This is a genomic window from Streptomyces sp. NPDC051217, assembly GCF_044455465.1.
In the GTDB taxonomy this organism is placed as follows: domain Bacteria; phylum Actinomycetota; class Actinomycetes; order Streptomycetales; family Streptomycetaceae; genus Streptomyces.
In genome coordinates this window covers 828541-941115 of record NZ_JBITEV010000001.1, presented here as the reverse complement: position 1 = coordinate 941115, position 112575 = coordinate 828541, and the positions used below count along the sequence as shown (strand labels likewise).

The window sequence follows — 112575 nt, the reverse complement described above, 5'->3', positions numbered from 1 at the left end:
CTGTTCGTGGTCACATTTGCCGGGCCCCCCCCCCCCGGGGCCCGGCCCCCCGGGGGCCCCCCCCCCCGGGGCCCGCCCCCCCCCCCCCGCCGGGGGGGGGGGGGGGGCCCCCCCCCCCCCCCCCCGACTACGGTGGTGGGACGCACATCGTCAGCGGCGTCACGGAATTGTGTTCGCGGGTTGCGTGGTCGGCGGGCGGCGAGGTCAGAATTCGAGGACCAGCCGGCCCCGGAAGCCCCCGGCTTCGAGCAGTCGGTGGGCGTCCGCGGCCTGCTCCGGGGGAAACGTCCGGGCCACGCGTGTGGTGAGCGCTCCGCTCTCGACGGCGTGGCGCAGTGCGTCGAGTTTCCGGCGGTCGCCGAAATAGTCCGGCACGTAGACCATGTGGGAGCGAACGCCGCGTCGGCGCGTCTCCGTCTCGCCGGCGGGGTACGGGCTCTCGCCCCGTACGGCTGCCATGCCACCGCCGTCGCGGACGGCTTGGACCAGCCGGGAGACACCGATCGACGCGCCGTCAACCAGGCCGTCGGCCCCTCCCGGCACGGCGCTCAGGAAGCTGCGCGCGGCGTCGCCGCCCCGCGGCACGATCATGTCCGCCCCGAGACCGCGCACGAGTTCCTCGTCCGCGGGGGAGGAGTCCGCGACGACGCTGAGGCCGTCGGCCTTGGCCAGCTGGACGACATATCCGCCGAAGCCGCCCGCAGCACCGGTGACCGCCAAAGTCTGTCCGGGAGTAAGGGCGAGGAGGTCGAGGGCGAGACGGGCGGTGAGACCGTTCATGGGCACGGTCGCCGCCTCCACATGGGTCGTGTCGGCGGGTGCCCGTACGACCCACTCGGCCGCCAGGACGACGTACTCGGTGTAGGCGCCGCCCTGAGCGCGGTTCGGCATCACCATCGCCATGACGCGGTCGCCGATCCGCAGGTCGGTGACCGTGCCGTCGCCGATCTCGTCCAGGACGCCTGCGGCTTCCATGCCCGGGATGTACGGCGGGCCGAGAGCGGCCAGGGGCACCGCCCCTATTCTCATGTCCCTGTCGCCCGGATTGACAGTGGCGGCGTGGACGCGGATGCGGACCTCGCCGGGGCCGGCGTGCGGTTCCGGTACTTCGAAGACCTGGAGGACCTCAGGCCCTCCGAACCGGGACAGTCCTGCGGCTTTCATGGGGTCTCCCTTGATCGATGGACGCCGGTGCGTCGGGACCGGTCGGGTGAGGGACCCGGCCGGTCATGGGGTGAGTCAGGCATGTGAGGGTCAGGCGGCCGGGGGAAGGCCGCCATCGAGCAGGTCGATCCGCAGGCGGTCCAGTCTCAGGTAGTGGATCAGCCAACTGCCGTCGATCTTCCGGTACCGCTCGTGGTAGTGGCCGGATCCGCGCAGCCCCTGGCGCGCCCCGCCCGTCTCGGGGAAGACGATGTAGTCGGCCATTCCCCAGATTCCGGTGGCCGTGTCGGGGCTCTGGATGTCGATCTCCGGCATGTGGCCCACGTGCGTGGTGGTGGCGTTCGCGAGCCACTCCCGGGTGTCGCGGACCAGGGCGGTGGGGGTGCGGACGACCGAGTCGATCTCCACGTGGGCGTCCGGTGTGAAGACCTCGCGCCATCCCTGCCAGTCCTTGGTGTCGACCAGGCGGAAGTAACGCGCTTTTAGGCGCTTGATCTCTTCGATGTCGGTGAGACGCCGCAGCGCGTCGTACTCGTGCTCGGTGTGGTTCATGGCGGCACCCTTGCGTATCGTGTGGCAGAGCCTGAAGCCAGCAGTTATCTTGACTATTCATTACAGATTGGCGACGCGAAAACCAAAGCCCTCCAGCCGGACGGCCGCTCCGCTCGCTAGTCGAAGCAGGCTGTGGCGACCTCGACCGTGGTCATGAGGGACCGCCGGTCGGGGTTGATGGCGCCCATGACGCGTAGTCCCTGTGCGGTCATGACGAAGAAGCGGGCAAGGTCGCTCGCGGGGCGGTCGCTTGAGATCTCGCCGCTCGCCTGCGCGTGGCTGATCACCTCGGTGAGTGCGTCCTCGAGGGTGTCGACGGTGGAACGCAGGCGCTCCGCGATGACGCGATCGTGGGGAACGCGCTCGGTGGCCGCGCTCACGATGAGGCAGGCCAGCCGGTTGCCGTCGTTGACGATGTCGTCGACCAGGTCCACCAGGACCTCGCGGACCAGTTCGCGAACCGGGGCGCCGCTCTGGAAGATGTCGATCAGAGGCAGGGCGTACTTCTCCCGGTACCGATCGACGGCAGCCAGGTACAAGCCTTCCTTGCTGCCGAATGCCGCGTAGAGCGACCCTCGCCCCACCCCTGTGGCGTCGACGAGGTCCTGTATGGACGTCCCCTCGAAACCACGACCGCGAAACGCGGTCATGGCCGCCTCCACGGCGGCCTCCGTATCGAACTCTCTGACCCTGGCCATGCGAACACCGTACGCGATATGGAACGTATGGTCAAAGACCGAATACCATCCGACGTGGGCATTAAACTCAAATCTTGACCGATTGTTCAAGAATGGGTTATCTTCGCTGCCGGGGTCGGTGCAGTACTGACCGCCGCCCTCGCCCGATCGGGGGGTTTGGCGCCCGAGCGAGGGTGTTCCGCCCGGTGGCGCGGAGCGTTCACGGCAGATCTGTCGCCTGATTCTCAGCTGCCCGCCGCGCCCGTGCGGCCCGGCACGCCTTCGAACACCGCGCACAGAGAACAGGGAAGAGAGAGACACGATGAAGGCAGTAGTAGTGCAGGAATTCGGAGGGCCGGAGGTCCTGCGGGTGCGGGAGGTCCCTGAGCCGCACGCAGGCGTCGGCGAAGTGCGTATCCGCGTGCACAGTGCACCGGTCACCCCGGGGGACGCGCTGATGCGAAGCGGTGCGTACCCCTTCGCCGTGGCGAAAGCGCCGTACATCTTCGGCATGGACGTGGGCGGAGTGATCGACGAGATCGGCGAGGGCAGCGACACCGGCCTGCGTGTGGGCGATCGCGTCATCAGTCCCCTCAGGCCGGACAGTGAGTACGGCGGCGGCTACGCGGAGTATGTCGTCACACCGGCCAGCTGGCCGGTGCCGGTGCCCTCCAGTTGGTCCGACGTCGGTCTCACCGAGGCCTCGACGCTCTCCATGAACGGGCTGACCGCCCGGCACGCCCTCGACCTGCTGGCCCTCTCCCCGGGGGACACGGTCGCGATCACCGGGGCCGCCGGCGCTGTCGGCGGATTCGCCGTGCAGCTGGCGAAGGCCGATGGGCTCCACGTGGTCGCCGACGCCTCACCCACCGACGAGGCCCTGGTCACGTCGCTGGGCGCGGATATCGTGGTTCCCCGCGGGAGTGATGTCGCGCGTCAGGTGCTGCGCACCGTGCCGACGGGCGTCCGCGGCGCCGTCGACGCCGCCCTCATCGGCGCATCCCTCAGCGAGGCCATCCTCGACGGTGGACGGATCGCCGCCGTACGTCCGGACGCCACGGACCTCCCGCGCGGCATTACCCGCGAGAACGTCTTCGCCCCCGCCTATTACGGGACCCCGCACCTCCAGAAGCTGACCCGGCAGGTCGAGGACGGCAAGCTGACACTCCGCGTGGCCCAGACCTACGCCCCCGAGCATGCCTCCGAAGCGCACCACCGCATCGAATCCGGTGGGACCCGCGGACGACTGGTCATCGTGTTCGGACAGGCCGACTGACGGGGTCAGCGGAGGGCGAACGGGCCAGCCATCGGCTTAATTTTGACTGAACATTCCATATAGGCCTACCGCAGGCCAGCACCGCTGACCTGCGGCATTCATCAGAAGAATCAGCAAGGAGAAGGTGCGAAGATGCGAGTACAGCGTTTCAAGAAGCTTGCGGGACAGCGCTCGATGCGCGTGGGTGCGGCCGCCGCCGTGATCCTGGCCGGAGGAGGTACGGCGGTCGCCGTCGCCTCCCAGTCGGCGAACGCGAGCCCCGCACACGTTCGGAGTCACGAGAGCGCGTCCACCGCCGCGACCGTGCGCGAGCTTACCGACGTCCACGACATCGAGCAGCTCAAGGCCGGCTACTTCCGCGACATCGACACCAAGCAATGGGCGGAGCTGCAGGCGCGCTTCACCCCCGACGCGCACATCAACACCGGCCAGCAGTTCAACAGCCCGGCGGCCCTGGTGAAGGCATCCAAGGCTCTCATCGGTGACGCGCCCACCGCTCACCAGGGGTTCCTCCCTGAGATTACGGTCAACGGGGACGTAGCCACCGGTACTTGGGCCATGGAGGACTACGTGAACCTCAAGGCCGGCGGGGGCTTCCACGGCTACGGCGAGTACCACGACACCTACAAGCGCGTTCACGGCCACTGGTACATCAGCGGGTCGGACCTCACTCGCTTCCGACTGGACACACTGCCCGACCAGAGCGCTTCGCCGAAGGGCTGAAACACGGTCTGTCCGGGGCCGCGTGAGGTTCCCCGTCTGCCGGCAGGCCGCCGTCCCATGGGACGTGGGCTTCGCGACCAAGCCGCAGCTCGCCCTGCAGATGATCGAACGCGCCCTGGATGCCGGAGCCCCGGCCGGCTGGGCGGCCGGCGACAAGCCGAGACTGCGCGCTGCCCTGGAAGCACGCGGGCTCGGCTACGTGCTCGCGGTCTCCCGCACCCACCGCGTCCCCACACCAGCCGGTCCCCAGCGCGCCGACCTGCTGGCCAAACGCATCCCGCGCAGGGCCTGGCAGAAGCTGTCCGCCGGACGCGGCGCGAAGGGACACCGCTGGTACGACTGGGCGATGGTCGCCATCACGACAGGTGATCCGACGGGCCATCAGCACCTCATGATCCGCCGCAACCGCACCACCGGTGAACTGGCCTACTACCGCTGCTACTCGCCCCGAGCAGTGCCGCTGACCACACTGGTCAAGGTCGCGGGAAGCCGCTGGACGGTGGAGGAAACATTCCAGAGCTCGAAGGGTCTGGCTGGACTGGATGAGCACCAAGTACGCCGCTGGGACTCCTGGCACCGCTGGGTCACCCTGGCCCTGCTCGCCCATGCCTTCCTCGCCGTGACTGCCGCCCTCGAACGCCGCGACCAGATACCAGCCGACGACGGGACCAGCCCTGGCGGACTGGTCCCGCTCACCTGCAACGAGATCCAGCGCCTGTTCACCGCCGTGGTCGTCCGGCCTGTCCGGGACACCGCCCACCGACTGCACTGGTCCACCTGGCGCCGACGTCACCAAGCCCGCGCCCGCCACAGTCACTACCGCCGGCAAGCCGGCCTTCAACCATGAAGATCACGATCTACGGCTGGAGTACTAAGCTCCGCCCCCATGGAACACAACCAAGCCCTGCTGCGGGCGATCGGCATCCTCACCCAAGGGAAACGGTGGGCTGACGCTTCGCCAGAGGACATCGAAGCCGAGATCGCAGAGAGCAGCCCAATAGCGCAGCTCCTCTCCGACTTCCTGCCTCCGATACCCATTCCTCCGGATGCGGCACCGCATGAGGTGTTGCGCGCAGTCTCGGAAGCCCTGACGCCCGCAGTCGCGAACCTGACGGGCGCCTTCGCCTTCATCTACAGCGAACTGGCCCAGGTTCACGACGCAGGCCGGACCGACATCAAGTCCGCCGACCTCCTCCGCGATCTCGCACTCCGGTACGCGGCGAACGAGCCGAACGACGGCTGACCGGTCGAAACGGCGCCGCAAGCGGGACGGTGTACGCCTGGCCGGGCCCGATAACCGCGTGCCCGGCCAGGCGCGCGTCAGACGGCGATGAACAACTGCGGAAGCGAGTACAGGTCGACGACGGTGGCCCGATACTGCTCGGTCGGGATCATCGCGAGGAGCTTGTCTGTGATCCGCTCGACGGGTTCGGTGGGAAAGATCCCAAGCGTGGTCAGGGCCATTTCGAAGGCGCGCCGGTGTGGTCCCCGCGCAGGCGGGGGGAGCCGTCCACTTACCCAGGATGTCAGCCATCCGCGCCAGCGGAGAGCACCGCCCATTGCCGCAGAGGAACAAGGCCGACCTCCAGCGCAGAGCCCCGACCCCGCCGCGCTGCCCTACGAGTAGAACCGAAAGGGAGTCAGCCGTGGGAGCCCTCTGGGACTTTTCTGGGACTTCCGGCTTCATCAACCGCCACGAGCATGAAACAACTGAAAGACCATTCAAGCAGGTCAGCGGCCAAAGACCCCTCATCGTGGCAGGTCACCGCCCTGGCCGGTCTCTTCCGCGACATCTGACCAGCCGCGATCGGCAGCTCTGCGCTCCAGCGTCAACTGCCTTTGCCAACCTGTCGGCAATTGCCACCTCGACAAGACCCGACCTGCCCAACAGATCGACTGACACCCCATCAGAACGAGCGTCAAATGAGCGTCACGAGCGTCAAGATATCGCCCGTAACGCCCACACCGCACCTAATGCGCGCTCACAAGTCACCAGGTCAGGAGGACTTTGCGATGGTTCCAGGATCGCCACGCACTCCGCGTGGTGCGTCATCGAGAACAGGTCAAAGTTTCCGTTCGCTTGCTGCCGACCACCGCCGACTCGGCAGGAAATACCCGAAGCTATTCCCGCGTGATCGGCTTGGGCTCCACATCTTTCCCACCATCTGACTAACCTCGATCTTTCATAGGAGCCCGTCAGCTTGATGACGGGCTCTTCTTCGTTTGCTGTGGCGGGTGTTGGGGTGTGCAGGCAGGGCGGTGGCCCGGCTGTCGCGTCGGGTGGGCGCCGGGTTCCACGTCTCCGGTAGGTGTTTCAGGCTCGTCAGGACGGGTGGATCTGCTGGTCAGCCGGGGTTGGGGAGGGCGTCGAGTCGCTCGATTGCGGCCGTGATGATGTCGGTCCAATGTCGGTCCAGGACCAGTGGGCTGTGAATCTCAGGTGGTGCCGGCGGCGGGCGGTCGTGACGATCTGGGCGGCGGCGGAGAAGAGCCGGAGCCACAGACGGCGGGGCTCCCACCTGCGGGTTTCGCCGGTCAGAGCGAGCATGGGCATCCAGGCCAGCAGGTCGAGGGCGATCTGGACGATCTCCAGCCAGATCTGGTTCTGCGCGGTGTCGTGCAGGGGCAGGTTGCGCGGGCCGGTGGCGCGGGCGCCTCGGATGCGGTCCTCGGCTCGGGCACGTTGTCGGTGGCGAAGTTCGAGGGCGGCGATCGGGATGCTGGTGGTGTTGGTGGCGAATGCGGTGAGCCGCAGCCCGTCGGCGTCGGTGAGGCGCAACTGGGCCCCGGGATGGGGCCTTTCCTTGCGGACGATCAGCCGCATCCCCTTGGGCCAGGCGTCTCCGTCCAGTTCGGCGACCCAGGCGCCGTCGCGGATCTCGCCGTCGGGTTCGACGGCCGGTGTCCAGGCGGTGTCGGGAACCCGGAGCACGGCTTGGTGGATCTGCTCAGTGATGGTCATGCCGACCGAATAGGACAGCCACCGGCCGCGCTGGGCGAGCCAGGCGACGAAGGCGTGGGTGCCGCCTGCGGAGTCGGTACGAAATCAGCGTCCGGCGTCCGCGCCGGTACTTCTTCGGCATCTGAGCCAAGGCGAGTTGGGCCGTGGTGATGTGGTCGTCGGCGGTGTTGCTGCCCGCATTCCCGGGCCGCGGTATGGCGGCGACCGGCTCTCCGCTGCCGCCGCTTCCGTGGTCGACGAACCCCATCAGCGGGTGGTGGCCGAAGGTCTTCTTCCAGGTCGCGGCGGCATCCTGTTTCTCGGAGTGGGCCAGTACGAGCACCCCGTCCAGGTCTACGACCACAGAGCCGCCGGCATCCGGGGCCGCGTCCTTGGCCATACTCCAGACGTGCTCGCGCGCTTCGGCCCGCGCGATCCGTATCGCGTGAAGGGTTTTGGGCCCGGCCGCGGCGAGGGTGTCGATGAGGCGGGAAACCGTCGGGTCGGAGGCCACCGGCCCGAACACGGCCCGGCTCCGCCCGCAACATCCCAGTATCCGCGAGGCAGTCGCCGCCCAGCGCGACCGCGAGAGCCACATCCAGCAGAATCTTGCCCGGATCGTGCACCGCCCGCGACTTGCGCCAGGGCATCAGCGCCGCCGATACCGCCTGATCCAGCCCGGCCTTGCGGACCGTCTCGACCAGCAGCACAGCCCCAGCCTGGGACACCACCGCACGGCCGCCGCCCTCGATGCGGACGCGGGGATAGGACCCGATACTCTTCTTCACCTGGGAAGTGCGTCCGACGGTGGCAGGAACAAGGACCTCGACAATCCTCATTCTTGCTGGTCAGAGGCACTTTCCGGTTACGTGACCGCCCGTCGGACACTCCGCTTCACGAAAGCGCGAGGCTAGGAAGCGTCGGTCACCGGCGCCCGGTCCCCCCGTACGGAGCAGGTAGGCCAGGCCGATGGCAACGCGGTCAGAGCGGCGTCGATGGTGGTGCGGTGCGGACGGTACCGCCGTCTCCCGAGGGTTATGGCGCGAGCCGGAAGATTGGCCATCCGATCTCGGTGTGCCAGAAGTCGGGGTTGTTAGTGTCGCGTGGCCCGGCAAGGTAGGTCTCATGCACGGGGCCGGCGACTGCGAGGGTGTGGTTGACCACCCATTCGCCGAGACGGCCGTAGGTGATGCCGATGTCGTCATGGGGTCCGCGGTGAGTGGTCACGGCGAGCTCGACCGCAGCGAGATCGAGGACTTCAACGCCGCGGGATGGATGCAGGTGGTGAAAGGGTCGGAAGACTGTCACCGTGCCGCTGCCCTCGGTGAACAGCTCGTTGTCGTAGCGGCCACCGGGCGGGCCGGTGCGCTGCTCGGTGGGGACGGCCGCGTCAAGCTTGGCCATGGCGATGTCGTACCAGCCGGTGACGCTATCCAGATCGACCTCGCCGCTGATCGCGGCGACCTGGCGTGCCGGTAGAGAGCGGAGCTCGACCTGCAACTCCTCGACCTCTGGCCGAAGCAGTTGCCGCAACGAGATGACGGCCGCGCGGGTGCGGTCGAGAGTGACTTCGAGTCGTTCGAGGTGGCCGGCGATCAGCGCGGCCCGCTGCGTCGGGTCGTCGGTGGCGAGGACGGTCTTGACCTCGGCCAGGGGTACGTCGAGTTCGCGGAGCCGATGGATCACCTGGGCAGAGGGGATCTGGTCGGCTTCGTAATAGCGATAGCCGGTGAAGGGGTCGACACTGGCGGGGGCGAGCAGTCCGGCCTCGTGATAGCGGCGCAGAGTTCGCACGCTCAATTGCGTCAACGCCGCGAATTCCCCGATCGCCAGTCGTGCCCGCATACCGACAGTCTCCGCTCTCCCCCTGGGGGAGAGTCAACCACTTGACCCTCTCCCCGCGGGAGACCTCATGGTGGCACACATGATCAACCAGCCTCCTGCCACATCCATCGACACAGCCGACCTGCCGCAGGTGATCACGACCTTCCTCGACGCGCAGTTTGCCCATGATGCCGACGCCGCAGTTCCGCTGTGCCTGCCCGACGCCGTCGTCACTGATGAGGGCCGTACCTTCTGCGGCCACGACAAGATCCGCGACTGGGTCACGAACGCGGCGAGCGAATTCACCTACACGACCGAGCTCACTGGCGCGTCCCGCCTCGATGACACGCACTACGGCGCGATCCACCACCTCGAAGGCGACTTCCCGGGCGGCGTCGCTGATCTGCATTTCCGGTTCGCGCTGCGCGACGGCCTCATCGAGACCCTGACGATCGAGCCCTGAGCCGTGGCAGTCCAGCTCCCCGAGGCGATATCGGCGTTCCTCACCGCCGCTAATGCGGCAGACTCAGCAGCCCTCCTGGATTGTTTTGCCGAGGACGCAATGGTGATTGATGTGCGGCGCGAGTTCCTCGGCCGCGCCGAGATCAAGCGCTGGAGCGATAGCGAGATCTTCCCCGACAACGTTGTTCAAACGGTTGAGGGCGTTCGCGAACACTTCGGCGACTTCGTCATGCTCCTCAAAGTCGACGGCGACTTCGACAGGACCAATCTGTCCGACCCGCTGCTGCTCACCGGCTACTTCACGCTGCGAGGGGACAAGATTGTGCGGCTCATCATCATCGAGATGCTGCCATCACATATGTCGCTGGCAGAAGTCCTCGCGCTCTGAACCCTCCAAATCATTTCCCGTCCCAACTGCTAGGAGCAGATGATGACCGACCTCTCGGGCAAGGTTGCCCTCGTCACCGGAGCCTCGAAGGGTATTGGCGTCGCGATCGCCAAGCATCTCGCCGCGTGCGGCGCCGCCGTCGCCGTGAACTACGCGACCAGTCGCGAAGGTGCCGAACGCGTCGTCGAAGAGATCACTGGATCCGGCAGTCAGGCCGTCGCGGTGCAGGCCGACGTCAGCAAGGAAGCTGAGGTCGATCTCATGTTCAAGCAGGTCACCGCCAGCCTGGGTCGCGTGGACATTGTGATCAACAATGCAGGACGGTTCCTCATGGGGTCGCTGGACAGCATCAGCGAGGACGCGTATCGGCACAACTTCGACACCAATGTGCTTGGTCTGTTGCTGGTCGCGAAGGCTGGGGTCGAACAGTTCGGACCGGAGGGCGGTGTCATCGTCAACATCGCATCGGCGATCACCAGGGCCCCTAAGCCTTCCGGGCTTGGCTACGGCGCCTCCAAAGCAGCTGCGGATTACATCACCAAGGCATTGGCCATCGAGCTGGGGCCGCGGAAAATCCGGGTGAACTCGGTTGTACCGGGAATGGTTGACACGGAGGGCGCTCACGCGGTCGGGGCCTTCGCGCAGGAGGCCGTCGATGCCACGGTGGCGCGGACGCCACTCGGGCGCCCGGGCCAGCCCACCGACATCGCGCCGGTCGTCGCCTTCCTCTCCTCTGACGACGCGCAGTGGGTCACCGGAGAACTCGTCGGGGCGACAGGCGGGTTGTACTGACATCGGCCCGGTGGTCATGCCGATCATGGACGCCTTCGGCATGTACGGGCGGATGGGACGGTTCTACTACCTCGACCAACTCGCTCCGAGCTGCCTCCAGGCTCACGGGTTGCCCCTCCATCCCGACGCCGCGCTGACCGCCCTCGACATCGCCCCAGCCACCCCGCTCGCTGGCGCACCCACATTCGCTCCGCATCGGTACCGAAGAACGGGATGCTCACCTCGCAACGCCAGCCGGCGACAACCCGGTCTGGGATCCGTGCTGCCAGCGGCCCTCACCGTGAATTGCCTACCCCCTGGTCAGCGGGTGGCCGGGAGAGAGCGTGAGACGGGACGGACAGCAGGCGAGCACCCTGCTCATGTGTGAACCGCCTTGCCACTCCGGAGCGAAACGGTGTGGGTTCCCCCGCGGAAGGGCAGGGGGCGACACAGTTACAGGATCTGTTCGATCCACCAGAAGGCGAGGCCGGCTGTGCCGATGCCGTAGCAGGCGCCGCGCAGGGCGTACGCGGCCATGACCCGGCGGCGGCGCACGAGCCAGCGGCGAAAGCCGGGGCCCGACTCCTGCGTCGCCGGCGGGTGGTGGGGCTTAGAAGTCGTTTCATTTGGTGAGGCGGCGGTGGCAGATGAGTGTGGCTGCGATGGCGAGGAGGGCGAGGAAGTGTTCGGCTTTGCGTTCGTAGCGGCGGTGGAGGCGTCGGCAGCCGGCCGGCCACGAGACGGTCCGTTCGACGACCCATCGGTGGCGGCCGAGCCGCTGCGAACTCTCGACACCTTTGCGGGCGATGCGGTGGGTGATACCGCGACTGCGGAGCCATCGGCGCAGGTGGTTGTAGTCGTAGCCCTTGCCGGCACGCAGTCTGCCGGGCCGCCGACGGCGGGGGCCACGCCGGGAGCGGATGGGCGGAATACCGCGCACGAGCGGCTTAAGGCCCTGGCTGTCGTGCATGTTCGCGCCGGAAATCCCCAGCGACAGCGGAAGACCGTTCCGGCCGGTGATCAGGTGGATCTTCGATCCCGACTTGCCACGGCCGGTCGGATTCGGTCCCGTCAACGACCCCCTTTCGCCGCCCGGACACTGACGGAATCAATCGCGCACCGCGACCAGTCCAGCTCACCGCGGGCACCGAGCTCATCAAGGACAACACGGTGCACCCGCGCCCACACCCGCGCTTCCGACCACTGTGCGAACCGTCGGCAGACCGTGGGCCAGGCCGGCCCGAACACCGGCGGCAACTGCCGTCACGTGCAACCCGACGTGGCCACGAACAAGATCGCCGCCAGCACCTCACGATCACCCGCCCGAGCCCGGCCGCCACCCTGGGGACGTATCACCTCCGTCGGCGGCACCACCCGACGAAACAACACCCACAACTCATCCGGCACCAACCGCTCAACCAAGTCCGTCATGCACGGTTCAACGAACGACCAAGCCATAAGAAACGACGTCTTAACGTGTGCGACGTCGTGTCGCACCTTGAGACGGCTGATCCCACATTCGACAGCGTGCCGCGCCTTGTAGTCCTGACGGTCGAAAGCGGGTGGACGGCCACCGTTACGGCCCCGGCGCCTGCGATTGCGGACCTGATCGGCCCGCTCGGGAATCGTGCACCTGATGCCGCGTCTGCGCAGGTAAGCGCGATTCGCGCGCGAGGAGTACGCCCTGTCTCCGCGCACCCGCAGTGGTCGGCACCTTGGCCGGCCCACACCGTGCCGGGGCACCCCGATCGCGTCCAGGACCGGCGAGAACTGCGGGCTGTCACCGCGCTGCCCTGCGGTGATCAGCAACGACAACGGCTTCTGTCCTTGTTCACACGCCAGATGGACCTTCGTCGTGAACCCGCCTCGCGACCTGCCCAGCCCGTGGTCCTCGGGTTCTTCGCTCAGACCGCCCGGCGGTTCCTTCTGCACAGCACCGTACCGACGGGCACCAGCTGCGTGCCGATGCGCACGGCAGACCGTCGAGTCGACACTGACTTCCCAGAAGATCAATCCGGACGCATCCGCCCTCGCCTGCAACAAGGCCAGCAGCCGGGCCCACACGCCCCGACGCTGCCACCTCCGGAACAGTCCGTACACCGTCTGCCACGGCCCGTACTCAACCGGCAGATCCCGCCACGGAACACCGGTCCGAACGCGCCACCGGACACCGTCCACCAACCGCCGACAGCCCGGCCACTTGCGACTCACACCCACCGCAGGCAGCAACGACTCCAGCACCGACCAGGTCACACCGCGCGCAAAAGCCACGACCAGTTGTAGGTGCCCGGGCCAAATCGATAGCGCGGCAGGGTGTCCGGACCGCAGGAGGCCGTGCCGAGGCCGCGGTGCGCCGCGTCGATGTGGACCACGCAGCCCCGTCGTGGCACGAGTTCGTCGTGATGCGCCGCCGCGGCGAGATCGGCCGCCCGGTGGTGGGCGACCGACACCTGTCGGGGAGCGTCAAGCTGCACCGACAAACCCCTGCCGGTGCCGGACAGCAGTGAGAGTGCGCGTACCCCCGACCGTCCGCCGCTCTCCTGCGGTCGCAGGTAGGGGGTGAACAGCTCGGTGATCCGGGCGCGGTGATGCCCGACGGGGCCGCCGGCCCGCCGGTCCGGATAGGTCTCCCACGGCCCCTGACCGAACCACTCCACTCGCTCCAGGCCGCCCACCGTCTCGAAGACCGTGCCGACCCTCGCGACATCGGTCACCCCATCGGGCAGGACAGCTGTCTCCTCGATGAGAAGGCCGCCGTCGGGGAGCCGGCTGACGGCCTGCTGGTGCTCGACCACGCCGCCTGCTGTGCGGTACGCGCCGCGCACCGTGACCCGGTCCCCGCGACGGTCCGTCGAGACGTGTTCGCGTACGAGATCATCGAGTCCCAGTCGATGCCAGTGTTCGGCCACCCCGCCCAGCAGGTCGTTGTCGGTCGGCGCTCGCCACAGGCTCAGTACGGGCGGTGCCGTCAGCAGTGGGGACACAAGACGTCCCTCCACATCGAGCTCCACCCCGGCGCTCGTACCCGGACCAGAGCCCGTGGGAATTCGCCTCACGGGCGCGGTTCCCGTCCCGCGCGCCGGTTGTCCCTCGGCTACCAGGACCTGTGGGGTGCACACCTCGGTGCCGGCCTGGGCCCACGGCTCGTCAACGGCCGTCGTCAACCGCAGCGTCAGCCAGGCCGCACCGTGGTCCGGGGGCAGGTCGTCCAGCAGTTCCCGAGGGAACGGGATGCCCGCGTACCCGCCCGGCGGCACGTGCGGCAGTTCGGCCGGTGCGGTCCGAGTACCGGCCGCCTCCGCGCTGAGCGCCCACTCCCCCGCCAGCCACGACAGGTCGCGGAAGTGCTGCCGGTTGTGTACCCGCAGCAGCCCCGCGTCGTGTGTGAGGCGCAGGGGCGCGGCGATTTCGCGGTGCTCGTACATCGCCGGTTTCGGGGTGCGGTCGGGGAAGACCAGTCCGTCCGCGCAGTAGACGCCGTCGTTCGGGGTATCACCGAAGTCGCCCCCGTACGCCCAGCGGTAGCCCGGCGCCGCGACACCGGCAGTGAAGCCGTCCGTGGTACCGGGGCCGGCCGGGCGCCCGTCGGACAGCCTCTGCAGGATGCCGTGGTCCCAGAACTCCCACACGAAGCCGCCCTGCAGACCCGGTGTGGACTCGATCGCCTCCCAGTGGTCGGAGAGCGTGCCATTGCTGTTGCCCATGGCGTGCGAGTACTCGCACAGGATCAACGGCTTCGTCTGCTTTCCGGAAGTGGCGTGCGCGACGATCTCCTCCATGGAGGCGTACATCGGGCAGACGATGTCGCTGGCCACCGTGGTGGAGAACCAGTCGGTCTTGGCCGCACCCTCGTACTGGATTGGCCGGGTCGGATCGTGCCGGCGGACCCAGCCGTAGGCGGCGTCGTGGTTGGCACCGTAGTCGCTCTCGTTGCCCAGCGACCAGATGATGACGGACGGGTGGTTCTTGTCCCGCAGCACCATGCCGGAGACGCGGTCGAGGAAGGCCGGCAGATAGCGGGGATCGTCGGCGATCTCGTGGGCGTGGTCGTGACTTTCGATATTCGCCTCGTCCACCAGATACAGGCCGAGTTCGTCCGCGAGGTCGAGCAGCGCGGGATCGTTCGGGTAGTGCGCGGCGCGTACGGCGTTGAAACCGAACCGCTTCATCGTCTCCAGATCCGCCCGCATCTGGGCCTTGGTGACCGTCCGGCCGGTCAGCGGGTCGAAGTCGTGCCGGTTCACCCCACGGATGAAGACCCGCTCACCGTTGACCAGCAGATCCCGGCCGCGTATCCGCACCGTACGGAACCCGATCCGATGCCGGGAGGTGTCGGCGACACCGCCGTCGGCGCGGTGCAGCCGTACCGTCAGCCCGTACAGGAAAGGAGTCTCCGCGGACCAGGTGCGTACGCCCGGAACCCGCGCGGACAGCCTCGCCTCGCCCAGGAAGTCCGAGACCCGGTCGTCCTCGCGGTTGACGCGGTCGAACTCCGTGTCCTGGGCCAGCGCCGTTCCGTCCAGGTCGCCGGTGATGTACCAGCCCCGCGGCAGCGGCCCGCGCACCTGGCAGTCCACCCGCAGCGAGCCGGCATGGTCGGCGGTGATCTGGACGTCGGCGAGGTGGAGCGGGTCCGTCGCGTACAGGAGTACGGAGCGGGTGATCCCACCGTGCCACCACTGATCCTGGTCCTCGATGTGCGAGGCGTCCGACCACTTCACCACGGTCAGCCGCACAGTGTTCCGCCGCCCCACCCGGACCGTGTCGGTCACGTCGAACTCACTGGCCAGATGGGAGTCCTTGCCGATGCCGATCTGCCGGCCGTTGACTTCCGCGATCAACACGCTCTCCGCGGCGCCGACCTGCAGCACGATCCGGCGGCCCGCCCAGTCGGCCGGTACGTCGAAGTCCCGCTCGTGCACCCCGGTCGGATTCGCGTCGGGTGACAGCGGCGGAAACTCCGGCCATGGCATCCGCGCGTTGGTGTAGTGCGGCAGATCCGATGTGCCCTGCATGGTCCACGGGCCAGGCACCACCAGCGGCGACCACTCCTCGCCCAGCGGCGCGTCGGGCGCGGACAGGAGCTGGAATCGCCAGCTGCCGTCCAGCGAGACAGAGTCGGCTCTGCGGTCCACGGCATTCTGCCGGAGTCGCCGCCACCCGGTGATCTCGGGCGACTCCCACGGACGTACCCGGGTCAACGGATCGCTCCCCTGGCGAGGTCCGCGATCATCTGGCGGGCACCGATCGCGAAGACGATGAGCAGCGGGATCAGTGCGAGCAGCGCCCCCGTCATCACCATCCCGTAGTCGGTCGTGCCGTGTACACCGTTGAGCTGCGACAGCGCGACCTGGAGCGTGACGTGATCGGGGTTGGTCAGTGCGATCAGCGGCCACGCGTAGTCGTTCCACTGGGCCATGAAGGTGAAGATGCCGAGGAACGCCAGGCCCGGGCGGACAACCGGCAGCGCCACATGCCAGTACTGGCGCAGGAAGCCGCAGCCGTCGAGCTTGGAGGCGTCCAGCAGCTCGTCGTGGATCGCGCCCGACATGTACTGGCGCATCCAGAAGATGCCGAAGGCGTTCGCCGCGGCCGGCACGATGAGCGCGGTGAGCGAGCCGATCCAGCCGATCTTGGCCATGATCACGAACTGTGGGATCGCCTGGAGCTGGGCGGGCACCATGAAGATGCCCATCATCACCACGAAGAGCAGCTTGCGACCGGGGAACTTGAACTTCGCGAAGACGAAGGCCGCCAGCGAATCGAAGAACAACACCAGGAACGTCACCGAGCCGGCGACGATCGTGGAGTTGAGCATCGAGCCGAAGAAGTCGACGCTGTCGAAGAGCTTGCTGATGTTCTCGTCGAAGTGCGAGCCGGGCAGCAGTTTCGGCGGGAACTGGAAGATCTCCGTCGAGGTGTGCGTCGACATCACGACGGTCCAGTAGAACGGGAACAGCGAGAGCAGGACGCCGAACACCAGCCCCGCGTGGAGGCCTATGCCTCTGGAGCGGACACCCTTCATGGTCCTGGTTCTTTTCACGGTCATCAGCGGTCTCCCTACTTTCCCTTGCGCTGGACCAGGCGCCAGTTGATGATCGCGAAGACGGCGACGATCAGGAAGATGCCCCAGGAGATCGCGGCGCCGTAGCCGAAGTCGTTGTTGTCGAAGGTCTGCTGGAAGAAGTAGAGGACCATCGTCTGACCGGCGTTGTCCGGACCGCCGGCGAAGGTGGAGGTGTTGGACGCGGTCTGCAGCAACACCTGCGGTTCGGAGAAGGACTGCAGACCGGTGATGGTCGACACCACGAGCGTGAACAGGATGACCGGCCGCATCAGCGGGACCGTGATCCGGAAGAAGGTCTGCACCGGGCCCGCGCCGTCGACCCGGGCGGCCTCGTACAACTCGGTGGGGATGGTCTGCAGGCCGGCGAGGTAGATGATCGCGTTGTAGCCGGTCCACTGCCAGGTCATGAGTGAGGCGATGGCGACCTTGATGCCCCACGGGGTGTTCAGCCAGGCGATCTGATCCAGGCCCAGCCCCTGCAGTACGGCGTTGGCCAGGCCGAAGTTGGTACTGAAGACCGACCCGAAGATGATGGCGACGGCGACGACCGAGGTGACGTTCGGCAGGAAGTAGGCAAAGCGGTAGAAGTTCTTGAAGCGCACCGCGGAGTTCAGCATCACGGCACTGACCATGGCGATGAACAGCATCGGCAGCGTCGCCATCGCCCAGATGATCAGCGTGTTGCCGATCGCGTGCCAGAACTGGGAGTCCCCCAGCAAGTACCGGTACTGCGACAGGCCCGCCCACTCCATGTTCCCCAGGCCGTCCCAGCGGTGAAAGGACAGATAGAGCGAGAAGCCGACGGGGATCAGGCCGAAGCAGAGGAACAGCAGGTAGAAGGGGGATATCGCTAGGTAGAGCCGCCAATGGCGCCGCACGGGGCCGGACTTGGCGGACTTGGCATCGTGAGTCGGGACGGGCGCCGGCGGCGCTGTCGGGGATACCGTCGCCATCTCAGCTCACCCCCAGGTGGTCCGCGATGCGCCGGCACTTCTCCATGGCGTCCTTCCAGGCTTGGTCCGGGTTCTTGCCCAGGCTGTTCACCTTGGTCAGCTCGTCGATGATGGGCTGCTGCAGGGCTACGTCGTAGGGGCTGTTGTAGGCGATCGGGATCTTCTCGGAAGCGGGGCCGAAGACGTCGATGGTGATCTGTCCGCCGAAGAAGGGGTCCGGGTCGCGCATCTCCTTCTGCCGGAAGGAGGCCGGGGTGGAAGGGAAGAGGGAGGCGTCGACAAAGCCGCGGGTCTGGTTCTCCGGGTTCAGCAGCCAGGTGATGATCTCGAACGCCCGCTCGGGCTCCCGGCAGGCCTTGGTGATCGCCAGGAACGAGCCGCCGTTGTTGGCGCCGCCGCCCGGTACCAGCGCGACTCGCCATTTGCCCTTGTTCTTCGGCACGGCCAGCTTCAGGTCGCCGGCGGCCCACGAGGCGTTCAGCTGGCCCGGCACCTTGCCCGACTCGGTCGCCGCGTTGAAGTCCGGTGTGCCGCTGACGAGGTTGGAGACGATGCCGCGCCGACGCGCCTCGACCGCCAGGGCCCAGGCGTCGGTCACATGCTTCTGGTCGCCGATGAAGTTCCGGTCCTCGTCGACAAACCTCTTGGTGCTCTGGTTGACCACGGTCTGGAAGACCGAGAGCGGGTCGCTGAGCAGGTAGGTGCCCGGGATCCGCTTCTTCAACTGCTCACCGGCGTCGAAGAAGTGCTCCCAGGTGTTCAGCTGCCGTCCGACCTCGGCGGGGTCGGACGGCAGACCGGCCCGGTCGAAGACGTCGGCGCGGTAGTACTGGACGACCGGGCCGGTGTCGATCGGGAAGCCGATCATCCGCCCGTCGGGGGCTATGCCCTGGTCCCACTTCCACGGCAGGTACTGGTCCTTGAGCCGGTCCGCGCCGAGCGTACGCAGGTCGACGAACTGGTCGGCGTTGGGCATGTAGGACGCCATGTCCTCGCCCTTGAGGCCGGTGATGTCCGGCACATGGGCGCGACCCGCCATCGTTGTCAGGAGTTTGGAACGGAAGTAGCCACCGATCTGGACCGGCTTCAGATCCACGTCCGTGTAGCGCGATCGGGCCTGGGCCACGGTCTTGTCGCTGAGCCCGCCGGTCCAGTACCAGAGCGTCATCGTGCGGCCGGTGGAGCCGCTGGGTACCGAGCAGCTCGCCGTGGCGCCGCCCAGCGCGGCGGCGGCCGACGTGGCCAGCCCCGCTCGAAGCAGGCCTCTTCGCGAGAGATGCACTGCCTCCACCGCCTTTCGGGTGTTTTTTATGAGTTTCAATTACTTGACGAGGTTATGAGGGGTGACAGCCGCGTGACGCACAGGAGGACCGGGGTCGGCCGGGATCCGGTCGGCCAGGAACCCGTAGGTGCGGCGCAGTTCGGAATCCTTGACTCCGATCGTCCGCCACCACTGGTCGATGCCGTACCAACCGGGCGCGGCCGGCGCCCCGCCGTGCCGTCGCACGGACAGGCCCGCCGCGAGCGCGGCGAAGCGCAGCCTGTCGGTCAGTGGCCATCCCGCCAGGGTGGCTGTGACGAAGCTCGCACCGAAGACGTCACCGGCGCCGGTGGCGTCCAGCACCTCCACGTCCAGCGCGTCGACCTGGGCGTGCTCGCCGGTGGTCCCATCCACCGCGAGGGCGCCGTCCCGGCCACGGGTGATCACGGCGACCGGCACCAGAGCGGCCAGCCGGTCCAGCGCGGCGGTGGGAGTGCCTGTGCGGGTGTAGCTCATGGCCTCGCCCTCGTTGGGCATGAACGCGTGGCACAGCGACAGCTGGTCCAGCACGTCGGTGGACCATCGCTGGGTCGCGTCCCATCCGACGTCGGCGAAGATCCTCGTACCGGCGGCCGCGGCTTTCGCGATCCAGTCCTGCGGCTCGGCGCCTATGTGCACGACCGCCGCCCTGGCATCCGGTGCCCCGGCCATCAGCGCGTCCTGCGAATAGGGAGGTTCCTGACCGTGGGTGATCAGGGCCCGGTCGTGGCCCTGTGCGAGTGAGACGGTCACCGGGGTGTTCCAACCGGGGGCCGTACGGGACAGGGTGAGGTCGACGCCCTCCTGTTCGGCCAGGATCTCGCGGCAGTAGTCCCCGTAGAAGTCGTCGCCGAACACAGTCGCCAGTGACGTGGACAGCCCGTAGCGGGCGGCAGCCACCGCGAGGTTGGCGATGCCGCCGGGCCCGCAGCCCATGCCCCTGGTCCAGAGCTCTTCGCCGGGGGTGGGCGGCTTGCCCAGGCCGGTGAGGACCAGGTCGTAGAAGAGCAACCCGGTGAGCAGGACGTCGGGCCGGGCGTCGGTCACCGGTTCCGAATGTGGGGGCGGCTCCCTCACGAGCAGATCCTCTCGTTCATATTCCTGCAAGGTCGTGCACAGGATCGTGCGCTCTGTGCGCCGAGTTGGCAATAGTTGAGCGAACATGAGCGTAGAGATGATTGAGATTGCCTAGTACTGTTCACTACGTGCTGGCTGAGAGACGACACCAACTGATCCTGCGTGCCCTGCGATCCGGCGGCCCGGCGGCCGTCGGCGACCTCTCCGAGCAGCTGAAGGTCAGCGCCGCCACCGTGCGGCGCGATCTGGTCAGACTGGAGGAGGAGGGCCTCCTCACCCGCGTCCACGGCGGCGCGGTCATCGAGGAGGGCGACCAACCCTTCGCCGAAGTGGCCGAGATGCGGGTGTCCGAGAAGGACGAGATAGCCGCCCGAGCGGCCGCCATGATCGAAGACGGCCAATCGGTGCTGCTGGACATCGGCACGACCGCATTCCGCCTCGCCCGGCAGCTGCACGGCCGCAGACTGACGGTGATCACCAGCAATCTCGTGGTCTACGAGGAACTGGCCGATGACCACGAGATAGAGCTGGTGCTCCTCGGGGGCATGGTCAGACGCGAGTACCGCTCACTGGTGGGATTCCTCACTGAGGACAATCTCCGACAACTGCACGCGGACTGGGTCTTTCTGGGCACCAGTGGAGTGCGCCCCGGAGGCCAGGTCATGGACACCACCGTGGTCGAGGTACCGGTGAAGCGAGCGATGATCGTGGCCGGCGACAAGGTGGTGCTCCTCGCGGACGCGGGCAAGTTCCCGGGCACCGGCACAGCCAGGGTCTGCGGCCCGGAGGAACTCGACGTGGTAGTGACCAACGCCTCTTCCGACCCGGCCACCTGCGCCGCGCTCGACGAGGCCGGTGTGGAGGTGGTTCGGGTATGAGGCTCACGATTCTCGGCGGCGGAGGCTTTCGGGTGCCCCTGGTGTACGGGGCGCTGCTCGGCGACCGCGCGGAGGGGCGTGTCACCCACGTCACGCTCCACGACCTGGACGCCGGCCGGCTCGCGGCCGTCGCCCGGGTCCTGGCGGAGCAGGCCGCGGCCACCCCGGGCGGCGACGCGCTGCCCAAGGGCGGGGGCGCCCCGACCGTCAGCGTCACCACCGACCTCGACGAAGCGCTCACCGGCGCCGACTTCGTCTTCTCCGCCATCCGGGTCGGCGGACTCAAAGGCCGCGCGGCCGACGAGCGGGTGGCCCTCGCCGAGGGCGTTCTCGGTCAGGAGACGGTGGGCGCCGGCGGTATCGCGTATGGGCTTCGTACGGTGCCGGTGGCTACCGATATCGCGCGACGCGTCGCGCGTCTCGCCCCCGACGCCTGGGTGATCAACTTCACCAACCCGGCCGGCTTGGTCACGGAGGCCATGTCCCGCCATCTCGGCGACCGGGTGATCGGCATCTGCGACTCCCCGGTCGGCCTCGGCCGCCGCATCGCCCGTGTGCTGGGTGCCGACCCGGACGAGGCGTGGATCGACTACGTCGGTCTCAACCACCTCGGCTGGGTGCGGGGGCTGCGGGTCGCCGGCCGCGACGAACTCCCCCGGCTGCTCGCCGACCCCGGCCTGCTCGGCTCGTTCGAGGAGGGACGCCTATTCGGCCCCGACTGGTTGCGCACCCTGGGCGCGATCCCGAACGAGTACCTGCACTACTACTACTTCAACCGGGAAACGGTCCGCGCCTACCAGGAGGCGAAGCAGACCCGTGGCGCGTTCCTCCACGACCAGCAGGCTCGCTTCTACGAAGAGATGAAGCGCGCCGGGACTCCGGCCCTGCAGACCTGGGACCGCACCCGCGCCGAGCGCGAGGCCACGTACATGGCCGAGAATCGCGAGGCGGCCGGCGCCGGCGAACGGGACGCCTGTGACCTGGAGTCCGGCGGCTACGAGAAGGTCGCCCTCGCTCTGATGCGGGCCATCGCCAGGAACGAGCGCACCACGCTCATCCTCAACGTCCGCAATCGCGCCGCGCTGTCCGCCCTGGACGGTGACGCCGTCATCGAAGTGCCCTGCCTCGTCGACGCCACCGGTGCTCACCCCGTCGCCGTCGCCCCGCTGCCGGACCACGCCACCGGGCTGGTGTGCGGTGTCAAGGCCGTCGAACGCGAGGTCCTGGCCGCCGCCGAGAGCGGCTCACGCGCGACCGCCGTCAAGGCTTTCGCCCTGCACCCCCTCGTCGACTCCGTGTCCGTCGCCGGGCGCCTCGTCGACGGCTACACCCGCGAGCACCCCGGTCTCGCCTACCTCAACCGTAAGTAGGAAGTCTTCATGCACGACGAACGCCGTCGCATCGAGGAGCGCGTCGAGCGCATCCTCCACCAGCGCATACAGCCGGCCGTCTACACCGCTTCGGTGCCCTTGGAGGTCGAGGCGTGGGAGGTGCCGGACGAGCCGGTGCCCTTCGACGAGGCCCGGACCGCCACCTACCGGCCGTTCGCGATGGGCACCCCGTGGGGCCCACCGTGGGGCACCACCTGGTTCGCCGTCCGCGGTGAGGTTCCCGCCGACTGGTCGGGGCGCCGCGTCGAAGCCGTCTTCGACCTCGGCTTCGTCGGCGACTGGCCCGGCAACCAGGCCGAAGCACTCGTCCACACCCCGGACGGCAGCCCGGTCAAGGCCGTCAACCCGCAGAACCAGTACGTACCGGTGGCCCATCCGGCCGCGGGCGGCGAGCGGGTCGAGTTCCTCGTCGAGGCCGCCTCCAACCCGGACATCCTCGCGAACGACTTCCGCGAGCCCACGCCACTGGGCGACAAGGCCACCGCCGGGCACAAGCCGCTCTACACCTTCGCGCGCGCCGACCTGGCGGTGCTGGACGAGAACGTCTGGCACCTCTCCCTCGACCTCCAGGTGCTGCGCGAACTGATGGTGGAGCTCGGCGAGCAGGACCCGCGTCGCTACGAGATCATGTACGCCCTGGACCGGGCCCTCGACGAGCTCGACCTGGATGACATACCCGGCACCGCCGCCGCCGTGCGGCAGGCGCTGAAGGGCGTCCTGGAGCGCCCCGCGCACGCCAGCGCCCACACCATGTCGGCGGTCGGCCACGCCCATATCGACAGTGCCTGGCTCTGGCCCATTCGCGAGACCAAGCGCAAGACCTCCCGCACCTTTTCCAACGTGACCGCGCTGGCCAAGGAGTACGAGGAGTTCGTCTTCGCCTGCTCGCAGGCACAGCAGTACGCGTGGGTGCGGGACAACTACCCCAAGGTCTGGGAACGCATCCATGAGACCGTGCGGAACGCCCAGTGGGCACCGGTCGGCGGCATGTGGGTGGAGGCCGACGGCAACCTGCCCGGCGGCGAGGCCCTGGCCCGCCAGCTCGTACACGGCAAGCGGTTCTTCATGGACGAGTTCGGGATCGAGACCAAGGGTGTGTGGCTGCCCGACTCCTTCGGTTACACCGCGGCCTACCCGCAGTTGGCCAAACTCGCCGGCAACGAGTGGTTCCTGACCCAGAAGCTCTCCTGGAACCAGACCAACAAACTGCCTCACCACACCTTCTGGTGGGAGGGCATCGACGGCACCCGGATCTTCACCCACTTCCCCCCGGTGGACACCTACAACGCCGAATTCTCCGGACAGGAGATGGCACACGCGGTGCGCAACTACCAGGACAAGGGGCGCGGTACGCGTTCGCTGGCGCCGTTCGGCCACGGCGACGGTGGCGGCGGCCCCACCCGGGAGATGATGGAGCGCGCACGCCGACTGGCGAATCTGGAAGGCTCCGCGAAGGTCGTCATCGAGCACCCGGACGACTTCTTCGCCGCCGCCCGAGCCGAGTACCCGGACGCGCCGGTGTGGTCGGGCGAGCTGTACCTGGAGCTGCACCGCGCCACCTACACCTCCCAGGCACGCACCAAGCAGGGCAACCGCCGCAGCGAGCACCTGCTGCGCGAGGCGGAGCTGTGGGCCACCGCCGCGGCGCTGCACACCGGTTTCGAGTACCCGTACGAGCACTTGGACCGACTGTGGAAGACGGTGCTGCTGCACCAGTTCCACGACATCCTGCCGGGCAGCTCCATCGCCTGGGTGCACCGCGAGGCCGAGGCCGAGTACGCCCGGGTCGCCGGGGAGCTGGCGGAGATCACTTCGACCGCGCTCACCGCGCTCGGTACGGGAACCCCCCACGTTTTCAACACCGCCCCGCGCCGCCGCGCCGAGGTCGTGACCGTTCCCGCCGGCACGGCAAAGGGCCAGCGGCTGACCGACGGCACGATCGCCATCTACACCGAGGTCCCCGCCTCGGGCAGCGCCCCGCTTGCCGGTGCGGCGCCCCCGCGGCCCGTCACCGCCGGGGGTCGGGTTCTCGACAACGGCCTGGTCCGCGTCGAGTTGGCGGCGGACGGCACCCTCTCCTCGGTACGCGACCTGGTCGCCGACCGCGAGGTCCTCGCCCCCGGCGCCGCCGGCAACCTGCTCCGTCTCCACAGTGATCTGCCCAACAACTGGGACGCCTGGGACATCGACAAACACTACAAGCAGCGCTTCACAGATCTTCTCGACGCCGAGTCGGTCACCGTCACCGAGACAGGCCCGCTGGTGGGCGCCCTGCGCGTCGAGCGCCGCTTCGGCAAGGGTTCACGCATCGTCCAGCAGGTCACCGTGCGGGCCGGCAGCCGTCGCATCGACGTCGAGACCGAGATCGACTGGCACGAGTCGGAGAAGATCCTCAAGGCCGTCTTCCCCATCGACATCCACGCCGAACGGTCGTCCGCCGAGATCCAGTTCGGTCACGTACACCGCCCCACCCACACCAACACCAGCTGGGAAGCAGCCCGCTTCGAGGTCCCCGGCCACCGCTGGGTGCACGTCGCCGAGCCCGGTTACGGCGTCGCGGTCATCAACGATTCCACCTACGGGCACGACGTCGGCCGCACCACTCGTGAGGACGGCGGCACCACCACCACGGTCCGGCTGAGTCTGGTCCGCGCTCCGCGGATCCCGGACCCCGAGGCCGACCAGGGCACGCACCGTTTCACCTACGCGCTGCTGCCCGGCGCGAGCGTCGAGGACGCGATCGCGGAGGGTTACGCGCTCAATCTGCCCCTGCGCGTCGCCGACACCGCGACCGCCCCCGATCCCCTGGTCACCACCGACGGGGCGGCCGCCACCGTCGAGGCGATCAAGCTGGCAGACGACCGTTCCGGCGATGTGATCGTCCGCCTCTACGAGTCACTCGGCGGACGTACCCGCACCACGCTGCGTACCGGCTTCCCCCACACCGGCGCGGCAGTTGTCGACCTGCTGGAACGCCAGCTCGCCGGCGCTTCGCCGATCGCGGTCTCCGAGGACGGCGGCGTCACCGTGGACCTGCGTCCCTTCCAGGTGGTCACGCTGCGGCTGAAGAGGAACTGATCCATGGCCATGCAGCCGTGGTTCCCCGACGCCAAACTGGGGATCTTCATCCACTGGGGCATCCACGCCGTCGACAGCGTGCCGTAGTCCTGGGCGTTCTTCGACGGCGACGTCCCGCACGGCCAGTACATGTCGCAGCTCGACGGCTTCACGGCCGCCGCGTACAACCCTCACGAGTGGGCCCGGCTCTTCGCCCGAGCAGGCGCCCGCTACGCGGTGCTGACTACGCCACCCCCGAGCAGGGCGTGCCCGTGGTGGCCCCGGAAGGCCCCTGGGAGTTGTGCCTGACCTTCAATGACTCCTGGGGCTACCAGCACCATGATCACAACTACAAGTCGACGGGCCAGCTGATCCGCTACTTCACCGAGACCATCGCCGCCGACGGCAATCTTCTGCTCTCGGTGGGGCCGAAGGAGGACGGCTCCGTCCCGGTCGAGCAGGTCGAACGCCTCGAAGGGCTCGGCGACTGGATCGCCAGGCACGCCGAAGCGGTGTACGGCACCGTCGCGGGACTGCCCGCCGGTCACCACTACGGTCCGAGCACCCTCTCCGCCGACCGCCGCACCCTGTACCTCACGGTCTTCGACATCCCGCGCGGCCCCATCGGTGTGCGCGGACTGCGCACCCCGGCACGCCGGGTGAGGGTCCTAGGCACCGGTGCCGAACTCGGTCACCAGGTCCCCGGCGTGCTGTGGATCGATCCGCCGGGAACGATGGGTCTCGACGAGCACGCGACGGTCCTCGCCGTGGAACTCGACGCCCCTCTCGACGTCTACCACGGGCACGGCCGCTCGTAGAGGTGGCGCTGCCACAACGCGGGTCGAGGCGGAGTAGAGCGAGAGCGCCCTCCTTCCGCGACGCCAGGTCGGGACCCATCCACATCTTCCGGCTACTCCGGGTCCCGGCCGGCGAACCAGCGCACGACACGGGCCCCGATCGGATGCTCTACGCCCGCCGCGGGTACTCGGTCCCGCCGGACGACGAACCCTGGTCGTCATCCTCGTCCCTCTCTCCCTCCGCCTGCGAGGGAGTGGTCCGGTAGGGCTCCCTGAGATCTTCCTCCTCGCGAGCGCCTTCCGCCTGCGAAGGTGTGGTCCAGCTCATCACGTCACCTTCCTTCCGGCGCTTTCATGGACCGCGGTCACGTGCGCGACCCCGACCCGGCCCTTCATCTCCAGGGTCTCTCGAAAAGCTCGGGTAAACCATTGCCACCGCTTCGCCCGGCCGCCCTCCGAGCTGCGAGCCCGCCGGCCGTACGAGTCCCAGGCTTCGAGGTCTCTTATCCCGATCGCTACTCCGATCGGGTGATACAGCGATCGGGGTCGACTTCTACGGTGGGACGGAGAACGTGCCGAATGGGACACGGTTCACAGCGAGTGTCCACGTCCCCCGGCGTGCCGTCTCGGGTTCGGTTACGAGGCATGTCCACGACTGGAGGCAGCCCGTCAGCCCGTCAGCCCACAGCGTCGCGTGAGGCCTTCACTGATACTGAACTTGAATGTGTGATGTCGGCTTGGTTGTGGTCAGCTGCCTATGGTCGGGCCGGTGCCCATGAGGCAGTCGTCGATGAGGTGCGGCGCCGGTACTGGGTCTTCTTGAGGCTGCGCTTCACGGCGGCGGCGAGCTGGTCGAGGTTCGCGGCGGCGAGATTGCCGATCATCCGTTTCACCAGAGACCAGATGCCCTCCTGCGGGTTGAGGTCAGGTGCGTAGGACGGAAAGTGGAAAACGGTCAGCCAGTCCTCGTTCGCGGCGATAAAGTCCTTTATCTGCGGCATGAGATGGGTACGCAGGTTGTCCCAGACCAGGACGATGGGGCCTTTGAGCTGGTTGTGTGCCCGCACGATGAGGTCGCGGTAGTCCTGCCAGGTGAAACCCCTGGGTTCGCTCTTTCGGCCCCGGTGGAAGCGGAAGCTGTAGATCAGCCTCGACCGGTCTCCGCGACGGAAGCAGGTCATACCCGCCATCGAAACCCGTCCGGAGCCCCGGCCCCGGACGCGGACGACCGGTGTCCGGCCGATACGGCCCCAGGACCTTGCGCGTGGCGGCCTCAGCGACTGGCCGGCCTCGTCCCCGAAGACGATCCAGGCTCCGAGGGCTGCCGCCGTGCTTCTACCTGCGGCCACACCTCCTTTGTCCACAACTCGACGGCCCCGTCGTCACGTTCGATCGCCCGCCGGGCCGGCTGCTGCCACGACCAGCCATGGCGTTTGAGCAGCCGCCATGTCCCCTGAACCGTGCAGCTGACGTGGAACAACCGTCCGATCAGCGTCTTCACCCGGGCCGGCGTCCACCGCTGCTCGGCCCAGCCATGGGCGAGCGGGCCACGCTCCAACTCCCGTTCCAGCCCGGCCATCTGCACACTCGACAACCTCGGACGCCCGGACGAGCCCATTGACCGGACACCCTCCTGGCCCCGCTCACGCCACTGACGGCGCCGGCGCTCCACCGACCGCTCGCTCACCCGCAGCGCGGCCGCGATCTCCCCGTTCTTCGCGCCGCTCTCGAAGCGACCGACCGCCTCCAGCCGGATCCGCTCCCTCGCAGCCCTCTTGGCGTCGGTCAAACCGCCACCCTGCGCGTATCTCACACCCCACAGCCACCGACCCGACTCAGACGCTGTCAGGCGAACGGCCCGACATCACCCAATCAAGTTCAGTAGCTGAATCTGCAGCCCACCTGACGCCTCATCAGAACGAGCGTCAAGATACCTCTGACAGCGTCATTTCAGCGTCAAGATATCGCCCGTAACACACATCATGCGCACCCACTAAAGCCGCAGGTCAGACATCCTCGCGGATGGGCTCAAGGATCGCCACGCACTCCACGTGCGACGTCATCGGGAACAGGTCAAAGTTTCCGTTCGCTTGCTGCCGACCACCGCCGACTCGGCAGGAAATACCGGAAGCTATTCACGATTCGCTTCCCGCGTGATCGGTTTGGGCGGCACATCTTCCCCGCCATCCGACTAAGCAGGCCGCCGGCACGGCTGTCAGCGCGAACCCGTCCAGCATCGCTCCAACGACCGTACGGCACCCAGCATGATCACCATCCCCATGAAAGGATCTGATTACTCACCAGTAAGGTCAGCGAAGGGTCGGCAAGTGTTTGATTAGACCTGGTCACAGGTGCCAACACCCGCAACCGCAGCCTCCGCCAAGAGAGCGCCCAGCAGCGGGCACAACCGTGCCCCCTCACCAGCCTGGCGAGGGGGCACGGCGAAGGACACTCGGCGGGCTACGACAGGATCAATCAGGCCAGGTCAACGCACCCGGCCGCGTGGTTTCAGGGCCACCGGCGGGAGTTCCGGAGCAGGCAGGCGGGCGCCGGCGTAGCCCGTTACGTCTCCGAAGCGGGTGCTCGCCGTCCAGTCCTTGCGGGCCGCCTCGATCTCCTCGTGCGAGCGGCCGATGAAGTTCCACCACATCACGATCTCCTCCTCGAACGGCTCGCCGCCCAGCAGCATCAGGCCCGCCTCGGAGTCCGTGTGGAGCGGGAGTTCCGTGCGGCCGCAGCCGAGGTAGAGCATCGAGCCCGCCGGGACCGGGACGCCGTCGACCTTCGCCTCGCCCGACATCGCCAGGACCGCGTACTCGAAGTCGGGGTCGAGGGGCAGGCGTGCGTCGGTGCCCGGGGTGAGGGTGAGGTCGGCGCCGACCAGGGGGGTGTACGTCGTGCCCGGGGAGGTGGTCCCGTCCAGGGTGCCCAGGATGACGGTGGCAGTCAGGCCCGGGGCCGTGACCACGGGGAGGTCCGCGTGGTGCTGGAAGTGCGGGTCCACGTTCCGGTGGGCGTCCGGGAGCGCGACCCAGAGTTGAGCGCCGTGCAGGAGCCGGGCGTGGGTGCGGGGGCTCTCCTCGGAGTGGCTGATCGCGCGGCCTGAGGTCATGAGGCCCAGCTCTCGGGGGCGTACCGTCTGGAGGCTGCCCAGGCTGTCCCGGTGCAGGACCTCGCCGTCGTGGAGCCAGCTGACCGTCTGCAGTCCCATGTGCGGGTGCGGTGGCACCTGCATGCCGGGCTCGTCGGCGATGTCGTCGGGACCGTAGTGATCGACGAAGGCCCAGGCGCCGACCATACGGCGCCCGAGGTTCGGCAGCAGCCGGCGTACTTCCGTGGACTCGCCGAGCTTGACGTGACGGGGGCTGAGGAGTTCGCGCACCGGCTCGGCGACGACGAAGCCACGGCCGCCGCAGACGGAGAGCGTCGCCTGACGATCAAGATTGCTCATGGCGTCCAACCTAATCCCGTCCGGTACCCCGGGGCAGCATCCACGCGATAACGGTCGCACAGGTAGTGGAATGTTCAACCACCTCATCGTGTTGTGGGGTGGTGTAAGCGATCAGCCGGGCACCAAGGGAGGGCAAGTGAACAGCACCTACTACGACTTCGGAACCGCCGCCGAGCGCTGGGCGCGTGCTCAGCAGTTCTTCGACGCCCGGGAGTACGTCACGGCCGCCGGCATCCTCGAAGGGCTCGTCGCCGAGGTCCCGGAGCAGGTCTCGACCCGGCTGCTCCTCGCCCGTGCCTACTACCACTCCGCCCGGCTCCAGAAGGCCGAGACGGAACTGCGCGCCGTGCTGGAGCGGGACCCCGTCGAGCAGTACGCGCGCCTCATGCTGGGCCGCACGCTGGAGCGGCAGGGGCGGGACGGCGACGCCGGACCGCATCTGCGGATGGCCGCCGCGCTGGCGGGCGAGTTCGCACAGACGCGCACGGACCAGCAGGCGGACCCCCTGGGCCGTGTCTGACACATGGCGCCGTCCGCCCGCGGGGCGGGGCGCGTGCCCGCCGCGGAGCGGCTGATGACTCGTCGGTGCGTGCGATCGCAAGGCGGAGGATCATTCTCGTACTGGACGTACGTGGATGAGTCCGACAACGCGGCGAGCGTGCGTGCCGGACGCCGCGCGCCAGGCGGGATTTGTCAGACACGGCCTAGTGACCCGAGTCGGAGATTCTTCGGTAGTTCTCGCCAGCGAGCTGGTGGGGCTCGGCTGCCACTGACCTGGGTCGCAGTCCACTGGACCCGACTCGACGAGACGCCTCGAACTACCAGGGAATCTTTGATTCAGGTCACTAGCGCAGGGCTTCCAGCCGTCGCCGCGCCGGGCCGAGCGCCCTGCCCCTGGCCGGAATGTCCGACCAGGGGCGGGTGCGCGCCTGGTCCAGCACGTTCGTCACCGTCCAGCGCCGCGCCGTGACCGCCGGATCCTTCAGTTGGTCCCAGCTGATCGGAGTCGCGACCGGAGCGCCGTTCTCCGGGCGTACGGAGTAGGGCGCGACGGCCGTCTGCGCGTACGCGTTGCGCTGGACGTCCAGATAGAGCCGGCCCGCGCGGGCGTCCGTGCGCTGCTCCGTCGTCAGCCGGTCCGGGTCACGGGCCGCCAGTACGCGCGCCACATCCATGGCGAAGGCCCGTACGTCGTCGAAGGCCGTACGCCGGTCCAGCCTGACGGTCACGTGCAGCCCCTTCGAACCCGTCGTCATCGCCGTCGCCGGCAGGCTCAGCTCGTCGAGCAGTTCGCGGAGCAGCAGGGCGGCCGCGCGTACGGGCTCGAAGTCGTCCTCCGCCGGGTCCAGGTCGAAGACCAGCCGGTCCGGGAAGTCGGGGCGGTCCGCCGGTGAGAGCCAGCGGTGGAAGGTGATCGTCGCCTGGTCGGCGAGGAACACGAGCGTCGCGGCGTCGTCGCACACGGGGTGCGTGACCGTCCCGCCCTTCTTCGCCATCTCGGCCTGCCGCGCCCAGTCCGGATAGCTGCCAGGGATATTCTTCTGCATGAAGCGCGGACCGCCGAGACCGTCCGGATACCGCTCCAACATCAGTGGTCTGCCCTTGAGTTCGGGCAGCATGTAGCGGGCGACCGAGCGGTAGTGCTCGACGAGGTCCGCCTTCGTGAGGTCGGTCCCCCGGCCGGGGCCCGAGTCGGCGGCCGGGAAGAGGACCTTCTGCGGCCGGTGGATCCGTACGGTCCGGCGGCCCGTCCGTACGCTCCCCTCCCCCGCGCCAACGGAGTCTGTACTCATCGCGCTCACGCCTCCTCGACCGCGCCCGGTCCCGGTCCCGGTCCCGCCGGTCCTAGTGGGTACGGGGCCGGCGCGTGCGGCCCGGTCCCGATGCCTGCCTGCCGCGCGGCGCGGGCACCCTGCGTCGTTCGTTGCGGCGCAGCCGACGGCGTTCCTCCTCGTCCGTACCGCCCCAAACCCCGGACGTACGGCCCGTGTTGAGCGCCCATTCGAGGCACCGGCTCTCCACCGGGCAGCCGTGGCACACCGCCTTGGCCCGCTCGATCTGCTCGGCGGCGGGCTCGGAATCCCCCACCGGGAAGAACAGTTCGGGATCGGCGCCCGCGCAGGCCGCGTCCCGCAGCCATTCCCACGCCTCGGCACCGGAGCCCGTCCGGTTCTCGTCCGTCGTTCCTGTCTGATCGATGTGCAGCCGCGCAGTCATTCAGTCCTCTCCCCGCACCACATTCCAGTCCTGATCCACCGTCTCCTGGCGTCCTTGGCCGTCTCTCGCCTCGTGTTCACGCGTGGTGACGCGCGCCGGCAGGCAGGTGCGCAACCGCCCCTCGCGCTTGGGCGACGGGCCGAGCGTGCCCATGGGGCCCCTCGGGCTCCGGTCGGTTTCCATGTCCTTCTCCTTGTCTCCGTATGCCAGAGCGCGTACCCGCCGTTCCCCGCCCAACACGGAGGACGCGTCGGTATCCGTGAGGTACCGGTCGCGATGCGCGGGTGGCGAGTCAGGGCTGAACCGCGTCAGGCCGAGGCCAGGGACGGCACGAACGCCGGCACCAGGGTCACGGCCGGAGCCGGCTCCTTCGCCGCGGCGCCGGTCCCGCCCACCGGGACGCCGGGCAGGCGCAGAATGTTCTGCGGTGCCTCGACGCTCCTGGTGAACCAGACGACTTTGCCCTCCTCCGTGCCACAGGTGCCCCAGCTGTCGCTGAGTGAGGCGAGACGGGCCAGTCCGCCGCCACCGGCCGACGGCAGTCGGGGCAGCTCAGGACCGTTGTCGGAGACGGCGGCCGTGAGATACCGGCCGGTCCAGCGGAGTTCGACCATGCACTTGCTGTCCTCACCGACATGGCGGTGGACGTTGGTCAGCAGTTCGTCGATTCCCGAGCAGACCGGGTCGACGTGCTGGTCGAGATTCCAGTGTCGAAGGTGCGCGGCGACAATGCGCCGGATTTGCGATACGCGCTCCGGAGAGGCGTGCAATTCCACCACGTAGTAACGGCTCAGTGGAATCGTCATGGTCGAAGGCTCCTCACACAGAGGCCCACGTACTTCACCTCGTTGTTGCAACGACCCCCGAATACGAAGCGTGAGCGTTTGCCACTTCTGGGTCACTGAAAAGACTGACCCGACGGAGCCGAATGCGCAACTTGTCGGATTCCCCGCCGATTGCCGTAGTCGCCCTCGGGCCGTCGTGTTTGACAGCGGCCGGAGAGAAGACGTGCAGGTCGGAGCGGGTACGTGGCCGGTCTGGCCGCCCGGGGGAGGCAGTGGGGGCGACCGGCCGAAATCGCGTACACCCGGAAGCCATGTTTACCCCCGGCCCCGGGGTCCTCAGACACGGCGCGTGTCCAGCCGCAGCTGGGCCTCCTGTTCCTGGTCACCCGCGGCCGTACCCAGCACCTCCACCGCGAACGCCCCGCTGAGCCCCTCCTGGAGCCTGGCGACCGCCCAGTAGCCGCCCTGGATGTCCGCGGTCACCGGCCTGGTCAGCCGGGTCGGGTCGGCCTTCTCCCGTACCTCCGACACGTCGAAGGTCGAACTCCACACCGTCGGGCGGGCGCCCGCCACCTCCTCCGGTCGGTCGTCGGGCGCGCGGTCGGAGGCGAAGACCGTCCGCAGCGCCCCGAACACGGCGTGCGCGTCCTCCGCCTCGCAGCCGCTGAGTTCCACCGTCACCTCTGTGTCGGCGCCGTGCGCCCCCATGGGCTTCTGTGAGCTCTTCACCGTGGGTACCTCCGCTCGGAAGTGCGCGCCGGGCCGGTCAGCCCGACGGCTCGTCGGGGACGGGCTGCTCGTGCACCCCGCCCGTACTGGGGCTGCCGCGCCTGCCGGCGCCGGCCTCGTCCGTGTCGGGGAGCTCCGGGTCGGGCTCCTCCGGGGTGGCGGGCTCGTCCCCCAGGTCGGGGTCGCGCTCCCGGTCGGCGTCGGGGTCGGGATCGGGATCGCCGGACGACCCCAGACCCTCGACCTCCACGTCCAGCGGATCCTCTCCGGGCCGGGCGTGCTGGTCGGGCAAGTCCCTCGGGACAGCCGCTCCGTTGCCCTCGGAGTCGGACTCGCCCGGATGTCGGTCGTTCACCGTGATTCCCTTCGTCGCCGGGTCTACGCGCGGTCGTCCCGCGGTCGCCGCCGCCAATGTGTGCCGAGTCCTCGCCGCTTCCCCACTCGCGGCGTGCGAAACCGGGCGGACGGGACCCGGGCGGACGGAAACCCGGGCGGACGGCCGCCCGTCAGCGGCCCGTCAGGGTGAAGAGACCGCCGTCGGGGTCACGCAGCGTCACCCGCTCCCCCTCCTCGTACGCGGTGACCCCCGCCGCCACCACGACGCCGCCCATCTCCTCGGCGGTCTCGGTCGCGGTTCTGACCGCCTTCACGCCGTCCACCGGGAACGACACGTTCCAGCGTGGGCGCATGTGCGGGTCCATCGCCGCCTCGATGCCACCGCTGCTTATTCGCGCCACGACGTGTCCGGAACCCTGTCCCGTACGGAGCACGACATGATCCTTCTCGTAGCTGACGTCGATACCGCCCGGTCCGTCGTCGGCCCAGTGCAGCACCTCGCCGTAGAAGATGGCCGAAGCGATGGCGTCGTACGTGCGCAGCTCCAGCCGGAAGGCCGGTTCGCCGAGCTTGACCGTGGCGTCGGGCAGCGGGTCGCCCTCCCAGAAGCCGAAGACGGCGCCGTCCCGGTCGGCGGCGAGTGCCGCCCGCCCCATTTCGAAGGCCAGGGGGCCCACGGCGACCGTGGCACTGCGCTCCCGGATACGCGCTGCCGTCGCGTCCACGTCGCCCACCACGAAGTACGGCGTCCACGCCACGGCCACCTGGAGGGTGGGGGCCAGCGCGCCGATACTCGCGATCGGTACGCCGTCGGTCTCGGCCACGACGAAATGGCCGCCGAGCTCGGTCGGGCGGAAGGTCCAGCCGAGTACGGCACCGTAGAAGTTCTGCGTGTCGGCGAGGTCGCGGGCCAGCAGGCTCGCCCAGCACGGCGCCCCGAACACGGGATGCCTCATGGCCGCTCACCTCACTCCGGTCGTGCCGGTGGATGCCCCGGTGCTCCCCTCCACTCCCTGACGACTGTGCCAGCAGAACACGCGGCCCGCATGTCGCCCGCGACACCGATTCGGCCGAGGCGGGCGGGGTACACGCCGCGCAGCGGCCGGTACTCCCGGTTGATCCGAATACACGGTGGGCCGACTTGAACCAGAGAAATACCGATCCGAAGCAGTACGACCCCAGGCAGTACCCCAGGCAGTACGACCCGGAGCAGCACGACGGAGAGAATGCCGACGCGCGAGAGTCCGACGCAAAGACCCGCGTCACCATCCTCGTGGCCCTCGCCGCGAACATCGTCATCGCCGCCGCCAAGGCCGTCGGCGGTCTCCTCTCCGGATCACCCGCCCTCCTCTCGGAGGCCGCGCACTCCGTGGCCGACAGCATCAACGAGCTCTTCCTGCTCACCGCGCTGCACCGCAGTCGCCGCCCCGCCGACCGCCGCCACCCCTTCGGGTACGGCAAGGAGCGCTACTTCTGGTCCCTGCTCGCGGCCGTCGGGATCTTCGTCATGGGCGGCTGTTTCTCCTTCTACCAGGGCTACCACGCCCTGGTGGACGACAAGGGCGAGACGCCGAGCGGCTACACGGTCGGCCTGATCGTCCTCGCCGTCGCCCTCGTCGCCGAGGGCAGCTCCCTGCTCCGCGCCCTCCATCAGCTGCACGGGCAGAAGGGCAGCGGCGAGGACCCCGCCGTACGGACGGTCGTCGCCGAGGACTCGACCGCCGTGCTCGGTGTGCTGCTCGCCATGGCGGGCATGGTGCTGCATCTGATCACCGGCGAGGTGGCCTGGGAGGCGGGCGCCTCCTTCGGGATCGGTCTGCTGCTGGTGTACGTGGCGTACCGGCTCGGCGCGGAGGCGCGCGTCCGGCTCGTCGGCGAGTCCGTCGAGCCCGAACTGCGCGGCCGGATCGCCGCACTCCTCGACGCCCAGCCAGAGATCGACAACGTGGCCCAGTTGCTGACGATGCGGCTCGGCCTGGACTCGGCGCTCATCGCGGCCCGGATCGATCTGGTTCCGGGGCTCGACAGCGAGGAGATCGAGCTGATCTGCGTACGCATCAAGCGCTCGGTCGTCAGGACGTGGCCCGAGGCCGACCATGTCTTCCTCGACATCACGGAGGCCCCGTCGGAGGCCCCGTCGGACGGCTCTTCAGCCACCTCTTCGGACGCCCCGTCGGACGCCCCTTCCCAGGTCCCGTCGAATGTCGCGCCCGAGACGGGGCAGGACGCCGCCCCGACTCTCCGTCGTACGTAAGTCCTCCGGAACAAGGGCAGGGGGACCGGCGACGACACCCTGTGGGTGGTGGCAGACTGGCCGCCGATCCTTCGAACGGAGCCCCCAGGTGCCCATGATCCGTCGCCTCCGCCGGGCGGTGCGGCGCGTCTACCGCAGCACTGTCGACCTCAGCCACCCGGCCCGGTCGCCGCTCGGCAGCGCCGTTGTGAACTGTGTGGTCTACGTGGACGGCATACGGCAGCCGGGCGACTGCCCGGCCGAAGAAGCCGTACGACGGGTCCGGAGGTCCGGCAGGGGCTTCGTCTGGATCGGTCTGCACGAGCCGGACGAAGCCGAGTTCAAGGGGCTCGCCGAGCTGTTCGGGCTCCACCCGCTGGCGGTGGACGACGCGGTGCACGCGCATCAGCGGCCGAAGGTGGTGCAGTACGACGACACCCTGTTCGCGGTCTTCAAGACCTGCCGCTATGTCGAGCACGAGCTACTCACCTCCACCAGCGAGGTGGTGGACACGGGCGAGTTGATGGTCTTCACGGGGCCCGACTTCGTGATCACGATCAGGCACGGCAGGCACGGATCGCTCGGCCCGCTGAGGGAGCGGCTGGAGGCGGCGCCCGAGCGGCTGGCGATGGGGACGTCGTCCGTGCTGCACGCGATCGCGGACCAGGTGGTGGACGACTGTCTCGTCGTCGCCGACGCCGTCCAGGACGACATAGACCATGTGGAGACCGCCGTCTTCAACGAATCGGCGGGCCGGGCGGGCCGGGGCGAGGCCGGGCGCATCTACCAGCTCAAGCGGGAACTGCTGGAGCTGAAGCGGGCGGTGGCACCGCTGGACCGGCCGCTCGGCATGCTGGCGAACCGGACGATGCCGGGTGTCACTCCCGCCGTACGGCCGTACTTCCGCGACGTCACCGACCATCTCGCCCGGCTCACCGAGCAGATAGCCGCCTTCGACAATCTGCTGGACTCGATCCTTCAGGCCCATCTCGCGCAGGTGACCGTCGCGCAGAACGAGGACATGCGCAAGATCACCGCGTGGGCCGCGATCATCGCCGTGCCGACCATGGTGTGCGGCATCTACGGGATGAACTTCGAGCACATGCCGGGCCTGGGGTCGACGTACGGCTATCCGGCCGTCGTCGCTCTCATGGCCACGGCGTGCTACGTCCTCCACCGCAGCTTCCGCCGCAACGGCTGGCTGTAACGGCCGGCTGTCACACCCTCCGCGTCCCCAGCCGTAACACCTGCCGGTGGCGGTGGCCGTCGCGCACCTATGTATTCGAAAATATGTGCGACTTTGATTGGGTACGGTGTACGCTAGCCGCTCGCCGAGAATCACGAGGAGCAGTCCGTGAACATCCCAGCCGCCGACAGTCACCACGTGATCCAGGTCCGCGGGGCCCGCGAGAACAACCTGAGGGAGGTCTCGGTCGACATCCCCAAGCGCCGCCTCACGGTCTTCACCGGCGTCTCGGGATCCGGCAAGTCCTCCCTCGTCTTCGGCACCATCGCCGCCGAGTCCCAGCGCCTGATCAACGAGACGTACACGGCGTTCATCCAGTCGTTCATGCCGAGCATGGGCAGACCCGACGTCGACTCACTGCACAATCTGAGTGCCGCGATCGTCGTCGACCAGGAGCGGATGGGCGCCAACTCCCGTTCCACGGTGGGCACGGCGACCGACGCGTACACCATGCTGCGGATCATCTTCAGCCGGCTCGGCACCCCGCACATCGGCACGTCGACCGCCTTCAGCTTCAACGCCGCCGAGGGCATGTGCGCCGAGTGCGAGGGGATCGGTCAGGTGTCGAAGATAGACATCGACCAACTCGTGAACCGCGAACTCTCCCTGAACGAGGGCGCGATCACCGTCCCCGGTTTCCAGGTGGACGCCTGGTACTGGCAGGTCATGGTCGCCTCGGGCTTCTACGACCCGGACAAGAAGCTCAAGGACTTCACGCCCGAGGAGTGGGAGCTCTTCCTCCACAAGACCTCGACGAAGGTCAGGATCGGCTCGAACAACATCACGTACGAAGGGCTCGTCACCAAGGTCAACCGCACGATCCTGGTCAAGGACCGGGACTCGATGCAGGCCTCCGCCAGGGCGTTCGTGGACCGGGCCGTCGTCTTCGCCGAGTGCCCGTCCTGCGGCGGCAGCCGGCTGAGTACCGCCGCGCTGTCCTCGAAGGTCAACGGCGTGAACATCGCGGAGTGTTCGGCGATGCAGATCAGCGATCTGGCCGAGTACGTCCGGAAGATCGACGACGCGGGCGTGGCACCGCTGCTCGGCAATCTGCGGGACCTGCTGGAGTCGCTGGTCGAGATCGGGCTCGGCTATCTGAGCCTGGACCGGGTCTCGTCCTCCCTCTCCGGGGGTGAGGCGCAGCGCGTGAAGATGGTGCGGCATCTGGGCTCCAGCCTCACTGACGCCACGTACATCTTCGACGAGCCCACGATCGGACTGCACCCGCACGACATCCGGCGGATGAACGACCTGCTGCTACGGCTGCGGGACAAGGGCAACACGGTGCTGGTCGTCGAGCACAAGCCCGAGGTCATCGCGATGGCCGATCATGTGGTGGATCTCGGCCCCGGCGCCGGTACGGCGGGCGGGCGGATCTGCTACACCGGCGACGTGGCGGGGCTGCGCGCTTCGGACACGCTGACCGGCCGGCACCTCGAACACCGGGCGCGGCTGCGGGAGTCGGTGCGCGAGCCGAGCGGACAGCTGTCCATCGAGGGCGCCGATCTGCACAACCTGAAGAACGTGAGCGTCGACATCCCGACCGGTGTGCTGAGCGTGATCACCGGGGTCGCGGGATCGGGGAAGTCCTCGCTGATCCACGGCTATCTCTCCAACAGGGACGGCGTGGTGGTGGCCGACCAGTCTCCGATCCGGGGGTCCCGGCGGAGCAACCCGGCGACCTACACAGGGCTGTTGAGCCCGATTCGGACGGCGTTCGCCAAGGCCAACGGTGTCAAGGCCGCGCTGTTCAGCGCGAATTCGGAGGGCGCCTGCCCCAACTGCAATGGCCTCGGGCTCGTCTACACCGACCTCGCGATGATGGCGGGCGTCGCCTCGGTCTGCGAGGAGTGCGAGGGCAAGCGGTTCACTCCCGAGGTGCTCACGTACCGGCTGAACGGCAAGAACATCAGCGAGGTGCTCTCCATGTCGGTCGCGGAGGCGCACGACTACTTCGCCTCCGGGCAGGCGCACGCGATTCTCGGCCGGCTCACGGATGTGGGGCTGAGCTATCTGCGGCTCGGCCAGCCGCTGAACACCCTGTCCGGCGGCGAGCGGCAGCGGCTGAAGCTGGCGATCCAGATGGCGGAGAAGTCGTCCGTCTACATCCTGGACGAGCCGACGACCGGGCTGCACATGGCGGACGTGGACAAGCTGCTCGCGCTGCTCGACCGGCTGGTGGACGCGGGCAACACGGTGATCGTTATCGAGCATCACCAGGCGGTGATGGCCCACGCGGACTGGCTGGTCGACCTGGGGCCGGGCGGCGGGCACGACGGCGGACAGATCGTCTTCACGGGTACGCCGGCCGATCTGGTGGCGCACGCGGACACGCTCACGGCGCGACACCTGCGCGAGTACGTCGGTACGCAGCCGTAGCCGGCGTACGCGGGGTCCGGAACCGTGCTGGTGGAGCCCGGCGGATCTGCGGCACCGGCCGCGTATATCCGCTGGGCTCACACTCCGCCCACCGGCACAATCACGGTCATGTCACTCACCGTCGATCGTCTGCTTGTCGCACTCGAACCGCTGTCGTACCCGAAGCGCCTCAAGCACCTTGCCCACACAGTCCGTTCGCTGTCCTCGGATGACGAGCTCTCAGCCCTGGTGGAAGAGTTGGCGGGCCGCGGCACGTACGAGCGACGACTCGCGGCGTTCGCCGCGCTGGTCGGCCGGCACATGGACTTCCTGGCCGGGCGGCTGACGGACCGGGACCCGGTGGTACGGGCGTACGCGCTGCGCGCGGCCCGGACGCTTCCGCTCCCGGACGCGGCGATCGAGACGGTGTACGAGGACGCTTCGGCCGATGTGCGGCAGCGGCTGGGCGAGGTCGTGCTCGCGAGCGGGCGTACGGCGCCGGCGGAGCGCCTGGTGCCCAGGCTGCGCGCGCAGTGGGGTGACTCCGCGGCGGCCAAGCTGCTGCCCGTCTGTTCGGCGGAGTTCGTGGCGGCGGCGCTGCCCGGACTCTCCTACGCCGTCGAGTCCTGGACCAAGCTCGGACTCCACTTCCCCGACCAGGTCCTCGACCACGCGGAACGGGAACTCGCGGACCGCCCGCGCTCCGAGCACAACGCCGTCTGGCACCGCTACGCCGAGGGTGTGGCGGCGGCCCTCGCCACCCGCGCCGAGCGGGTGCTTTCGATGCTGGAGAGGCACGGCCCCGACACTCTTCCGGCCGCCCTGGCCGAGCGGCTGAACCAGCTGGTGGCCGTCGACCCGGACCGCGTCGTACGGCTGCTGATCCCGAGGGACCGGGGCGGACGGTCGTACACGCCGCTCCCGTCGGCGTCCGTCCTGCGGCGGATCGTCCACGCCGACCCTCCCTCGCTGCCCGCTCTCGGACGCTACTGGGCGGACGGCTACCCCAGCTTCTTCGCCAAGCTGCTCAAGGCGCTGCCTCCGCACCGCCGGAGCGAGTTCTTCGACCTGGCGACCGCGGGCGCCGAGGTGGACACCGACGTCCTCCTGCCGGTCCTCGCCCTGCTGCCGCGCGAGCGCCGCTGGGCGGAGGCCCGCCGGTGGTCGGCCCGGCGCCGCGAGACGGGGAGGTCCTGGTACGAGATCCTGGAGCTGGTCGCGCACGGCCCCGTCGCCGAGGCACGTACCGAACTGCTGGCGGGGACCCGTCGCCCGGACGCCGTCGACCGGGCGAGCGCCTGGCCGCTGCTGATCGCCAATGCCGCCCGCTCCCGCGACCGGGCGGCCGTGCGCGAGACGCTGAACGAGCTGCCGCGGCTGCGCAACGAGCAGGATCCGGTGCGCTGCGCCGCCCTCGGCGCGCTCGCGGAAGTGCACCCCGACCTTTTCACGGCCGAGGACACGCGGACGCTGGACCGCGTCCTGCTGGACGCCCTGGAGGCGCGGGACATCTCCTACGGCACCAGGGAGGCCCTGCGGGCCCTGGCGGTCGAGCTGTTGCGAGAGAACGCCGGGCGCGGTGAACAGGCCCTGGTGGTCTGGTCGTTGGGCGCGCTGGAACGGATCGCCGGCCATGTCGGCGTGGGCCACCTCGGTCCGCTCGACCGGACACTGCGGCGCGGCCAGGAGCATCAGGTGCTCGACGCGCTGCGCCCGTGGGTGGACGCCGCGATGGACAAGGCCGACTACCGGCTGCTGTTCACGCTGACCGCCTCGCTCGGCAGGCGGGCGCACCGGATGCCCGTCCTCCAGGGATTGCTCGAAGAGGCACTGAAGTACGGCGACGACAGCGCGTTCGAGACCGCGGCGACGTACTGGCTGGAGCCGCCGTGGACCCGGGACGAGCGGGTGGCCAGGATTCTGGAGCTCGAACCGTCGGCAGCCGTACTCACCCCGGTCGAAAGGGTTCTGACGGGGCGTCGGACCGATCTCCTGGATGTGCTGCTCGGCGGGTCGCCGCCGTACGGCCGCTTCCTTCGGCGCGGCAGGCGTCGGCCGCTGCCCGAACTCCGCTGCGCGGGGCGCTGGTTGCCGCGCCAGCAGGCGGCGGCGGGCGCCATGGCCGCGGCGGCGGCCGGTGACGCGTCGCAGCCGCTCCACAGCCGCGCCGCCGCGATCCGGGCCGCCGCGACGGTCCCGGAGCACGGGCGCGCGCTCGCCCTGCGGTACGCCGACTCCCCGGACGTGGTGCTTGCCGAGGCCGCGCTGGCCGCGCTGGTGTGGGCGGACGATCCGCAGGACGCGCTGCCGGCGCTGCTCGCCCACGCCGGAGGCGATCGCGCCCGGGTGGCCGTGTACGCCGCGTCCCGTGCCGCGCGTTTCGTCGCGCCGTCCCAACTCGCCGAGGGGCTCAGCGGGTTGCTCACCGCCGAGGAGGGCGTGAAGGTGACGAGCCGGAAGGAGGCGGTACGGCTTGCGGCCACCCTCCTGCCGCTCTCCCGTGCGTCGGCTCTCCTCTCGGCGGCCTTCCACGCGCCGTCCCCGCACCCCGACGTACAGGCGGCCGTCGTGGCGTTCTCGACCGGCCTGCTGTCCGAGGAGGAGACGTGGTCGGTCCTCACGGCGGCCACGGCAGGGGCGCCACAGGTGCTTCAGGCGGTCGTACGGACCTCGGTCTGGTCCTTGCCGGAGACCCACCGGCCCCGTTACGCCCGCCTGGTGGGCGAGGTGTGCCGGGCGGCGGACCCCGAGGTGGCGACGGCCGGGCTGCGTGTGCTCCCCCGGTGGGTGCGGTACGCCCCGGAGGCGGTGGAGGGGCTGTCCGAGCGGGTCACCGACCTCCGCGAGGGAGAGGGGACACGCGCCGTCTGGCGGCGGGCCACCGCGACGATCAGCAACCTGGCTGTCTCGGGCCTGCCGCATCCCGTCGGCGGCGCGGCGCCGGGAAGCCTGCTGCACGACACGCTGGCGGCGCTGCTCCCGGCGATCGCGGCCGGCGAGCCCGACACGGCTCCGGACCGGGATCTGCCCTGCCGCCAACGGGTGCGCGCGCTCCTGGGTGCGCTGCCCGACAGGGCGACTCCTGAGACCCGCCCGGTGCTGGAGGGAGTGGCGGCACAACTCGCCGCCGAGCCGTCCCTGGCCGGGGCCCGCGCGGGCCTGCTCTGCGCCCTCGTCGATGTGGACGCCGACCTGCCCGAACTCATCGCGTGCTTGCGGGACTTGGCGGCCAACGCGGTCGGCCGCCCCGCCCTGGCGGTGTCGACGGCGGAGCGTGTGCGCAGCCGGCTCGGCCACGGCGGCCCGCTGTCGAACCCCGCGACGGTCCTGGCAGCCGCCATCCGTCTGACCGCGACCGACGACCCGGCCACCGGCCTCCTGGCGGTCGCCCTGGTGTCCGCCACGGGCTCCCGTGTGGGCTGGCCGGACGACTGGCGCACGGCCCTGCACGTGCTGCGCACCCACCCGTCGGCGGACGTGCGGGACGCGGCGCTGGGGGTGCTCATCCGCACGGAGTGAGCGGGCGCCGGGGCGGGCGGCACGCGGGACCGCCTCAGCCCCGGTACGTCTCCAGCAGCCGCAGCCAGACCTCACTGATCGTCGGGTACGACGGGACCGCGTGCCACAGGCGGTTGATCGGGACCTCGCCGGCGACCGCCACCGTCGCCGAGTGGAGCAGTTCGCCGACGCCCGGACCCACGAACGTCACGCCCCGCAGGGTCTCGCTGTCCAGGTCCACGATCATCCGGGCGCGGCCCCGGTAGCCGTCCGCGTAGAGGCTCGCGCCCGCGACGTTCCCGATGGCGTAGTCGACCGCGCGGACCCGGTGGCCCGCTTCCTCGGCCTCCTTGAGGGTGAGGCCGACCATGGCGACCTCCGGGTCCGTGAAGACCACCTGCGGGACCGCGTCGTGGTCGGCCGTCGCCACGTGGGCGCCCCAGCGGTCGGTCTCCAGCAGGGGCACCTTCTGCGCCCTGGCGCCGATCGCGGCGCCCGCGATGCGGGCCTGGTACTTGCCCTGGTGGGTGAGGAGCGCTCGGTGGTTGACGTCGCCGACCGCGTAGAGCCAGTCGCTGTTCTCCACCCGGCAGCTGTCGTCGACGGGGAGCCAGGAGCCCGGCTTCAGGCCGATGGAGTCCAGGCCGATGTCCTGGGTGTGCGGTGCCCGGCCGACCGCGAAGAGGATCTCGTCCGCCTCGATCCGCTCGCCGTTGTCGAGGACGACCGTGACCGGTCCCGTACCACCGTCGCGCTCGACCGACGCGACGGAGACGCCCGTACGTACGGAGGCGCCCGCTTCCGTCAGCGCGTCGGCGACCAGTTCGCCCACGAAGGGCTCCATACGGGGGAGCAGACCGCTGCCCCGTACGAGCATCGTGACGGCCGAGCCGAATCCCTGGTAAGCGGTGGCCATCTCGACGCCGACGACTCCCCCGCCCACGACCACGAGCCGGTCGGGCACGGTCGACGAGCTGGTCGCGTCACGGCTCGTCCAGGGATTGGCGCCCGCCAGGCCCGGCAGGTCGGGGACCAAAGCTGTGGTGCCGGTGCAGACGGCGACCGCGTGGCGGGCGGTGAGGACCTGCTCGCCGCCCTCCGGGTCCCTGACGGTCACTCTCTTCTTGCCGTCGAGCCGGCCGTGGCCTCGGTAGAGGGTGGCGCCGATCGACTCGACCCAGGCGACCTGGCCGTCGTCCTTCCAGTTCGACGTGAAGTAGTCGCGGTGCGCGAAGACGGCCGGCACGTCGAGCGGGCCCTGCGCGGACTGGCTCAGTCCCGGGACGCTGCGTGCTTCCGCGCGGGCGATCACCGGTCGCAGCAGGGCCTTGCTCGGCATGCACGCCCAGTAGGAGCACTCGCCGCCGACCAGCTCCCGCTCGACGATCGCCGCGCTCAGCCCGGCCGCCCTGACACGGTCGGCGACGTTCTCCCCGACCGGTCCCGCGCCCAGCACCACAACGTCGTATTCAGTAGCTTCCGTCATGGGAACAGTCTGATGCGGCGCCAGCCGCATGGCCACACGATCTTCGGGAATGGGCGAGGAATACGGCGGTGGTACGCACCGTTGTCGGAGGCGACTTCGGTCCGGAGAGAACAGGAAGAGGTATCAGGCATGACCACTGTGGAACTCACCAAGGAGAACTTCGACCGGACGGTGTCGGAGAACGACTTCATTCTGATCGACTTCTGGGCTTCCTGGTGCGGTCCCTGCCGTCAGTTCGCCCCGGTGTACGAGCAGGCGTCCGAGCGCCACGACGACCTGGTCTTCGCCAAGGTCGACACGGAGGCGCAGCAGGAGCTCGCCGCGGCTTTCGAGATCCGCTCCATCCCGACGCTGATGATCGTCAGGGACAACGTCGCGGTCTTCGCGCAGCCCGGTGCGCTGCCCGAGACGGCCCTGGAGGACGTGATCGGGCAGGCACGCGCGCTCGACATGGACGAGGTCCGCAAGTCGGTCGCCGAGGCCGAGGCCGCCGCGAAGGCGCAGGGCCAGACCCCGGGCGACGGGACGACCGGCGCGTAAGGCCGCTGGTCAGCGTTCCAGTACGAGGGCGAGCCCCTGGCCCACACCGATACAGAGCGCGGCGAGACCGGTTCCCGAGCCCGCCGCCGCGAGCTGATGGGCGACGGACCCCGCGAGGCGCGCGCCGGAGGCACCCAACGGGTGGCCGATGGCGATCGCGCCCCCGCGCGGGTTCACGACTGCGGGGTCCAGCTCGGGCCACTCGGCGAGGCAGCCCAGCGACTGGGCGGCGAACGCCTCGTTGAGTTCGAACGTGGTGAGGTCGGCGAAGTCCCGGCCCGCCTTGGCCAGGGCCCGGCGTACCGCCTCGACCGGGCCGAGGCCGAAGAGCTGCGGTTCGATGCCGGTGACCGCGGAGGCCCTGATCCGGGCGAGCGGTTCGCGCCCGGTGGCCAGCAGGCCCGCCTCGTCCACGAGGAGCAGGGCGGCGGCGCCGTCGTTCAGCGGTGAGGCGTTGCCCGCCGTGACCGTCCCCGCGCCCTCCTTACGGAAGCTGGGCCGGAGCTTGCCCAGTGCTTCGAGCGATGTGTTGTCGCGGATGCATTCGTCCCGTACGAGCTCCACTCCCGCGTACGGCACGACCTCAGCGTCGTACAGACCCTCGCTCCACGCCCGCGCGGCCTTGAGGTGGCTCTCCAGCGCGAACGCGTCCTGCGCGTCCCGGGTGATGGCGTGCTTGTCGGCGATCTGCTCGGCGCCCTCGCCGAGCGGGACCGTCCACTCGGCGGGCATCTCGGGGTTGGTCATGCGCCAGCCGAGCGTCGTGGAGTACATCTGCTGATGCCCGGCGGAAAAGGCCCGCTCGGGCTTCTGGAAGACCCACGGGGCGCGGGACATGGACTCGACGCCGCCCGCGACGACGATCGACGCGTCGCCGAGCGCGATCGCACGCGCCGCCTGGATGACCGCTTCGAGCCCCGAGCCGCAGAGCCGGTTGACGGTGACGCCGGGGACCGAGACGGGCAGCCCGGCGAGCAGGGCGGCCATGCGCGCCACGTCACGGTTGTCCTCGCCGGCGCCGTTCGCCGCGCCGAGCACGACGTCGTCGATCCCGGCCGGGTCGAGTTCCGGCGTACGGTCCACGAGCGCCCGTACGACATGGGCGGCGAGATCGTCCGGTCGTACGGAGGAGAGCGCGCCGCCGAACTTGCCGATCGGTGTGCGGACGGCGTCGACGACGTAGACGTCACGGATGGTCATCGGATCGCTCATCGGCTCTCTCCCCTTGAGTCAGCTGTTCACCGACGCACTCTTTCATGGGAGCTACATCTAGGGGAGAAAGGATCCCGGACGGCCGGTCAGCTCGTCCGGGGCTCCGTGGCACCGGACGCGCCCGGCCCGTCGGGGGTGTCGACGACGCGTGCGGTGAGGCCGTAGTCGACCTCGTAGCCGTCGATCAGCAGACCTTCGACGGTGCGGGTCTCCGGGTCGATGTCCGCGACCATTCCCCCGCCCTCGTAGCGCGGATAGCCGGACTCGCCGGTCTCTCCGGTCGTCTCGACCACGGCCGAGCGCAGCGCGGTCGCCGCGTCCGGCGGACCGTCGCCGCCGTCGGTGTGCTCCGGTACCAGCAGAATCTCGAAACGCCGCGGATAGGGGTGCCAGGCAGTGCTCATGCTGGTGACGCTAGACAACGGGAGGGCGGCCCGCATGTCGTCCGGCGGGGTGACCGGATCCGGCTCGCCGGGTCTGGTCCGCCGAGTCCGGTCCGCCGGGCATCCGTCTGCTTAGGAGGCCGGCGTCAGCTCGACTCTCGTTGCAGGGCCAGCGCCCCCATGAGGTCGTGACGCTCAGGTTCACCGCCGGGATCGCGCACCACCCGGTCGACCAGGGCCGCCAGCCGCTGTCCGGTGACGAGGTCGATCCGTACGGTCGAGAGCCTGGGCCGGAGCAACCTGCCGAGCAGTAGATTGTCGGCGCCGAGCACCGCCACGTCGCCGGGGATGTCGACACCCGCGTCCTGGAGGGCCCTCATCAGGAGCATCGCGTACTCGTCGTTGTAGGCGTAGACCGCGTCGAGGTCCAGGCCGTCCCAGCGGGCGGCGAGCGCGGCGGCCGACTCCTCCGTGTACGAGAGCGGCACCGGCTCGACGCGGGCGCCCGCGGACGACGCGTCGGCCGCTGCCCGCGCGCCGGCGAGCCGGGGCTCCGAGAAGAGCTCCAGGCCCGGTTCCCCGGGCATCACGACGCCGATCCGGCGCCGTCCACGCTCCAGCAGATGGTCCACGGCGCAGCTGCCGATCTCGCGCTGGTCCATGACGAGGGCGTGCGCGCCCTCGACGCGCCGCGGGCCGAGGGTGATGACGGCCTTCGCGCCTGAGCGCTTGAGTATCTCGACCCCGTGCGGGGTGAGCGCGATCTCGCCGAGGGAGACGACGGCGACCGGGCGCAGTTCGGCCCAGGCGCGCGCGGCCTCGTCGCCGTCGAGGCCGAGGCTGCCGTACTGGACGACCGTGTAGTCCAACCGCCGCAGCGCCCACTGGAGTTCGTTGAGGAAGCGACTGTGCAGGGGGCCGATGGGGACGTGCGCGGTGGGGAGCAGGACAATCCTGGTGTGTCCCGCGCGCAGGCTGCGCGCGGCGGCGTGGGGGATGTACGCCAGTTCTTCGGCGGCCTCGCGGACCTTGCGGCGGGTGGGCTCGCTGATCCGTACGGCGGAGGTGTTGTTGAGTACGTACGAGACGGTGGCCCTGGAGACTCCGGCCAGGCGGGCGACGTCGGCGCTGGTGGGGACGGGGCGCTCGGCGGGGCGGCCCACGAGGCGTTCGGCACGCGGTTCGGGCGGCCGCGGAGAGGGCGGGGACGGTCTTGGGGACGGCTGTTCAGGTAACTGACTCATCGCCCCCCGCATCCTTCCAGACGGGCCGTCGATGGCATCCGCCGCCCGGAGTCCCGTTCGATCACCCCACGAGAAAGGCGCTTTCGAGCGCTCCTACGTACGAAAGGGATCGTCTTGCGACTGCACACCCACACCTGGGGCGAGGGCGACCGCGTCGCGCTCCTGATCCACGGCATCATGGCCGACCACCGGACCTGGCGCCGGGTGGGGCCCGAACTGGCCGCGCGCGGCCTGCGCGTGATCGCCGTCGATCTGCGCGGCCACGGCGCCAGTGGCCAAGGTCCTTACGCGCCCGAGGACTTCGCCGACGATCTCGTGGAGACACTGCCCGCCGGGGCGGAGGTGGCGATCGGCCACTCACTCGGCGGCATGGCGCTCGCGCTCGCGGTGGAACGGCTCGCGCCGCGCCGCGCGGTCTACTGCGATCCGGCCTGGCATCTGCCGGGCCCGGATGCGGGTGCCACCGAGAGCGCGGGACCCGCGCGGCTGGCCGCGGCCAAGACCCTCTCGCGCGAGGAGATATCCACGCTCAATCCCCGCTGGGAGGAGGTGGACGTGGACCTTGAGGTGGCGAGCCTCGCCGTGTGGGACGAGCGGACCGCGTACGGCATCGCGCCCGCGTTCGGCGCGGATCTGCGGCCTGCCCGGCCGGCGGTGCCCTCGCTGGTGACGATCGCCGATCCGAGCCCGATGGTCTCGCCCGAGGACGCGGCGGAGCTGCGCTCGCGCGGCTTCGAGGTCCGGACGGTCGAGGGCGCGGGGCACACGGCGCACCGCGACGACCTCGACGCGTTCATGGCCGCGCTGAAGGGATGGATCTGAGCGGAGACGGCAGGGACGGCGAACAGCCCGGCAGGGACCGGGCCGACCCGGGCGCGGGTCGGGGGCGCGCAGGCTCTACCTTCGTTCGGATGAAGCCCTTCACCGACTCCGGCGCCCCCGGCCACTCCCCCGAGCCCCAACTCCCCGGCAGGAGCGGTCCCTCCGCGACCACCGAGGCCGATCCCCGCGACGTGGGGCCCGTACGCGCCGGACAAGGACGGCGATCCGGATCCCGGCGAGATCGTCTGGACCTGGGTGCCTTATGAGGAGAACGACGGGCGCGGCAAGGACCGGCCGGTGCTCGTCGTGGCCCGCGAACCGGCCGGGACGCTGCTCGCCGTCCAGCTCTCCAGCAAGCGGCACGACCGGGACCACGAGTGGGTGCCGATCGGGGTCGGGCCGTGGGACCGGCAGGGCCGTGAGTCGTGGGTGGATCTGGACCGGGTGCTGCGGATCCACGACAAGGGCATGCGGCGCGAGGCGTGCGCGCTCGACCGGGGGCGGTTCGACCGGGTCGTACGGCGGCTGCGGGAGCGTTACGGCTGGCGCTGAGCCGGTATGCGGGGGCCGCCCGCGCCGCCGGAGCCCGAGCCGCCCGGACCGTCCTCGGAGCCGCCCTCGGAGCCGTCCTCGGCGACGCCCGCGACATCCTGAGCGACGTCCGCGAACGTACGCCGGAAAGCGGCCAGCGTGGCCGAATCGGCCGTCCGGTCGAGCACCGCGAAGACGACCTGGTCGAAGTGGCCCGCGAACCGGCCGCCGCCCCCGCCCGCTCCGGACCCTTCCGGCGGCGCGACGAGCAGCGCCCGGAAGGCACCGGCCACCCCCGCCGGGTCGTTGCGGAAGACCCCGCACCCCCACGCCCCGAGCACGAGGCGCCGGTATCCGCCCGCCACCGCCACCTCCAGGACCCGCTCGGCGCGGGCCGCGAGCGTGGCCGGAATTCGCGGGTTCTCCTCGGGCCGGTCACGCGCGACGATCCCGGCGTTCGGGGCGGGCGAGGTGAGGAAACCGACGGTGAACGGGGCGTCGAGCAGCCGGCCCCGGTCGTCGCGGAAGACGGGCACGCCGGGCGAGTGGATCACGCGGTCGCTGTAGAACGGGCTGCGGTCGGCGCGGTGGTGCGCGTAGTAGTCCGGGGCGCGCAGCAGGGTGGCGTAGAGGGCGGAGGCCCGGCACAGCGCCTCCTCCTGGGCCTGTGCGCCGTTCAGGTAGCCGCCGCCCGGGTTGCGTGCCGAGGCGAAGTTCAGAACGGCCACGGGGCCCGGTGCCGCCGAGGACATCCGCCGGGCGGCCTGGAGGCTGCTCTCGCCGCTGACCTCGAAGGATGTCGTACGGGAGGTGTCCGGGGTGACCGGTACGGGCTCCGGCCCGTACAGCCGCGTGCCCTCGGTCGCGGCGGTCAGCAGCGCCGCGAGTGGCACCTGGCGGCCGTCCTCCGCGCGGTACCCGCCCGCCTCGACGATCTCCTCGGTGTGCTTCGCGATCCCCCGCAGCCGTGCGCTCATGCCAGGCATCCTCGGTGAGGAAACACGCTCGGGGCAACCAGGTTTCCCACCCGCGGGGGCACTCTTGTGCGGATCGCCGGGAGTGGCCTTAGGTTGGAACGCAGCGCCCCGCCCCGAACCCCGGGACGGGGTCCGGGCACGGTCTTCGACAGGAGGATCCGGCCATGTCGTCGGAGGAATTCGCAGCTGCGGGCCCGTCTCTCACCGAGGACGACGCCGAGGCGCTGCTGCGCGGCATATGTTTCAAGACAGGTCCGCCCAGCATCGTGGGTGTCGAACTGGAATGGCTCGTGCACGATCTGTACGACCCCGAACTGCCCGTTCGGACCGAGCGTCTCGACAAGGCTTATGCCGGCCTCCGTGACGTGTCCCTGCGATCGGCGCTGACTTTCGAACCGGGCGGCCAGCTGGAACTCAGCTCGGCGCCCGCCTCCTCCCTGATGGAGTGTGTCAACTCCACAGCGGCGGACCTCGCCGCCGTACGCCGTGAACTGCGTACGGCCGGTCTCACGCTCACCGGCCTCGGACAGGATCCGTGGCACTCGCCGGGCAGGCTCCTGAAGGAGCCGCGGTACGACGCGATGGAGACCTACCTCGACCGGATCGGCCCCTCGGGCCGCGCCATGATGCGTTCCTCCGCCTCCGTCCAGGTGTGCCTCGACGCGGGTACCGAGGAGCCGGGCCCTCTCGGGTACGGCAGGCGCTGGCAGCTCGCGCATCTGCTGGGCGCGGTGCTGGTGGCCTCGTTCGCCAACTCGCCTGTCCAGGCGCGCCGTGCCACCGGCTGGCGTTCCACCCGGCAGGCGCTGTGGACGGACCTCGATCCGGCGCGCACCAACGCGCCCGACCTGCGGCGCGAGCCGCGGGCCGCGTGGGCGGCGTATGTACTGGACGCGCCGGTGATGTGCGTCCGGACCGCGGTCGGTCCTTGGGGAGTGCCCGAGGGGCTGACCTTCCGGGAGTGGATCCGGTCCGGTCTGCCCCGGCCGGCGGTCCGTGCCGACCTCGACTACCACATCTCCACCCTCTTCCCGCCGGTGCGCCCGCGCGGTCATCTGGAGCTGCGGATGATCGACGCCCAGCCGGGGGCCGACGGCTGGATGGTGCCGCTGGCGGTGACCACCGCGCTGTTCGACGACCCCGAGGCCGCCGAAACGGTGTACCGCACCGTGAAGACGCTCGCCGAGACGGCGGGCGCCCTCCCCGCGCCGGGCAATCCGCTCTGGCTCACGGCCGCCCGCGACGGGCTCACCGACCCCGAGCTGCACGCGGCGGCGGTGGAGTGCTTCGCCGTCGCGCTTCAGGCTCTGCCTCGTACGGGCGCCACCGAGACCGTTCAGGAGGCCGTCGCGGCCTTCAACGAGCGGTACGTCGTGCCGGGCCGCTGCCCCGCCGACGATATGAACGTCCCCGAAACCGGGAAGGAAATCCGCGCATGACCGAGAACGCCGGGACACCGGCCGAGACGGCGGACGGGACCACGGACGGGATATCCGTCGACGCGCTGCGGCGCCGGGCCTTCGACGCGCTCACCACCGCGCGCGAGCGCACCGCACTCCTCACCTCCTGTGTGGACGAGCCCGAACTGACCGCGCAGCACTCGCCGTTGATGTCACCGCTGGTCTGGGACCTGGCCCATATCGGCAATCAGGAGGAGCAGTGGCTGCTCCGTACGGTCGGCGGCCGGGAGGCCGTCAGGCCGGAGATCGACTCCGTGTACGACGCCTTCGAGCATCCGCGGGCACTGCGTCCCACGCTCCCGCTGCTCGCGCCCACCGAGGCACGCGCGTACGCCTCCGACATCCGGGGCCGGGTCCTGGACATCCTCGACAGCAGTCCGCTGCGCGGCGGTCCGCTGCTGGACGCGGGATTCGCCTTCGGGATGATCGCGCAGCACGAACAGCAGCACGACGAGACGATGCTGATCACCCATCAGCTGCGCCGCGGCCCCGCCGCGCTGACGGCGCCAAAGCCGCCGGCCCCCGATCCGGTGGACGCGGCGGACCTGCCGGCCGAGGTCCTGATCCCGGCCGGGCAGTTCACCATGGGCACCTCGGCCGAGCCGTGGGCGCTGGACAACGAACGGCCCGCGCACCACCGGCTGGTGCCCGCGTTCTACCTGGACACCGTGCCGGTGACCAACGGCGACTATCTGCGGTTCATCGAGGACGGCGGCTACACCGACGAACGCTGGTGGGCCCCGGCCGGCTGGGACCAGATCCGTGAACACGGCGTCGCCGCACCGCTGTTCTGGCGGCGGGAGGCAGGACAGTGGACGCGCCGCCACTTCGGCGCGGTCGAGCCCGTCCCCGCCGACGAGCCGGTGCTGCATGTCAGCTGGTACGAGGCGGACGCCTACGCGCGCTGGGCCGGGCGGAGGCTGCCGACCGAGGAGGAGTGGGAGAAGGCCGCCCGGCACGACCCGGCCACCGGCCGCTCGCGGCGCCATCCGTGGGGCGACGAGGACCCGACGCCCGAGCACGCCAACCTCGGCCAGCGCCATCTGCGGCCCGCGCCCGCGGGCAGTTATCCGCGGGGCGCGTCGCCGCTGGGCGTACGGCAGTTGATCGGTGACGTGTGGGAGTGGACGTCGAGCGACTTCCTGCCCTACCCCGGCTTTGCCGCCTTCCCCTACCGGGAGTACTCGGAGGTGTTCTTCGGCGGGGCGCACAAGGTGCTGCGCGGCGGCTCGTTCGCCGTGGACCAGGTGGCATGCCGCGGCACCTTCCGCAACTGGGACCTGCCGGTGCGCCGGCAGATCTTCGCCGGGTTCCGTACCGCCCGCTCGGCCGGGGACGCGTGATGTGCCGTCATATCGCCTATGTGGGGGCGCCGGTGGCGCTGCGCGAAGTGCTGATCGCCCCTGAGTACGCGCTGTACCGGCAGTCCTGGGAGCCGCGCCGGCAGCGGTACGGGACGGTCAACGCGGATGGTTTCGGGGTCGGTTGGTACGCGGACGGCGACCCGCTGCCCGCGCGCTACCGCCGCACGGGCCCCATCTGGGGCGATCAGAGCGTCGTCGACCTGGCCAGGGTGGTCAGGAGCGGTGCGGTGCTCGCGGCCGTGCGGGACGCCACCGAGGCGGGCTCGGACGGTGAGGCGGCGGCGGCGCCGTTCGCCTCCGGGCCGTGGCTCTTCAGCCACAACGGCGCCGTACGCGGCTGGCCGTCGAGCCTGGCGCCGCCTGCCGCCGCCCTCTCCCCCGCCGAACTGCTGTCGCTGGACGCCCGGACCGACTCGGCGCTCGTGTGGGCGCTGGTGCTGCACCGGCTGCGGGACGGCGACGGCATGGGACAGGCCCTGACCGACACGGTCCTGGAGGTGGCCGAGGCGGCGCCCGGCTCCCGGCTGAATCTGCTGCTCACGGACGGTACGACGGTCACGGCGACCGCCTGGGGGGACACGCTCTGGTATCTCGCCGAGCCCGGCCGGTCCACGGTCGTCGCCTCGGAGCCGTACGACGACGATCCGCGCTGGTGCGAAGTCCCCGACCACACGCTGCTGGCGGCGACCCGCACCGACGTCCTGCTCACTCCCCTCAAGGAGCCCCCCTCGTGAGCCCGTACCAGCTGACCCGCACCCTGCCCGAGGACGCCACCGACGCCGCGCTGCGCGCCGACGTGCTGCACGGACTGACCCGTACACCCAAGTCCCTGCCGCCCAAGTGGTTCTACGACGCCAGGGGCAGCGAACTCTTCGAGGAGATCACCAGGCTCGACGAGTACTATCCGACGCGCGCGGAGCGGGAGATCCTGCTCACCCGCGCGCCCGAGATCGCGGCGGCGACGGGGGCCCGCACGCTGGTCGAGCTGGGCTCGGGGTCCTCGGAGAAGACCCGGCATCTGCTCGACGAGCTGCCCGTGCCGCACGCCTACGTACCGGTGGACGTGAGCGAGAGCGCGCTCATCGGGGCCGCCGAGTCGCTGCTCGCCGAGCGGCCCGGCCTCCAAGTACACGCGCTCATCGCCGACTTCACCAAGGAGCTGGAGCTGCCGGACACGCCGGGGCCCCGACTGGTCGCGTTCCTCGGCGGCACGATCGGGAATCTGCTGCCCGACGAGCGCGCGGACTTCCTCGCGTCCGTGCGCGCGATGCTCGTGCCCGGCGACGCGCTGCTCCTGGGGACGGATCTCGTCAAGGACGAGTCCGTACTGGTCAAGGCTTATGACGACGCGTCAGGGGTGACGGCCGCCTTCAACAAGAACGTGCTGGCCGTCGTCGACCGCGAGCTGGGAGCCGACTTCGACCCGGCGGACTTCGACCATGTGGCGCTCTGGGACAGCGATCAGCGGTGGATCGAGATGCGGCTCAGGGCGCGCCGGGCCCTCACTGTGAAGATTCCCGAACTGGATCTGGTGGTCGCCTTCGAGGCGGGTGAGGAGATGCGTACGGAGGTGTCCGCGAAGTTCACCGAGGACGGTGTCCGCACCGAACTGGCCGGTGCGGGGATGGAGTTGACGCACTGGTGGACGGACGAGGCGGGGCGGTTCGCGCTGTCGCTGGCGACGGCGGTGTGAGAGACGGCCGCTTGAGATACGGCCGTGTGAGAGACAGCGGTGTGAGACACGGCCGCGTGAACAACGCCGGCCCGGTCGCCGCCGGTCCGGGTGACGGCACTCTGGGCCGCGCGCGCCAGTGAGCGCCGGTCCGCGTGGCTCCCGGCGGGGATCAGGGGCAGGACCTCGATCTCCGCCGTGAGCCCGCGGGTCACCACCGCGCGCCACAGTGAGACCGCGAGCGGGTCGTCCCCGACGAAGGCGGCGGGACCCAGCGGGCTGTAGCCGATCCGTACGGGAAGGACGGCCGCCCCCGCGTCCAGCGCGGCCTGGAACATGGCCGCGGTGAACCGCCCCTGGTCCCTTCCGCACCAGGTGCTTCCCTCGGGGAAGACGATCACCCGGGATCCCCCGAGCAGGGCGTCCTTGACGTCTCGTACGGTGCCCGGCAGCGCGCGGAGCCGGTCGCGCTCCACGAACAGGGTGCCGCCGAGGGCCGCGACCACGCCGAGGACGGGCCAGCGCCGGATGTCGCTCTTGGCCAGCAACCGGCCGGGGAACAGGGTCGCGACGAGCGGGATGTCCAGCCAGGAGATGTGGTTGGCGACGACGAGCACCCCGCACGGCGCTTCGCCCGAGGTCACGGACAAGGCCTCGGGCCGCGTCCCGCCGGCCTGGACGCGCACCCCGAAGAGCCGGATCACGGTACGTGTCCACCCCCGGGTCAGCCGGTCGCGTACACCGGAGTTGAACAGCGCGACGAAGGGAATGAGCAGGGTCCCGGTGATCACGGCGCCGAGACCGGCCGCCAGCCGCGCGGACGCGGCGACCGGGCCCCGGCGCGGGGCGTCCGGCAGGGGGGCGCAGAGCTGCGGGGTGCAGGGCGCCGTGGGCAGCCAGGCGCTCATCGCGCCGGGGCGAGCGAGAGGAAGTGCCGCAGGTAGCGGGGGTTGGTGCGGCGCAGCGACAGCAGGACGTACAGGTCGGCGACCCCGAACTCCGGGTCGTGCGCGGGCGCGCCGCACACCCAGGCGCCGAGCCGCAGGTAGCCGCGGAGCAGCGCGGGAAGTTCGGCCCGTGCGGCGGGCAGGGTCTCACTGTCGGGGGTCCAGAGTCGGTGCGGGGTGACCCAGTACTCCTCGGGCGCGAGGTCGCGGTCCTTGACCGTGTTCCAGGTCGCGGACGCGAGGGCGCCGCCGTCGCTCAGCGGCAGGGAGCAGCAGCCCGCCATCCAGTTGTGCCCGGTGCGGGTCATGTAGCGGGCGAGCCCGGCCCAGATGAGGGCGATGACGGCGCCGTCGCGGTGCAGGGGGTGGACACAGGAGCGGCCGACCTCGACGAGGTCGTCGCGTATGTGGTCGAGCCTCTGGAGGTCGAACTCGCTCTCGGAGTACAGCCGTCCGGCGGCACGGGCGCGGTCGGGCGGCAGCAGCCGGTACGTCCCCACGACCTCGCCGGTCTCGGCCTCGCGTACCAGCAGGTGGTCGCAGTAGGCGTCGAAGGCGTCGCTGTCGAGGCCGGGCTCGGGCGCGTCGATGTGGGCGCCCATCTCACCGGCGAAGACCATGTAGCGCAGGCGCTGGGCGGCGCGTATGTCCTCCTGGTCGCGGGCCAGGGAGACGAGATAGCGCTGGTCGGGGTCGGGTGCCGGGGCGGGGAGGGGGAGCTGCGGGGGTGCCGTGGGGAGGGTGGCGGGGACGACGGCGGGCGAGGCGGACATAGAGGTCTCCTGTGCCGGACAAAAGAACGAGCGGTGGTGGGACGCCGCTGGTGCGGCGCCCCGGCACCTTGTTTCTTCCGTGACCGGCTGGATTCGACATGACAGCCTGGCGGAGCGGGGATGTGGGACGGCTGAATGGCCGGAACCAACGGGTAATGGGTTGGTAAAGCGGCCGTCCCGGAACGGGACCTTCGAGGAGTCCGCCGAACGCCGGGGGCAGTCCGCCGACCCGGTGGAGCGCTCCGGACCCCGAATCTACCGCAGCGCCGCCGAGATCTTCTCGACGGCCGCCTCGGCGGCGATCCTCGGGTCCTCGCCCTGGAGGACGGCCGTCATGTACGGCTTGATCGGGTTGTCCAGCTCGACATCCGCCCATTTCGGCGAGTTGGGCGTGGCCCGTCCCTGTGCGGCGCCCGCCGCCATCGCGGCCGTCGCTTCCTGGCCCTCGATGACGCCCGCGAGGGTCGTCTTGTTCGGCACGTAGCTCATGGTCCTGGCGAGATCCGTCTGCCACTTCTCGCCGGCCAGCGCTTTGACGACCTCGACGGCGGCCGACCGGTGGGAGGAGTTCTTGGGGACGATGAGGTCGGAGCCGCCGGTGAAGACGGAGCCGGGCGTCGCGGAGGTCTTGCCGGGGATCGGGAAGAAGCCGAGCTTGCCCTTGAGACCGGGGTTCTTCTCCTCGATCTGGACGGCGGAGTTGGGGGTGTCGATCATCTGCGCGACGTCGCCCCTGGCGAACACCTCCTCCTGCACCGGCGTCACCTCGTCGGAGTCCTTGGGGCCGTCGCCGAGCCCCTGCAACTCCTTGTAGAACTTCATGCCGTTGATCGCCTCGGGGGTGTCGAGCCGGCCCTCCCACTCGCCGCCCGACTCGACCGCCAGCTCGCCGCCCTCGTCCCAGATGAAGCCGGAGAGGGTGTACCAGTCCTGGCCGGCGAGGTAGATGCCCTGCTGGGCGCCCTCGTCGAGTTCGGCGGTGATGTCCAGCCACTCCTCGCGGGTCTTGGGCAGCTCCTCGATGCCGGCCTGTGCGAAGAGGTCCTTGTTGTAGATGACGACGCGGTTGGCCGCGTACCAAGGGATGCCGAACTGGGAGCCGTTGATGCTGCCGGGCTCGGCGAGACCCGGCAGCCAGTCCTCACTTCCCAGGTCGCGTACGGACTCCAGGGTGAGGTCCCGCAGGCCGTCGCTCTCCGCGTACTGGGCGACCTGTGTGTTGCCGACCTCGATGATGTCCGGCGAGTCGTCGTCCTCCAGCGCGGCCATCACCTTCTTGCCGATCCCGGTCCACTCCTGGATCTTGACCTCCAGCCGGACCGAGGGGTTCTCCTCCTCGTACGCCTCGGTGAACCGCTCAAGGAACTCGGTGGAGACGCTGTCCTTCATGAGCCAGATGGTGATGACCTTCTCGTCGTCACCGGGGAGCATGCCGCATCCCACGAGGGCGATGGAGGACACGAACACGGCGGAGCCGACAAGGAAGCGGTTTTTCACGTAGGTCACCTTCTGGCGTGCGGGCACGAAAGAGAGAAACCCGACGTGGGGGGAGCAAGAGTGCTCGCACGGGTATTCGGCGATTTTGGTATGTACCAGGTAACCGGTCAAGCCCCGCGCAGCCGCCCGGGACCCCTACCGCACCCCTCTCCTGCCGCGCGCGGCGCGTGATGGTGGGGCACCGTGGAGTGAGACCCGCGACCGCGCGAAGAGGAGAACGACCCCCATGAGCAACCACACCTACCGGGTCACCGAGATCTACGGCACCTCAGAGGTGGGCGTCGACGAGGCCATCCGCAACGGGATCGGCCGGGCGTCCCAGACCCTCCGGGAGCTGGACTGGTTCGAGGTGACACAGGTCCGCGGGCATATCGCCGGCGGCCGGATCCAGCACTACCAGGTCGGGCTGAAGGTCGGCTTCCGCCTGGAGGACGGCGACACGGCGGGCTGACCCGAGGCCCGGTCCCAGGCCCGATCGGCGGGGGCCCGCTCAGGTGCGCCCCTCGCGCTCCTGCCCGTCCTTCAGCGCCTGTGACGTGCTCGCCCAGCGAGCGCGTACGACCCGGAATCCCGCACGTTCCACGGCGTCGCACACCAGCTCGTCGTCGTCCACGAGCATGCGGATCTCCCGGCCCGCGGCCAGCTTGCCCAGCCGCTCCACCTTGGTCGTGCGGGCCGGCCTCCGGTCGTCGTTGCGGCGCATGAAAAGCCGGCCGTCGGGAAGACCGTTCGCGCGCAGCCACGTGAGCGTGTCCTCGCGGCAGCGTTCGGGACGGCCCGTCAGATAGACGACCTCGCACTCCTCCGCGCTCGCCAGGGCCAGCGCCACTCCCTCGGCGAGCGGCGTGTCGTCCCCCGCCGCGTCGAAGAAACCGTTCCAGTCCTTCGGCCTGCGCTCCAGGAAGTGCTGGCGGTGCGCGGTCTCCGCGAGCGTCCCGTCCAGATCGAATACCGCCAGTGGTCCCCAGTTGTCCGTCACACGCCCAGCCTAGAGAAGGGCCGGGGAATCCTCGCGCCGCGTCGGTGTTGAACCGAACGTGAGCTCAGCGATCGCAGACATCCCGTTCTCCGTACTCGACCGCTCCCGCACCCGGGAGGGCCGGGACGCTCCCGAGGCCCTGCGCGACACGGTGCGCCTCGCGCGGCGGCTGGAGGCGCTCGGCTACCACCGCTTCTGGGTCTCCGAGCACCACAGCGTGCCCGGCGTCGCGGGCTCTGCGCCAACGGTCCTGGCGGCGGCCGTCGCCGCCGCGACCTCCACGATCCGCGTCGGTACGGGCGGGGTGATGCTGCCCAACCACCGGCCGCTGGTCGTGGCCGAGCAGTTCGGGGTGCTGGAGTCACTGTTCCCCGGCCGGATCGACATGGGCCTCGGCCGCTCCGTCGGCTTCACGGACGGGATACGCCGGGCGCTCGGCAAGGAGAAGCAGGATACCGAGGACTTCGCCGACCGCATCGAGGAGTTGCTCGGCTGGTTCACCGGTGACCAGCGTCTCTATCCGCAGGTGCACGCCCTGCCCGCCGAGGGGCTGCGCCCGCAGCCGTTCGTCCTGGCGATGGGCGAGGGAGCGGACATCGCCGCCGCGGCGGGTCTGCCCATGGTCGTCGGCGACCTGCGCGGCCGTGACCGGATGCTGCGGGCGGTCGAGCGCTACCGCGAAGGCTTCCGTCCCTCCCCCTGGGCGGACCGCCCGCACGTGGTCATCTCGGGCACGGTCGCGGTCGCCGCGACCGAGGAGGAGGCACGCCGCCTGCTCATGCCCGAAGCCTGGTCGATGGCCCACTCCCGCACCCGCGGCGTCTTCCCGCCGCTCGCCCCCGCGGAGCGGATCGAGACGCTGACGATGACCGCCAAGGAGCGGGAGTTCTACGAGTCGGGCCTGCGCGGCCATGTCCAGGGCACCGAGGAACAGGTGGCCGGCACCCTGGAGTCGGTGATCAAGGAGACCGGTGCGGACGAGGTGCTGCTGACGACCAGCACGTACGACCGCGACGCACTCCTGGACTCCTTCACCCGCCTGGCAGGTGTCGCGGGACTGACCCGGGTCCCTGCCCCCAACGTGCCGGCCGATCCCGCGCGTCGAGGCGTGGCGACGGCGTGACGACGTCCTAGCGCGCCACCTTGCGCGTCGCCCGCAGCCACTCCTTGTTCATCGCCGTGATCGACGGCAGCGGGATGCCCTTCGGGCAGGCCGTCGCGCACTCGCCGGTCAGGGTGCAGCCGCCGAAGCCCTCCTCGTCCATGGTGGCGACCATGTCCAGGACCCGGGTCTCGCGCTCGGGAGCGCCCTGGGGGAGCACGTTGAGGTGGTTGACCTTGGCGGAGGTGAAGAGCATCGCCGAGCCGTTGGGGCACGCCGCCACGCACGCGCCGCAGCCGATGCACTCGGCGTGCTCGAAGGCGAAGTCGGCGTCCGCCTTGGGCACCGGCGTGGCGTGGGCCTCGGGGGCGGAGCCCGTGGGAGCGCTGATGTAGCCGCCGGACCCGATGATGCGGTCGAACGCCGACCGGTCCACGACCAGGTCCTTGACCACGGGGAACGCGCCCGCCCGCCACGGCTCGACGTCGATCGTGTCGCCGTCGGAGAAGTGCCGCATGTGGAGCTGGCAGGTGGTGGTGCGTTCGGGGCCGTGGGCGTCGCCGTTGATGACGACACCGCACGCGCCGCAGATGCCTTCGCGGCAGTCGTGGTCGAACGCGACGGGGTCGTCACCGGTCAGGATCAGCTGCTCGTTGAGCGAGTCGAGCATCTCCAGGAACGACATGTCCTCGGAGATGCCGTCGATGTCGTACGTGACCATGGCGCCGGTGGCGTCGGCGGCGCTCTGCCGCCAGACGCGCAGGGTGAGCCTCATGCGTAGCTCCGCTGGGTGGGGTGGACGTACTCGAAGACGAGGTCTTCCTTGTGCAGGACGGGCGCGGTGCCGGTGCCGGCGAACTCCCAGGCCGCCGCGTACGAGAAGGCGTCGTCGTGCCGTTCCGCCTCGCCGCCCTCGGTCTGGGACTCCTCGCGGAAGTGGCCGCCGCAGGACTCGGCGCGGTGCAGCGCGTCGAGGCACATCAGCTCGGCGAGTTCCAGGTAGTCGACGATGCGGTTGGCCTTCTCCAGCGACTGGTTGAACTCCTCGCCGGTGCCCGGCACCTTGATCCGGCGCCAGAACTCCTCGCGGATCTGCGGGATACGGTCGAGCGCCTTGCGCAGTCCGATCTCGCTGCGGGCCATTCCGCAGTGTTCCCAGAGCAGTTCGCCGATCTCCCGGTGGAAGGAGTCGGGGGTGCGGTCGCCGTCGACGGCGAGCAGCAGCCGCAGCCGGTCCTCGGTGTCGGCGACGGCCTCGGCGACCGCCGGGTGGCTGTCGTCGACCGTGTCCTGGTGCGGGTTGCGGGCCAGGTAGTCGTTGATGGTGGACGGCAGGACGAAGTAGCCGTCGGCGAGGCCCTGCATGAGGGCGGACGCGCCGAGCCGGTTGGCGCCGTGGTCGGAGAAGTTGGCCTCGCCGATCGCGAACAGTCCCGGGACGGTGGTCTGGAGGTCGTAGTCGACCCAGAGCCCGCCCATCGTGTAGTGGATCGCCGGGTAGATGCGCATCGGTACCTGGTAGGGGTCCTCGGCGGTGATCCGCTCGTACATCTCGAAGAGGTTGCCGTACTTCTCCTCGACCGCCCCGCGGCCGAGCCGGCGGATCGCGTCGGCGAAGTCGAGGTAGACGCCCTGGCCGCCGGGGCCGACGCCGCGGCCCTCGTCGCAGACGTTCTTCGCGGCGCGCGACGCGATGTCGCGCGGGACGAGGTTGCCGAAGGAGGGGTAGATCCGCTCCAGGTAGTAGTCGCGCTCGTCCTCGGGGATCTCGGCGGGCGGGCGGGTGTCGCCGTGGGCCTTCGGCACCCAGATACGGCCGTCGTTGCGCAGCGACTCGCTCATCAGCGTGAGCTTGGACTGGTGGTCGCCGGAGCGCGGGATGCAGGTGGGGTGGATCTGGGTGAAGCAGGGGTTGGCGAAGTGCGCGCCGCGCCGGTGGGCGCGCCAGACGGCGGTGGCGTTGCTGTTCTTGGCGTTGGTCGAGAGGTAGAAGACGTTGCCGTAACCGCCGGACGCGAGGACGACGGCGTCGGCGAAGTACGTGGACACCTTGCCGGAGATCAGGTCGCGGGCGACGATGCCGCGGGCCCGGCCGTCGACGACGATCAGGTCGAGCATCTCGGTGCGCGGGTGCATCTCGACGGTGCCGGCCGCGATCTGCCGGGACAGCGCCTGGTAGGCGCCGAGCAGCAGTTGCTGACCTGTCTGGCCGCGGGCGTAGAAGGTTCGGGAGACCTGGACGCCGCCGAACGAGCGGGTGTCGAGGAGACCTCCGTACTCGCGGGCGAAGGGCACGCCCTGGGCGACGCACTGGTCGATGATCTCGACGGAGATCTGCGCGAGCCGGTGGACGTTGGACTCGCGGGCCCTGAAGTCGCCGCCCTTGACGGTGTCGTAGAAGAGGCGGTGGATGGAGTCGCCGTCGTTGCGGTAGTTCTTCGCGGCGTTGATCCCGCCCTGGGCGGCGATGGAGTGGGCGCGGCGCGGCGAGTCCTGGTAGCAGAACTGGACCACGTGGTAGCCCTGTTCGGCGAGTGTGGCGCCGGCGGCGCCGCCCGCGAGCCCGGTGCCGACGACGATGACGGTGTGCTTGCGGCGGTTGGCCGGGTTGACCAGCTTGGCCTCGAAGCGGCGGGTGTCCCAGCGCTCTGCGACGGGCCCGCCCGGGGCCTTGGTGTCGACGAGGGGTTCGCCGGTGGAGTAGTCGGTGTACGTGGGCGGGAGGAGGTCGTCCATATCAGCTCACCAGTCCGGTCATGACGCCTACGGGCAGGGAGATGAAGCCGACGGTCAGCACCAGCGCGAGTCCGTTGGCCATGATCTTCAGTACCCGGTCACGGGTGGCGCTGCCCATGCCGAGGGTCTGTGCGGCGCTCCAGAAGCCGTGCCGGATGTGCAGTCCGAGGGCGAGCATCGCGGTGATGTAGATGACGTTGCCGTACCAGGTGGAGAAGGTCGCGACGACGTTCTCGTACGGGTGACCCGGCTGGGCGTTCTCGTTGACGGTGAGGGTCGTCAGGTCGAGCAGGTGCCAGACGATGAACAGCGCCAGGATGATGCCGCCCCAGCGCATGGTGCGCGTGGCGTAGCTGGCGCGGCGGCGCTTGTGCACGTAGGAGGTGGGTCGGGCGGCGATGTCGCGGCGGCTGAGCTGGTACGCGCAGACGCCGTGCAGGATCACGGCGGCGAGCAGCCCCACGCGCACGATCCACAGGGCCCACTCGTAGTGCAGGACCGGCTCGCCCATGGTGCGCAGCCAGTGTCCGTACTCGTTGAACTCACCGGGGCCGAAGAAGATCTTCAGATTGCCCAGCAGATGCGCGACGAGGTAGCCGAGGAGGACCAGGCCGCTGACGGCCATGACGGCCTTCTTGCCGACCGTGGATCCCCAGAGGGTGCCGAGCACCGAGGGCCGTTTGCCGGGTCGCCCGCCGCCCGGCTCACCGGCCTTCCGGTCCGCCCGCTTGTCCGTACGCGTTGCCAGAGCCATGTCACGCACGCTAGGGCCGCATCCACCAAGAGGTCCAAGACATGGTTCGGCTCATGTCCATAGCCTCTGCCTATCGTGGGTCTATTCTGGACACATGCAGTTCCAGCAGCTCGTCTATTTCGTCGCCGTCGCGGAGACCCTGCACTTCACCCGGGCCGCCGAGCGGGTGCATGTCTCGCAGCCGTCGCTCTCCCAGCAGATCCGGGCCCTGGAGAAGGAGCTGGGCGCCGAGCTGTTCGGCCGTGCGCGGGGCAATGTCGCACTCACCGACGCGGGCGAGGCTCTGCTCCCGACCGCCCGGCGGATCCTCGCCGACGCGGAGACCGCACGCCATGAGGTGCAGGAGCTGGTCCAGCTGCGGCGCGGCCGGGTGCGGCTGGGCGCGCCGCCGAGCCTCTGCACCGGGCTGCTGCCGGAGGTCCTGCGCGACTTCCACGATCAGCACCCCGGCATCGAGCTGCTGATCGAGGAGAGCGGCTCGCACGATCTCGTACGGGAACTGGCGCGCGGCGCCCTGGACTTCGCCCTCGTGGTGCTCCCGCTGCCGACGCCCTCACCCGCGCTGACGACGGTCGAGCTGCTGCACGAGGACCTGGTGGTGGTCTCGTCGGCGGCGGTGCCGGGACCGCGCCGGCCGGTCCGGATCTCCGACCTCCAGCGGGAGCAGCTGGTGATGTTCCGGCACGGCTACGACCTGCGGGAGCTGACCGTCGCCGCGTGCCGGGCCGAGGGCTTCGAGCCGACGTTCACCGTCGAGGGCGGCGAGATGGACGCGGTCCTGGGTTTCGTACGGGCCGGACTCGGGGTGGCGGTGGTGCCGAGCATGGTCGCGCGGCAGGCGGGGCGCGATCTGCGGGTGACGCCGCTGGCGCCGCCGGGACTGCGCCGTACGATCGCGCTCGCCCACCGCAGCGACGTCGCGCCGCCGCGCGCCGCGCGCGAGCTCCAGAGGGTGCTGTTCAGCACACGGGCACGGAGCGGCTCGGACGGCGCGGGGGCCGGCCGCGGGGCCGGGGACGGCGCGCGACGCGCGTAGCTGAACGGGCGGCCGGTGCTCACCGCGGCCACCCGTTCCTGACGGCTTCAGACCGCGTCGGCCAGCGACAGGGTGTGCAGCATCTCCGGCGGGCCCGGACGCGCGTAGTACCAGCCCTGCGCGGTGTCGCAGCCGAGCATCCGCAGATGCTCCGCCTGCGTCCCGGTCTCCACGCCCTCCACCGTCACGGTCAGCTCCAGGCTGTGCGCGAGGGAGACGATCCCCTCGACGATCTTGATGTCGACGGGGTCGGCGGGGTGCTGCTGCATTCCCTGGGTGAAGGAGCGGTCCAGCTTGAGCACGCTCACCGGGAGCCTGCGCAGATTCGCCAGGTTCGAGTAGCCCGTGCCGAAGTCGTCGAGCGCGATGTCGACACCCATCTCGGCGAGCTGCCGCAGCGGCTTGAGCAGATCCTCGTCGGCGCCGATCAGCGCGGACTCGGTGACCTCCAGGCAGAGCGAGCCCGGTTCGAGACCGACCCGTTCCAGCACCTCGACCGTGTCGGCCACGAGGCCGGGGTGGTGCAGCTGGGCGGGCGAGAGGTTCACGTTGATCCGCAGCGGGCCCGCGAAGGTGCCGGCCGCCAACTCCTCCTGCCAGGCCCGCGCCTGGCGTACGGACTGCTCCAGCACCCAGCGCCCGAGCGGCACGATCAGCCCGGTGTGTTCGGCGAGCGGGATGAACCGGTCGGGGCCGAGCACCCCGTGCGTCGGGTGGCTCCAGCGCACCAGCGCCTCGGCGCCGTGCACCGTGCCGTCGGCGAGATGGACCAGCGGCTGGTACTCGATGAAGAACTCGCCGCGCTCCAGGGCGGTCGGCAGCGACGTGGTGAGCCCGTGCCGGGTGATGGCGCGGGCGTCGGCCTCGGCGTCGGCGTACTCGAACCGGTTGCCGCCCGCCGACTTGGCCCGGTACATGGTGATGTCGGCGCTGCGCAGCACCTCGGCGGCGCTGAACGCGCCCGCCTCGCCCTCGACGATGCCGATACTGCCCCGGACGGTGAACTCCCGGCCGTCCAGGCTGATCGGGGTGGCCAGCACGCCCAGTATGCGCGACGCGAGGTCGTTCACCTCGCGCTGGGTGTCGGGGCCGGTGGTCAGCGCCACGAACTCATCGCCGCCGAGCCTCGCGACCATCTCGCCGGGCGCCGTGGCGCAGCTCTGGAGGCGGTCCGCGACCTCGACCAGCATCCGGTCGCCGGCGGAGTGGCCGAGGCTGTCGTTGATCGCCTTGAAGCCGTCGAGGTCGAGGTAGCAGAGGCCGAATCGGGCCGGCTGCCGGGCTCCGGGCGCGGTTTCCTTGCGCGTCACTTCGAGGCCGTCGTGCGCGCCGCTCTCCGCCGCGCCCTCCGCGCCGTCCTTGGGCACCGCCTTCACGGCGTCCCTCGCGCTGTCTTTCGCGCCGTCCTTGGCGGTGTCCTTGGCGTCCTTGGCCGTGTCCCTCGCGGGAGCCAGCGCCTTCTCCAACCGCTCGAAGAACAGCGTCCTGTTCGGCAGTCCGGTGAGGGCGTCGTGGGTCGCCTCGTAGCGCAGCCGCAGATTGAGCAGCCGCCGCTCGGTGGTGTCCTCCAGCAGCACCAGTTGGTACTGCGGCACTCCGTCGACGTCCCGGAGCAGCGAGACTGTCAGATTGGTCCACAGGACTGTGCCGTCGTTACGGAAGAACGGCTTCTCCGTACGGAAGTCCTCCCGTTCGCCCCGTATGAGCTCACCGTGCATCCGCCAGACCTGCGGGACGTCGTCGGGGTGCACCCACTCGCTGACGTTCCTGCTGCGGACATGGTGTTCCAGGCCGCCGAACATCTGGGTGAGGGTGTCGTTGACCTCCAGCACACGACCGTCGAGATCGGCGATGCCGATACCGATCGCCGCTCCCTCGAACACCGCGCGGAAGCGGGCCTCCGTGGCGTGCAGCGCGTCCTCGGCGGCGCCGCGCGCCGCGAGCGCGGAGCGGGCGATGGCCTCCTGCTCGGCGAGGGTGCGCTCACGCAGCGCCAGGGCGAACCCGGCGGCGAGCGCGTGCTGGAGCCGGGCGCAGCGCGCCCGCAGTTCCTCGGCGGCGAGGTCGTCGGCCCGATCGGCCGCCGCGCCGCAGTACAGCACCAGATAGGCGTCGACGACCCCCAGGGAACGCGCGAGGGCTTCCGGGTCCGTGCAGTGCGCGGCCACCAGTGCGGCGCCCACGCCGTGCGCGGGCGCGGCGTCGAAGGTCTTGTGGTGCAGCGCGTCCCTCAACCGGCGTGCCAGGGGCAGCAGATGGTGTTCGAGCTCGGGCCGGGTCAGTGACGTGGCCGTCGCCGGGAAGATCGCCCGGCTCCAGATCGTCGCGAACCGCCTGAGCCGGTCCTCCACTCCGTCCGGTTCCGTCTCCGCGTCCGGGACCTCCGCGGGCACCATCACGCCTTGCGTCCCACTCCGGCGAAGCCCGACAACGCGTACGGGTCCTCCTGGCCGTCAGGGCTCTCGGGCCGCCAGTTCCCCATGGGCACCAGACCGGGCTCGACGAACTCGTAGCCGTCGAAGAACCCGGTGATCTCCTCGCGCGTGCGCATGACCAGCGGGTTACGGATCTCCTTGTAGACGCCGACCGTCCCCGCCACCCGTTCCTGGGGCAGCGGGATGCCCGCGTACGCGGCGTGGCACACGGCGATGACGCTGCCGGGGGCGAGGGCCTCGCTCAACTCCGCGACGGCCCCGAAGGGCTTGTCCTCGTCCTCCAGGAAGTGCAGGACGGAGACCAGCAGCAGACCGACGGGCCGGTTCAGGTCGAGGAGCCCCCGGACCTCGGGGCTGTCGAGGATCTGCCTGGGTCTGCGGAGATCGGCCGCGACGACGTCCGCCTTGTCGTTGCCTTCGAGCACCGCCCTGCTGTGCGCCACGGCGACCGGGTCGTGGTCGACGTACACCACCTTGGCGTCGGGATCGGCGGCCTGGGCCACCTCGTGCACATTGCCGAACGTGGGAATGCCGGAGCCGATGTCGAGGAACTGGGTCACGCCCTCGCCAATGGCGAAACGGACAGCACGGCGCATGAACGCCCTGTTCGCCTGCATGATCTTGGGCAGCCCCGGCATGAACTCCATTGCCTTACGGGCCGCTTCCCTGTCCACTTCGAAATTGTGCGAACCGCCCAGATAGTAGTCATAAATGCGGGAAACGCTCGGCACCGATATGTCGATGCCTTGCGGTGCCCAGGCGGGACGCTCCATCGAGATCTCCAACAAGTCGCCACGGTGAACGGCCTTGTACATGGCCGGTGTTCGAGCCGAGGCTACTGATCGCCCGCCAAGAGAGCGAGCGGAAACGGAAATTAGCGGTCCGTTCTCGGTCACACCCGAACCCGTCACGCAAGCGGTCCGCCGTCACGCACGGGTGCGTGACGGCGGACCGATCGGTCGGAGGCGCGACGTGGGGACTACTTGGGCGCTCCGACCAGCTTGGAGTCGGGAGCGACGGCGTACCAGGTGCCGCCGACGCCCTGACCATTGGTGTCACCGGGCTTGGCGTCCCCGGCGAAGGTATAGATCGGCCAGCAGTCGATGGTCTGCTGCTTGATTCCGTCGGGCCGGTCGAACGTCACGAAGCCCTTCTTGATGATGCCTTCGGTGTCGTTCTTGTCCACCGGAGCGACTACCGGCCACTTTTCGAGGCAGGCACCGGTGCAGGCCGTCTTCATGGGCCACGCAGTGTCCTTCTTGAACCGATATACCGTCATACCCTTGGAGTCGACCACGATTTCGCCGAGCTTGGGATCCTTTCGCACGGACAGTCCGGCGAGATCGGCGTCGGTGCCGCCGGCCGCGTCCCCTCCGGCCGCTCCGGGAGCGGCCTTCTTTCCGTCGGGCGCGGAGGCGAACCAAGTTCCGCCCACACCCTGCCCGTTGGCGTCACCGGGATTGGTGTCCTTGGCGTAGCGGTACACCGGCCAGCCGCCGAGGGTCAGTTGCTTGGTGCCGTCGGCGCGGGTGACCTCTCCGATCTTCGACGCGTCGGTGCCCGCGGCGGCCTTCACGTCCCCGGCCGCTACGACAGGCCACGCCTTCTCGCACTCGCCCACACAGTTCGACTTGGAGGGTTCGGCGGTGTCGTTGTCGAACCGGTAGAGCGTGAAGCCCTCGCTGTCGGTGACGACCTCGCCGAGCTCCTTGCTGTCCCAGACGGCCAGTTGGCCGGCCGTCTTGGGCTCGGCCGCCGACTCGTCGCCGTAGCCGCTGTCCGCTCCGTAACCGGCGTCGGCGGGTGCGGCGGCGCCGACCGCCTCACCGTTGGGGCTCTCACCCTTCTCCTGACCGCACGCCGTCGTCAGGGCCAGTACGGCCACCGCGGTCACCGCGAGCGAGGCGTTCCGCCAGGTGTTCATGTCAACTCCCGTAGTTCGTAAGCTAGTTGGGGCGCCAGGGCCGCGCCGTTCATGGTCCTAAGTACGCACGAGAGGGTGAGGAGCGTTCAACGCCTCTCAAAGAATCTTCAGAAAGAAACGCGGAGAGGCTCGAATCCCCCCGATCAGGGGAACCCAGCACCATTTCGGCGCGGCGTGGGCCACGCTCATCCATGCTGCCGCCGTGTACCGATCATTCGCCGTGCGGACCCTGGCCGTCACCGGACTCGTCTGCATACTCAGCGCGCCCGTCCCCGCTGTCGCAGCCGTCTGCGTCTCGGCCTGGACCGGGCCGGGCGGTGCGGGCGTGGTCGTCGTCATCGGCGACGGGCCCTGCCGGCCCGAACCGCCGCCGTCACCGCCGCCGCCCTCACCGCCTCCGTCGCCCGAACCGCCCGAGTCGCCTCCGCCTTCACCGCCGCCGACTCCCGAGCCTCCGCCGGAGCCCTCACCACCGCCGCCCCGGCCCGAACCGGAGCCCGAGCCGCCCGTGGCCGCCGAGCCCGCGCCCGTACCGCCACCGCCCGCGCCGCCGCCCGTGCTGCGGCCCGCGGTCGTCCCGCCCGCTCCTCCGCCTCCGCCGCCGCCCGTCACGCCCCCGGCACCCGCGCCGTCACCGTCGCAGACGCCGCCGAAGGCCGATCCGCCGGAGGTACGGGTCCTGCCCGCGTACAGGGCGCCGGCCCGCAAGCGGCCCTCGGACGGCACCTCGGTCGTGATGCTCATGCTCCTGCTCACGGCACCGGCGGTGCTCGCCGCCGCCATCCTTCGCCCCCGTTCCCGATAGTTGACGGAGACCCATGTCGGAATGGCTTGTCCTGTCCCTCGCCATGGCCGCGGCCTGCGCGGTCGTCGTGGCCATCGTCCTCATCAACAACCGCCGGGTACCGGCCGACGACGACCCCTCCGAGAGCCCTGACGTCCTCGAATACATGACGATGATGATCGGCGTGGTCTACGCGATCGTGCTGGGTCTGGCCATCGCGGGCGTCTGGGAGGCGCGCGGCGGCGCCCAGGAGTCCGTACGCCAGGAGGCACAGGCCCTGCACGAGGTGCAGGCGCGGTCCGAGGTCTACCCGGCCGAGGTCCGCGACCGGATCCGGGGCGACGTCGACGCGTACGTCTCGTACGTGGTCGACACCGAGTGGCCCTACATGTCGGAGCACGAGAGTCTCAGCGAGAGGGGAACGGCGCTGCTGGAGCGGGTGCGGCGCGGTGTCACCGACTACGTGCCCGCCGACGACCACCAGGCACAGGCCTACCAGCCGCTGGTCGACCAGGTGGCGGCGGCCGACGACGCGAGAGGCGCCAGGGGGGAGAACGCGGGGGCGACCATGCCGGGGGTCGTCTGGTTCGGCCTCATCACGGGCGCGGTCGTGACCGTGGGGCTGATCTTCACGCTCCAGATCCGGCGCACTTGGCGGGAACTGCTGCTGGCCGGACTGTTCAGCGCCCTGATCGCCTTTCTGCTCTTCCTCATCTGGGACTTCGACGCGCCGTACGGCCGGGGCATCGCGGCCACGGCCGGCCCGTTCACCGATCTGTTCCCGCACATCCGCATGTAGGGCGGCAGCGGTCCTCGGGCCCCGCGTACGGGCGCGGGGCCGGTCCTTCGAACGCCGGACGGGATCGCGGCAGCGGACCGTCCGGCGACCGGGCCGTGCCGGGGAGCTGAGCGCACGGGTCCTCCGTGGGTCGGCGACCGGCGCGGACCAGTCGGGTGACATGACAACCCGTTCGCCGGACTGAGATCGCGGCTGTGGTACGGCACTCCTAGCGTGCCGGGTATCGAGGTGCATTTCCCGCCATCTGCGGAAATCAGTTCCGCACTGCTCCTCGGAGACCCGGAGGATTGTCCATGCGCGCGATACGTGCCGCGTCCGCCGCTCTGCTGGGAGCGGCCGCACTCGCACTGACTACGCCTGCCGTGGCCATGGCCACGGCGGCGGCCCCCACCCCTTTCGGCTTCGCCGTCACCCCTTCGGTGATCGCGGCCGGCGGCCAGGTGACCCTCACGGTCACCGGCTGCAGCAGCACCGCCACCGCCGAGTCCGGGGTGTTCGACGACACCCCCATCCCCTCCGGAGGATCGGCCCGCGCCTCCATCTTCTGGGACGCCAAGCCCGGAGCGATGTACGAGGTGACCTTCACCTGCAACGGTGAGCAGGGCACCACCGACCTCACCATCGCGGGCGGCACCCCGTCGCCCACGCCGACCCGGACGCCGACCTCCACCCCGACCCGGACACCGAGCCCGGCCGTGACCCGGACGGCGACCACCAGCTCTACGGCGATCGCGCCTCCCGGCGGTGTCCGCGGGGGGCTCGGCGGCAGCTTCATCGGCATGAACGCCACCGAGCTCGCGATCGGCACCGGTCTGGTCGCCGTGGCGGCCGCCGGCACCGTCCTGGTCGTCCGCCGTCGCTCGGCGAGCCGCGACCACTGACCGGCCGCCGCACCGACAGCGGGTCGAACATCCGTCGCCCCAAGTCCTGTTGAGGACTTGGGGCGACGGGCGTTCGCCGTACGGAGGCCCGGCCGGTCAGACGAGCGTGTTGCTCGCACGACGGCGGCGGGCGATGAATACCGTGCCGCCGACCGCGGCCGATGCGACAAGACCGGCGCCGACCGCCATCTCGGTCGAGCTCGGACCGATGGAGCCACCGAGGCCACCTTCCGCACCCTGTCCGGCGAGCACCCGGAAGCGGTGGGTCGCGATGCGGCTGTTGTCGCTGCACTTGACGGACAGGTTGTAGTCGCCCGGCGTGGCGTGGTTGTGGATCCGGGCCCTGGCCTCCGAGTGGCCCGAGGAATTCACCGAGAGCTGCGCCTTGGGGAAGGCGTTGGACGTGACATGACCGCCGTGGCCGCAGCCCTCGACGGTGATGTGCAACGTACCGCCCTGGTGGACGGAGAACGGGTTGACGGTGATGTTCCTCGGACCGTTGGTGGCCCCGGCCAGCGGGGCGGAGAGCGCCACGGCGGCGCAGGCCGCGGCAGTCACCATGAGAGCGCGTGAAGCACGCATCGTTGAGCCTCCAGCGGAAGACGCCCCAAAGCGGTGCTCCGGGAAATTCGACGAGTACGCCCTCCATGACGAACCATCACCGGCCAGCACTTTCGACGCATTTCGGCACTGGTCCACCCCGGTGAGGCGACACGCCGAAGGATCGCCGCCGGAGCTGACGGACCCGCAGGTCACAGAGCGTCAGAAATTTTTGTATGACGAGTACTCGAATGGGGCAGCTGAGCCGGCGCGGACGGGCGCACCACCCATTCGCCCTCCAGTTCTCGCCGACCCGGACCCGCGCGTTTAGCGTGCGTAGCAGGCGCCCACGAAGGGAGAAACATGGGCCTGGACCACGGCGGCTCGGAGTCGAGGAGACGCTCGCCCTGGGGCGTTCTGGCTCTTGTCATGCTCTCTGGTCTCGCACTGATGCGGAACGGGGCCGATGTCTCCCTCGGCCCTCCCCAGCCTGCCTCGGCGGCGGCGCTGGACACCCGGCGGGAAGCGGTGACCGAGCCCGAGACCGTCCCCATCGTGAAGCCGCTGCCGTACGCCCCCATGTCGCGCGTGACGATTCCGTCGATCAAGGTCGACGCCCCGGTGATGGACGTCGGGCTCGACCCGGAGGGCTGGATCGCCGCCCCGCCGCCCCAGGACGCCAACATGGCCGGCTGGTACCAGAACGGCGTCGCCCCGGGCCAGCGCGGTACCTCGGTCGTCGTGGGCCATGTCGACAACCAGGCGGGCCCCGCGGTCTTCTACGGCCTCGGCTCGCTGAGCAAGGGCGAGCACATCGAGGTGACCCGCTTCGACGAGCGGGTGGCGGTGTTCGAGATCTACGGCGTGGAGGTCTTCTCCAAGGACGACTTCCCGGGGGCCCGGGTGTACGGCGACACCGGCCATGCCGAACTGCGTGTGATCACCTGCGGCGGCGGCTACTCCAAGGCGGGCGGGTACGACGGCAACGTCGTGGTCTTCGCCCGTCTCGTGGAGACCCGCTGAGGGCGCCGACGGGGGTGGTGGGCCGTCCCGCCCACCACCGCCGTCAGGGTCTCGGTACGGTGATGCCGTACCCCTCCCTGAGCAGCCTGGGCAGATAGTCCCGGAGCGCGGCCACGCTCTGCGAGCGGTCACCGCCCGCGTCGTGGGACAGCACCACGACTCCCGGCGCCGCCCCGTCGATCACTCTCCGGACGATCTTCCCGGTGCCCGGTGACTTCCAGTCGAGGGTGTCCACGGTCCAGGCGAGCGGCTCCATCCCGAGGTCGGCGCCGATCTCGAAGGTGTGCCGGTTCCAGGAGCCGTACGGAGCGCGGAACCAGACCGGTGGACGGCCCAGCGTCCGCTCGATCACCTCGCTGGTCCGCTCCATCTCCGCGCGGATCCTGCCCGGCCGCAGCTTCGGCAGCTCCGGGTGCGACCAGGAGTGGTTACCGACGATGTGCCCGTCGTCGGCCATCTCGCGCAGCAGGTCCCGGCGGCCCGTGGCCATCTCGCCGCAGACGAAGAACATCGCGCGTACGTCGTGCTCGCGCAGCGTCTTGAGGATGCCGGGGGTGTAGTGGGGGTCGGGCCCGTCGTCGAAGGTGAGCACCATCGAGCGGCCCAGGTCCGGCAGTTCCAGTAAAGGCTCGCGGCGTACGGGAAGCCTGGCCGGCCGGTACCCGGGCGGCTGGAACTCCGTCATGGGACTCAGCCGGTAGGAGGCCGGCCGGCCAGGCAGGGCCGCGGCCTGCGGTCCCGCGGCCGGGGGGCCCGTCGGCGGGCCCGCGGTCGCCGGACGCCCCGGTGTGCGGGCCTCCCCGGCGGTCAGCAGCCGGGCCAGCCCGACGGCCCCGAGAGCGGCCGCGACACGCAGCACGGCCCGGCGCCCCGGAATCATCTGCTCCTTCTTGATGGCTTCCATGGCCAATGGCTCGCACGGCCGGTGCGTCCTGTCCCTCACCGACACCGTGGAGGGCCGGGAAAGCACCCGATGGGATGAGCCGATGAGCTTCGGCCGGGCCGGACCCGGCGGACGGCGTACGGAGCGGTTCGCCGGTGGCACCCGCCGGACAGGGCGTAGGGACCTCCCCCGGGAGCCGATAGCCTCTCTGCCGTGACGGATCAGCAGCCCTCCCCCTTCGAGCGTGGCACGGACGGCCCCAAGGTGATCGTCGCCGGTGTGGACGGCTCCGAGTCGTCGCTCCGCGCGGCGTCGTACGCCGGTGGTCTCGCCCGGCGCCAGAACGCCCTGCTCGCCGTCGTGTACGTGCAGCCGCTGCTGCCGTCGGGCGCCGCCCTCGGGGCCCCGGTCGCCGATACGACCGAGGAGATCGCCCAGAGTCTCGCGGCGGAGATCCGTGCCAACGCGGAGCGGGTCAAGGACATATGGAACGTCCGCTGGGAGTTCCACACGCTGCGCGGTGACCCCTACAACGGGCTGGTCACCGCGGCCGACGACCTGAGGGCGGACGCCGTGGTGGTGGGGGCGTCGGAGTCGGCGGGGCACCGGTTCATCGGCTCGGTGGCGGTGCGGCTGGTCAAGGCGGGCCGCTGGCCGGTGACGGTCGTTCCGTAGGACATTCCCCGACCGTGTCGTATGCCGTTCCTCAAGGCGTCCCGCAGGCCGTTCATCCGCGGCGTCGAGTGTCGGGCCGGGTGTTCAACGGCCCATCGTGAGGCCGTCCTCGGCGGCGCCGCGCCTGAGGACCGCCGCCTCGATCGCGGCCCGTGCGGCCCGGTAGTCGTCGCCGGCCGGGTCGTCGTCCCGCACCTGCGTCAGATCGACCACGCGTCCGACGTTGTTGTCCATGGTCTGCGGGATGAACTCCGCCTTCGTCACCGGCCAGCGCTCCCCCTTGGCCGCGGGCGGCGCGAAGGTGAACCGGCCGATCGAGCCCTGGGTGCCGCGCGGGTCGAACTGTCCGGCGTTGTTGGTCATCTCGCCGGCGATCTGGTCGCCCATGCCGTAGATGATCCAGGTGCCGTTGACCTTCTCGTACGCCTGCGGGACATGGACGTGCGTCCCGATGATCAGGTCGATGTCGGGGCGGCCGTCGGTCGCGGACGCGGTGAGCCGCCGGCCGAGGTTCAACTGCCTCTCGTCGGGCGCCTCCTGCCACTCCGTGCCCCAGTGCATGCTCACCACGACGACGTCGGCGCCCGCCGCGCGTGCGGCGCGCGCGTCGGCGACGATCTTCTCCTCGTCGATGATGTCGACGGCCCAGGGCTGTCCGGCGGGCAGCGGGTTGCCGTTGGTGTCGTAGGTGTAGGCCAGTTGGGCGATCTTCGCGCCGCCCGCGTCGAGCAGCGCGGGCCGGGTGTCCTCCTCGGCCGAGCGGGCCGAGCCGACGTGTCGGACCCCGGCCTTGTCGAGTGCGCCGAGTGTGCGGGTGATGCCGTCGGCGCCGGCGTCCAGGGTGTGGTTGGAGGCGGTGGAGCAGGAGTCGTAGCCGGTCGCCCTGAGCGCGGTGGCGATCTCCGGCGGCGACTTGAACGACGGGTAGCCGGTGAAGGGTCCGCCGTCGGGGCCGTACACCGTCTCCATGTGACAGATCGCCACGTCGGCGGCGGAGACGACGGATTTCACCCCGGCGAGCATCGGGACGAAGTCGTGCCCGGTACCGCCCGCGTCGACGTTGGCCCGGCTGATGACGGAGTCGTGCGGCAGGACGTCCCCGGAGGCGACGAGCGTGAATCCGCCCCCCGGGCCCGCGCCGCCGCCCGCCGAGGAACCAAGCCCGTTGCCGCTCCTGACGGGCCGGTCGGAGGCATTGCCGGGGGCGCCGGGCCCGGCGCATCCTGCGGTCGTACCGAGCAGCAGGGCCGCGGCGGCCACCGCTCCGTGTCGCATGCGCGTCGTCATCGGTCAGGCTCCTTCATTGATGAGGAAGGCGACCAAACGGTCAACGCATACATATCGTCATATTAATATGATTAATGCCTGAGAACTGGCGAAGCACCCGAAAGGGACGAAGCGGATCGGCCGAACCGTTCACCGCACCATTCGCCGCGCGGAGCGACCGCTCGTCGCAGACCCTTGCGAGCCGTCTGTCCCCGGACGTACCGGATGCGTTCCGATACGCCAACGGCAACGACGCCGCACACCCGGACCTCCGCGAGAAGGGACGTTCACGATGACCACCGCCACGGCCACGGCGACGACCGACGAGCGGGCGCTGGCGGAGTTGCAGCGCGAGCACGGCGCCGCGCTGCTCCACTTCCTGCTCGGTCTTACCTACGGCGATCGGCAGCGCGCCGAGGATCTGCTCCAGGAGACGCTGGTCCGCGCCTGGCAGCACCCCGAGGCGTTCGAGGGCCCCTACGAGTCCATGCGGCCCTGGCTCTTCACCGTGGGCCGCCGACTGGCGATAGACGCCCGCCGCTCACGTCTGGCCCGCCCGACCGAAGTCAGCGACGGCGTCCTCGAAGCCACCCCGGAACCCGGCGATCCCACGGAGCGGTCGGTCGCCGCGCTCGACGTACGGCAGGCGGTGAGGTCGCTGAGCCCGGAGCACCGCGCCGTACTCGCGCAGATCTACTTCAAGGGGCTGAGTGTCGTCGAGGCGGCGCAGGTACTTGGCATACCGGCCGGTACCGTCAAGTCCCGCTCCTACTACGCGCTGCGTGCCCTCGGCCGCTCGCTGCCGGGCTACCACAGGTCCTCCTCGTCGAAGAGTGCGAGGAGCGCCGCGCCATCGGCCACCTCCGCATAGTCGGCGGCGCACCTGGGACAACCGTCCAGGTGCTCGGCGATCCGCCGGTCCTCCTCGGGCGTGAGCCCTCCCAGCGCGTAGGCACCGAGCTGCGACCGCACATGCGGGTCACCGCCGGCCTCACTCGTCACAATCGCCTCCGGTCCGCTGTCCGATCCTGCTCTTCTGGCCACGCTGGGCACCGGCCGCCGGTTCAATGCTCGGTGAAGCAGCGTCCACGGAGAGGAAGGAAGGCGGAAAACGATGCGTCCGGAACGTCATGACGAAGGCGGTGGTGGCGGCCTGCTCGTCCCCATGGCATGGATGTACGCGGAGTACATCGCCGACGAACTGCTGCGCACCGGCGACCTGATGCCGCCCACCACACTTGAGTACCGGGCAGGTCGCGACGCCCTCGCCCTGACCATCTTCCTGTCCGACGGGCCGGTCGGCGGGGCCGGCGGGGTGGAGCGGATGGCCGAGTGGCGGACACTGACCGCGTACGGCACCGGTTGGCGTGAATGGGTATGTCACCAGCTCGACCTGCTGGAGACCCGCGCGTTCCAGGCGGAACGGACCGGGGCCGCCCACCCCGACCCGGATCTGGAGCTGGCCCTGGCCGCCTGGCGGTGGCTGGAGGAGACCGAACTGCTGGCGCCGGACCTCGACGCGGTGGGGGCGCCGGGCGGCGATCCCCGCGCGGTCGGTGACGGGACCGTGGAGCTGAACGAGGAGGAGGGGCCGCAGGTGTGGACCCCGGCGTGGCAGCTGGGACTGCCGCTGGGGCACCTGGCGATACATCTGTTCTGAGCCCGTGAACTCCTGTTCTGAGTCCGTGAACTCCTCGGGCCCGTTCAGGTGCCGTGCACGCCCGCACGGTACTTGGGGATCCGTACCGCGATCCGCATCCCCGCCCCCACCCCCGTCTCGATGACGAGCCCGTAGTCGTCCCCGTAGACCTGGCGCAGCCGCTCGTCCACGTTGAGCAGTCCGATGCCCGTGGACAGACCGCCCTCGCCGCGCAGGATCCGGCGCAGCCGCTCCGGGTCCATGCCCACCCCGTCGTCCTCGATCACGACCTCCGCCTCCGAGCCGGCGTCGAGCGCGCTGATGGTGATGTGGCTCATCGTGATCTTGCCTTCGAGACCGTGTTTGACGGCGTTCTCGACGAGCGGCTGGAGACAGAGGAACGGCATGGCGACCGGCAGTACCTCGGGCGCGACCTGGAGGGTGACCGACAGCCGGTCGCCGAAGCGGGCCCGGACGAGTGCCAAGTACTGGTCGATGGAGTGCAGTTCGTCGGCGAGGGTGGTGAAGTCCCCGTGCCTGCGGAACGAGTAGCGGGTGAAGTCGGCGAATTCCAGGAGCAGTTCACGGGCGCGCTCGGGATCGGTGCGGACGAACGAGGCGATCGCGGCGAGGGAGTTGAAGATGAAGTGCGGCGAGATCTGGGCGCGCAGGGCCTTGATCTCCGCCTCGATCAACTGGGTGCGGGAGCGGTCGAGTTCGGCGAGTTCGAGCTGTACGGAGACCCAGCGGGCGACCTCGCCCGCGGCCCGCGCGAGGACCGCGGACTCCCGTGGCGCGTAGGCGACGAGGGTGCCGAGCACACGGTGGTCGACGGTCAGCGGCGCCGCGACGCCCCAGCGCAGCGGGCAGTCCAGATCGCGGCAACCGCTCGGGAAGGCCGTGCCGCGCCCGCTGGCCAGCAGGGACCCCACATGGTCCATCACATGCTTGCCGTGATGCTCGCCGAGGCCGTCCCAGGCGAGCACCCGGTCCCGGTCGGTGAGGCAGAGGGCGTCCGTCCCCAGCAGCGAGCGCAGCCGTCGGGCGGCCTTGCCCGCGCTCTCCTCCGTGAGTCCGGCGCGCAGGGGCGGCGCGGCGAGCGACGCGGTGTGCAGGGTCTCGAAGGTGGCGTGCTCGACGGGCGTACCGACGTCGCTGGTCCGGTCGGGGCGTCCGCGTCCGGCACGGCGGCCGAGCACATAGCCCCCCGCGAGCAGCAGCGGGCCGAGCACGATCAGTACGGCGAAAGCGGCTCCGCTCATCGGGGGCCGCCCCGGACACCGGGCATCAGGGCCTCCGGCAGATGGAAGCGGGTCATGGCGGCCTTGGTCCCCGGTGGTATCCGCGACCGGGTGGCCAGCGACACCAGGATCATCGCGAGAAACCCGACGGGAACGGACCAGACGGCGGGCCAGGCCAGCAGGGCGTGCGGCCAGCCCGACCGTACGGCGCCGCTGACCGTGATCACGATGGCCACCAGCGCCGATCCGCCGCCGAGCAGCAGCCCCGCGATCGCGCCGGGCGGGGTGAGCCGCCGCCACCAGATGCCGAGCACCAGCAGCGGGCAGAACGACGACGCGGAGACGGCGAAGGCCATCACGACGGCGTCCGCCACCGGCATACCGCTCACCAGCAGCGAGCCGCCGAGCGGTACGAGGATGGCGAGCAGCGTCGCCAGCCGGAAATGCCGTACGCCGCGCGAGGGCAGCACGTCCTGGGTGAGCACCCCGGCGACGGCCATGGTCAGCCCGGACGCGGTGGACAGGAACGCGGCGAAGGCGCCGCCCGCGACGAGCGCGCCGAGCAGATCGCCCGCCGTGCCGCCGATCACCAGGTCGGGCAGCAGCAGGACGGCGGCGTCGGCATCCGTACCGAGGTCGAGCGCCGGCGCGTACAGCCGCCCGAGGGCGCCGTACACCGGCGGCAGCAGATAGAAGCCGCCGATCAGGGCGAGCACACCCACGGTGGTCCGGCGGGCCGCCCGGCCGTTGGGGCTGGTGTAGAAGCGGACCACGACGTGCGGCAGTCCCATCGTGCCGAGGAAGGTGGAGACGATCAGTCCGTACGTCGCGTACATCGGGTGGTCCGCGCGGCTCGACATCTCGGTGAGGTCGAAGTCGATCGCGGGCCGTCCGTCGCCCTGCCAGGCCAGCAGCAGGAAGATCGCCGGGACGAGCAGGGCCGTGAGTTTGAGCCAGTACTGGAAAGCCTGTACGAAGGTGATGCTGCGCATGCCGCCCGCGGCGACGGCCACGACCACGACGAGGGCGACGAGGACGGCGCCGAACCAGTTGGGCGCGCCGGTCAGGATCTCCAGCGTGAGGCCCGCACCCTGGAGCTGCGGCACCAGATAGAGCCAGCCGGCGCCGACGACCAGCGCGCTGACCACGCGGCGCGCCGGGCGGGACTCCAGGCGCCCTTCGGCGAAGTCGGGGAGGGTGTACGCGCCGGAGCGCCGGAGCGGGGCGGCGACGAAGAGCAGCAGGACCAGATAGCCGGCGGTGTAGCCGACCGGGTACCAGAGCATGTCGGGGCCGTGCAGCAGGAGCAGGCCGGCGATGCCGAGGAATGAGGCGGCGGAGAGGTACTCGCCGCTGATCGCGGCGGCGTTGAGGCCGGGCCGTACCGTGCGGGAGGCCACGTAGAAGTCGGAGGTGGTGCGGGATATGCGCAGGCCGAAACCGCCGACGAGGACGGTGGCGACCACGACGACGGCGACGGCCGTCACCGTGTAGCTCTGGCTCACGGCAGCGGCCGGCCCTTCACGAGCCGGGCGAAGTCCCGCTCGTTGCGCTCGACGCGCCGCACGTACCACCAGGCGAGCAGGGTCAGCAGCGGATAGGCGGCGACACCGAGCACCACCCAGACGACCGTGGGGTCCCGCAGCGCGGCGAAGGCGAGCGGGAGCGTGCCGACGACCGTGGCCAGCAGCGCGAACGCGGTGAGCCCGGCGCGGAGTTGGCCGCGCATGAGCGAGCGGACGTAGGCGTCGCCGAGCGCGGTCTGCTCGTCGATCTCGGCCTGGGCGCGGTAGCGGGGCAGCGGGCGTACCCGGCGGGGTTCGCCGGTGACGACCTCGCGCTTGGGGGCGGACTCCGCGGTCATGGTCTCTTCTCCCCCTCCTCGTGCCTCGGTCGTCGCAGCGGTGCCAGGGCCGGAGTGTAAGCAGACCGTCAAGGCGGAGGGAACCCCGGCACACCCCTGCCCGCCCGGTGAAGAGCCTGGTCAGCGGCCGGGGAGCCGCATCAGCAGATCGCGTACGGCCCTGGCGTGCCGCCTGCTGACGGCCAGTTCCGCGTCACCGACGCGCACGCTCATGGCGCCCGCGTCCAGGCGCAGTTCGTCGATGCGGGCCACGGCGACGAGATGGCGGCGGTGGATCCGTACGAAACCGCGGGAGCGCCAGCGCTCCTCCAGGGTGGTGAGCGGGATACGGACCAGGTGGCTGCCGGTGTCGGTGTGGAGTCGGGCGTAGTCGCCCTGGGCCTCCGCGTAGACGATGTCGGCGACGGGGACGAAGCGAGTCACGCCGCCGAGCTCCACGGGGATCTGGTCGGTGGAGGTGTCGACGACGGGGCCGCGCTCCCCCACCAGTTCGGCGACGCGCCGCACGGCCTCGGCCAGCCGCTCCCTGCGCACGGGCTTGAGGACGTAGTCGACGGCCTTGAGGTCGAACGCCTGGACGGCGAAGCCCTCGTGGGCGGTGACGAAGACGATCAGCGGGGGCTGGGCGAAACCCGCCAGGAGCCTGGCGACGTCGAGACCCGTCAGCCCCGCCATGTGGATGTCGAGGAAGACGACGTCGACGGCGGCCGGGTCGTCCGGACCGGCGTCCAGCGCGGCTCCGATACGGCGCAGCGCCTCGGTCGCGCTGGTGGCGCCCTCGGCGCCGCGGATCCGTGGGTCGGCGCGCAGGAGGTACAGCAGCTCTTCGAGGGCGGGCTCTTCGTCGTCCACGGCCAGTACACGCAGCATGACGCGGAAGTTTAAGGGCTGTGGGGCGCGGTGAGGCCGGATCGGTACGTGGATAAGCGGGACGGCTTGAGTGTTTTGCCTTCGCGCCCCGTATGAGGGGGCATGCGGACCCCGGAGATCCATCGCGACGTCGGCGCCTACGCGCTCGGCGTGCTCGACGCTGCCGATGCTTTCCGTTTCGAGGACCATCTCATGGACTGCCCCCACTGCACACTGCTGTTGGGCGATTTCGGCGGGGTGCGGGGCCAGCTCGACGAGTACACGCGGCAGACGCCCCCGCGGGTGGCTCCCTTCGTGTCGGCGGGCCCCGAGCTGCTGCACCGGATGCTCGAAGGGACGGCGGCCCGGCGGCGGCTGAGCCGCAGGCGGCGGCTCGCCCTGGTCGCCGCGGCGCTGGTGCTCGCGGTGGGTGGCCCGTTCGCGATCGTCGAGACGCAGGGGGGCGACGGCTCCCCGGCGGCGCCGACCGCCGAGCGGTGGACGGCGACGGACCGCAGGACCGGGACGGCGGCCGTCGTGACGGCGGCGGAGAAGCGCTGGGGCACGGATGTCGCGCTGGAGCTGTCGAAGTCGACGGCGACCGGGGTGTGCGAGCTGGTCGCCGTGGGCCGTGACGGGTCGGAGGAGACCGTGATGACGTGGTCCGCCCGTGGGGACAGCGGAGGGCCGATGGTCACGTGGGGCGGCGCCGCGCTGCGGCCGCACGAGATCGACCGGTTCGAGGTGCGGACGGAGACCGGGCACCGGCTGATGACAGTACGGGGCGGGTGACGGCGCGGGGGCGCGGGGGCGGGGGCGGTGCGGGGCTTTACCGCGCCGGGTGACGCTACTTGAGGAAGCGTGACGTCGTGCGGTCGGCCAGCGGTTTGCCACCCGTCTGGCAGGTCGGGCAGTACTGGAGCGACGAGTCGGCGAAGGAGACCGACCTGACGGTGTCGCCGCAGACCGGACACTCCTCACCGGCCCGGCCGTGCACCCTCAGCCCGTTCTTCTTCTCCGCCTTCAGCCGGCCCGCCGCGACGCCGAGCGAGCGCTCGATCGCCGAGTTCAGTGTCGAGCGCATCGCGTCGTGCAGGACGGTGATCTCGTCGTCGGTCAGATTGTGGACCGGCTTGAAGGGCGACATCTTCGCCGCGTGAAGGATCTCGTCGCTGTACGCGTTGCCGATGCCCGCGATCAGCCGCTGGTCGCGCAGCGCGCCCTTGAGCTGCCGCCGTTCCCCCGCGAGCAGTGCGGCGAGCGCGTCCCGGTCGAAGGCGTCGTCGAGGGGGTCGGGACCGAGGCTCGCGATGGCGGGCACCTCGAAGGGGTCCCGTACGAGATGGACGGCGAGCCGCTTGGTGGTGCCCGCCTCCGTCAGGTCGAAGCCGTCACCCTCGGCCAGCACCGTCCGCAGCGCGAGCGGTCCCTTCCCGGGGCGTGGCGGGGCCGGGGGGAACTCGTCCTTCCAGCGCAGCCAGCCCGCGCGGGCCAGATGCACCGCGAGATGCAGGCCCGACTCGCCCGCCACGATGTCGAGCCACTTGCCGTGCCGCTCGATCGCGCTGACGGTGGCGCCCTCCAGGGCGGTGAGCGGTGGGTCGTAGGTCTTCAGGACATTGATGGTCAGGGGCAGGACGCGAACGATCTCCTTGCCGACCAGATGGTCGTCGAGGAACTCTCTCAGCGCTTCGACTTCGGGAACTTCCGGCATGCCCCCAGGGTGCCGCAGCGCCGGACCAAACGCCCAGTGAGCAGGGCTGGGGGCTGGAGCCGCTGGTCAGAGGCCGTAGACCGTCGTGGCCGTCCCGCCGAAGACGGCCCGCCGCTCGTTCCCGCTCAGGTCGGCGGTCAGCTTGCGGGTGACGTCCACGACCTCGCCGTAGCCTGCGGCCAGCCGGCACACCGGCCAGTCCGAGCCGAACATCAGGCGCGCGGAGCCGAACGCGTCGAGCACGGTCTCGGTGTACGGACGCAGCGTGTCGGCCGTCCAGGAGTCCCACCGGGCCTCGGTGACCATGCCGGAGAGCTTGCACACGACGTTGGGCCTCGCCGCCAGCGCGCGGATGTCGCCGGCCCAGGGATCGAGGGCGCCGGAGGCGATGGGCGGCTTGCCGAGGTGGTCGAGGACGAAGGTCAGCTGGGGCAGCAGGGCCGCGACCGCGGTCGCCGCCGGCAACTGGTGCGGCAGGACGATCAGGTCGTACGCGAGCCCGGCGGCGGCCACGGCGGCGAGCCCGTGCCGTACGTCGGGACGCAGCAGCCACTCGGGGTCGGGCTCGCCCTGGACCTGGTGCCGGATTCCCACGAGCTTGTCGCCGCCGGGCAGCGCGCGCAGCGCGGCGAGGGTGTCGGCGACGTCGGGGGCGGTGATGTCGGTCCAGCCGACGACACCGGCGATCAGCTCGTTCGCGTCGGCGAGTGCGAGGAATTCGGGGGTCTCCTCCGGGACCGTGACGGTCTGGACGAGAACGGTGGCACCGACGCCGGCCGCACGGGCCTCGGGAGCGAGGTCGGCGACGGTGAAGTTCCGCCGGATGGGTGCCATGGCGGGGCCGGTGATCCAGTCCTGGTCGCGTACGGACAGGTCCCACACGTGGTGGTGGGCGTCCACGACGGGCGCCGAGGTGGTCGGCTGCCGGGGTGTCTGCTCGTTCGGCGCTCCGCTCATCGGGCGTCGCCCTCCAGCAGACCCTCGGCGCGCAGCTCGTCCCAGAGCGCGCCGGGAACCGTACGGCCGTACATGTCCGCCGCGTCCTGCACCTCGCCCGCCGACCGGGTCCCGACGAGGACACTCGCGACCGCCGGATGACTCAGCGGGTAGGCGATGGCGGCGGCGCGCAGCGGGACGCCGTGCCGCTCGGCGACGGACTTGATACGCAGGGCGCGCTCCAGGAGCGCGGGCGGGGCGGCCGCGTAGTCGTAGGTCGCGCCGGGGCGTGGGTCGGCGAGCAGCCCGGAGTTGAAGACACCACCGACGATCACGCTCCGGCCGCGCTCGGCGGCCTCGGGCAGCAGTTCGGCGAGGGCGGACTGGTCGAGGAGCGTGTAGCGGCCGGCGCACAGGACGACGTCGACGTCCGTGTCCCGCAGGAACCGTGTGAGCACGGCGGTCTGGTTCATCCCGGCACCGATCGCACCTACGACGCCCTCGGCGCGCAGCCGCTCCAGCGCGGGGTACGCCTGTCCGAATGCCTCGGCGACGTGGTCGTCCGGGTCGTGCAGATAGACCGTATCGATCCGGTCGGTGCCCAGACGCTCCAGACTGTCGTCGATGCTCCGCCGTACGCCGTCGGCGCTGAAGTCCCAGACGCGGCGGTGCGTGGCTCGCACGGCGAAGCCGTTGTCCTGATCGTCGCCGTCCGCGAACGGCAGGGGCTCCAGCAGCCGGCCCACCTTGGTCGACAGCGTGTACTCGGCACGGGGCCGGGACCGCAGCGCCTCGCCGAGACGCCGTTCGGCGAGACCGAGGCCGTAGTGCGGAGCGGTGTCGAAGTACCGGATGCCCGCGTCCCAGGCGGCATCGACCGCCGCGGCGGCCTGGTCGGGTTCGACGGGGGTGTAGAGATTGCCGATCCCGGCTGATCCGAAGGAGAGCTCGGATACGCCGACCTCGCCGCGTCCGAGCGTGTTCTGCCGCATTGCGCTGTGCCTCCCGAAGTTGACACCGAGAATATTCATCGGATGACTGGGGCGGCGTCAACAGTCTGGGGCCGGCGAAGTCCACGGCTTGGCTTCCGCCGGTGCGGCGGTTGGGGGACCACCGGGCGGTGTTTGCGTGGGCGGATTTGTCCGACCTATCGGGCGAGTTCGGCTACCGCGGGCTCGGCGATGAGCGCGAGCTGGGTGGGGGCGGGGGGTTCGGCGGCCGCCGCGGGTGGGGCGGGCCGCGCGGGGTCCCCCGCCGGCCCGGCGTGCGCCACAGGCGCGGTGGGCGCCGCCAGTTCGCTCGGCGCCGGTGCGGCAGGAGCCTCCGGTCCGACGCGCGCCGCAGGCTCGACGGCCACGGCCGATCGGACGGACCGTCCGACAGACGCCATGGGATCGGTGGCCAACGTCGCTTCGGCGGGCCGCTCGTCATGCACCGAAGGCACGGGAGGTGCCGCCAGCTCGGCCGCGGCCGCAGGCTCGACGGCCACGGCCGATCGGACGGACCGTCCGACAGACGCCACATCGGGGGCCAACGCCCGTGCGGCGGGCCGCTCCTCGTGTGCCGCAGGCGCAACGATCACCGCCGGCTCGGCGGGGGCCGCCGGCTCGCTCGGCGCCGGTGACGCCTTGGCAGGAGCCACCGGTTCGGCGGGCCGTTCGGCGCGAGCCGCGAGGTCGGAGGCCCTCGTCGGTTCGGCGCGAGCCGCAGGCGCGGTCCGACGGTGCGGATCGCTCCGCCGTCTTCCGGCCGGCCGCTTGACGCGCGCCGCGGGCCCGGCCCCGGGCGCCGGTTCGGCGCGGGTCGCGGTGTCGACGATCAGGTCCGGTTCAGTGCGCGCCGCGGGCGCGGTGGGCGCCGTCGTGTGGAGCAGGTCGTTCAGCTCCTCGTTCATGTTCTTCGCCAGGCCGTCGAGGTCCGGTACCTCCTTGCCGTCGGCCACCAGGCCGACGTGGACCCGGCCGCCGTAAGTTGTCAGGCCCACGGCCAGGGACTGGCCGCGGGCCAGCGGTGCCATCGGGTAGATCTCGCGCAGCGGGCAGTCGCCGAACGAGAGCGTCGCGCGTGGCAGTGGCACGCTCGTCACCAGCACGTCGAAGAGGATCCGGGCCGCGCTGGACGCGATTGGTGCGCCGATCCGGTGCGCCAGGGGGTGCAGTTGGCCGGCGATCACGGCCAGCGCTCCCGCGCCGCGCGAGGGGCCGTCCTTCTTGTTGCGGTCCATGACCCGCCGCACGGCCGTCAGCCGGGCCCGTGGGTCCGGCTCGGAGACGGGCAGGCCGACGAGGTACGCCGAGAGCACGTTGCCCGAACCGGAGCCGCCGCCCGCGCCGGAGCCGTGCCGGGCCCGGCTCGGCCGCCGCCCCGAGACCGGCACCAGGGCGCGCGGGTCGGAGGCGCCGTCCGGCAGCCGTTCGCCCCGTTCCAGCATCCAGCGCCGCAGCGCGCCCGCGACGGTGGCGAGCAGGACGTCGTTGACCGTGCCGCCGTGCTCCTTGCGCACCTGTCGTACGTCCTCCAGCGCGAGTACGGCGGTGGCCAGCCGCCGGGTGCCGCTGGAGCCCGCGGTGAGGGCGGGCGTGCCGCGCAGGTCGAGCCGGCTGGCGCGGACGACCGACGCGCCGATCCCGAGCGCCCTGCCCAGCTCGCCGATCCGGTCCCGCGCCATGTCGGCCACCTGCCAGGGGCCGGGCAGCCAGGACCGGGGCGGCGCGGGCCGCGCCCGGCGGGCGCCGGCGGCGCGCGCGTCGGCGATCTGGTCGAAGATCCCGGCGCCGATGGCCACCGCGCGCATGCCGTCCGCGAGCGCGTGGTGCAGCTTCACCAGTACGGCGAAGGGCCGCCGCCCGCCCGACGTGTCGTCGTCCGGCGCGGGGCCGCCCGTCAGGAGGTACATCTCCCAGGGCGGGATGCCACGTTCCAGCGGCCGTTCCATCAGCTCCCCGGCCAGCCGCGCGGTCTCCTCGGCGAAGTCTCCGGGGGGCAGTTCCAGGTGTCTGACGTGTCTGCGTACGTCGAACTCCTTGTCCACGCTCCAGGCCGCGCCGCCCACGGGCAGCAGCACGTCCCGTACCCGCATCCGGAGCCGGGGGACGGCCGCCGCACGGGTGGCGAGCAGTTCCAGCAGCGCCTCGTCGCCGGGACGGCTCCGCGCGCCGGCCGCCGGAGGGCGGTCCGGGTCCGGCTCGAAGACGGCGAGCGCGCCAAGGTGCATCGGATGGTCCGGGGATTCGAGATGCCAGAAGGCCAGATCGAGAGGTGCCAGCAGCTCGGTGGTCAAAGGGTCCTCATGTCTTGGGGAGGGGCGGAGACGGCAGGTCAATCGCCAACGGTCGGTTACGGTCAAGCACCAGACAGATACGTTCAGTTAGCATCACTGTAGTACCCCGTGCCCTTCACGGCCCTTCAGCCGTACCGCTCCGCGAGAGAGTCGGCGGAGTCGTCCGGCTCCGCCCGGGACGAGATGACGAACTCGGCCCAGACGCACTTGCCGCTGCCGCGGGACTCCACACCCCACTCGTCGCTCAGGACGTCCACCAGGACCAGACCGCGCCCCGAGACCCCCGTCTCCCCCGCGTCCCTGATCCGCGGCAGCGCGCTCGACCGGTCCTCGACCTCAAGCCGCAGCCGCCGCTCCGCCCCCGACAGCACCCGGACGGTCACGATCGCGTCGCCGTCGGTGTGGGTCAGAGCGTTCGTCATCAGCTCGTCGGCCACCAGCTCGATGTCGTCCGAGCGGTCCTGCGCGCCCCAGGCCCGTACGGCCGCGCGGACCATGTGGCGGGCCGACGACAGGGCCTCGAATTCGTTCTGTCCGACATGCTGCTGGAGCCTGCCGCCGGTCCTGCCCGCGTACGCGCCCCGCCTGCGCATCAGCAGGACGGCTACGTCGTCCTCGCCGCCCCACTCGTCCACCGCCGCGCAGAGCAGGTCGGCCAGCTCCTGAGGGTCGCGCGGACCGTCCGCGATCATTCCTGACAGTTTCTGCATGCCTTCGTCGAGATCGGAGCCGGGCATCTCCACCAGCCCGTCGGTGTAGAGGACCAGCATCTGGCCGGGATCCAGCTCGACGGTGTTCACGGGGTAGTCGAGCCGGCCGAACTCCGCCGAGAGCCCGAGCGGCAGTCCGCCCTCCGCGGGCAGCCGGCGGCAACTTCCGTCGGTGTCCCGGATCATCGGGTCGACATGGCCGGCCCGCACCAACCGGATGACGCCCGTGGCCAGGTCCGCCTCCGCGTAGATGCAGGTCGCGAAGCGGTCGGTGTCGAGTTCGTGCAGGAAGACCGAGGCCCTCGCCATCACGGTCGCCGGGGTGTGGCCCTCGGCCGCGTACGCCCGCAGCACGATCCGCAGCTGTCCCATCACCACCGCGGCGTCGGTGTCATGACCCTGTACGTCCCCGATGACGGCGCCGACCCGGCCGCCCGGCAGCGGGATGACGTCGTACCAGTCACCGCCGATGTCCGTGCCGAGCCGGGCCGAGCGATACCGGACGGCGATCTCCGCGCCCGCCACGGCCGGGATCCTGCGCGGCAGCATCGCCTGCTGGAGCCCCTCGGCGAGATCGTGCTCCTGCTCGAAGAGGACGGCGCGCTGGAGGCTCTGCGCGATGCCGCTGACGAGGGCGACCAGCAGGTTGCGGTCCTCGGTGGTGAAGCCGATCTTGTCGCGGTAGATCAGCCCGATGGCCCCGATGGGGCGGCCCTGCGCGATCAGCGGCAGATACGCCGCCGAGGTGATGCCGAGATGGCTGATGTGCGGCCAGAGGCCCGGGTAGGAGGCGGCGAAGTCCTCGGCGGACTCGATGAAGCGCGGGGTGAGCGTGCGGATCACCTCGCTCATCGGGTACTCCTCGTCCACCCGTGTGACGCGCGTCCCCGGCACGAAGGAGCCCGCCGGGCCCTCGGCGACCAGATGGATACGGCCCGAGTCGAGGAGGCCCATCACCATGCTGGAGGCGCCGAGGTGTTCGAGGCCGTCGGACTCCTTCAGCGCGTCGATGACATCCTGGACCGTTCTGGCGTGGGCGAGGGCGGCCGTCGCACCCTCGACGACGCTGGTCCGCCGTCGGCCCTCCTCGTCGAGTTCGAGCCGTGCCATCGAGTCGGCGAGTTCCTGCGTGGCGTCGCGGACGATGCCGATGAGACGGCTGGGACGGCCGGCCCGGTCACGGTGGACGGAGCCCTGCGAGTGGGTCCAGCGCAGGGTGCCGTTACGGCGCCGGACCCGGAAGTAGGCGCCGTAACCCTCGCTGCCATTGCTGAGCGCTTCCCCGATGACGGCGTTGAGCCGGGTGCGCTCGCCGGACGGCAGGCGCTCCAGGATCTTGTCCGGGGTGCCGTCGTATTCGTCCGCGCGCAGATCGAGGATCTCCAGCGCCACCCGGTCCAGGTGGAGCAGTCCGCTGTCGAGGTCCCAGTCGAAGCAGCCCATGCCGTTGAGGGACAGGCTCAGTTCCGGCTTCGCGGGCCAGTCGTCGGGCAGCGACGGGGGCCCCGCTTCCCGATCGACCATGGGGTCACTCTGTCATTATTTGTCGGATATCTCGACCGGTCGGCAGGCCAGTCTCCCGTACGGGAGAAGGCCCCCGCGGGCGTGGCCGGTCAGCCCTGGAAGGTGACGGTCCCGGCCGGGTCGTCCTCGACCGTCGTCGTCGCGAGGTCTTCGTCGGACGGCGCGCCGGCGTCGCCTTCGAGCGGTGCGTCGGGGCCTTGCCGCTCCGGTGACATCGGCAGCGCGGGATAGTCCGGGTCCACACCGCTGTCGGGCTCCTCCGGCGCGGTGGAACAGCCGGGCGGGTCCACCAGGCTCTCGGACCACGGCTCGTCGGGCGCCGGGGCGTCCGGCGTGACGCAGTCGGGCGAGGGCGCCGGGTCGCTCTCGGACACGTCGGGCTCGGGGACGGCCGGTTCGGAGCGTCCCGGGTCCGGGCTGTCCGAGCCGCCGCCGTCCGGCACGGGCGGCTCCAGCGACGGGTCGGTGATGTCGGTGTCCGGCGGGTACGGCGGCGGCACCCCGGGCTTCTTGTCCTGGCTGCCGTCGGTGCCGGTCTTCCGCTCCAGCCAGGTGTTGTCGACGGTGTTGACGATCACCAGGGCGGTCAGGACCCGGGTGCTGCGATTGACCACGACGACGCGGTCGGGCCGGTAGCCGCTCCACGCCTTCCCCTGGTGGCCCGCGTCGGTGCGCGGCCCGGCGGCCGGGCGGAGCGGGGTCCCGCCGGCGCAGCGGACCCTTGGCCGGCCTCGGTCGTCGACGAGGACGGCGGTGCCGCTCTGGAGCACGGCCTGGTAGGCGGTGGCGGCTCCGTGCCGGTAGCCGTGGTCCGTGACGCGTACGTCGGCGCGCAGTACGACGGGGGTGAGCCCGCGCAGGAACTTCGGGACGGATGCGGGGGCGACCTCCGCGGCGCGGGCGAAGGCGGTGACCTTGCCCTGGTCCGCGGCCAGGAGGCGGGCCTGCGCCTCGACGTCGCAGCTGGGGACCGACTTCGTACCGCCGTAGAGCCCGGCGATGGCGCCGGAGATCGAGCGCGGCGCCCGGGGGCCCGGGGCGGGGCCGCTCGGATCGCCGGATTCACTGGGCCTGGCCGTCGGCGGAGGAGAGGGGTCCGCGTCCGGTGTCGGTGCCGCCGTCGACTCGGTGAAGGGATCGGGCCCGGATGTGCCGACCGACAGGAGGGTGACCTTGGTGGACGCCGCCGCCTGTGCCGCACTCGCCGTCCGCCCGTCCTTGCCGACGCTGTCCCCGCCGCAGCCGGCGGTGATCAGGATTCCGGCGGACAGCGCGGCGAACGCGGCGTGCCGCCGGCGAATGGGTAGGCGTCGCACAGGGTCTCCCAGCTGTTCGTCCTGTCCGGAATATGACTCCATATCTGCCGGACCCGGGGCCGCCCCGCAAGCGGGGGAGGCGGACGGGGGACCCCCTCCACACGCGAGCGCCGGACGGGCCGCATCCGCGGCCCGTCCGGCGCTTCAAGGTCCAAGGTCCAAGGAGAGAACTCTCCAGGGCGTGTCCGCGAAGCAGCGCCGCCCGCCTGCGGGGCCGGGCCTCCCGGGCCCACGAAGATCCGCCGGACAGGCCCTAGTCGATGCCCTGAAGGATGTGCGGCTCCGCGAGGTCGTCCTCGTAGCCCGCCAGCCTGATCGGTGCGGACCTGGCCCACACCTCGATGTTCCGGAGCTTCTCGGGTCCGCTCCGTTCACCGCCTCGGTCGGACGGGCTGTTCTCGGGCTGAGCCATGTCAGGTGTCACCGCGCACTCCTCTGTGTCGCGTAACCCCGGGCGCGCCGACTCCGGACTCGTACCGGGCGCCGACCGCCGAACGGGGGCAGGGGCAAGGGCAGTTCGGTCGCGGTGGCGCCGGTTTTCGGGCGGGGCGGTGGCCTGGTTGCAGGCCTGGCCCGGGACGGCCGGGGAACCTTCGTGGGTCCCGGGGTGGCGTCCGTGCGCCTTACATTAACCAAATGAGCGCGTGCTCGCTCGATGGGGCCGGTGAGGTGGGTCACTTCCGGACACTGTCAGGACGGCAGCCCCGCCCTCTATCCGCAGTCGGGGCCTACCAGTTGGCCGGCGCGTAGTCCTTGAGGAAACAGCCGTACAAATCCTCGCCACGCTGGCCGCGCACGATCGGGTCGTAGACCCGGGCGGCGCCGTCGATCAGGTCGAGCGGGGCGTGGAAGCCCTCCTCGGCGAGCCGCATCTTGTCCGGGTGCGGGCGCTCGTCGGTGATCCAGCCGGTGTCGACGGCGGTCATCAGGATGCCGTCGGACTGGAACATCTCCTGCGCGCTGGTCCGGGTCAGCATGTTGAGCGCGGCCTTCGCCATGTTCGTGTGCGGGTGGCCGGCGCCCTTGTAGCCGCGGCTGAAGACGCCCTCCATCGCGGAGACGTTCACGACGTACGTACGTCCCGCCGCCGCTGCCGCCATCGCCGGGCGCAACCGGCTGATCAGGATGAACGGCGCGGTGGAGTTGCACAGTTGGACTTCGAGAAGCTCCACCGGATCGACGTCGGAGACCGTCTGGATCCAGCTGTTGGTGTCGTGCAGGTCGGGCACGAGCCCGCCCGCGTCGATCGCGGTTCCGGCCTCGATACGGGCGAGCGTGGCCGAGCCGCCGACCAGGGCCAGACCGGTGACGTCCGACGCGCTCAGCGCCTCACCGCCGCCGGCGGGCAGCACGGCCTGGGCGCCGCTGCCGAAAGCGCCGATGACGTGCGAGGAAGGGAGTTCCCCTGCGGGCAGCGGCGCGGATTCGGCGGCCAGCAGCTCGCCGTAGGCCCCCGGGGAGCGGCGTACGGTCTGGGCGGCGTTGTTGATGAGGATGTCGAGCGGGCCCTCGGCGGCGACGGAGTCGGCGAGCGCGACGACCTGGGCCGGGTCACGCAGATCTATCCCGACGATCTTGAGGCGGTGGATCCAGTCGGCGCTGTCCTCCATCGCCTTGAAGCGGCGGATCGCGTCGTTCGGGAAGCGTGTGGTGATGGTGGTGTGCGCGCCGTCGCGCAGCAGCCGCAGCGCGATGTACATACCGATCTTCGCGCGGCCTCCGGTGAGCAGTGCGCGCTTGCCGGTGAGATCCGTACGGGCGTCGCGGCGGGCCCGATTCTCGGCGGCGCACGGCTGGCACAGCTGGTGGTAGAACGCGTCGACCTCGACGTAGCGGGTCTTGCAGATGTAGCAGGAGCGCGGCCGCTGGAGGATTCCGGCGATCTCACCGGCGACCGAGGACGACGGCAGCAGGCCCTGCGTCTCGTCGTCGATCCGCTCGGCGGATCCGGTGGCGGTCGCCTCGGTGACGGCCTTGTCGTTGGCGGTCTTCGCCGCCCGACGCTCTTGGCGGCGGCGCTGTTTGACGGTCCGGTAGATCCCGGCGGTGGCGCGGCGGACGGCCACCGCGTCGGGGTGGTCGACGTCCAGCTTGTCCAGCTCGTCGAGCACGGCCAGGCAGACGGCCATGCGCTCGGGGTCGATTCCGGGGCCGTACGGGGCGCCGGGGCCGTACGCGGCGTCCGGCCCGCTCTCGCCGAGCGTGGTCCCGTCATCTGTCAACGTCATCGCCGGTGCCGTTCCCTCATCACTCGTCACTCACCCGTCCGGAGCACTCACCCGTCCGAGGCCGTCGAGACCTGCACGGATGCGGCCGTCCGGCCGAGCGGCCTCGAACAGTTTGCCATGAGGTACAAGGCAATTTGTTCACGCTCAACTACACATAATGGTGAATAAGGGGCAGAATGGTCGTGTACCGCTCGATCCGGTGCAGCACGGTCGCACCTCTCAGACCGAAGGAGTCGAGACTCATGGCCGATGTTTCGCGCACCAGGGGAGCCACCAGTGCTCACCCCGGTGTTTCAGACACCAGGGGAGACATAGGTGCTCACCCTGACGTACCAGAAATGCGGGCCAGGTACGCCCGCGTGCTCGGTGGGCGTGACGTGGCGCTGCTGGACGGGCCGATATTTCTCGCCGGCCTGTTCATCGCCCTCTCACCGTGGATCCTTCACTACACGACCAGTCAGCCGGGTCTCGTGGTCCACAACGTGATCATGGGCATCGCGATCGCCGGCCTGGCCCTCGTATTCTCCGCCACACCGACCCGGACATACGGCTTCAGCTGGGCTCTCGTCTTCCTGGGTGCCTGGATGGTCGCGGCACCATGGGTCGTCGGTTCCAGCCCTGACCGTGGTGTGTTCCTCAGCAACGTCATCCCCGGTGGACTGACCGCCGTGCTTGGCCTGATCTGCGCGGGCGCGGCGCTGATGGCGGCTCGCAAGCGTGGCCGGAGGGAAAGGACGAGCCGGATGAATCAGCCGGTTCAGACGTGACGTAGGCAGGTCACTCCGCCCGGTGGGGCGGGTCGGCGGTCGTACCACGGCCGTCCGCCCGCCCCACCGACGTGTGCGCACTCGTTCGCTCAGCCGCCGGCCGTCGCCGGAACGCGCGAGGGCTCCGGGACGCGGATCCCGATGAACGGCATCCGGCGGCGCAGCCGGAAGCCCAGTGCCTCGTAGAGCCGGATGGCGCCCTCGTTGTCCCCCGCCGCCTGGAGGAACGGGATCTCGCCGCGCGCCTTGATCCCGGCGGCCACCGCCAGGACGAGCCGGGCGCCCAGCCCCTGGCCGCGGAACTCCGGCGCCGTACAGACCGCGCTGATCTCCCGCCAGCCCGGCGGGTGCATCCGCTCCCCCGCCATCGCCACCAGCTCCCCGTCGCGGCGGATGCCCAGGTAGGTGCCCAGCTCGACGGTGCGTGGCCGGAAGGGCCCCGGCCTGGTGCGGTCCACCAGGTCCAGCATCTGCGGCACGTCGGCGGCGCCGAGCACCACGGCCTCCTCGTCGGGGACCGCGTCCACCGACTCTTCGACGAGCTGCACGCCGTCCACCTGGAAGGTGACCTCCCAGCCGGCCGGGGGCACCACATCGACGCCTGCGAGCACGGCGGTGCCGTCATCTCCGACGAGATGGAGCGCGTCCGCCCAGTCCCCCGCGTCGGGCTCCTCGGGCAGGGCGAGCCACGGCGACACCTCGGCGCGGTAGGCGAGCACCCGGCCGCGCCGCTCGGCGAAGTGGGCGTGCGGGCCGGTCAGCCCGGCGAGTACGGGATTGTCGAGCGGGTGGTACGAGGCGCGGCCGGGCGGGTGGACCGATCCGGCCCCGCTCACGGGGCGACCTCGATCACGATCTTGCCGAGCGCGTGTCCGTCCTCGACGGCGCGCAGCGCCTCCCCCGCCCCGGCCAGCGGGAAGGTCCGTGTCACATACGGCCGCAGCGTGCCCGCCACCACCAGTGCGGCCACCTCTTCGAGGACGGCGCCCGTGCGGAGCCGTACGACCGCCGCGCCGCCCAGGGTCACCACCCTCGGCTTGTCCCCCGCGCTGATCAGCTTCGTCAGGTCGGCGACGAGCCCGGCGGCGGCATCCAGGTCCGCGCCGCCGACCAGGTCGAAGACGGCGTCGACGCCGTCAGGGGCGGCGGCCCGTACCCGCTCCTGAAGCCCGGGGCCCGGCGTGACATGGACCGCGCCCAGCGACTCGACGAAGTCCTTCTTGCCCGCGCTCGCCGAGCCGACGACCCGCAGGCCCGCGCCGATCGCGATCTGCGTCGCGGCCACGCCCACGCCTCCCCCGGCGCCGATGATCAGCAGGGTCGCGCCGGCGGGCAGGTCCAGCTGCTTGATGCCGTCGTACGCGGTCGCCGCCGCCACCGGCAGGGCCGCCGCGTCCGTGAACGACACGGCGTCCGGCTTGTGCGCGGTGATCGCGGCGGGCAGCAGGGTGTACTCGGCGTATCCGCCGGTGAGGGTGGAGCCGAAGACGGCGTCCCCGACGGCGAATCCCCGCACGCCTTCACCGACCCGCTCGACCACTCCGGACGCCTCGCTGCCGAAGACGGTGGGCAGCGGCTTGGGGGTCGAGCCCGGCCGGTTGTAGCCGGTGCGCAGCTTCCAGTCCACGGGGTTGACCCCGGCCGCCCGGACGGCGATGAGGAGTTCGCCGTGGCCGGGGACCGGCTTCGGCTGGTCGGCGAAGGCTTCGCCCTCCGGGCCGCCGAACCGGGTGTAGACGTACGCCTTGGGCATGTGATCCCTCGCTCTGACTGCTGACGTCGGTGGTCGTCCTCGGTGGTCGTCCTTGGACGACAGCAGTTTCAAGTCCGAGCTCCGACCTGCTTATTCCTTGTGCGCCGTGCTCGTCGCCGGGAACGCCGAAGGGCGCCGTACCGGGTGGGAACCCGTACGGCGCCCCGGCGATCCGGCTCAGGAGGTCGCGCACTCCATCGAAGCCGGGTCGGACGCTTCACGGATCAAGGTGTCATGTGCCGCCTTGAGCCGCTTGACGTCGGGCTTCATGACCTTGCGGTCGTAGGTGAGCAGCCCGTTGAGTTCACCCTCCACATCGGAGATCTGGGTGTAGACGGCTCCGTTGCTCCCCCGGCAGGCGAGGTCGCGAACGTTACCGAGCTGCGCCAGATACTCGTCCGTGTACTTCTCCTGGTCGACGCCCACATAGGTGTGCTGCACCGGCCAGGCGTGGCCCGGTACGGCGAGCCCGAGGCCGCCGTACTCGCCGCTCACGAGCGCCCGTTTCCCGTCCGGCGCGGGCAGCAGAGGCGTCGGATAGCCGTGTGCGTCGGCGATGTCGCCGTTCTTGCCGTCGACGGCCCCGCAGCAGTTGATGCCGCTCATGTTGTTGACGAGCCGGGTCGGGTCCCAGCCCTTGGCCTGGTCGGCGATCCGCGCCTGGTCGTACTGGCCCCAGCCTTCGTTGAAGGGGACCCACATGATCACCGAGGGGCTGCCGGCGTGCTGGTCGATCATCTCCTTCATCTCATGTTCGAACTGGGCCGCCGCCGGGGCGGCCGGGGACTTCGGCATCGAGGGCATGTCCTGCCAGACGAGCAGCCCCAGCTTGTCCGCCCAGTAGAACCACCGGTCCGGCTCCACCTTGATGTGCTTGCGCACGGAGTTGTAGCCGAGCTCCTTGTGCTTCTTGAGGTCGAACGCGAGTGCCTCGTCGGTCGGCGCGGTGTGCAGCCCGTCCGGCCAGAAACCCTGGTCGAGGGTGGCCATCAGGAAGACCGGCTTGCCGTTGAGGACGGTGCGCTGCGCTCCGTCGACGTTCTCCACGGCGATGGAGCGCATACCGAAGTAGCTGCCCAGCCGGTCGCCGGACCTCTCGTCGCCGATCCGCACGTCCAGCTTGTACAGGTGCGGATCCTCCGGCGACCACAGGTGCGGGTCGCGCACCGGCACGGTGAGTGGCGCTCCCGTACGGCCCTTCACCGTTCCGACCTTGCGCCTGCCGTCGTAGGCGGTGGCCGTGACCGGCACCCCGTCCCGTACGCCACGCACCTCGACCGCCAGCTTCTCCCCGGCGACGTCCGGTGTGAGCTTCAGCGAGTCGGCGTGGTCGGTGGCGACCGGCTCCATCCAGACGGTCTGCCAGATGCCCGAGGAGGAGGTGTAGAAGATGCCGCTCGGGTCGAGGCGCTGCTTGCCCATGGGCGGGTTCTCGCCGCCCGCCGCGTCGGTCGGGTCGTACACGCCGACGATCAGTTCCTGCGTACGGCCGGGCTTGAGGGCGTCGGTGACGTCCACGCTGAACCGGTCGTAGCCGCCCTTGTGTTCGGTGACCTTCTTGCCGTTGACGTAGACGGTGGACTGCCAGTCGACGGCGTCGAAGTTCAGCATCAGGCGCTTGTCGTCGCGGTGGCCGCCCTTCCCGCCGTCGCTGATGTCCCAGCTCTGCGGCACGGTGAAGGTACGGCGGTACCACATCCGGTCCTCGTGCCGTTCGAGGCCGGAGAGCTGCGACTCGACGGGGTACGGGACGAGGATCTTCTCGTCCAGCTTCTTGCCCACCGGCGGGCGCTCGCCCTGCTCGGCGGCGGTGAACTGCCACTCCCCGTTGAGGTTGCGCCAGGCGTCGCGGGTCATCTGCGGACGCGGGTACTCGGGCAGCGCGTTGTCCGGGCCGACGTCCTTGGCCCACGGGGTGGAGAGCTGGTACTCGGACGTGTTGGGTCCGCTGCTCCAGAACTCACCGACGGGGTCGGCGTCCTGGGAGACGAGGCCGCCCTCGCCGTCGTAACGGATGTCGGCGGAGCCGCCCTTGCCGACCACGGGTTCCTTGAGGCCGACGAGCAGGCTCCGGGCGTCGGCCGGGTCCTTCTCCACCGAGCCGAGCGGCCACTCGGCGCCGCCGATGATGGCGTCGAGATGGCCGGCGAGACCGGCCGGGACCGCGGCGAGCGGCTGGGCGAACTCCATCCGCAGGGTGCGGCCGTCGGCCAGGACGGTGGTGGCGATGGCACCGTCGTACGCGTAGCCGTCGGGGAGGCGGAAGGCCGAGGTGGGTACCGGCTCTTTCGCGCCACCGGGTTCGGTCCAGTTCAGATGGAGGTTCGAGCCGCCGACGTCCTCGAAGTACTCGACCTTGATGTCGTACTCCTGGCCGCCGTCGAGTTCGACGGGGTCTGCGGTCTGCTCCTTCTCCCAGTCGTTGACCCAGTGGTCGATGGCGATCTCGCCGTCGACCCAGAGCCGGAACCCGTTGTCGCCGATCATCGAGAAGGTGTGGGGACCGCTCTGTTCAGGGACGATCTTCCCGGTCCAGCGGACGGTGGCGTGATCGGCGCTGCCGGTGGCCGTGGAGAGCCGGGAGTCGAGGTTGTCGAAGTCGATCTGGGGGTCGAATCCGGTGGCCTTCAGCTCGTGGAAGTCGAAGGCGCCGGGCGCGGACGAGGAGTAGTACTCGCCCTTGAGTCCATGGGGCACGACCGGGTCGTCCGCGGCCGATGCCGCCGGGACCGCCGTGAGTCCGGCGACGCCCAGGGCCGCGGCGAGCAAAAGGGCCAGATTTCTTCGGATGCGCACAAATCCTCCTTGGAGCTGAGGTGGCGGCTCGTTGCGACAGTCTGTACAACGTTGGAAGGAACGGCAGTTGGCATGACAACATGCCGTTCCACTTGCTGTCCAGGGCCATGACAAAGCGCGGTCCCGCAACGTATATAACGTTGTACAGATTGGGCAGGGGCGACCTTCGGGCCGACCTCGGAGGGGAAATACGGTGACCGTCAGCCTCAAGGACGTCGCGGAGCGCGCGGGCGTTTCCATCAAGACCGTTTCGAACGTGGTGAACAACTACCGGCATGTCACCCCGGCGATGCGGGCCCGGGTCCAGCTGGCCATCGACGAGCTCGGCTACCGGCCGAATCTCACGGCCCGCCATCTGCGCAAGGGACGCACCGGGATCATCGCGCTGGCCGTGCCCGAGCTGGGCAACCCGTACTTCGCCGAGCTCGCGGGCTCGGTCATCGACGTGGCGGCGGAGCACGAGTACACGGTGCTGCTCGACCACACGGGTGGCCGCCGCGAGCAGGAGGTCCTGGTCAGCCAGGGCTTCCGGGCGCGGGTGATCGACGGGCTGATCCTGAGCCCGATCGAGCTGGAGACCGAGGATCTGCTCGGCCGCGACCAGGACGCGCCGCTGGTGCTGCTCGGCGAGCGGGAGTACGACCTGCCGTACGACCACATCGCGATCGACAACGTGGCCGCCGCCCGGACGGCGGTACGGCATCTGCTCGATCTCGGCCGGTCGACCATCGCGTTCCTGGGCGCCAGGACCGACCGGGTCAACGAGCCGTCACATCTGCGGCTGCGCGGCTGGCGCGCGGAGCTGAAGGCGGCCGGGCTGCCGGCGCCGGACTCCCTGATCGCCCCGACGGGCGGCTGGGACCACGCCAACGGCGCGGACGCGATGAATCAGCTGCTCGACTCGGGCGTGACGCCCGACGCCGTCTTCGCGTACAACGACCTGATCGCCATCGGGGCGATGCGGGTGCTCTCCGAGCGGGGGCTGCGGGTCCCCGAGGACGTCGCGGTCGTCGGCTTCGACGACATCACGGAGGGCCGCTACGGGGCTGTGACCCTCACCACGATCTCGCCGGACAAACAGACCATCGCCCGGCTCGCCGTCCGCTCGGTCGTCAACCGGCTGCTGGGCACCGGAGACCCCGTCGGCAACGGCTCCCGTGAACTCCGCGCCGATTTCCGGCTGGTGGAGCGGGAGAGCACACTCGGCCGTCGCCGGGACAGTCACTGAGAGCACCACCGGCCCCCGCACACACAGCAGTTATCGCGCGAAGGCTTTACAGCCTCCGTACAACGATGTAAAAACCGTTCCGAACGACTCCCGCACATCCGCTCCAGCAGTCCGCCGGGCCGCCGGTCGATCAGACCGGCGGCCCGGCAGTCCACAGTTCGCCAGTTCTGTACGAGCCGACCTCCCGCGAGCGTCCCGGTCGCCGGGGCCGCGCCGAGATGGGGATCTCCATGAAGCTTTCCGCCGTCCGCCGTACCACCACCACTACCGTCCTCGCCGCGAGTCTCGTCGGCGCGCTCGCGCTCAGCGGCTGCGCCAAGTCCGAGGACGACGCGTCAGACAAGAGCTCGTCGGCCGGCGAGAAGGACAGCGGCCAGGTCGTCGCGACACCCGGCGCGGACGACAAGACCTGTGACATCACGCAGTTCGGCGGCGAGAAGGTCGACCTCAAGACCGCCACGGTCGGCTTCTCCCAGTCCGAGAAGGAGGCCAACCCCTTCCGGATCGCCGAGACGGCGTCCATCAAGGCCGAGGCCAAGGAGCGCGGGATCAAACTCCTGTCCGCCAACGCCCAGACGCAGTTCTCCAAGCAGATCAGCGATGTCCAGGACCTGATAGCCAAGGGCGCCGACCTGCTGGTGATCGCGCCCCTCAACTCCGACGGCTGGGGCCCGGTGCTGCGCAGCGCCGCGGCGAAGAAGATCCCGATCGTCACCATCGACCGCAAGATCAACGCCACCGCCTGCAAGGACTATGTGAGCTTCATCGGCTCGGACTTCATCGAGCAGGGCAAGCGCGCGGCCGACCAGATGATCGAGGCGACCGGCGGCAAGGGCGAGGTCGCGATCCTGCTCGGCGCCGCGGGCAACAACGTCACCACCGAGCGCACCAAGGGCTTCAAGGACCAGGTCGCGGCCAAGGCCCCTGATCTGAAGGTGGTGTTCGAGCAGACCGGTGAGTTCGCCCGTGAGAAGGGCCAGCAGGTCACCGAGCAGCTCATCCAGTCGAAGCCCGGCATCAAGGGGATCTACGCCGAGAACGACGAGATGGGCCTCGGCGCCGTCAACGCCCTGAAGGGCGCGGGCAAGAAGGCCGGCGACGTCAAGATCGTGACGGTCGACGGCACCCGCAACGCGGTCCAGGGCATCGTCGACGGCTGGATCTCCGGGGTGGTGGAGTCCAACCCGCGCTTCGGGCCGCTCGCCTTCCAGACCCTCGACGCCTTCACCAAGGGCGAGAAGGTCGCGCAGGACATCGTCATCCAGGACGGCGCCTACACCCCGGAGAACGCCGAGGCCGATCTGGGCAAGGCTTTCTGACGTGCTGTCGGTCACCGGTCTGACCAAGACGTTCCCGGGCGCACGCGCGCTCGACGGCGTGGACTTCGCCGCCCTGCCGGGCGAGGTCCACGCGCTCATCGGCGAGAACGGCGCCGGGAAGTCCACCCTCATCAAGGTGCTCACCGGTGTGTACCAGCCCGACGAGGGCGAGATCGTCCACAACGGGAGTCCGGTGCGCTTCCAGACTCCGCTGGAGGCGCAGCACGCCGGGATCTCCACGATCTACCAGGAGGTCAACCTCGTCCCGCTGATGAGCGTGGCGCGCAATCTGTTCCTGGGGCGGGAGCCCCGGAACAGGCTGGGGCTGATCGACTTCCGCCGGATGCACGGCGAGGCCGACGAGGCGCTGCGCTCGCTGGGGCTGCGGGTCGACGTCAAGCGTCCGCTGCGGACGCTGGGTGTCGGCGCGCAGCAGATGGTGGCGCTCGCCAGGGCGGTCTCCGTCGACGCGCGGGTGGTCATCATGGACGAGCCGACGTCCTCGCTCGAACCGCGCGAGGTGCGCACGCTGTTCGGCGTGATCCGGATGCTCAAGGAGCGCGACATCGCGGTGGTGTACGTGAGCCACCGGCTGGACGAGCTGTACGAGGTCTGCGACAAGGTCACGGTGCTGCGCGACGGCAAACTCGTGCACACCGGACCGATCGCGGAGCTCGACCGGCTGCGGCTGGTGTCGCTGATGCTCGGCCGTGAGATGGCCGAGGTGAGCGGCGAGGGGGTCACCAAGTTCACCGGCGACCACCACGCGGGCCGCGAACCAGTGCTCAGCGCAACGAATCTGACGGTCCGTCACACGCTGCACCAGGTCTCGGTCGAGGTGCGGCCCGGTGAGGTCGTGGGCCTCGGCGGGCTCCTCGGCTCGGGGCGCAGCGAGACGGCCAAGGCCATCGCGGGCGCGCTGCCGCCGGACTCGGGGGAGGTGGTGGTGGCGGGCTCCCCCGTACGTACGGGCTCCACGCCCGCCGCCATCCGGGCCGGCATCAGTCTGCTGCCCGAGGACCGCAAGGCCGAGGGAATCGTCCCCGGCCTCTCGGTGCGGGAGAACATCGCGCTCGCGGCGCTGCCCGGCCTCTCCCGGTTCGGGCTGGTGGACGATGCCAAGGTCGACAAGATCGTGGACACCTTCATGAAGCGGCTGCGGATCAAGGCGTCGGGGCCGCACCAGAAGGTCGGCGAGCTGTCCGGCGGCAATCAGCAGAAGGTGCTGCTGGCCCGCTGGCTGGCGATGCGGCCGAAGGTGCTGCTGCTCGACGAGCCGACCCGGGGTATCGATGTCGGCGCCAAGGCCGAGGTGCAGGGCCTGATCGACGAACTCGCCGACGAGGGGCTCGGGGTGCTGCTGATCTCCTCCGACATGGAGGAGCTGATCGAGGGGTCGGACCGGGTGGTGGTCCTCAAGGACGGCGCCGTGGTCGCGGAGTTGACCGGCGACGACGTCACGGAGGACCGGCTGCTGCACGCGATCGCGGCGGCCCCCGAGTCGGACGCGGAGCTGAAGACGGTCGCGCCGGATGCCGCGGCGATCGTGGCCCCGGCTTCGGATCCGGTGCCCGCGTCCGATGCCGTACCGGTCGACAAGACCTCCTCAGGAGGGGAGACGGACCATGACTGAACTCGCCCTGAAGGGCGCCCCCGTCGACCGCGCGCGGCTGCTGCGCCTGCTCCAGGACTACGGCGTGTACGCGGGCGTCGCCGTCCTGCTGCTGGTCAACATCGCGCTCACCCCGCACTTCCTGTCCACGGAGAACTTCCGTACCCAGGCCGTCCAGGTGGCGCCGGTGCTGATCGTCGCGCTGGGCATGGCGCTCGCGATCGGCAGCGAGGGCGTCGACCTGTCGGTCGGGTCGGTGATGGCCCTGTCGACCTCCCTCCTTTCGCTGTATCTCGGCTACGGGCCCTGGGTCGCGCTGATCGTCGCGATGATCGGCGGCGCCGTCGTCGGCCTCGCGAACGGGTCGCTCATCGCGTTCATCGGAGTCCAGCCCATCGTCGCCACACTGGCGTTGATGGTCGCGGTACGCGGAATCGCCCTCGTGCTGCTGCCACAGCTCAAGGACGTACGCGACTCCGGCATGTCCTCGCTGGGCTCGGGCGATCTGTTCGGCATCCCGTATCTCGTACTGATCGCCACCGCCCTGGCACTCGTCGTCGGATTCATCGTGAAGCGCACGACCTTCGGCCGGCAACTCCTCGCGATCGGCGACAGCCGGCCCGCCGCACAGCTCGCCGGACTCCCGGTGCGCCGCGTGCTGATCCTCGTCTACGTCATCGCCGGTGTGCTCGCCGCGATCGCCGGCGTGCTCGCGACCGCGCGGCTCCAGGCCAGCGACCCGACGTCGCTCGGCACGCTGATGGAACTGTCCGCGATCACCGCGGTCGTCGTCGGCGGCACTCCGCTCAGCGGCGGCCGGATCCGGATCGGCGGCACGGTGGCCGGCGCGGTACTGATCCAGCTGCTGACGGCGACCCTCATCAAGCACGATCTGCCGCCCTCCTGGACGCAGATCGCCCAGGCAGTCGTGATCGTGCTCGCGGTCTACGCGGCACGCGAACGGGGAAAGCGATGACCCACACCCATACGGAGCGTCCGGCCCGCGCCACGGGCGGCGGCCCCTTCCCCGGCAAGGGGGCCTCCGGCAAGGACACCGACGAGGCGCCGCTCGGCGCGAGCCGGGCCGAACTGCTGAGCGCGCTCGCGCAGCAGCACGGCGCGCTCGTCACGCTGCTGCTCGTCGCCATCGGCGCGTCGATCGGCTTCGACACCTTCCTCACCGGCGACAACCTGGAGAACATGGCGGTCTCGTCGGCGTTCCTGGCGATCGTCGCCCTCGGTATGACGTTCGTGATCATCACCGGCGGCATCGACCTGTCCGTCGGCTCGCTCTTCGCGCTCGGCGGTGTGCTCGGCGCCTGGGGTTCGCAGTACGGCACGATCGTCGCGCTGCTCCTGCCACTGGTCGTCTGCGGGCTGATCGGTCTCGTCAACGGGCTGCTGATCGCGAAGGCGCGGCTCGCGCCGTTCATCGTCACGCTCGCGGCGATGCTCGCGGCCCGCGGCATCCTGCTGGCCATCACCGACGAGGGCTCCAACACCTATCTGGTGGACGAGAAGTCCTTCTTCGCCGGCCTCGGTCAGGAGAAGCTGCTGGGCATCGGGGTGCCGGTGTGGATCACGGTGGCGCTCTTCGTCGCGGGCGCCGTGATGCTGCGGCGCAGCCGGTTCGGCCAGTACGTGTACGCGGTCGGCGGCAACGAGGACGCGGCGGCCCTGATGGGCGCGCCGGTGGCCCGTACGAAGATCGCCGTCTACACCCTCTCCGGACTGTGCGCCGGACTGGCCGGGGCGCTGAACGCGGCCTGGCTGGTCTCGGGCGTCACGATCCTCGGCACCGGTATGGAGCTGGAGGCGATCGCGGCCGTCGTCATCGGCGGCACACTGCTGACCGGCGGCTTCGGCTTCATCAGCGGGTCGCTCGTGGGCGTCCTGCTGCTGAAGGTCATTCAGAACGTCATCAACCAGATCGGCTCGCTCGACTCGGCGTACCAGCAGGTCGTGAGCGGCGCCTTCCTGGCGGTCGTGGTGATCGCCCAGACCTGGCTGGGCAGGCGGCGCCGGATGATGTGACGGGTGCGGGTGCTGTCCTCGGGCGCCGGAGGCGGTGAGCCTGTGCGGCGCCCGAGGAAGGATCTGTGGGTCTTTCGCGGAGCCCGGTCCCGCTCCTAGAAGACGGTCTGGCCCTTCCCGAGGGCGATGACCCCGTTCTTCGAGACGGTGTACAGCTCCTCGTCCCGCCCCGGATTGACGCCGACCGTGGCGCCGGGCGGGACGTCCACGTTCTTGTCGAGGATCGAGCCGCGGACGACCGCGCCGCGCCCCACCCGTACGTTGTCGTGGAGCACCGAGCCCTGCACCACGGCGCCCTCCTCGATCACCACACCGGGAGAGAGCACGGAGCGGGTCACCTGGCCCCGTATCACGCAGCCCGGAGCGACGATCGACTCGCTCGCGATGCCACCCGCCACGAACCGCGCGGGCGGGAGCTGGCCGGCGTGCGTGTAGATGGGCCAGCGTCTGTTGTCGAGGTTGAACTCCGGCTGGTGCGAGATCAGATCCATGTGCGCGTCGTAGTACGAGTCGAGCGTGCCCACGTCCCGCCAGTAGCCGTGCTCGCGCGGCGTCTCGCCCGGCACATGGTTGTCGTCGAAGTCGTAGACCTGCGCCATGCCCTGCTCGGTGAGCATCGGCAGGATCGAGCCGCCCATGTCGTGGACCGACGAGTCGTCCTCGGCGTCCCGGTGCAGGGCGTCGACCAGGATCTTGGTCGTGAAGAGGTAGTTGCCCATCGAGGCGAAGACATGCTCGGGGTCGCCCGGCAGCCCCGGCACGTCGGACGGCTTCTCCTGGAACCGGTCGACACGGGTGCCGTCCGGGCCGGGCGTGATGATCCCGAAGGACGACGCCTCGGCGCGCGGCACCCTGATGCCGGCGACGGTGACCCCCGCGCCGCTCTCGATGTGCCGGCGCAGCATCTGCCGGGGGTCCATGCGGTAGACGTGGTCGGCGCCGAACACCGCGATGTAGTCGGGCTGTTCGTCGTGGACGAGATTGAGGGACTGAAGGATCGCGTCCGCGCTGCCGAGATACCAGCGCGGTCCGAGCCGCTGCTGGGCGGGCACCGGCGTGACGTAGTTCCCGAGGAGACTGGACATCCGCCAGGTGGTGCTCACATGGCGGTCGAGCGAGTGCGACTTGTACTGCGTCAGCACGCAGTTGCGCAGGATGTCGCCGTTGACGAGATTGGACAGGACGAAGTCGACCAGGCGGTACGTACCGCCGAAGGTCACCGCCGGTTTGGCGCGGTCGGCGGTCAGCGGCATCAGCCGTTTGCCTTCCCCGCCCGCCAGCACGATCCCGAGCACCGAAGGTCCACCACGCATCGCCGCTCCTCTGTTCGCGACCTACACCGGTCGTCCGGATCCGTCTACCCGGCTACTTGGCCTTGAGCAGCTCTTCGTACACCTCGTACGTACGACGGGCGACCCGGTCCCAGCCGAATTCGCGCACCGCCCGGTCCCGCCCCGCCGCCCCCATCGCCGCCGCCGCCTCCGGGTCGTCCAGGACCCGGTTGAGCGTCTCGGTGAGGGCCGTCTCGAAGTCCTCCGGGTGCCGCTCGTCGTACGGCACCAGCAGGCCCGTGCTCCCGTCGTCGACGACCTCGGGGATGCCGCCGACCGCCGAGGCGACGACCGCCGTACCGCAGGCCATCGCCTCCAGATTCACGATGCCCAGCGGCTCGTACACCGACGGGCAGACGAACACGGCCGCGTGGCCGAGCAGTTGGACCACCTCGGGGCGCGGCAGCATCTCGGGGATCCAGAACACGCCGTCGCGGCTGCCGCTCAGCTCGTCCACCAGCTCGCGGAACTCACGGCCGATCTCCGGGGTGTCGGGCGCGCCCGCGCAGAGCACCAGCTGCGCCTCGGGGTCCAGGGCGCGGGCCGCGCGCAGCAGGTGCGGGACGCCCTTCTGCCGGGTGATGCGGCCGACGAACAGCACGTACGGGCGGTCGAGGTCGATACCGATCCGCTCCAGCACGTCGGTGCCGGGCTCCGGGCGGTAGAGGCGGGTGTCGATGCCGTTGTGGATCACCCGCACCCGGTCCGGGTCGAGCGAGGGATAGCAGTCGAGGATGTCGGTGCGCATGCCGTGCGAGACGGCGACGACGGCGTCCGCCGCCTCTATCGCGGAGCGCTCGGCCCAGCCGGACAGCTCGTACCCACCGCCGAGCTGCTCGGCCTTCCAGGGCCGCAGGGGCTCCAGCGAGTGGGCGGTCATCACGTGCGGGATGCCGTACAGCATCTTGGAGACATGGCCGGCGAGCGCCGCGTACCAGGTGTGCGAGTGCACCAGGTCGCTGCCTTCCACGGCGGCGGCCATCGCGAGATCGACGGAGAAGGTGCGCAGCGCGTCGTTGGCGCCTTCGAGTCCGGCGGCGGCCCGGTGCCGGACGACGCCCTGGGCCCGCTCCCCGGCGCCGGTGCCGTCCTCGCCCCAGCAGTGCACGCGCAGCTCGGTCAGTTCACGCAACTCACGGGCCAGGAACTCCACATGGACGCCCGCGCCTCCGTACACATCCGGTGGGTACTCCCTGGTCAGCAATCCGACCTTCACGCCATACCCCCGTCGCCCGACGATCTCAGCCATGTCATGGTCACCCGGAAACCTCTCATGCGGAAGAGCGCTGCGGCGGCCGGTCGAAGACGCAGTCCCCGCAGAGGCCGCCGGACGGGCAACGGTAGTAGAGACAGCAGCTGCGGCGCCGGAAGGAACCGTCCCGCGAAACGCCGGTGGTACGCAGGTCGGGATGGGTGAAGAGCGCCGCGGCGATGGCGGCGGCCCGCTCTCCGACTTCGGACCGTCCGGCCCGGCCGCTCCAGACGCGGAGTTCGCGCGCGGCCCCGGCCAGGGCGGAGCCGGCGTTGCCCCACAGCAGGCGTGGCGAGACAGAGCCGTCGGCACGCAGGGCCGCCGCGAGGGGCACGAGGTGGCCGAACTGGACCACCTCGCGGACCGCCGCGGCGAGTGCGGTGGCTGTGCCCTCGGCCGTGGGGAAAGCGCGTGGCTCGGGCAGCCGGAGGTCGTCGGGCGAGGAGCGGAGAGGGGCCCAGCACAGTCGCCCCGGGTCCAGGTCCGGGACTTCGCCGTGCAGCGCGGCCGAGCCCAGTGCGACCGACCAGAGCCGGGCCGCGAGCCCGAGTTGCGCGACGGACGCGGCGACCCGGCGCTCGGGCGCGCCGAGCTTCTGGGCGATCGTGTCGACGCGCGCCGAGAGCGGCGCGATGTCGCCCGCGTAGATCTGTGCGAACGGGATGTACGCGCCGCCGTGCGCGCCCCCTTCCGCGGGTCTTTCCGCCGGTTCCCCGACCGCCTCCGTCCGCAGGGCGAAGAACCCGCCCACGGAACCGACCTCCGCGAAATCCACCTGGCCGCCCCTCTTTTATCGATCCTCACCGACGCGTTCGATCATCACCCCGGCGTCACTGTCCGTAACGTCCGGCGGTCGCGGTGAGTGCCCGATCCGGAGCGCCCCGTGCACCCGGCGACTCGACCCGAGGTCGGGGGCCACCGCCAGGGGAATGACTACGGCTCCACCGACGTACTACTACAGCAGTACGTCGGAATGCCGTCTTCAGGACGACGACTAATCGCACCTGGCGAGAGATCGTGGATATATGAGTGCACTCGCGCTGTCCGTGCTGCTGTCACTGGTCTCCGCGGTCGCCTATGCGGCCGGGGCGATCCTTCAGGAGCGCGTAGCGGCTGACACACCCGCCCGGCCCTACGCGCCCCTGCATCACGGCGTGTGGTGGGCCGCTGTGGCGTTGAACGGGGTCGGCGGACTGCTTCACGTCGTGGCGCTGGCGTACGGACCGCTCAGCCTCGTACAGCCGCTGGGCGCCCTGACGATCGTCTTCGCGCTGCCGATGGCCGCCGTCTTCGTCCGCCGCAAGGCGGGTGCCGCCGCCTGGCGCGGGGCGCTCCTGGCGACGCTCGGACTGGCCGGGCTGCTCGCGTTGACCGGCTCCGCCGGCTCGCACTCGCTGGGCTCCGTTGAGCGCATGGTCGTGGCCGGTGCCACCGTCGGCGTGGTGGCCCTGCTGTTCCTGGTCGCGCAGGCCGTACGCCGTCCGGCCGTCCGCAGTGTGCTGCTGGCCGCGTCCGCCGGTGTCGCCTTCGGTATCTCCTCGGTGTTCACCAAGACCGTCGCCGTCGACTGGACCGAGGGCACGTTCGGTGGTCAGGTGCCGAGCCTGCTGGTCATCGCGGGCCTGGCCGTGGCCGGGTTGCTGCTCTCGCAGGCCTCCTACCGAGGCGCGGGGCTCGCCGCGCCGCTGGCCACGGTCACGGTCGTGAATCCGGTGGTCGCCGCCGCGGTCGGACTCACCCTCTTCGGCGAGGGTTTCCGCTACGGGCTGACGGGCGGCATGCTCGCCCTCGGCTTCGGTGTGGTGACCGCGGGCGGACTAGTCCTCCTGACGACGGAGCGGCTCGCCGCGCAGACGGCGGGCACCGCCAAGGAGCCCGCTGTCGGCGCGGAGGCACCGGACGGCGTCGTGGCGGCGGACAACGGGCCGGCCGGATCCGCGCCGATCGAGCACCGTCACGCCTGGGCGCGCCCGGCCTGGCACTGGCACCCGGCCCAGCGCCAGGGGGCGCACAAGCCTGAACACAAGGCCGCGCGCCACATCCTGCGGCGGACAATCCGGTCAGATGCGGACTCCGCCCGCCCTGAGGTAGGAGACGGGGTCGATGTCGGAACCGTAACCGGGCCCCGTACGCATCTCGAAGTGGAGGTGCGGTCCGGTGCTGTTTCCGGTCGATCCTGACCGTGCGATGCGCTGGCCCGCGTTCACCTTCTGACCGTCACGCACGTTGAGCGCCGACAGATGCGCGTACTGGCTGTACTTGCCGTCCCCGTGCCGGATGACGACCTGGTAGCCGTACGACCCCTCCCAGCCCGCCGACACGACCGTGCCACCCGCCACGGCCTTCACCGACGTGCCGGTCGGGACCGGGAAGTCGACGCCCGTGTGGTAACCGCTCGCCCAGGAACCGGCCTTGCGGTACGGGGTGCCCGTGCTCGCGCTGACCGGTGCGCTGAAGCCGGACGACTGCTTCGGCTTCTCGGCCGTCTTCGGCTTCGAAGCCTGCTGCTTGGCCTGCTGCTTGGGCTCTTCCTTCCGCTTCTCCGCCTGCGGCTTGGGCTTGGGCTTCTCGGCCTGCTTGGGCGGCTGCGCCTTCGCGGCGGGCTTCTTCGCCTCCTTGGGCGGGGCGGGCGCCTCGGCGGCCGGCTTGTCCTTCGCGGGGGCGGAGACGTGCAGGACGAGCTTCTGCCCGGGGAAGATCAGGTCGGGGTCGCTGCCGATGACCCTGCGGTTCTCCTCGTACAGCCGCTGCCAGCCGCCCCGCAGCTCCTCGGCGGCGGCGATCCCGGAGAGCGAGTCGCCTCCCGCCACCGTGTAGCCCTCGCGATCGGTCGGCACGGACGTGGGCGACGCGGCCTTCTTCGGATCGCTCCGAGGGGCGCTCTTCGCCGAGTCGCCGGCCTTCCGCGCTGACGCGTTGTCCTGGCTGCCCGGGGTGTCACGGGCCTTGGCCGGTGCCACGTCGGGGGCGTCGCCACCGCGCGTGAGGCCGGCCTCCACCGAGCAGTGGGGCCACGCCTGCGGTCCCTGGCCCTTGAGAACCTTCTCGGCGATGGCGATCTGCTGGTCCTTGGTGGCGAGGTCGGCGCGCGCCGCGTACTGCCCGCCGCCGAACGCCTCCCACGTGGACTGGCTGAACTGAAGCCCGCCGTAGTAGCCGTTGCCGGTGTTGATCTGCCAGTTGTTCGTGGACTCGCAGGCCGCGACCTTCTCCCATGTGTCCACGGGGGCCGCACTGGCTGTGCCCGCGCCCATGAGTGGCAGGGCGATGCCCGCGCCGCCCGCCGTCACGGTGAGCGACGCGCGGTTGATGCGGCTCGGCTGGTATCTGCGGTGGCGACCGTTTGCGGCCATGGTCTCGGCTCCCCCACTGGCAGGTAAGGACGTCTGGGACACGTCGCAATCGGTCAACTTAGGGCAGTCGCATGTGCAATGACAAGGGCTCACTCGGGGAGCCCGCACGGCACGCGTGCGCCCGCCGTGCGTCGTCGCAGCCCACAGGCCGGCATTGACAGCCCACGCACCGTCCGGCGAGTCTTGGGCAGGTCGATGGGAGAGCGCTCTCCAACAGGATTGAAGGGGCAGTATGGCCGAGGACGAGACCGAGCGACTGCTGGAGAAACTCGACATCCGGCAGAAGGTGCGTCTGCTGACGGGTGCCAGCAACTGGCGTACGTACGACGAACCGGCCGTCGGGCTCGGTCCTGTGACGATGTCCGACGGACCGGCCGGCGTGCGCGGCGACGCCTGGGACGAGCGGCAGACCTCTCTCGTCCTGCCGTCGCCGACGGCTCTCGCGGCCTCCTGGGACGAGGAGTTGGTGCGCGAGCTCGGTGGGCTCCTGGCCGCCGAGGCACGCCTCAAGGGCGTCCAGGTGCTGCTGGCCCCCACCCTGAATCTGCACCGGTCACCGCTGGGCGGGCGGCACTTCGAGTGCTTCTCCGAGGATCCGCTGCTGACCGCGCGTACGGGCGTCGCCTTCGTGACGGGCGTTCAGGAGGGCGGAGTGGCGGCCACGGCCAAACACTTCGTGGCCAACGACGCGGAGACCGATCGGCTGCACGTCGATGTACGAGTGGACGAACGGACCCTGCGTGAGGTCTATCTGGTCCCGTTCGAGGCGGCGGTGGACGCGGGCGTCTGGGCGGTGATGTCCGCGTACAACAAGGTCAACGGCGAGACGATGTCGGCGAGTCCGCTCCTGGACCGGCCGCTGAAGGAACCCCGGCCGGTGGACGAGAACGGGCCGGCGGACGAGAACGGGCCGGCCGACGGGACTGGGGCGCTCCACGGCGGCGGCTGGGGCTTCGACGGGCTGGTCGTCTCCGACTGGGGCGCGGTGCGCACTCTGCTCGACAGCGCCCGCTCGGGCCAGGACCTCGCCATGCCGGGCCCGGAGAGCCCCTGGGCGGCCGGACTGCTCGACGCCGTGCGGGCGGGCCTGATCGACGAGGCACGGATCGACGACAAGGTACGGCGCCTGCTCCGGCTCGCCCGTCGGGTGGGTGCGCTGGGGCGTGTCTCAGAAGAAGCGTCGTCCGCCCGCGGGCCGGGGCTCACGGCGGCTGGCGCGTGCGATCGCAAGGCGGAGGATCGGCGTGGTGGATGGGCCGGGCGCGCTCGGGCGACTCCGACAACGCGGGGAGCTCGGGTGCCAGGCGACGTGAGCCTGACGGGACTTCCGAAACACGCCCTGGGCGAACAGAGCCCGGTCTGGCCGCTGTTGGCCCCGCCCACCGAGCGACGGGCACTGCTGCGGCGGGCCGTCGCCGCCGGCACGGTCCTGCTGCGCAACGAGGGCGGCCTGCTGCCGCTGGATCCGGCCCGGACGCGCCGCGTCGCCGTCGTCGGCCCGCACGCCACGGCGGTCCGGATCCAGGGGGGCGGCAGCGCCGAGGTGTTCCCCTCGTCCGTCGTCACGCCGCTGGAGGGCATCGAGGCGGCGCTGCGCGAAGCCGCCGGGGACTCGGACAGGGCGGCGGCCGATGTGACGTACACGCCCGGCCTGCCGCCCCACACCCGGCCACGGCCGCTCGACCCGGCCTGGACGCGCGATCCGCGCAACGGCGAACCGGGCGTCCTCGTAAGGCTGCTGGACGCCGCAGGCACCGAACTGCACGCCGAACACCGGCTGTCGGGCCGCATCGTGGAACCGGCCCGCGTCCCTGGCGCCGTCACCGTGGAGATCCGCGCGCTCGTCCGGCCCACGGAGAGCGGCAGTTGGACGCTGGGGGTGGGCGGCTGGGGGCTCATCTCCCTGTCCGTGGACGGCCGGACGCTCATGACGGGTGAGTTCCCGCTCGACAG

The 112575-nt window shown here is 70.4% G+C and carries 96 protein-coding genes and 9 pseudogenes (1 of these 105 only partly in view); 41 read left to right on the top strand and 64 right to left on the bottom strand.

The window, feature by feature from the left end:
- Positions 1–204 precede the first annotated feature (204 nt).
- From ACIBBB_RS04315 to ACIBBB_RS04305, 3 genes are all read right to left on the bottom strand, one after another.
- On the bottom strand, positions 205–1164 hold the full coding sequence (locus tag ACIBBB_RS04315; RefSeq protein WP_398978487.1) for an NADP-dependent oxidoreductase: 960 nt from the start codon (positions 1162–1164) through the stop codon (positions 205–207).
- A gap of 90 nt (positions 1165–1254) precedes the next feature.
- A complete protein-coding gene (locus ACIBBB_RS04310) occupies positions 1255–1716 on the bottom strand; it encodes a nuclear transport factor 2 family protein (protein ID WP_398978485.1) in 462 nt (153 codons plus the stop codon).
- A gap of 116 nt (positions 1717–1832) precedes the next feature.
- The gene (locus tag ACIBBB_RS04305) at positions 1833–2414 is read right to left on the bottom strand and encodes a TetR/AcrR family transcriptional regulator (RefSeq protein WP_398978483.1); all 582 of its coding nucleotides are present in this window, start codon (positions 2412–2414) and stop codon (positions 1833–1835) included.
- A gap of 301 nt (positions 2415–2715) precedes the next feature.
- Between ACIBBB_RS04305 and ACIBBB_RS04300 the strand changes: the two genes are divergently transcribed.
- The 4 genes and pseudogenes from ACIBBB_RS04300 (at position 2716) to ACIBBB_RS04285 (ending at position 5635) form a co-directional block, all read left to right on the top strand.
- Positions 2716–3669, top strand: coding sequence for a zinc-binding alcohol dehydrogenase family protein (locus ACIBBB_RS04300; RefSeq protein ID WP_398978481.1), 954 nt, complete (start codon positions 2716–2718; stop codon positions 3667–3669).
- 132 nt (positions 3670–3801) lie between these two features.
- Positions 3802–4392 carry a nuclear transport factor 2 family protein gene (locus ACIBBB_RS04295; RefSeq protein ID WP_398978479.1) on the top strand — a complete coding sequence of 197 codons (591 nt, stop codon included), beginning with the start codon at positions 3802–3804 and terminating at the stop codon, positions 4390–4392.
- Positions 4391–5239 (top strand): annotated as a pseudogene (locus ACIBBB_RS04290) (IS701 family transposase); the annotation flags it as partial. The gene ACIBBB_RS04295 and the pseudogene ACIBBB_RS04290, both read left to right, overlap by 2 nt.
- A gap of 39 nt (positions 5240–5278) precedes the next feature.
- A complete protein-coding gene (locus ACIBBB_RS04285; RefSeq protein ID WP_398978477.1) occupies positions 5279–5635 on the top strand; it encodes a hypothetical protein in 357 nt (118 codons plus the stop codon).
- Between the two features lie 77 nt (positions 5636–5712).
- Here the strand turns inward: ACIBBB_RS04285 and ACIBBB_RS04280 are convergent, their stop codons facing one another.
- The 3 genes and pseudogenes from ACIBBB_RS04280 to ACIBBB_RS04270 all read right to left on the bottom strand — a co-directional run bounded on the left by ACIBBB_RS04280 (position 5713) and on the right by ACIBBB_RS04270 (position 9178).
- Entirely contained in the window at positions 5713–5856 is a 144-nt protein-coding gene (locus tag ACIBBB_RS04280; RefSeq protein WP_398978475.1) for a hypothetical protein, read from the bottom strand.
- Positions 5857–6737: 881 nt separating this feature from the next.
- Positions 6738–8121: pseudogene (locus tag ACIBBB_RS04275) on the bottom strand (IS1380 family transposase).
- A 247-nt stretch (positions 8122–8368) separates the two neighbouring features.
- The gene (locus ACIBBB_RS04270) at positions 8369–9178 is read right to left on the bottom strand and encodes a MerR family transcriptional regulator (protein ID WP_398978473.1); all 810 of its coding nucleotides are present in this window, start codon (positions 9176–9178) and stop codon (positions 8369–8371) included.
- A gap of 79 nt (positions 9179–9257) precedes the next feature.
- Here ACIBBB_RS04270 and ACIBBB_RS04265 point away from each other — a divergent pair, with 79 nt between their 5' ends.
- Genes ACIBBB_RS04265 through ACIBBB_RS04255 form a run of 3 tightly spaced genes read left to right on the top strand, consistent with a single transcriptional unit; the run spans position 9258 to position 10799 of the window.
- On the top strand, positions 9258–9620 hold the full coding sequence (locus tag ACIBBB_RS04265; RefSeq protein WP_398978471.1) for a nuclear transport factor 2 family protein: 363 nt from the start codon (positions 9258–9260) through the stop codon (positions 9618–9620).
- A gap of 3 nt (positions 9621–9623) precedes the next feature.
- The gene (locus tag ACIBBB_RS04260) at positions 9624–10007 is read left to right on the top strand and encodes a nuclear transport factor 2 family protein (RefSeq protein ID WP_398978469.1); all 384 of its coding nucleotides are present in this window, start codon (positions 9624–9626) and stop codon (positions 10005–10007) included.
- Between the two features lie 42 nt (positions 10008–10049).
- Positions 10050–10799, top strand: a complete 750-nt coding sequence (locus ACIBBB_RS04255; protein ID WP_398978467.1) for an SDR family NAD(P)-dependent oxidoreductase — start codon at positions 10050–10052, stop codon at positions 10797–10799.
- Positions 10800–11400: 601 nt separating this feature from the next.
- Here the strand turns inward: ACIBBB_RS04255 and ACIBBB_RS04250 are convergent.
- The 7 genes and pseudogenes from ACIBBB_RS04250 to ACIBBB_RS04220 form a co-directional block, all read right to left on the bottom strand.
- A pseudogene (locus ACIBBB_RS04250) lies at positions 11401–12209 on the bottom strand (IS5 family transposase).
- Between the two features lie 123 nt (positions 12210–12332).
- Positions 12333–12989, bottom strand: a pseudogene (locus ACIBBB_RS04245) (IS5 family transposase); the annotation flags it as partial.
- Positions 12990–13027: 38 nt separating this feature from the next.
- A complete protein-coding gene (locus ACIBBB_RS04240) occupies positions 13028–15979 on the bottom strand; it encodes a glycoside hydrolase family 2 TIM barrel-domain containing protein (protein ID WP_398978465.1) in 2952 nt (983 codons plus the stop codon).
- Complete coding sequence (locus ACIBBB_RS04235; RefSeq protein ID WP_398978463.1) at positions 15976–16827, bottom strand: carbohydrate ABC transporter permease; 852 nt, start codon at positions 16825–16827, stop codon at positions 15976–15978. Before ACIBBB_RS04235 ends, ACIBBB_RS04240 begins: the two co-directional genes overlap by 4 nt.
- A gap of 11 nt (positions 16828–16838) precedes the next feature.
- The gene (locus ACIBBB_RS04230) at positions 16839–17798 is read right to left on the bottom strand and encodes a carbohydrate ABC transporter permease (protein ID WP_398978461.1); all 960 of its coding nucleotides are present in this window, start codon (positions 17796–17798) and stop codon (positions 16839–16841) included.
- A 1-nt stretch (position 17799) separates the two neighbouring features.
- Positions 17800–19080, bottom strand: coding sequence for an extracellular solute-binding protein (locus ACIBBB_RS04225; RefSeq protein ID WP_398978843.1), 1281 nt, complete (start codon positions 19078–19080; stop codon positions 17800–17802).
- 39 nt (positions 19081–19119) lie between these two features.
- Positions 19120–20145: a carbohydrate kinase family protein gene (locus ACIBBB_RS04220; protein ID WP_398978459.1), complete on the bottom strand. Its 1026-nt coding sequence runs from the start codon at positions 20143–20145 to the stop codon at positions 19120–19122.
- 158 nt (positions 20146–20303) lie between these two features.
- On the opposite strand from ACIBBB_RS04220, the gene ACIBBB_RS04215 reads away from it, so the two are divergent.
- The 4 genes and pseudogenes from ACIBBB_RS04215 (at position 20304) to ACIBBB_RS04200 (ending at position 26319) form a co-directional block, all read left to right on the top strand.
- The gene (locus ACIBBB_RS04215; protein ID WP_398978457.1) at positions 20304–21053 is read left to right on the top strand and encodes a DeoR/GlpR family DNA-binding transcription regulator; all 750 of its coding nucleotides are present in this window, start codon (positions 20304–20306) and stop codon (positions 21051–21053) included.
- Entirely contained in the window at positions 21050–22423 is a 1374-nt protein-coding gene (locus tag ACIBBB_RS04210; protein WP_398978455.1) for a 6-phospho-beta-glucosidase, read from the top strand. Before ACIBBB_RS04215 ends, ACIBBB_RS04210 begins: the two co-directional genes overlap by 4 nt.
- A 9-nt stretch (positions 22424–22432) precedes the next feature.
- The gene (locus ACIBBB_RS04205) at positions 22433–25522 is read left to right on the top strand and encodes an alpha-mannosidase (RefSeq protein WP_398978453.1); all 3090 of its coding nucleotides are present in this window, start codon (positions 22433–22435) and stop codon (positions 25520–25522) included.
- A gap of 3 nt (positions 25523–25525) precedes the next feature.
- Positions 25526–26319, top strand: a pseudogene (locus ACIBBB_RS04200) (alpha-L-fucosidase).
- Between the two features lie 148 nt (positions 26320–26467).
- On the opposite strand, the gene ACIBBB_RS04195 reads toward ACIBBB_RS04200, so the two are convergent.
- The 4 genes from ACIBBB_RS04195 to ACIBBB_RS04180 form a co-directional block, all read right to left on the bottom strand.
- Positions 26468–26626 (bottom strand): hypothetical protein, encoded by a 159-nt coding sequence (locus ACIBBB_RS04195; RefSeq protein WP_398978451.1) that lies wholly within the window; start codon positions 26624–26626, stop codon positions 26468–26470.
- A 427-nt stretch (positions 26627–27053) separates the two neighbouring features.
- Positions 27054–27647: a transposase gene (locus tag ACIBBB_RS04190; RefSeq protein ID WP_398978449.1), complete on the bottom strand. Its 594-nt coding sequence runs from the start codon at positions 27645–27647 to the stop codon at positions 27054–27056.
- The gene (locus ACIBBB_RS04185; RefSeq protein ID WP_398978447.1) at positions 27572–28111 is read right to left on the bottom strand and encodes a winged helix-turn-helix domain-containing protein; all 540 of its coding nucleotides are present in this window, start codon (positions 28109–28111) and stop codon (positions 27572–27574) included. Before ACIBBB_RS04185 ends, ACIBBB_RS04190 begins: the two co-directional genes overlap by 76 nt.
- Before the next feature lie 672 nt (positions 28112–28783).
- Complete coding sequence (locus ACIBBB_RS04180; protein WP_398978445.1) at positions 28784–29749, bottom strand: pirin family protein; 966 nt, start codon at positions 29747–29749, stop codon at positions 28784–28786.
- A 136-nt stretch (positions 29750–29885) separates the two neighbouring features.
- Between ACIBBB_RS04180 and ACIBBB_RS04175 the strand changes: the two genes are divergently transcribed.
- A complete protein-coding gene (locus tag ACIBBB_RS04175; RefSeq protein WP_398978444.1) occupies positions 29886–30269 on the top strand; it encodes a tetratricopeptide repeat protein in 384 nt (127 codons plus the stop codon).
- Positions 30270–30594: 325 nt separating this feature from the next.
- Here the strand turns inward: ACIBBB_RS04175 and ligD are convergent, their stop codons facing one another.
- The 7 genes from ligD to ACIBBB_RS04140 all read right to left on the bottom strand — a co-directional run bounded on the left by ligD (position 30595) and on the right by ACIBBB_RS04140 (position 34772).
- Positions 30595–31542 (bottom strand): non-homologous end-joining DNA ligase, encoded by a 948-nt coding sequence (gene ligD, locus ACIBBB_RS04170; RefSeq protein WP_398978442.1) that lies wholly within the window; start codon positions 31540–31542, stop codon positions 30595–30597.
- Between the two features lie 52 nt (positions 31543–31594).
- A complete protein-coding gene (locus ACIBBB_RS04165; RefSeq protein ID WP_398978841.1) occupies positions 31595–31948 on the bottom strand; it encodes a WhiB family transcriptional regulator in 354 nt (117 codons plus the stop codon).
- An 18-nt stretch (positions 31949–31966) separates the two neighbouring features.
- Positions 31967–32149, bottom strand: coding sequence for a hypothetical protein (locus ACIBBB_RS04160; protein WP_398978440.1), 183 nt, complete (start codon positions 32147–32149; stop codon positions 31967–31969).
- 125 nt (positions 32150–32274) lie between these two features.
- A complete protein-coding gene (locus ACIBBB_RS04155) occupies positions 32275–32772 on the bottom strand; it encodes an ATP-binding protein (protein ID WP_398978438.1) in 498 nt (165 codons plus the stop codon).
- Between the two features lie 315 nt (positions 32773–33087).
- Positions 33088–33480, bottom strand: a complete 393-nt coding sequence (locus tag ACIBBB_RS04150) for a hypothetical protein (protein WP_398978436.1) — start codon at positions 33478–33480, stop codon at positions 33088–33090.
- Positions 33481–33517: 37 nt separating this feature from the next.
- Positions 33518–33835: a hypothetical protein gene (locus tag ACIBBB_RS04145; protein ID WP_398978434.1), complete on the bottom strand. Its 318-nt coding sequence runs from the start codon at positions 33833–33835 to the stop codon at positions 33518–33520.
- Positions 33836–33986: 151 nt separating this feature from the next.
- On the bottom strand, positions 33987–34772 hold the full coding sequence (locus ACIBBB_RS04140) for a VOC family protein (RefSeq protein WP_398978432.1): 786 nt from the start codon (positions 34770–34772) through the stop codon (positions 33987–33989).
- A 311-nt stretch (positions 34773–35083) separates the two neighbouring features.
- Between ACIBBB_RS04140 and ACIBBB_RS04135 the strand changes: the two genes are divergently transcribed.
- The 4 genes from ACIBBB_RS04135 to ACIBBB_RS04120 all read left to right on the top strand — a co-directional run bounded on the left by ACIBBB_RS04135 (position 35084) and on the right by ACIBBB_RS04120 (position 43172).
- Positions 35084–36070 carry a cation diffusion facilitator family transporter gene (locus tag ACIBBB_RS04135; protein ID WP_398978839.1) on the top strand — a complete coding sequence of 329 codons (987 nt, stop codon included), beginning with the start codon at positions 35084–35086 and terminating at the stop codon, positions 36068–36070.
- Positions 36071–36164: 94 nt separating this feature from the next.
- The gene (locus ACIBBB_RS04130) at positions 36165–37256 is read left to right on the top strand and encodes a magnesium and cobalt transport protein CorA (protein WP_398978430.1); all 1092 of its coding nucleotides are present in this window, start codon (positions 36165–36167) and stop codon (positions 37254–37256) included.
- Positions 37257–37403: 147 nt separating this feature from the next.
- Positions 37404–39674 (top strand): ATP-binding cassette domain-containing protein, encoded by a 2271-nt coding sequence (locus ACIBBB_RS04125; RefSeq protein ID WP_398978428.1) that lies wholly within the window; start codon positions 37404–37406, stop codon positions 39672–39674.
- Between the two features lie 108 nt (positions 39675–39782).
- The gene (locus tag ACIBBB_RS04120) at positions 39783–43172 is read left to right on the top strand and encodes a hypothetical protein (protein WP_398978426.1); all 3390 of its coding nucleotides are present in this window, start codon (positions 39783–39785) and stop codon (positions 43170–43172) included.
- 34 nt (positions 43173–43206) lie between these two features.
- Here ACIBBB_RS04120 and ACIBBB_RS04115 read toward each other — a convergent pair whose 3' ends face one another.
- A complete protein-coding gene (locus ACIBBB_RS04115) occupies positions 43207–44637 on the bottom strand; it encodes a dihydrolipoyl dehydrogenase family protein (RefSeq protein WP_398978424.1) in 1431 nt (476 codons plus the stop codon).
- 129 nt (positions 44638–44766) lie between these two features.
- On the opposite strand from ACIBBB_RS04115, the gene trxA reads away from it, so the two are divergent.
- Complete coding sequence (gene trxA, locus ACIBBB_RS04110) at positions 44767–45177, top strand: thioredoxin (protein WP_398978422.1); 411 nt, start codon at positions 44767–44769, stop codon at positions 45175–45177.
- A 9-nt stretch (positions 45178–45186) separates the two neighbouring features.
- Here trxA and ACIBBB_RS04105 read toward each other — a convergent pair whose 3' ends face one another.
- The 3 genes from ACIBBB_RS04105 to ACIBBB_RS04095 all read right to left on the bottom strand — a co-directional run bounded on the left by ACIBBB_RS04105 (position 45187) and on the right by ACIBBB_RS04095 (position 48016).
- Positions 45187–46377 carry a thiolase family protein gene (locus ACIBBB_RS04105; RefSeq protein ID WP_398978837.1) on the bottom strand — a complete coding sequence of 397 codons (1191 nt, stop codon included), beginning with the start codon at positions 46375–46377 and terminating at the stop codon, positions 45187–45189.
- Between the two features lie 98 nt (positions 46378–46475).
- Positions 46476–46793 carry a hypothetical protein gene (locus ACIBBB_RS04100; RefSeq protein ID WP_398978420.1) on the bottom strand — a complete coding sequence of 106 codons (318 nt, stop codon included), beginning with the start codon at positions 46791–46793 and terminating at the stop codon, positions 46476–46478.
- 125 nt (positions 46794–46918) lie between these two features.
- Positions 46919–48016, bottom strand: coding sequence for a LacI family DNA-binding transcriptional regulator (locus ACIBBB_RS04095; RefSeq protein WP_398978418.1), 1098 nt, complete (start codon positions 48014–48016; stop codon positions 46919–46921).
- Positions 48017–48130: 114 nt separating this feature from the next.
- Between ACIBBB_RS04095 and ACIBBB_RS04090 the strand changes: the two genes are divergently transcribed.
- Both ACIBBB_RS04090 and ACIBBB_RS04085 read left to right on the top strand, forming a co-directional pair.
- A complete protein-coding gene (locus ACIBBB_RS04090) occupies positions 48131–48838 on the top strand; it encodes an alpha/beta fold hydrolase (RefSeq protein ID WP_398978416.1) in 708 nt (235 codons plus the stop codon).
- 89 nt (positions 48839–48927) lie between these two features.
- A pseudogene (locus ACIBBB_RS04085) lies at positions 48928–49390 on the top strand (type II toxin-antitoxin system PemK/MazF family toxin).
- On the opposite strand, the gene ACIBBB_RS04080 reads toward ACIBBB_RS04085, so the two are convergent.
- Positions 49375–50346: a TIGR02452 family protein gene (locus ACIBBB_RS04080; protein ID WP_398978414.1), complete on the bottom strand. Its 972-nt coding sequence runs from the start codon at positions 50344–50346 to the stop codon at positions 49375–49377. The pseudogene ACIBBB_RS04085 and the gene ACIBBB_RS04080 sit on opposite strands and share 16 nt — an antisense overlap.
- Positions 50347–50510: 164 nt before the next feature.
- Here ACIBBB_RS04080 and egtA point away from each other — a divergent pair, with 164 nt between their 5' ends.
- Genes egtA through egtD form a run of 4 tightly spaced genes read left to right on the top strand, consistent with a single transcriptional unit; the run spans position 50511 to position 54863 of the window.
- On the top strand, positions 50511–51785 hold the full coding sequence (gene egtA / locus ACIBBB_RS04075; protein WP_398978412.1) for an ergothioneine biosynthesis glutamate--cysteine ligase EgtA: 1275 nt from the start codon (positions 50511–50513) through the stop codon (positions 51783–51785).
- Positions 51782–53149 (top strand): ergothioneine biosynthesis protein EgtB, encoded by a 1368-nt coding sequence (egtB, locus tag ACIBBB_RS04070; RefSeq protein WP_398978410.1) that lies wholly within the window; start codon positions 51782–51784, stop codon positions 53147–53149. Before egtA ends, egtB begins: the two co-directional genes overlap by 4 nt.
- Complete coding sequence (gene egtC / locus ACIBBB_RS04065; protein ID WP_398978409.1) at positions 53149–53904, top strand: ergothioneine biosynthesis protein EgtC; 756 nt, start codon at positions 53149–53151, stop codon at positions 53902–53904. Before egtB ends, egtC begins: the two co-directional genes overlap by 1 nt.
- Positions 53901–54863: an L-histidine N(alpha)-methyltransferase gene (gene egtD / locus ACIBBB_RS04060; protein ID WP_398978407.1), complete on the top strand. Its 963-nt coding sequence runs from the start codon at positions 53901–53903 to the stop codon at positions 54861–54863. Before egtC ends, egtD begins: the two co-directional genes overlap by 4 nt.
- A gap of 278 nt (positions 54864–55141) precedes the next feature.
- On the opposite strand, the pseudogene ACIBBB_RS04055 reads toward egtD, so the two are convergent.
- The 3 genes and pseudogenes from ACIBBB_RS04055 to ACIBBB_RS04045 all read right to left on the bottom strand — a co-directional run.
- Positions 55142–55750, bottom strand: a pseudogene (locus ACIBBB_RS04055) (lysophospholipid acyltransferase family protein); the annotation flags it as partial.
- Positions 55747–56562, bottom strand: a complete 816-nt coding sequence (locus tag ACIBBB_RS04050) for a GNAT family N-acetyltransferase (protein WP_398978405.1) — start codon at positions 56560–56562, stop codon at positions 55747–55749. The gene ACIBBB_RS04050 and the pseudogene ACIBBB_RS04055, both read right to left, overlap by 4 nt.
- A 255-nt stretch (positions 56563–56817) precedes the next feature.
- On the bottom strand, positions 56818–58059 hold the full coding sequence (locus ACIBBB_RS04045; RefSeq protein ID WP_398978403.1) for an extracellular solute-binding protein: 1242 nt from the start codon (positions 58057–58059) through the stop codon (positions 56818–56820).
- A gap of 226 nt (positions 58060–58285) precedes the next feature.
- Here ACIBBB_RS04045 and ACIBBB_RS04040 point away from each other — a divergent pair, with 226 nt between their 5' ends.
- Positions 58286–58510: a dodecin gene (locus tag ACIBBB_RS04040; RefSeq protein WP_398978401.1), complete on the top strand. Its 225-nt coding sequence runs from the start codon at positions 58286–58288 to the stop codon at positions 58508–58510.
- Positions 58511–58549: 39 nt separating this feature from the next.
- On the opposite strand, the gene ACIBBB_RS04035 is transcribed toward ACIBBB_RS04040, so the two are convergent.
- Positions 58550–59038 carry a hypothetical protein gene (locus tag ACIBBB_RS04035; RefSeq protein WP_398978398.1) on the bottom strand — a complete coding sequence of 163 codons (489 nt, stop codon included), beginning with the start codon at positions 59036–59038 and terminating at the stop codon, positions 58550–58552.
- A gap of 58 nt (positions 59039–59096) precedes the next feature.
- Between ACIBBB_RS04035 and ACIBBB_RS04030 the strand changes: the two genes are divergently transcribed.
- On the top strand, positions 59097–60161 hold the full coding sequence (locus ACIBBB_RS04030) for an LLM class flavin-dependent oxidoreductase (protein ID WP_398978396.1): 1065 nt from the start codon (positions 59097–59099) through the stop codon (positions 60159–60161).
- A gap of 7 nt (positions 60162–60168) precedes the next feature.
- Here ACIBBB_RS04030 and ACIBBB_RS04025 read toward each other — a convergent pair whose 3' ends face one another.
- From ACIBBB_RS04025 to ACIBBB_RS04015, 3 genes are read right to left on the bottom strand one after another with little or no spacing between them, the layout of a single operon-like run.
- Positions 60169–60915: a succinate dehydrogenase/fumarate reductase iron-sulfur subunit gene (locus ACIBBB_RS04025; protein ID WP_398978394.1), complete on the bottom strand. Its 747-nt coding sequence runs from the start codon at positions 60913–60915 to the stop codon at positions 60169–60171.
- Complete coding sequence (locus tag ACIBBB_RS04020) at positions 60912–62876, bottom strand: fumarate reductase/succinate dehydrogenase flavoprotein subunit (protein ID WP_398978392.1); 1965 nt, start codon at positions 62874–62876, stop codon at positions 60912–60914. Before ACIBBB_RS04020 ends, ACIBBB_RS04025 begins: the two co-directional genes overlap by 4 nt.
- Position 62877: 1 nt before the next feature.
- Positions 62878–63546: a succinate dehydrogenase cytochrome b subunit gene (locus tag ACIBBB_RS04015; protein WP_398978835.1), complete on the bottom strand. Its 669-nt coding sequence runs from the start codon at positions 63544–63546 to the stop codon at positions 62878–62880.
- Between the two features lie 178 nt (positions 63547–63724).
- Here ACIBBB_RS04015 and ACIBBB_RS04010 point away from each other — a divergent pair, with 178 nt between their 5' ends.
- Entirely contained in the window at positions 63725–64666 is a 942-nt protein-coding gene (locus ACIBBB_RS04010) for a LysR family transcriptional regulator (protein WP_398978390.1), read from the top strand.
- Positions 64667–64713: 47 nt separating this feature from the next.
- Here the strand turns inward: ACIBBB_RS04010 and ACIBBB_RS04005 are convergent, their stop codons facing one another.
- The 5 genes and pseudogenes from ACIBBB_RS04005 to ACIBBB_RS03985 all read right to left on the bottom strand — a co-directional run bounded on the left by ACIBBB_RS04005 (position 64714) and on the right by ACIBBB_RS03985 (position 69769).
- Positions 64714–65976, bottom strand: coding sequence for a putative bifunctional diguanylate cyclase/phosphodiesterase (locus ACIBBB_RS04005; RefSeq protein ID WP_398978833.1), 1263 nt, complete (start codon positions 65974–65976; stop codon positions 64714–64716).
- A gap of 138 nt (positions 65977–66114) precedes the next feature.
- Positions 66115–67062: pseudogene (locus ACIBBB_RS04000) on the bottom strand (PAS domain S-box protein); the annotation flags it as partial.
- Positions 67062–67874 (bottom strand): SAM-dependent methyltransferase, encoded by an 813-nt coding sequence (locus ACIBBB_RS03995; protein ID WP_398978832.1) that lies wholly within the window; start codon positions 67872–67874, stop codon positions 67062–67064. The gene ACIBBB_RS03995 and the pseudogene ACIBBB_RS04000, both read right to left, overlap by 1 nt.
- Positions 67875–68080: 206 nt before the next feature.
- Positions 68081–69025, bottom strand: a complete 945-nt coding sequence (locus ACIBBB_RS03990; protein ID WP_398978388.1) for an SCO0930 family lipoprotein — start codon at positions 69023–69025, stop codon at positions 68081–68083.
- Positions 69026–69121: 96 nt separating this feature from the next.
- A complete protein-coding gene (locus ACIBBB_RS03985; RefSeq protein ID WP_398978386.1) occupies positions 69122–69769 on the bottom strand; it encodes a hypothetical protein in 648 nt (215 codons plus the stop codon).
- A gap of 74 nt (positions 69770–69843) precedes the next feature.
- Between ACIBBB_RS03985 and ACIBBB_RS03980 the strand changes: the two genes are divergently transcribed.
- Together ACIBBB_RS03980 and ACIBBB_RS03975 are read left to right on the top strand one after the other, a co-directional pair.
- Positions 69844–70608, top strand: coding sequence for a hypothetical protein (locus tag ACIBBB_RS03980; RefSeq protein ID WP_398978385.1), 765 nt, complete (start codon positions 69844–69846; stop codon positions 70606–70608).
- Positions 70609–70901: 293 nt separating this feature from the next.
- Positions 70902–71489: a hypothetical protein gene (locus ACIBBB_RS03975; protein ID WP_398978383.1), complete on the top strand. Its 588-nt coding sequence runs from the start codon at positions 70902–70904 to the stop codon at positions 71487–71489.
- Between the two features lie 96 nt (positions 71490–71585).
- On the opposite strand, the gene ACIBBB_RS03970 is transcribed toward ACIBBB_RS03975, so the two are convergent.
- Positions 71586–72071, bottom strand: coding sequence for a hypothetical protein (locus tag ACIBBB_RS03970; RefSeq protein ID WP_398978382.1), 486 nt, complete (start codon positions 72069–72071; stop codon positions 71586–71588).
- A gap of 321 nt (positions 72072–72392) precedes the next feature.
- Here ACIBBB_RS03970 and ACIBBB_RS03965 point away from each other — a divergent pair, with 321 nt between their 5' ends.
- Complete coding sequence (locus tag ACIBBB_RS03965) at positions 72393–73052, top strand: class F sortase (RefSeq protein WP_398978380.1); 660 nt, start codon at positions 72393–72395, stop codon at positions 73050–73052.
- 43 nt (positions 73053–73095) lie between these two features.
- Here ACIBBB_RS03965 and ACIBBB_RS03960 read toward each other — a convergent pair whose 3' ends face one another.
- Positions 73096–73956 (bottom strand): polysaccharide deacetylase family protein, encoded by an 861-nt coding sequence (locus ACIBBB_RS03960; protein WP_398978378.1) that lies wholly within the window; start codon positions 73954–73956, stop codon positions 73096–73098.
- Between the two features lie 192 nt (positions 73957–74148).
- Between ACIBBB_RS03960 and ACIBBB_RS03955 the strand changes: the two genes are divergently transcribed.
- On the top strand, positions 74149–74610 hold the full coding sequence (locus tag ACIBBB_RS03955) for a universal stress protein (protein ID WP_398978376.1): 462 nt from the start codon (positions 74149–74151) through the stop codon (positions 74608–74610).
- 84 nt (positions 74611–74694) lie between these two features.
- Here the strand turns inward: ACIBBB_RS03955 and ACIBBB_RS03950 are convergent, their stop codons facing one another.
- Positions 74695–75897 carry a CapA family protein gene (locus tag ACIBBB_RS03950; protein WP_398978374.1) on the bottom strand — a complete coding sequence of 401 codons (1203 nt, stop codon included), beginning with the start codon at positions 75895–75897 and terminating at the stop codon, positions 74695–74697.
- 271 nt (positions 75898–76168) lie between these two features.
- Here ACIBBB_RS03950 and ACIBBB_RS03945 point away from each other — a divergent pair, with 271 nt between their 5' ends.
- Positions 76169–76747 carry a sigma-70 family RNA polymerase sigma factor gene (locus ACIBBB_RS03945; RefSeq protein WP_398978372.1) on the top strand — a complete coding sequence of 193 codons (579 nt, stop codon included), beginning with the start codon at positions 76169–76171 and terminating at the stop codon, positions 76745–76747.
- Here ACIBBB_RS03945 and ACIBBB_RS03940 read toward each other — a convergent pair.
- A complete protein-coding gene (locus ACIBBB_RS03940; RefSeq protein ID WP_398978830.1) occupies positions 76684–76848 on the bottom strand; it encodes a zf-HC2 domain-containing protein in 165 nt (54 codons plus the stop codon). The genes ACIBBB_RS03945 and ACIBBB_RS03940 overlap by 64 nt on opposite strands.
- A 142-nt stretch (positions 76849–76990) precedes the next feature.
- Here ACIBBB_RS03940 and ACIBBB_RS03935 point away from each other — a divergent pair, with 142 nt between their 5' ends.
- A complete protein-coding gene (locus ACIBBB_RS03935; RefSeq protein WP_398978370.1) occupies positions 76991–77536 on the top strand; it encodes a hypothetical protein in 546 nt (181 codons plus the stop codon).
- Between the two features lie 44 nt (positions 77537–77580).
- Here the strand turns inward: ACIBBB_RS03935 and ACIBBB_RS03930 are convergent, their stop codons facing one another.
- The 4 genes from ACIBBB_RS03930 to ACIBBB_RS03915 all read right to left on the bottom strand — a co-directional run bounded on the left by ACIBBB_RS03930 (position 77581) and on the right by ACIBBB_RS03915 (position 81490).
- Positions 77581–78777 (bottom strand): sensor histidine kinase, encoded by a 1197-nt coding sequence (locus ACIBBB_RS03930; protein ID WP_398978368.1) that lies wholly within the window; start codon positions 78775–78777, stop codon positions 77581–77583.
- The gene (locus ACIBBB_RS03925; protein WP_398978366.1) at positions 78774–80261 is read right to left on the bottom strand and encodes a cation acetate symporter; all 1488 of its coding nucleotides are present in this window, start codon (positions 80259–80261) and stop codon (positions 78774–78776) included. Before ACIBBB_RS03925 ends, ACIBBB_RS03930 begins: the two co-directional genes overlap by 4 nt.
- Positions 80258–80620, bottom strand: coding sequence for a hypothetical protein (locus ACIBBB_RS03920; RefSeq protein WP_398978365.1), 363 nt, complete (start codon positions 80618–80620; stop codon positions 80258–80260). The genes ACIBBB_RS03925 and ACIBBB_RS03920 overlap by 4 nt, the downstream gene beginning before the upstream one ends.
- 120 nt (positions 80621–80740) lie before the next feature.
- A complete protein-coding gene (locus ACIBBB_RS03915) occupies positions 80741–81490 on the bottom strand; it encodes a LytR/AlgR family response regulator transcription factor (RefSeq protein ID WP_398978364.1) in 750 nt (249 codons plus the stop codon).
- Between the two features lie 102 nt (positions 81491–81592).
- Here ACIBBB_RS03915 and ACIBBB_RS03910 point away from each other — a divergent pair, with 102 nt between their 5' ends.
- Positions 81593–82261 (top strand): zf-HC2 domain-containing protein, encoded by a 669-nt coding sequence (locus ACIBBB_RS03910; protein WP_398978363.1) that lies wholly within the window; start codon positions 81593–81595, stop codon positions 82259–82261.
- A 55-nt stretch (positions 82262–82316) separates the two neighbouring features.
- Here the strand turns inward: ACIBBB_RS03910 and ACIBBB_RS03905 are convergent, their stop codons facing one another.
- From ACIBBB_RS03905 to ACIBBB_RS03870, 8 genes and pseudogenes are all read right to left on the bottom strand, one after another.
- Entirely contained in the window at positions 82317–83183 is an 867-nt protein-coding gene (locus ACIBBB_RS03905) for an Fpg/Nei family DNA glycosylase (protein ID WP_398978361.1), read from the bottom strand.
- Positions 83184–83249: 66 nt separating this feature from the next.
- Positions 83250–84140 carry an amidohydrolase family protein gene (locus ACIBBB_RS03900; protein ID WP_398978359.1) on the bottom strand — a complete coding sequence of 297 codons (891 nt, stop codon included), beginning with the start codon at positions 84138–84140 and terminating at the stop codon, positions 83250–83252.
- Entirely contained in the window at positions 84137–85111 is a 975-nt protein-coding gene (locus ACIBBB_RS03895) for an aldo/keto reductase (protein WP_398978357.1), read from the bottom strand. Before ACIBBB_RS03895 ends, ACIBBB_RS03900 begins: the two co-directional genes overlap by 4 nt.
- Positions 85112–85986: 875 nt before the next feature.
- Positions 85987–87399, bottom strand: a pseudogene (locus ACIBBB_RS03890) (wax ester/triacylglycerol synthase family O-acyltransferase); the annotation flags it as partial.
- A 125-nt stretch (positions 87400–87524) separates the two neighbouring features.
- Positions 87525–89633: a SpoIIE family protein phosphatase gene (locus ACIBBB_RS03885; RefSeq protein WP_398978355.1), complete on the bottom strand. Its 2109-nt coding sequence runs from the start codon at positions 89631–89633 to the stop codon at positions 87525–87527.
- Positions 89634–89722: 89 nt separating this feature from the next.
- The gene (locus ACIBBB_RS03880; protein WP_398978353.1) at positions 89723–90949 is read right to left on the bottom strand and encodes a DUF6777 domain-containing protein; all 1227 of its coding nucleotides are present in this window, start codon (positions 90947–90949) and stop codon (positions 89723–89725) included.
- A 253-nt stretch (positions 90950–91202) separates the two neighbouring features.
- Positions 91203–91373 (bottom strand): hypothetical protein, encoded by a 171-nt coding sequence (locus ACIBBB_RS03875; RefSeq protein WP_398978851.1) that lies wholly within the window; start codon positions 91371–91373, stop codon positions 91203–91205.
- Positions 91374–91677: 304 nt separating this feature from the next.
- Positions 91678–93177, bottom strand: coding sequence for an SDR family NAD(P)-dependent oxidoreductase (locus ACIBBB_RS03870; RefSeq protein WP_398978351.1), 1500 nt, complete (start codon positions 93175–93177; stop codon positions 91678–91680).
- A gap of 242 nt (positions 93178–93419) precedes the next feature.
- Here ACIBBB_RS03870 and ACIBBB_RS03865 point away from each other — a divergent pair, with 242 nt between their 5' ends.
- Positions 93420–93944, top strand: coding sequence for an SPW repeat protein (locus ACIBBB_RS03865; protein ID WP_398978349.1), 525 nt, complete (start codon positions 93420–93422; stop codon positions 93942–93944).
- A gap of 89 nt (positions 93945–94033) precedes the next feature.
- On the opposite strand, the gene ACIBBB_RS03860 is transcribed toward ACIBBB_RS03865, so the two are convergent.
- The 3 genes from ACIBBB_RS03860 to ACIBBB_RS03850 all read right to left on the bottom strand — a co-directional run bounded on the left by ACIBBB_RS03860 (position 94034) and on the right by ACIBBB_RS03850 (position 98493).
- On the bottom strand, positions 94034–94780 hold the full coding sequence (locus tag ACIBBB_RS03860; RefSeq protein ID WP_398978347.1) for a GNAT family N-acetyltransferase: 747 nt from the start codon (positions 94778–94780) through the stop codon (positions 94034–94036).
- A complete protein-coding gene (locus ACIBBB_RS03855; protein WP_398978346.1) occupies positions 94777–95697 on the bottom strand; it encodes an NADP-dependent oxidoreductase in 921 nt (306 codons plus the stop codon). Before ACIBBB_RS03855 ends, ACIBBB_RS03860 begins: the two co-directional genes overlap by 4 nt.
- Before the next feature lie 177 nt (positions 95698–95874).
- Positions 95875–98493: a PA14 domain-containing protein gene (locus ACIBBB_RS03850; protein ID WP_398978344.1), complete on the bottom strand. Its 2619-nt coding sequence runs from the start codon at positions 98491–98493 to the stop codon at positions 95875–95877.
- 193 nt (positions 98494–98686) lie between these two features.
- Between ACIBBB_RS03850 and ACIBBB_RS03845 the strand changes: the two genes are divergently transcribed.
- The 5 genes from ACIBBB_RS03845 to ACIBBB_RS03825 all read left to right on the top strand — a co-directional run bounded on the left by ACIBBB_RS03845 (position 98687) and on the right by ACIBBB_RS03825 (position 104686).
- Positions 98687–99721, top strand: coding sequence for a LacI family DNA-binding transcriptional regulator (locus ACIBBB_RS03845; RefSeq protein WP_398978342.1), 1035 nt, complete (start codon positions 98687–98689; stop codon positions 99719–99721).
- 230 nt (positions 99722–99951) lie between these two features.
- Complete coding sequence (locus ACIBBB_RS03840) at positions 99952–101040, top strand: ABC transporter substrate-binding protein (RefSeq protein ID WP_398978340.1); 1089 nt, start codon at positions 99952–99954, stop codon at positions 101038–101040.
- 1 nt (position 101041) lies between these two features.
- Positions 101042–102673 (top strand): sugar ABC transporter ATP-binding protein, encoded by a 1632-nt coding sequence (locus ACIBBB_RS03835; RefSeq protein WP_398978338.1) that lies wholly within the window; start codon positions 101042–101044, stop codon positions 102671–102673.
- On the top strand, positions 102666–103628 hold the full coding sequence (locus tag ACIBBB_RS03830; RefSeq protein ID WP_398978336.1) for an ABC transporter permease: 963 nt from the start codon (positions 102666–102668) through the stop codon (positions 103626–103628). Before ACIBBB_RS03835 ends, ACIBBB_RS03830 begins: the two co-directional genes overlap by 8 nt.
- Positions 103625–104686: an ABC transporter permease gene (locus ACIBBB_RS03825; RefSeq protein WP_398978334.1), complete on the top strand. Its 1062-nt coding sequence runs from the start codon at positions 103625–103627 to the stop codon at positions 104684–104686. Before ACIBBB_RS03830 ends, ACIBBB_RS03825 begins: the two co-directional genes overlap by 4 nt.
- Before the next feature lie 95 nt (positions 104687–104781).
- Here ACIBBB_RS03825 and glgC read toward each other — a convergent pair whose 3' ends face one another.
- Genes glgC through ACIBBB_RS03810 form a run of 3 tightly spaced genes read right to left on the bottom strand, consistent with a single transcriptional unit; the run spans position 104782 to position 108044 of the window.
- On the bottom strand, positions 104782–105999 hold the full coding sequence (glgC, locus tag ACIBBB_RS03820; protein WP_398978332.1) for a glucose-1-phosphate adenylyltransferase: 1218 nt from the start codon (positions 105997–105999) through the stop codon (positions 104782–104784).
- A gap of 52 nt (positions 106000–106051) precedes the next feature.
- Entirely contained in the window at positions 106052–107233 is a 1182-nt protein-coding gene (gene glgA / locus ACIBBB_RS03815; protein WP_398978828.1) for a glycogen synthase, read from the bottom strand.
- Between the two features lie 55 nt (positions 107234–107288).
- Positions 107289–108044, bottom strand: coding sequence for a (2Fe-2S)-binding protein (locus ACIBBB_RS03810; RefSeq protein ID WP_398978330.1), 756 nt, complete (start codon positions 108042–108044; stop codon positions 107289–107291).
- 250 nt (positions 108045–108294) lie between these two features.
- On the opposite strand from ACIBBB_RS03810, the gene ACIBBB_RS03805 reads away from it, so the two are divergent.
- Positions 108295–109449, top strand: coding sequence for a DMT family transporter (locus tag ACIBBB_RS03805; protein WP_398978328.1), 1155 nt, complete (start codon positions 108295–108297; stop codon positions 109447–109449).
- On the opposite strand, the gene ACIBBB_RS03800 is transcribed toward ACIBBB_RS03805, so the two are convergent.
- A complete protein-coding gene (locus tag ACIBBB_RS03800; RefSeq protein ID WP_398978326.1) occupies positions 109330–110622 on the bottom strand; it encodes a peptidoglycan DD-metalloendopeptidase family protein in 1293 nt (430 codons plus the stop codon). The genes ACIBBB_RS03805 and ACIBBB_RS03800 overlap by 120 nt on opposite strands.
- Before the next feature lie 232 nt (positions 110623–110854).
- On the opposite strand from ACIBBB_RS03800, the gene ACIBBB_RS03795 reads away from it, so the two are divergent.
- Positions 110855–112575 carry the 5' portion of a glycoside hydrolase family 3 C-terminal domain-containing protein gene (locus tag ACIBBB_RS03795; protein ID WP_398978324.1) on the top strand. Its footprint extends 1042 nt past the window's final position, so 1721 of the gene's 2763 nt are visible here — the first part of the coding sequence; its start codon is at positions 110855–110857; its stop codon lies off the right edge, out of view.

Coding starts and splice junctions, on each gene's coding strand:
- ACIBBB_RS03905 (WP_398978361.1), bottom strand. CDS start 83,183: ATGCCGGAAGTTCCCGAAGTCGAAGCGCTGAGAGAGTTCCTCGACGAC.
- ACIBBB_RS03895 (WP_398978357.1), bottom strand. CDS start 85,111: ATGCGGCAGAACACGCTCGGACGCGGCGAGGTCGGCGTATCCGAGCTC.
- ACIBBB_RS03995 (WP_398978832.1), bottom strand. CDS start 67,874: ATGGAGCGTCCCGCCTGGGCACCGCAAGGCATCGACATATCGGTGCCG.
- glgC (WP_398978332.1), bottom strand. CDS start 105,999: ATGCGTGGTGGACCTTCGGTGCTCGGGATCGTGCTGGCGGGCGGGGAA.
- ACIBBB_RS03970 (WP_398978382.1), bottom strand. CDS start 72,071: ATGCGTGCTTCACGCGCTCTCATGGTGACTGCCGCGGCCTGCGCCGCC.
- ACIBBB_RS03920 (WP_398978365.1), bottom strand. CDS start 80,620: ATGACCGCGGAGTCCGCCCCCAAGCGCGAGGTCGTCACCGGCGAACCC.
- ACIBBB_RS04050 (WP_398978405.1), bottom strand. CDS start 56,562: ATGTCCGCCTCGCCCGCCGTCGTCCCCGCCACCCTCCCCACGGCACCC.
- ACIBBB_RS04020 (WP_398978392.1), bottom strand. CDS start 62,876: ATGGACGACCTCCTCCCGCCCACGTACACCGACTACTCCACCGGCGAA.
- ACIBBB_RS03885 (WP_398978355.1), bottom strand. CDS start 89,633: ATGGTCGATCGGGAAGCGGGGCCCCCGTCGCTGCCCGACGACTGGCCC.
- ACIBBB_RS03800 (WP_398978326.1), bottom strand. CDS start 110,622: ATGGCCGCAAACGGTCGCCACCGCAGATACCAGCCGAGCCGCATCAAC.
- ACIBBB_RS04230 (WP_398978461.1), bottom strand. CDS start 17,798: ATGGCGACGGTATCCCCGACAGCGCCGCCGGCGCCCGTCCCGACTCAC.
- ACIBBB_RS04100 (WP_398978420.1), bottom strand. CDS start 46,793: ATGAGCACTGCCTGGCACCCCTATCCGCGGCGTTTCGAGATTCTGCTG.
- ACIBBB_RS03910 (WP_398978363.1), top strand. CDS start 81,593: ATGCGGACCCCGGAGATCCATCGCGACGTCGGCGCCTACGCGCTCGGC.
- ACIBBB_RS04270 (WP_398978473.1), bottom strand. CDS start 9,178: ATGCGGGCACGACTGGCGATCGGGGAATTCGCGGCGTTGACGCAATTG.
- ACIBBB_RS04040 (WP_398978401.1), top strand. CDS start 58,286: ATGAGCAACCACACCTACCGGGTCACCGAGATCTACGGCACCTCAGAG.
- ACIBBB_RS04235 (WP_398978463.1), bottom strand. CDS start 16,827: ATGACCGTGAAAAGAACCAGGACCATGAAGGGTGTCCGCTCCAGAGGC.
- ACIBBB_RS03975 (WP_398978383.1), top strand. CDS start 70,902: ATGCGCGCGATACGTGCCGCGTCCGCCGCTCTGCTGGGAGCGGCCGCA.
- ACIBBB_RS03990 (WP_398978388.1), bottom strand. CDS start 69,025: ATGAACACCTGGCGGAACGCCTCGCTCGCGGTGACCGCGGTGGCCGTA.
- ACIBBB_RS03870 (WP_398978351.1), bottom strand. CDS start 93,177: ATGACGTTGACAGATGACGGGACCACGCTCGGCGAGAGCGGGCCGGAC.
- ACIBBB_RS03985 (WP_398978386.1), bottom strand. CDS start 69,769: ATGAGCATCACGACCGAGGTGCCGTCCGAGGGCCGCTTGCGGGCCGGC.
- ACIBBB_RS03930 (WP_398978368.1), bottom strand. CDS start 78,777: ATGAGCGGAGCCGCTTTCGCCGTACTGATCGTGCTCGGCCCGCTGCTG.
- trxA (WP_398978422.1), top strand. CDS start 44,767: ATGACCACTGTGGAACTCACCAAGGAGAACTTCGACCGGACGGTGTCG.
- ACIBBB_RS04025 (WP_398978394.1), bottom strand. CDS start 60,915: ATGAGGCTCACCCTGCGCGTCTGGCGGCAGAGCGCCGCCGACGCCACC.
- ACIBBB_RS04130 (WP_398978430.1), top strand. CDS start 36,165: ATGATCCGTCGCCTCCGCCGGGCGGTGCGGCGCGTCTACCGCAGCACT.
- ACIBBB_RS03900 (WP_398978359.1), bottom strand. CDS start 84,140: ATGAGCGGAGCGCCGAACGAGCAGACACCCCGGCAGCCGACCACCTCG.
- ACIBBB_RS03865 (WP_398978349.1), top strand. CDS start 93,420: ATGGCCGATGTTTCGCGCACCAGGGGAGCCACCAGTGCTCACCCCGGT.
- egtA (WP_398978412.1), top strand. CDS start 50,511: ATGTCGTCGGAGGAATTCGCAGCTGCGGGCCCGTCTCTCACCGAGGAC.
- ACIBBB_RS03965 (WP_398978380.1), top strand. CDS start 72,393: ATGGGCCTGGACCACGGCGGCTCGGAGTCGAGGAGACGCTCGCCCTGG.
- ACIBBB_RS03855 (WP_398978346.1), bottom strand. CDS start 95,697: ATGCCCAAGGCGTACGTCTACACCCGGTTCGGCGGCCCGGAGGGCGAA.
- ACIBBB_RS04010 (WP_398978390.1), top strand. CDS start 63,725: ATGCAGTTCCAGCAGCTCGTCTATTTCGTCGCCGTCGCGGAGACCCTG.
- ACIBBB_RS04305 (WP_398978483.1), bottom strand. CDS start 2,414: ATGGCCAGGGTCAGAGAGTTCGATACGGAGGCCGCCGTGGAGGCGGCC.
- ACIBBB_RS03950 (WP_398978374.1), bottom strand. CDS start 75,897: ATGACGACGCGCATGCGACACGGAGCGGTGGCCGCCGCGGCCCTGCTG.
- ACIBBB_RS04080 (WP_398978414.1), bottom strand. CDS start 50,346: ATGAGCGCACGGCTGCGGGGGATCGCGAAGCACACCGAGGAGATCGTC.
- ACIBBB_RS03840 (WP_398978340.1), top strand. CDS start 99,952: ATGAAGCTTTCCGCCGTCCGCCGTACCACCACCACTACCGTCCTCGCC.
- ACIBBB_RS04280 (WP_398978475.1), bottom strand. CDS start 5,856: ATGGCCCTGACCACGCTTGGGATCTTTCCCACCGAACCCGTCGAGCGG.
- ACIBBB_RS03830 (WP_398978336.1), top strand. CDS start 102,666: ATGACTGAACTCGCCCTGAAGGGCGCCCCCGTCGACCGCGCGCGGCTG.
- ACIBBB_RS04265 (WP_398978471.1), top strand. CDS start 9,258: ATGATCAACCAGCCTCCTGCCACATCCATCGACACAGCCGACCTGCCG.
- ACIBBB_RS03825 (WP_398978334.1), top strand. CDS start 103,625: ATGACCCACACCCATACGGAGCGTCCGGCCCGCGCCACGGGCGGCGGC.
- egtB (WP_398978410.1), top strand. CDS start 51,782: ATGACCGAGAACGCCGGGACACCGGCCGAGACGGCGGACGGGACCACG.
- ACIBBB_RS04255 (WP_398978467.1), top strand. CDS start 10,050: ATGACCGACCTCTCGGGCAAGGTTGCCCTCGTCACCGGAGCCTCGAAG.
- ACIBBB_RS04140 (WP_398978432.1), bottom strand. CDS start 34,772: ATGAGGCATCCCGTGTTCGGGGCGCCGTGCTGGGCGAGCCTGCTGGCC.
- ACIBBB_RS04180 (WP_398978445.1), bottom strand. CDS start 29,749: ATGAGCAATCTTGATCGTCAGGCGACGCTCTCCGTCTGCGGCGGCCGT.
- ACIBBB_RS04155 (WP_398978438.1), bottom strand. CDS start 32,772: ATGACGATTCCACTGAGCCGTTACTACGTGGTGGAATTGCACGCCTCT.
- ACIBBB_RS04285 (WP_398978477.1), top strand. CDS start 5,279: ATGGAACACAACCAAGCCCTGCTGCGGGCGATCGGCATCCTCACCCAA.
- ACIBBB_RS03915 (WP_398978364.1), bottom strand. CDS start 81,490: ATGCTGCGTGTACTGGCCGTGGACGACGAAGAGCCCGCCCTCGAAGAG.
- ACIBBB_RS04315 (WP_398978487.1), bottom strand. CDS start 1,164: ATGAAAGCCGCAGGACTGTCCCGGTTCGGAGGGCCTGAGGTCCTCCAG.
- ligD (WP_398978442.1), bottom strand. CDS start 31,542: ATGAGTACAGACTCCGTTGGCGCGGGGGAGGGGAGCGTACGGACGGGC.
- ACIBBB_RS04310 (WP_398978485.1), bottom strand. CDS start 1,716: ATGAACCACACCGAGCACGAGTACGACGCGCTGCGGCGTCTCACCGAC.
- ACIBBB_RS03935 (WP_398978370.1), top strand. CDS start 76,991: ATGCGTCCGGAACGTCATGACGAAGGCGGTGGTGGCGGCCTGCTCGTC.
- ACIBBB_RS04205 (WP_398978453.1), top strand. CDS start 22,433: ATGCACGACGAACGCCGTCGCATCGAGGAGCGCGTCGAGCGCATCCTC.
- ACIBBB_RS04160 (WP_398978440.1), bottom strand. CDS start 32,149: ATGGAAACCGACCGGAGCCCGAGGGGCCCCATGGGCACGCTCGGCCCG.
- ACIBBB_RS03805 (WP_398978328.1), top strand. CDS start 108,295: ATGAGTGCACTCGCGCTGTCCGTGCTGCTGTCACTGGTCTCCGCGGTC.
- ACIBBB_RS04095 (WP_398978418.1), bottom strand. CDS start 48,016: ATGAGTCAGTTACCTGAACAGCCGTCCCCAAGACCGTCCCCGCCCTCT.
- ACIBBB_RS03960 (WP_398978378.1), bottom strand. CDS start 73,956: ATGGAAGCCATCAAGAAGGAGCAGATGATTCCGGGGCGCCGGGCCGTG.
- ACIBBB_RS04120 (WP_398978426.1), top strand. CDS start 39,783: ATGTCACTCACCGTCGATCGTCTGCTTGTCGCACTCGAACCGCTGTCG.
- ACIBBB_RS03945 (WP_398978372.1), top strand. CDS start 76,169: ATGACCACCGCCACGGCCACGGCGACGACCGACGAGCGGGCGCTGGCG.
- ACIBBB_RS04300 (WP_398978481.1), top strand. CDS start 2,716: ATGAAGGCAGTAGTAGTGCAGGAATTCGGAGGGCCGGAGGTCCTGCGG.
- ACIBBB_RS04195 (WP_398978451.1), bottom strand. CDS start 26,626: ATGAGCTGGACCACACCTTCGCAGGCGGAAGGCGCTCGCGAGGAGGAA.
- ACIBBB_RS03980 (WP_398978385.1), top strand. CDS start 69,844: ATGTCGGAATGGCTTGTCCTGTCCCTCGCCATGGCCGCGGCCTGCGCG.
- ACIBBB_RS04210 (WP_398978455.1), top strand. CDS start 21,050: ATGAGGCTCACGATTCTCGGCGGCGGAGGCTTTCGGGTGCCCCTGGTG.
- egtC (WP_398978409.1), top strand. CDS start 53,149: ATGTGCCGTCATATCGCCTATGTGGGGGCGCCGGTGGCGCTGCGCGAA.
- ACIBBB_RS04115 (WP_398978424.1), bottom strand. CDS start 44,637: ATGACGGAAGCTACTGAATACGACGTTGTGGTGCTGGGCGCGGGACCG.
- ACIBBB_RS04295 (WP_398978479.1), top strand. CDS start 3,802: ATGCGAGTACAGCGTTTCAAGAAGCTTGCGGGACAGCGCTCGATGCGC.
- ACIBBB_RS04105 (WP_398978837.1), bottom strand. CDS start 46,377: ATGACCATCCGTGACGTCTACGTCGTCGACGCCGTCCGCACACCGATC.